The following is a 115,343-nucleotide window of genomic DNA, read 5'->3' on the forward strand; positions in this document are numbered from 1 at the left end:
TTCTAATCAGTGGATATTATGGTTGTCAGCAATCTTTATCGGCATCGGCTATGGGTCCTTATTTCCATGCTTGCAAACTCTGGCAATTCAGTCGGTTGAAAAACAGCGCATGGGCCATGCGATTTCGACTTTCTTTACCCTGTTTGATCTCGGTCTGGCTGTGGGTTCGATCGTGATGGGACTGCTGATTGCACAATGGGGCTTTGAACAGACCTATATCTTCTGTGCAGTTCTAATCATGCTGACCCTATGGGTTTATCGTCAATATGTGGCCAAAAAACACCATGCAATTGTGGGCAGCTAAGAGAGGGACAAGCAGATGGAATTAAGACATTTACGCTATTTTGTGACAGTGGCGAATGAACTGAACTTTACCCGCGCCGCTGAAAAATTAAATACCGTACAACCCTCCTTGAGCCAGCAGATTAAAGATTTGGAACGCGAAGTCGAGGTACAGTTACTCAAACGCAATAACCGTAAAGTGGAGTTGACCGAAGCCGGACAGGCCTTTTTAAAAGAGGCGCTATTGAGTCTGGAACATGCCGAGCGTGCCATACAGCTGGCCAGACAAATCGCCCATGCCAATAAGGACCAGCTCAATATCGGCTTTGTACCTGTGGCGGAAATGAAAGTTTTCCCTTATATCATGCCAACCATCCGGGCACATTTTCCGGAAGTGAAAATCAATTTTCATAGTCTGACAGATGCCCAGCAGTTCAGGGCCTTAAAGAAAGGGGAAATTGATATTGCTTTTACCCGTTATATCGAGCATGCCGAAGAGCTGGAACATGTGCAGATCTTTAGTGAGCCTTTGGCGCTGATTGTGCCCAAAAGTTCCCCGATAGCTGAACAGCGTCATGTCAGTATCAAAAGTCTGAACCAACAGGATTTTATTATCAGTGATGAAGGGGCTTCCCCCCAGCTGTACAAGATTGTGACCGACTTTTTACAACAGTCCAAAATTAATGTGAATGTGGTCCAGCAATCCACCAATATTTTGCTCAATGTTAATCTGGTGGGGATGGGAGTGGGCTGGAGCCTGGTGCCTGCTTATGTGATTCCTCTACTGGGTGACAAGATTGTGGTTAAAAATACCATTGAACCTTTACCGATGATTGACCTGTATGCCAGTTACCGTAAAGGCCAGAAAAATGAATTAATTGAACTGATCCTAAAGATCCTGAATGAACAGTTTTATATGAATCTGTTTTAATTCCTCAATCAGATCTCTTTCATAAATTGCAGATTAGCCTTGAAGATGCAATATCGTGTTGCTGCCATACCTGACTCGGACTTTTAAAGCCGGGTCTTTTTTTGGCAATGATTCGAGCCTTGAGTGATTTCTGAAAGATAGTCATCCATCTAGATCTTTAAATCACTGCCTTTTTGAATATATGGCCGGATTAAGCCTCTGGTATTTGTATTCCTGTCTCATGGACAGACGCTATAAGAATCAGCAAAATACCAGTCTATTTCTCATTCTTGCACAGCTGGCCACGGGTTTCTGAAGAGCCGTATTTTCTGTTTCTCTGATTTCCCAAACGTAGGGGGGGAGTGTACCGCCCTTATTTTTATCCTGTTAGATGAAGCAATTTGTTCAGGACTGCTTTGAAGCTTAAGACGAGAAATCACCTGGGTCTGCCTTTTATCATGGATTTTTTTAGGACTGGAAACATGAGCTCTTCGCGCTAATTGATGGACCTGCTTGACAAAATAACCATTTCTTGCTTCCAATAATCTAATCTCTGTTGTACTTCAGGTGCCAATCTAAGAATTAAAAAACCATCTTTATATTCAAGTATTTAAATAGATATTGAAAGTCTCTGCGCTATTGAAGATAAATTAAAGCGTCCAAATAGACATCAAGCAATATAAGGCTGAACATGGCTTATATTGAAAATGCTACTTCTAATCAGCTTGCCTTCAAAGATGAGTACGGGTGATTTAAGGCAGGGCAGCAGTTTTGGTAATTCCTATTGAGAGAGTCTTAAAAGGCTATTGAAAACTGACGGTTATGATATGAAAAGACCACGCCAAGGCATGGTCTTCTGTGAGTTCTACTTGAGGAACTTAAACTTGAATCGAAAGCTTGTTGAACAATTGCTGACTGATGCTGTTCAGGGTTTGTGGGATAGCAAGTGCTGCCACAAAACGGTCTGGACGCAAGATCACCACAGATTCAGACGTCTGACCGAACCAAGCACGAATATCTGTACCCATATCACCAATGGTGATTACATGTTCATAGTGCTGACGCTGCGGATTATCCATTTGTATGGCAGGCAGCACCTGAATAAATTTTACGCCCAGCTTTTGCCACTTTTGCAGGTTTTCTGCTGAAAGTCCCCATTTCGGATCTACACCCCAAGCGATGATGGCGAAGTCATTGCCGATCACTTCATCCAGCAGAACGGTTTCACCTGATCCCACACGCACCTGCGGCTGGATGAACATTTTACCTACCGGTGAGTTTTTACTGTTGTGTGGAATCAGCGCGCCGTCATGATATTTAGGCATCGGCTTAAAGCGCATTTCCAGCAAGTATTGCTTGATGGGCTTGATATAGTTCAGTGCATAGGCAATCCCGTCACGTACAAAACCTTGCCATTTTTTGGGTGGTGCCAGTACGTGACCCGCCATCACCGACAGATCAATCATGGCCTTTGCATGGTCTTTACGTTCAATCTGGTAAGAGTCAAGCAGTGCCGGACCTGCTTTGCCCTGAATGACTAGCGCCATTTTCCAGGCCAGGTTAAAGGCATCACGCATACCGCTGTTATAGCCCTGACCTTGCCATACCGGCATAATGTGGGCAGCATCACCTGCCAGCAAAATACGGTCTACACGGAACTTATCAGCAATACGTGCATTGTGGGTGTAGACACGCTGACGGATCACTTCGATACCATCAGTGGTTGGTAAAACCTTAGATAACAGTTTGGCAATATTTTCAGGCTGGCTGAGTTCTTCTTGGGTCTCACCCGGCATGACCATAAATTCAAAACGGCGAATACCGTGTGGCAAGGCAGCAGACACATAAGGACGCACCGGATCACAGCATAAATAGATGTGCGGGGTCGCTAGCGGATCGTTTTCAATATCAATTACAATCCATTGGTTGGGTGCAGTCTCACCATCAAATGCCACACCCAGCGTACGGCGGACATAAGAATTACCGCCGTCACAGGCAATCAGGTATTGCGCCTGAATGGTTTCTGTACCGCCTTCTTTGGTCTGAACATTTAGTGTTACACCGTCGGCATTCTGGCTAAAGTCAGTCAAATGACGTGAGAAAAGCACTTCAGTTTTTTTATATTGTTTTAAGCCCTCTAACAGAACACGGTCGACTTGAGGCTGAATAAAGGCATTACGGCGTGAGAAACCAAACTCACGGGTTAAGGGCTGAATATCGGCAAAACAGCGACCTTTAGGAGTTAAAAAACGCATCGCATGGTTGGGTGTGGTATGTGGCAGCACCTGATCGACCAGACCTAAAGACTGAATCGTACGCAGCGACTCATCATCAATCCCAATGGCACGGGGATAATCAATCAAACTATCCAACTGTTCGACCACCGTCACTTGTATGCCTTGTTTGCTCAGGTAATTGGCAAGTGTCAAGCCTACTGGGCCTGCACCTAAAATCGCGACTTCAGTTGTATAATTTGTTTTGCCCATAGCGAATATCCATTCAATCCACAATCAATATGGGGCATTAAGGGATAAATCGGGTATTCAGACAAGCTAGGCCATAGTAGGTAATGTGTATTAAATAAAGAAAGAAAGGGTTGGATGGTTCAGAATAATTTATTGATTCTAAATGGTTAATTTGTTGTTCTTTAATAGCCGACAGCAATTTTATGATCAATTATGACTATGGTAAATGAACTTTAATCTATAAGAAAAATGCCAAACCCGCTCTCGCGTGGTTCAGCATTCTTTCATAACCAGCCGTATAGACCGAGGCCTACTGGAGTTCTACTGTGCTGGCTATGCTTCTCATTCCGAGGGTTTAGATCAGCTTAACGAGCAGCAGGCGTTGCTGAAGATTGACCTTCTGCAGCAGCTTCAGAAGCCGGCTGTTCTGTAGTTGCACCAGAAGTCGGCATTTCCTGCGTACTGACGACTACTTTTTGTTCTTCAGTCGTGTGTTCAGCTGCTTTTTCTGTTGCTGCAAAGCTGGTGGCTGCTGCTGCAGTTAAAGTGGTTGCAAGTAAAAGTTGTGCATATTTCATGTTGAGTATCCTTGGTTATTTCATTTTTAACATGTCAGCGTGATCATCACACCGGCCTGACAGGAATTCATCCTAAGCAGCGAAAATAGGCCGGGCAAATGAATTAACAAAAGCCGCACACCAGAACGAACTGAATATTTACAAATCCAAGAAAATTGTTTGTTTTTTGTTAATTATATAGGAGAAGCTTAGCAAAAAATGTGTGTAGATATTTCAGAGTTACTTGTTATTGGGTGATTCAGATGGATAAAAAGCAGCAAAAAAGCTCTGTAAGCAGAAAACAGAGCCGTATTTGGCTTCCTGTAGTTATCCATCAGCCTTTTAGTAGATTCATCTTTTATAATGGTCAGCGTTTGCTGTTTTCTATTTTGTTGCGAGTCGATTTTGAAAGTTCTTGCTGCTTCACCTGCTATTCCTGTGCATATTATTTCTGGCTTTTTAGGAGCCGGTAAAACCACCCTGTTAAAACAGCTGCTGGCTCAGAAACCTGAACAGGAGGTTTGGGCGGTGCTGATGAACGAATTTGGTCAGATTGGGGTAGACCAGCAGTTATTAAGTCAGGAGGAAGGCTATGCCGTCAAAGAGCTGCTCGGTGGATGTTTGTGCTGTAGCAGCCAGTTACCGATGCAGATCGCCTTATCGCGTCTGCTTTCCGAAGCCAAACCGGACCGGCTGTTTATTGAACCGACTGGTTTAGGTCATCCTGCACAGCTGTTAGAACAACTGACAGAACCGTACTGGCACAGCCAGTTAAAAATGCAGGTGCTGGTTACGGTGGTGGATGGCTCACGTTTGCATGATCAGGCCTGGACCCAGCAATATCTGTATGCCGATCAGTTGAAAGCGGCACAGCTGATCGTGATTTCCCATCCAGACTTGATGACAGAGGCCGATCATCTGGCACTGCAACATTTAAAAGCCGAATATCAGCCTTATGCCCAGCGCTGGCTGATGGCGGAACAAGGCCAGCTGGACATCACTGAAATCCAGCAGGACTATCAGGGCAGCCCACGCCAGCTGCAACCCTTATTAAAGCTGCGCCCACGGCTGTCCCAAACTGATGAGGCACCTGTAGTTATCCGGCAGTTGCCTTATCATTATGTCGAGCGTGCCCAAGGCTATCAGGTGGCCGGCTGGAAATTTCCAAAACGCTGGCAGTTCGATTTTTATGAATTGCTTGATCTGCTGTGTGAGCAGCAGGACTGGCTCAGAATTAAAGGGATTTTTAATACCCAGCAAGGCTGGAAAAGCTTTAACTTCAACCCTGAGCAGTTTAATTATCAGTCGGCTGAAGAAGGCATTGATAATCGGGTTGAAATTATTTATCAGCAGGATCGGGACTGGCTGGGATTTGAAACTGCCTTATTACAATGTCGTATCGATCCGGAAAAGGAAGAAGCCTGATAAAAGTCCGCTTCAGGCCCGAATCTGTGCAGCAAAGCCAGAATAAATCTTATATGCTAGGCGCCAAATTTGAGGATAATATTATGGCGTTAAAAGCAACAATTTATAAGGCAGACCTGAATATTGCCGACATGGATCAGCACCACTATGCGGATTATCAGTTGACGATGGCGCAGCATCCTTCAGAAACGATTGAGCGTTTAATGGTGCGAATTTTGGCTTTTGCACGTTATGCCGAGGAAGGGCTGGAATTTACCAAAGACCTGTTTGAAACAGATGAACCCGCCCTGTGGGAAAAAGACCTGACCGGTCAATTGCTGAAATGGATTGAGGTCGGCTGTCCGGATGAAGACAAGGTGAAAAAAGCCAGTGCCCGCTGCAAGCAGGTGGCGATTGTGTCTTATGGTACAGCGGTCGATGAATGGTATAAGCGCAACCCAAAACTGAAAACCCTGGCCAATCTTGAAGTCTGGAAACTATCTCCTGTAAGTACAGACGCGATACAGCAATTATGTGCCAGAACCATGCAATTGCAGCTCAATGTCATGGATGGAGAATGGACCTTGATTGGTGATCAGGCACAGGCGGTCATCGAGTGGGAACAGTTACAATAAGCGTCAGGATGGATGCAAGTCTCCACTTGTATCCTGGTCACAAAATCTCGTATATCTGGGAGGTCGGGTCAGTTCCAGAGTCGAGACATGTCTCATGAATTGTATGAGCTGCTGCTAGCAGTTGCGCTCGGTGCAGTTATTGGCGCAGAGCGGGAATATCACAGTAAATCCGCCGGGCTGCGCACTATGATCATGGTCAGCCTGAGCTCCTGCCTGTTTACCATTATTTCCCTGAAAATTGGTGTGGAAAATCCTGACCGGCTGGCAGCCAATGTCTTGACGGGTCTGGGGTTTCTGGGTGCCGGGGTTATATTGAAAGATGAGAACCGGATTTCCGGCATTACCACTGCAACCACCATCTGGATGACGGCTGCGCTGGGCATGGCAGTCGGTGCAGGTTATGCCTTATTAAGTATCTGGACCACGATTATAGTCATGCTGGTGCTGGTATTCCTGCTGTATGTCCAGCGCGGGATTGAATTGCTGAATCAGGAGCGCAGCTATGACATGGTCTGCTGTTTTGAACAGCATAAAATCGACCATTATGAACAACTGTTTAAAGACCATCATCTAAAAGTGATCTATTCTCATCATCAAAAAATGGAAGGACAGATTACTGGGCATTGGGTCTTAATGGGATCAGCCAAAAACCATCAAAAATTGACCCAGTGCTTGCTGCAGGATGAGGAAATTCAGCAGCTCAGCTTTTAGGCCCTTGCAAGGAAAGCGCAAGGAATTTGAGTAAATCCGGTTTATACTGCCTGAATTAAATACCGGTTTTGGATGAATGACGATGATCAACGAACTTGAAATTATTGATTTAAAAGTAGGTGAGGGGAAAGAAGCGGTCAAAGGTGCCTTAATTACCACGCACTATACCGGCTGGCTCGAAGATGGAACCAAATTTGACTCATCACTGGATCGCGGAAATTACTTTGAAACCGTGATTGGTACGGGCCGGGTAATTAAGGGCTGGGACCAAGGCATCCTAGGAATGAAAGTGGGTGGCAAACGTAAATTGCGGGTTCCGGCACATCTGGCATATGGTGAACGTAAAATGGGGAAAATCATTCCAGCCAATTCGAATCTGATTTTTGAAATTGAACTGTATGACGTAAAAACCCGTGATGAATAATCGGGCTGCCGATATCCTGTTTTTTCACTCTCTATAAAAAAGACGAAGTCATGGCTTGGGTAGGCTTCGTCGTACTCACTACAAAAAAAAATTGTACTTGTTCTGATTCTAAGTAAGATTGAAAAATAACCGGTTTTTCAGGAATATTGCGCTTTTGCAAAACATGATAAGGCATATCTATAAGGTAGTGGCGGCTTGGCTCATACTGACTGTATCGGTGATAGCTCAAGCCCAAGCCTTATCTGCTTTTGCATCGCCTCCCGAACATGATATTGCGGAAATTAACTTTACTGAGAACACCAGTACGTCTTTGGATACGGACTGGCTGTTTTATCAGGGGCAGTTTATTACTGCACCTAGTCCGGTGGTCCGGCCACAAGTTTGTCAGCTCCCGGCGTCCTTTAAAAATCTGACCGGATCAAATATGGGATATGGCACTTTTATTGGCCATTTTAAAATTCCTAAAGAATTTATCGGACGAAGAATAGCGATCCATATTCCGGCACAATATGGCGCCTATCGCGTCTATATGAATGGTGATTTTATTCTGCGTTTAGGTAAAGTCAGCACCACTGCGGCAGGTCAAGTCACCAAAAGAGCGCCTCAGATCGGTTATTTTGTACCAGAAAGCCAGTATGTTACCCTGAGTATTCAAGTCTCCAATTACAGTACTTTGCATGGAGGACTCGAACGTCCGCTGCGGATTGGAACAGCAAGCACCATTAACCGACAGTACCAGCAGATTATGATGAGTATCAGCATGGTCAGTGGCATGGTGTTGGGAATCGGCTGCTTTACAATTTTATTTTCAGTCTTTCGTGGTTCCAAGGAACGTAATAGTAGAAGTATTTTTACCTTTGGCCTGTTTATTGTTTTTCTGGCTTTGCACAACCTGTTTAATGCCCCTTATGCCTATTCGGTCTTTACCAGTATTGACTGGCTTTGGGGGATGCGTCTGCAATATTTATTCACCTTCTTGGCGATTCTGTTTTTCCTCAGCTATATGTACCTGTTTAATCAGCGTTATCTGCATCGCCATGTTTATTATATAGCAGTGGCTTTTCTGCTGTTTAACTGTGCGGTGACCTTGTTTACTCAACCGGAAATATTTGAACGTGTGGCACTGTATAGCGCTATTTTCTGTTGGGTGATTGGGGGTAATTTTATCTATGGCTTTTATCAGACCTTGCGGCAAAAACTGCCTTATTCACGTCTCACCTTATATGCAGTGGTTTTTTTGTGCCTGACCTTTTTGAATGATTATCTATTACTGATCAATGTTATTGAAACTACAAATTTACTGTTTATTTCAACCAGTCTGTATGCCTTGTTGACCATGTTTCAACAGTCCAGAAACTATGCCCATCACACTTATCAAACCGAGCAGCTAAATATACGTTTAAAGGAGCTAAACAGCTCGCTGGACCAGAAAGTGAAGGAGCGTACCCGACAGTTATATGAGCTGAATACCAGGCTCGAAGACCAGATGAATATAGATGCGCTGACAGGAGCCTTTAACCGGCGAGCTTTGAATAAAGAAATACAAAAGCACTTTTCTCATCTGCACCAAGATTCACAGCAAAGCCTGATTTTTAGCATGCTGGATGTCGATTATTTTAAGAACTATAACGATTATTATGGGCATTTGAAGGGGGATGAAATTTTACAGAATCTGGTGAAGGTGATTCAGAAAGAATTACCCGAATCTGCCTATCTAGCACGTTATGGGGGAGAGGAATTTGCGATTCTGCTGAAAAATGTGACAATTCAGGTCGCCTCAGCTTATCTGGAAAATGTACTGCGGAAGGTTCGTGAACAGCAGTTTGAGCATTTGAACCGGGGCGATCATAAGACTTATGTGACGGTGAGTATAGGCGTGGCCTGGATGGATGATCAGCAGCGTTATACCGATATTCATGAATTGATGAAAGCTGCGGATGTCCAACTTTATGCCGCAAAGCAGGCGGGGCGTGACCAGTTAAAAATGGCAGAATAAAATGATCAGAAGGTATATTTATATAAACGATAAGGGTCTTCAGCATCTGGGCTGATACGTGTCAGAAAGCCATGTTTTTGATAATAGGCTAAAGCGGTCTGGGTCGACTGTATTTCAAGCTGATGAATCTTTTTTCTGGCTAAAGAGACAGACATCTGCTGGATCAACTGAGTACCAAAACCCATGCGCTGGCAGTCAGCACTGACATAGTGCATCAGAATTTCACCGCGGTCACTTACCATTAAAAAGCCCACAACCCGGTCATGTAAAATATAGACCCAGCAATCGTTATACAGCATTTCAACGATCAGGTAGGCCTGGTTAAATTTTTCCAGCCAGGTCTGGATCACACTGTCTTCGCGTTGATGATCCAGCACACAAGATTGAATACTGTCATGAATGACCTGAATGATTTGCGGTATATCCTGAACCTTCCCTTCACGAATCATAATTTTATTCATTTACTCGACCATTTATAGGGAGGTTCCATTTGACGGCAAAGCCAATTGGAAAACCAAGAGCGTGATTGTGTCATTTTGGGATAAATTTGCTAAACAATGCCGTGCAAAAGCCGTTTTTTGTTGATAATTTGTCTCATTTATTTATCTTTTGCCTAAAGTCTGAACAGTTTAAATTAGATTAAGCATAGTAAGGCAGACGGTCTAAAGACTGCTATTAATATGAAGTGAAAAATTAGAAGAAAAGACTCTATAAAAATAGGCTTGTGATCGCTTTAAGAAGGCTAAGCCGAGAAGCCGCCTTTAGCTTCAAGTCACTCTCAAATGAATAAACGACATCTATCCCTAGAACCAGCCCGGTGAGATAATCCATGATGCTTAAATTTTTGCTGTTGTTTTGTCTGCTACTGATCTTTTATGCAGCCTGTCAGGTGGGCCTGAAGACTTATAAAATCCGTCATTATCGCAAGAGCAAAGCATCAAACACAGCCACAGCGTTGGCTGCCGTTCCTCTCTCCAATTACGTCAGGCAGGAAATGGTTCATGTGGTAGAAGCCCATGAACAGGAATTGTTCGATGATGTCGCCAGTTTACTGTTTCAGCAGAAAACAGATCTTCAGGATCCGGCTCAGGCTGAACAGTTGCAACAAAGGCTGTTCTATAAAATGCCGGGACGGACCACTACACATATTCGTCGTCTGGACTTGGGAGAATGGTCAATTTACTGGAATTTCTATGGCCAGTCTCTGGAGTATTATGTGGGCTGCTATGGCATTTTTTATACGCATGTTGACCGCTTCGGGCAAGAACATAAGCTGGAGATTGCTAAAAACTTGTCACATTCGCATTGTATCTGATATCTATCAGCAATCAGGCCCCAGATCAAAACAATCTTCAGGCTGCATATTTCTGCTGATGTAAGTGTTTAAAGGTGTTCAATGCTTCATCCCAGATTTTTTCTGCGCCCTGACGGAAATATCCCATATGGCCAATCTCCCGAAGGCCATAATCTGCTGCGCGAATATCAATATAGGATTTTTTAGCTTGAGCGTAGTGCTGTATAAAGGCATGCCTTGAAGCGGGTAAGGCCCAGGCATCGTCCAGAGCGGCAATGGCATAAATCCGGGTTTGAACCTTGGCATACTGGTCATGCAATGCTTTTAAGTTAGGGTCAGCAAAAAAATAAGTCGGATTTTTACACCATTTGCGCCACTCACGATACACATCATAGGGCAGGTCTGCGCCCATTTTTAGAAGACTCCATGGCAGATAGCCACTAACAGCCACCATCGGTGGAAAAATAATATTCCAGATCACCTGAACTTTGATTTTTTCCTTAAAAGGCATATAGCCATGCCAGCCTGCACCCGTACCAAAACAGTAGAGCGCTTCTACCCGGTCATGATATTTACTCAGCCCCAGAGCCTGCCCCCCATAGGAATGCCCAATCATATAAATGTCCAGACCGGTTTTGCTTAAATACTCAATCGCAGCGGTCAGATCATAACGGCCCCAGTCCAGATAGGACATTTTAAAGTTTTTGAGCGTTTTGGGTGCTGAAGCTGCAATGCCACGATAGTCAAAAGTCAATACCTGAAAACCGGCCGCGGTCGCATATTCAGCAAAGCGCCGATAGAACGCTTGCGGAACACCGGTGGCGCAGGCCACCACGATATTGGCCAGAGCGGGCATTTCTGTCTGGTAAAGCTTGCCACTTAAGGTGTAGCCGTCCTCCGCCAGAAATTGCACGGTTCGGGTCTGATTTTTTCCTTGTGTCATACTAAGTTCCTTTTATTTTCAGCGATCACGATAAGAATCATTTATAGTAGTTTTAAGCAGATCCGCCCAGAGATGTCAAAACTCTACAGTCGTTTGCAAGAGCTGTTGCATCGAAACCGTTACATAAGCCCAAGTGTCTTGTAAGGCGCTGTTTAAACTCAAGGATGCCGGATGTTGATTGACTTTTATTATAAGCAGTTGAATCACTTCCTTCAGCTTGCAGTCCGGATTGAAGCGAATCCCGAAAAATATTTACAGTTTGATTCGGTGTCTGAGTTCTATCAATCCGCTTGGTTACATGAATTTCCTCGAGGTACACACTGGTATGTGAGTGGTCTGGATGATGGTGCCGAGGAATTTGATGTGGTCATTTATTACCGGGATGCCTGTCTTCAGCTCAGCTGCGGTGCAGAGGTATCAGCAAAGCTCATCCGGAAACATTGACCAGATTGTCATTTTTTACCCGCAATCGAGTAATGACATCTGCCTTGGAATTGAATTAAATAGCTGCTCTATTGAGGGTTTTCCCTTACCTGATTCAAGACAAGCCCATCCTTCAAGCAATAAAAATAAGGAAAATTTGTATGGCACACCAGTTCACTGTAACAGCAATCATTCAGGGTATTTCAATTGATGACTTTAAACGTCTGGCCGCAGATATTCGGATGCATGAAGCGGTCTGTCACCGCATCCCTGCACAGAATATGGAAATTCTAGTCTCTGAAAAGCAGGGCCAGATCTATACTTTAAAACGTGCCTATAATCTGGATGTTAAAATTCCAGATATGGCGAAAAAACTGTTAAAAGATGCCTTTCGCTTGCAGCGCACCGATGTAAGTAATCTGGAAGAAATGACTTCAATTGTAGAATTAGGTGCAAATTTGCCGATTGAAGCGAAATGTCAGCGTGTGGTGACAGGTGATGAGGCACAGATCCAGTTTCAGCTGGATTGGAGCGTTAAAGTTAAAGTGCCTTTGTTGGGCAATATACTGGAAAAGCATGCTGAAGGAGAAATCCGTAAATTTAGCGAGATTGAAATCAATATTGTTGAAGATGAGCTGCGTAAGAATCTGTCAGCTTGATTTTTGATGTTTCGGTCTTTCAATATTTGATAAAAAGAGCCTGATAAGCAGGCTCTTTTTATAGCCTTTATCCTATTTTTTCAAATTTTCTTTGATAAATTACAGCACTTAAGAGGGTTACCAGACAGATCGCCCAGATATAGTACATGGCGCCAATATTGCTATATAGACTCAGCCATTGAACCAGCGGCAAGGTGATTCCTCCGGCAATTGCATAGGCAAGGTTATAGGAAAATGAAATGCCACTAAACCGGATCTGGGCCGGGAACATTTTGACCATACTGTAGGAGACGATGCCCACGGTGCCTGAACTCAGGCCGAGCAGCATATACAGCATAAACACCGTCGAAGCCTCTACATGCCCCAGACTATGATAGAAAATACCTGCCATCAGCGCGACAAATAAAGCGCCAAGCAACATGATTTTACCTGCGCCGAAACGGTCTACCAGCATGCCTGCCAGAATACAGCCTAGCATTTGCATGACAATTGCCGCACTTTGCATTTTAAAGGCATCGGCCCGTTCAAAACCAAAACCAGCCACCAACAAGTTCGGCATGGCTAAAATCAGTACCACCACGCAGCCGGTCAGGAACCAAGTAAACAGCATGCCCAGAACTACACCGGTTTTATGCTGGGCAAGTACCTGTTTCACAGGCAGCTCTTTGGCCAGTTCCTGTTTAGCCTGCATGGCCTGAAAGACAGGCGTCTCTTTAAGATAACTGCGTAAGTACAGCGCCACAAAGCCAAAAATACCGCCTAAAATAAACGGAATGCGCCATGCCCATTGCTTGATTTCAGTTTCGCTAAATTGCAGGGAAATGAACAGTGACATGAGGGCACCGAGTAAAATACCTAAGGACAGACCCGCCGTCAGAACGCCATTGGCAATACCAATCCGGCGTTCCGGAACATGTTCCGAAACAAAGGTCCAGGCTGCCGGAATTTCTCCACCAATCGCGATGCCTTGCATGACTCGCATCAGTAATAACAGCAAAGGGGCGGCATAACCGATACTTTCGAAGGTCGGCATGATCCCGATCATCAGGGTAGGTAGAGCCATCAGCAGAATAGACAAGCTGAACAGGCGTTTACGCCCGATTAGGTCGCCAAAATGCGCCATGACCACGCCCCCTAGCGGGCGGAAAAAATAACCTGCAGCAAAGATGCCATAAGTGTTCAGCATGGCCCAGAATGGACTTAAAGTACTGGGGAAAAACAGTTCAGAAATCAGTTTGGCGTAAAATACATAAATGACAAAGTCATAAAACTCGAGTGCGCCGCCCAAAGAGGAGAGTCCAAGGGTGCGTTTGTCAGCACGGGTGAGTTTGGAATGAGCAACCATACTTGAGTTCCGCTAATAAATAATCCTAGATGATTGATTTTAAAGAATGCTTTTTTAATTGAATAATCAAACTTTCTTTGTTTGATTTTAACTAAAAGTTATCAGATTTCATTTTTATTCAATTATTTGGAATATATAAATGTCTAGACTGAAATTTGGGTACTTTCTCTTGAATCCGTCAGCGGTCTCTAGCTAAAAATAGCCTTAAGAAACAGAAAAAAGATTGAAATGTTTCAATGAAAAGAAAAGCTGAGCAAATAAGGCATGAAATGAAGGAAATAGAGACTTTTGACAAGTTTTATAACGAAGCTTGAGAAAGCTTTGGCTGCATGAGCAAGCACAAAGTATTGCTTTGTTTAAAGCGCAAGAGGACGAGTATATTTTTGCTGTTATCTCAATCTCGTGATGAGTCCTTTATTTAGAATGGCTCATTGGGCTGCCTGATGGCTTATATCCGCTAAAAACTCTTGCGAGATATCTCTCACGTGGCAAACATAGACGAAATGTCAACAGCCCCTTATCGTCCCCCTACAAATTCACATTATCCAGCTGCGCTGTATATGCAACCGGTGAACTCAATCCATCCGGAAAATGGAAATGGCAGCCCAGGTCTTGGAAGCAGATTACTTAAGTGTGCTGGACACCAGAGGGCAAATGGTATGAGACCAACAGAGCAGGCTGCGTTATTTTACTTTAGCAGGCAGTGAAGTCATGCGGGTATTTCGCGATTTTCCAGCTCAGATCGTGCAGCATACAATTATCATCTGCATAGGAGCTTGTGGATAGACAGACATTAGGGGGTAGCCGGTGCCTGAATCGCGGTGCCATAAGCAAAGACTTCGACCATGCCGCCCTGCATGCCGAGTTCGGTGGTACTTAGCCGAATCCCCATAATCTGCTGTGCACCCATTTTCTCAGCCTCAAGTTTTAAACGCACGATTGCCTCACGTCGAGCCCGTTCAACCACGCTTTCATAACTGGTCAAACGTCCTCCCAAGAAATTCTGAATATTGGCAATAGCATATTTAAAATAGTCATGTGAAATCACCACATTGCTGCTGATCATTTGGCCTGAAAAATTTGAAGGGATAAAGCGGCTGTTATTGACCGCAATATAAGCCAGGCGCTGTTCCTGTTCTGCCAGATATTGCAGATGTTTACGCTCATTGTAGCGGCCAAAGCCAAACCCCACACTGAACAGAATCACGAAAATGGTGATCTGAAGAATTAAACCGTCCATGATTTAAGCGGCCGGAGGGAAGGGGTCAGGAAGTTTGGTCGTATGGGATTCGACGACCACAGCAGTACCATATACAAACAGTTCCGATGCACCCTGGGCAATATTTGAAGTCGAGAAGCGGATGCCTACAATTGCATTCGCACCCAGTGCGCGGGCCTTTTCAATCATACGATTCATGGCTTCCTGACGGGACTCTTCCAGCAGTTCAGTATAGGCTGTGAGTTCACCACCGACAATATTTTTCAGACCCGCCAGCAGGTCACGTCCTACATGTTTACTTCGTACTGTACTGCCATATACCACATCAATTTGACGGTTAATGGTATGGCCCGGAACGGTTTCTAAATTACTGAGCAGCATTTTTGTGATATTCAAATGAAAATAGGATGGCTGTGAAGATAGGAAATTGAGGATTAAAAAGCAATAAAAAAGCCTGCATTGCGCAGGCTTTTTTATTATAACTTTAAAATTTACTGATCACTGTTTGCCGCTTTACGTTCAGCAGTTGATGGCTGCTGTAATGTAGCATCAGCGGTATTGGCTTTAAGGCCGCCACCTAAACTCTTGTACAGCTCTACCTGATTGTTCAGGTTGGCTTGTTCAAGCAGCAATAGGCCTTGCTCTGCTGCATAAGAGGCACGCTGTGCATCCAGTACAGTCAGATAGTTGTCAATTCCGGCACGGAAACGGGCTTCAGACAAGCGGTAAGTGGTATTGGTGGCTTCAACCAGACGGCGCTGAGCCGCAATTCGGTCACCAATATTCTGACGTACAGCAAGTGCATCGTTCACTTCACGGAAGGCAGTCTGGATCGACTTTTCGTAATCAGCCAGTGCAATCTGCTGATCCGTTTCAGAAATCTTGATGTTTGCCTGACGAGTGCCCCAGTCAAAGATTGGAATATCCAAGCTTGGACCTATTGCCCAGACAAAACTGCCCGACTTGAACAGATCACCCAGATCAGCCGATGCATAACCTGCTGAGCCGGTCAGACTGATGGTAGGGAACAAACGTGCACGTGCTGCGCCAATATTGGCACCTGCCGCAGACAGACGGTATTCTGCCGAGCGCACATCTGGACGGTTAATTAGCAGATCACTTGGCAGGCCTGCACCGATAGCCGTGTTGGAAGTGATACGTGTGATGTGTTTAGCCGGTAACAGGTTCGCCGGTACAGGCTGACCGACCAGCAGGTTTAACAGGTTTGTAGCCTGTGCCACCTGAGTGCGGTAATTGGCCACATCATTACGTGCTGTTTCAACCGAAATCTGTGCCTGACGCACTGGTAGTTCGCTGTCGATGCCAACATCAAAACGTTTCTTGTTCAGGTTAAATGATTCTAGCTGGGCTTTTAGAGTCTGTTCAGCCAGTGCCAGATTGGCATTGGCAAAGGAATAGCTGAGCCAGGCCTGTGCCACCTGACCAATCAGGGCAATTTGTGTGGCATCACGTGCACTTTGGGTGGCAAGGAAAGTATCCAGTGCATTGTCACGCAGGCTACGCACACGGCCCCAGAAATCCAGTTCATACGCAGTCACACCCAGACCGACATTATAAGTGGTACTCGGACCGCGACCTTGTGCACTGTTATTCAGGGTGTCCTGGCGCAGCACACTGCCACTGGCACCAATGGTCGGTAATTGGTTATTTTCAGTAATCTGGTATTGCTGCTGGGCGCGCTGGATGTTCAAGGTTGCCGTACGCAGATCACGGTTATTGGCCAGTGCCAGATCAAGTACCTGTAACAGGCGCTGATCTGCAAAAAAATCCTTATAACCCTGTTCTGCCACAGAAGTACCAGACGCATTGGTATAGCTACTTGGGATATTTGCCTGTGCAACCGGCTCTGGGCCACGCATGCTTTGACACGCGGTCAAAGCAAGCGCAAGGGCAGATACCGCAATGCTACGACCTGTAATAGACCATAGATTTTGCATTACGACTTGTACTCCTGATTTTGTTGTTTTGGTTTGTATTTAAAGATGCTTCGAATCCACACGTAGAATACAGGAATAAAGAAGATCCCTAAAAGGGTTGAGCTGATCACACCGCCCAGGACACCATAACCGACCGAGTGCTGGCTACCGGCACCGGCACCTGTAGAAAGTGCTAATGGCAGTACACCAAAACCGAAGGCCAGTGTAGTCATAATAATTGGACGTAAACGCATTTTTGCAGCATGCAGCGTGGCTTCAAACAGCTCTTCACCTTGTTCCTGCAATTCTTTGGCAAACTCTACAATCAAGATCGCATTTTTTGCAGACAGACCAATGACAGCAATCAGTGCAACCTGGAAGTAAATGTTATTTGAAAGGTTCGGATCTTTGAAAATAATCATTCCCAAGAAGGTCATTCCAACCGCACCAACGATACCCAGCGGGACTACCAGAAGTACCGAGAATGGAATCGACCAGCTTTCATATAACGCTGCCAGACAAAGGAATACAATCAGTAAAGACAGAGCCAGCAGGAATGGGGTTTGTGAACCTGCATCACGTTCTTCTAAAGATAAACCAGACCATTCATAGTCGAAACCTTGTAAGCCCTTTTCAGGAAGCTTGGCAATAATTTCTTCCATGGCCAGCATGGCATCACCCGAGCTGACACCCGGTGCAGGTGTACCCTGAATATTCATCGCAGATACGCCATTATAGCGCTCTAGACGCGGAGAACCATACGTCCATTCACCTGTCGCGAATGCCGAGAATGGCACCATTTCACCTTTGTTATTGCGCACATACCATTTGTTCAGGTCTTCCGGCATCATGCGTGAGTTGGCCTCACCCTGAACATAGACTTTCTTGACACGACCGCGGTCAATGAAGTCATTAATATATGAGCCGCCCCAGGCCATACCCATGGTGCTATTGATCTCAGCAATGCTGACACCCATGGCACCGGCTTGCGCCTGATCCACAGTAATGGTGTATTGAGGGTTATCCTCTTGGCCATTTGGACGTACGCCCATTAAGCGTGGATCTTGTGCAGCCATACCTAAAATGGTATTACGCGCCGCCAGCAGTTGATCGTGACTTTGACCAGCAGCCGCTTTTAACTGTAAGTCGAAGCCCGCACTTACGCCTAATTCAGGCATCGCAGGAAGCTGTAAAGGCATGATGTAAGAGGCATCTTTTACAATCATGTTTAAAGCCATACCACGTTTGATGATTGCACCCACCTGTGATTCGGCTGTGGTACGGTCTTTCCAGTCTTTTAACTGAATGAAGGCGAGACCAGCGTTTTGGCCCACCCCGGTAAATGAGAACCCAGCTACACTGAATACAGAATCAACATTGTCTTTTTCTTGCTCAAGGAAATACTGGGTCATCGTATTAATGGTGTTTTCAGTACGCTCAAGGGTCGCATTTGGTGGTAATTGCACCAAAGTCATCACCACCCCTTGGTCTTCATCTGGCAAGAATGAAGAAGGGAGTTGAACGAACAGATAAGCTAAAACAGCAATCACGGCACCGTAAAATACGCCTGAGAAAAGTTTCGCATGTGTCATGCGGTCAACACCGCGCTGGTATTTCACCGAGAGGCTGTCAAAACTTTTGTTAAACCAACGGAAGAAACGCGCGAAAATATTATTGCTTTCCGGCTTGTTCGGATCGTGTTGTTTTAACATGGTTGCACAAAGTGCAGGGGTAAAGGTTAAGGCCACCACCAGCGATAAAATCATCGCGGTCACCAGCGTGAGCGAGAACTGGCGATAAATCACCCCCGTCGTACCACTCATAAAGGCCATCGGTACGAATACCGCAGTCAATACCGAAGTAATACCGACTAAGGCACCAGAAATCTGCTGCATGGATTTTTCTGTCGCTGTGACTGGATCGAGGTGCTCTTCGACCATGACCCGTTCCACGTTTTCCACCACGACAATCGCGTCATCCACCAATAGACCAATGGCCAGAACCATGGCAAACATGGTCAAGGTGTTAATTGAGAAACCAAAGACATTAATAACTGCAAATGTACCCAAGACCACGACAGGCACAGCCATGGTTGGAATAATCGTTGCACGCCAGTTCTGTAAGAACAGGAACATTACCAGGAAGACGAGAATGATCGCTTCAATTAAGGTTTTCACCACACTCTTAATTGAAAGCTCAATAAATGGCGTAGTATCAAACGCAAGCTTGTCTTCCATGCCTGCCGGGTAGTTTTTACGCAGGTCAGTCAACAGGTCTTCAACAGCAGTGGCGGTATCCAGCGCATTTGCACCGGTTGCCAGCTTAATGGCCACACCACCTGCTGGTTTACCATTAAATTTAGACAAGAACTGATAGTTGTCTGCACCTAATTCTACCCGAGCCACATCACCCAGGCGGACTTGTGCACCGTTAGGCGCATTTTTCAGAAAGATGTTTTTAAACTCTTCCGGTGTCTGTAACAGACTTTGTGCATTTACTGTGGCGTTCAGCACTTGACCTTCAATAGAAGGAGCACCACCGAGCTGACCCACTGCGACCTGGGAGTTTTGTGTTCTAAGTGCTGCTGCAATATCACTTGGCGTAACTTGCAAGCTTGCCATTTTCGATGGATCCATCCAGATACGCATGGCATATGAACCACCAAATACCTGTACTTCACCCACACCTGCAACGCGGCTTAAAGGTTCAGCGATGTTCGAGTTGACATAGTCTTTAATATCATCGGCTGACATGCTGCTGTCTGGTGAATAGAAGGCAATAACTTGCAGGAAGCTTGCGCCAGACTTGGTTACTTTGACCCCTTGACGCTGTACGTCTTCAGGTAAAAGCGCAGTGGCTGATTGTAATTTGTTTTGTACCTGAACCTGTGCGATGTCTGCATCGATACCTTGTTCAAAGTTCAATGTAATTGAGGACTGGCCATTACCCGCACTGTTTGAAGAAATATAGCGCAGGCCATCCAGACCATTCATTTGCTGTTCAATGATCTGGGTCACTGTATTTTCAACAGTTTCTGCAGAGGCACCTGGATAAGTTGCAGCAATTGTTACGGTGGGGGGAGCAATGGTTGGATACTGGGCAATAGGCATATTGGTTAGGGTAAGAATACCGGCTAACATAATGACCAAGGAAATCACCCAGGCAAAAATGGGGCGATGAATAAAGAATTGAGCCATGAACTAGTACTCCTTATGCATTTGCAGCAGGTTTTTGTTCAGCTGGTTCTTTTCCATCTTCTGCCTTTTTCGCATCAGCTGTAGGGGCCTGAGTGCCTTGTGGAGCAGCAGCTTTTGGCTGATACGGTTTTACCACAACCTGTTGTTCAGGCTTAACTTTGGCAATACCATCTACAATGACTTTATCGCCAGTGTTCAAACCACTGGTTACAATCCAGTTTTGGCCTTGAATCCCTGCTGTTTCTACCGGACGAGCAACCACCTTGTTATCGGCACCAACCAGCATCGCCATGGCTTGGCCAGTTGGGGTACGGGTCAATGCGGCTTGTGGAATCAAGAAAGCATTCGGTACTTCACCTTGTACAATTTGCGCTGTAGCAAACATACCAGGAAGGAGCAAGTGATTCTTGTTCGGAAATACTGCACGTAGCGTAACGGTGCCTGTGTCAGGATTCACGCTGGCATCCGAGAATGCCAGACGGCCTTCAACCGGATAGATACTGCCATCTTCAAGTTTTAACTTGACTTTCGTATTATTCGAGCTGTTGAGGCTACCTTGACTCAGCTGCTGGCGTAAACGCAGCAGTTCTGCACTGGACTGGTTGATGTCTACATAGATGGGATCCAGACGCTGGATCGTGACCAGTGGTTCGGCCTGACTTGCAGTGACCAAGGCGCCCGCCGTCACGGATGAGCGGTTGGTCTGGCCCGAAATTGGTGCGCGTACAGTTGAATAGCCTAAATTGATTTCAGCATTACGCAAGGTCGCACGGTTGGCGTTCAAATCTGCTTCAGCGAGTTTGACCTGGGCTGCAATATCATCATATTCCTGTTTGGAAATAGCATTAGTGCCGACCAGCTGACGATAGCGGCTCTCTTTAACGCGCAGTACGCCTAGATTTGCTTCAGCGCGGGCAATCGCAGCACGTGCATTATCTACCGCAGTACGGTTGGTACTGGAGTCGATTTCATACAGGGCCTGACCTTCACGAACGTAGCTACCTTCAGTGAATAAGCGTTTAAGGATCACGCCACTGGTTTGTGGACGCACTTCTGAAATCTCAAATGCTGTTGTACGACCTGAGAGCTCTACAGATTGCTCGACGCTTTGGGGCTGTGCAACCAGCACGCCGACTTCAGCCGGTGGCATTTGTTGTTGAGCACCAGCTTGCTGGCCTTCACTCGGATCTTTGCTACAACCAACAAGTGCAAGACTTGTTGCTAATGCGCAAGCAGTCAGGGCGGGAGCCCAAAGCTTTGCAGACATCATTATTCCACCTCAATTAGATTTTTATCTAAATATTTTTTTATTTTAGAATCGTGCAATATCTGATCCACACCATATACCACAACGAAATCCAAATAAAACTTATACTCCAGCCGGATATGACATCTGAAGGAAAATGTACACCTAGGTAAACTCTTGAAATACCCATAATCAGCAGCCACCCTACGGCAATCATTATGATAATGGTATGTCGGGAATGTTGCCGATATATGTAAATTGCCAGACAGCTCAGACAGGCCGCATATAGACTATGGGCACTTGGAAAAGAGCTTCCAAAGCTTTCCACCAGATGAAAGGATGCTGGGGGGCGTGGTCGGGCAATCACGAATTTCAGTAGCCAGGCTAGAAGTATTCCTCCGATAACTCCGATACATATAAAAATTACGCTTGCATATTTTTTATACCACAGTAAGGAAATACACCATAGTGTGGATAAAAATAATACAAATGGCATGCCACCTATCACTGATAAGGACTGTGCAATCTGATTTAAAATCTGGGTGCGATACTCACTCAGCCATTGCATACTGAGCAGGTCAAGCCGGCTCAAAGCTGCAATATTTAAGAGTAAGACACTGAAAATTAAAAGCAAAATGCCGACAAAAAGTAACAAGTAAGGCATGCCGGAAATCCTTGTCCCTCTCACCGATAAAAGACCGGTTGATTGTCTGAACCAAAGTGTACTTGTCAGTACACTTTTTTTCAAGTGTGCGTATTTTATGCGAATTCCTTTTATTTATTAAGGAATTCTCTCTATAAAGCTCGGATAATTGTCGCAGTTTTAAGTTTTAGTCGATGTATGATTTTCGTCAATTTCAATCTCTTGCTTAGGTGGCCAGAAGAAATCGCTTGGCCGGGTCAGGAAGTGAGTCATCACTAATTTTGCGAGAGGTTTCCACTGTTCAAAACGAACCCGACGGGCACGTAAAGCCACAATAATCGTCAGGGTAAAGCTGACAAACAGGTTCGTCAGGCCAATCAGCAAAACCCCCAGAAAAGAAACGATGATCAGTCCAATATCCGGTCCATTAATACTGAGCAGACCCTGAATGAAGTTTGCTGCGGCAAAGGCAATATGACGGATGTCTAAAGGTAAACCGAGGATGAAACCGATGGTCCCCATACTGCCCAGCATGATCCCGAACAGAAAGTTACCCGCTAGTGCGCCAAGATTGCGCTCTATATAGTCAGCAAAGCGTTGCAGACGCTCGTGGCCCATCAGCTGAGACAAACGCACATGCGCTTTGAGACGTGGACCGACTTTGCGGTAGACGGCCATATTGTCAAAGTAACCGGCCAACAGCCCTGACAGGAACAGGCAAACCCCGGCAATGGCAGCATGAGGAATCGCCAGAGAAGTAAAAGGGTTCAGACTATGTAAAGTGGTGGTTGCTTTGGCATGGGTCAGCAGCGGTTCATGCAAGGCGACTTCCCACATCAGAGTAATCAGGGCGGCCACTGGAATGGCAATCGAGATATTTCCCAAAATTGCCACAAACTGGGTGCGGATAATATTCACGATCAGGGCGGCCAGCTCGGCGATTCGGGCCATTTTCGCGCCTTTGCGCTGCTGGACGGTGGTGGCTAGGGCGGCTGCGGTCATCGCGGGCTGTTTGGTCGCCACGGTAAAATGCAGCACATGGATCAGCATAAAACCTAAAGAATAGTTCATGCTATAGCTAAAAGCTTGCATCAGCGGTGCCATACTGACCCGGGCCATCAATATTTTGAGCGTTGCCATGATGGCAATGATGGCACCCGCACCAGCCGCTGACTTATACATGCCCAGAAAGCCTTGCTTGTCCGTACTGACATAATGCTCGCCGGTTTTGCTGGCATTTTCAGTGACTTGTAAGGCCAGTAATTCACTATTGGTTGCCAGCAAGGCACGGACACTGCGCTCGCTATAAATGGCTTCGGTAATATCTGCAATAAAAAGCCCAATAGACTGATAACGCAGGTCATCCTCATCCATGACCATGTTGAGTAAAATTTCAACGCGTTCCAGACACTGTTCCAGCAAGGCCAGCATATAGGTCAGGCTGACACTGACTCCAATCCGTTTAGTAGAACGGCGAATCTTGGCGACTACATCATGACATTGTTCCAACATCACCAGCGCTTGTGAGGCATCCGGGGGGGTAATCGAATCCACCAGCTTAACCGTGTTATAGCGTTTTTTATATTCCTGGATAAATTCGTTGATCTCACGGTTCTGTACCAGAAAAGGTGATTCATATTCCATGAGTTCAGGTTGGGCATTAATGAATTCTGGATGCAAGCCAATACCACTGATCCGGTAAGATAGAATAGTCAGGGCTTTGATGATTTCATCTTTAATACGGGTTTTTTCCTGCTGATTGGAATGTCCCTGATTCATGACCGAAAACAGTCGCTGCCAGTCGGCTTCATCAAAATAATCCAGCCAGTATTGATCAGTACGCAAATAAAAGATCTTGCGGAACAGTTCTTGCAGGTTTCGATGATCTGGAATGATCGGCAGTATATGCGCTCCAATCCGCTGGTTCAGCTGGTTCCAGAAACCGTCCAGCGACAGGATACCAGTATCGGAAAACAGGCTGGTCTGCTTGTAACGGTTAATAATTCTTAAGGTAAAGGTCTGTAAGGTCGATACTGCATTGGGAGTCAGTAACAGTGCGCGAATAAAGATATTAAACTTTGCTTCGATCTCTTCGGTATCTCTGCTGTCCTCTGGCCTTATACGCTCTACAAGCTGGATTAGCAGGTTTTCATCCAGTACCACCTGAGGTTGCTCAAGCTGGTACTGCATACTTTTAAAAAGATCAACAAAATTAATATGCATAGGCAGGAAAGGTCATTATTGAATACGGTTTAGCGCCAGTTTGGCCAGATTGATCAGGGCCTGACGATACTCTGAGTCAGGCAAGGCGTTCAAGGCTAAAATTGCAATTTCTGTTTCTTCAGTCGCACGCTGGCGGCAATAATCCAACGCTCCTGAACTGTTGACGATGCTAATCACCTGTGCCAAATGTTCGGTACCACCAGTGGCAATACTACGGCGAATAACTTCATGATCTTCGCCAGTGGTATTCTGCATGGCTGCAATCAGTGGTAGGGTCGGCTTGCCCTCCATCAGATCATCGCCAATGTTTTTGCCTAAGGTTTCAGCATCGGAAGTGTAATCCAGAATATCGTCAATAATTTGGAAGGCATTGCCAAAATGGCCGGCAAATTTCCGCAAAGGTTCACGAAATGCAGACTGACCAGCCAGAATGGCTGCTCCTTCGGTCGCCAGTTCAAACAGGCGGGAAGTCTTGCCGTGAATAATATCTAAATAGGTTTTTTCTGTGGTATCTGGCTGATGCTGAGACTGTAGTTGCAGGACTTCACCTTCTGCGATTTCACAGGTACCAGTCGAGAAATCCTTGAGCAGGACCATATTGTCCAGATCAACCAGCAGGTCAAAGGCGCGTGAAATCAGGAAGTCTCCAACCAGAACCGCGGTCTGGTTATCCCAGGTGGCATTGGCGGTCGGTCGGCCACGGCGCAGGCCAGATTCATCTACGACATCATCATGAACCAGCGTGGCGGTATGCAGCATTTCAATGATCGCAGCCAGTTTGCGGTGTTGTTCCAGGTTTTCTGCACCACAGGCTTTAGCTGCCAAAAGGCACATGATCGGGCGCATGCGTTTACCGCCAGCTTCCACCACATGTTTGCTAACCGCCATAACCAAAGCAACTTTTGAAGTAATCCCTTCATTAATAAATGTGTCCATCGCAGCAAAGTCGTTAGCCACTGGAGCGAGAATATCTTGCTTAAAGTCGATGGTCATTTCAAAGAAAACCTCTAATTCGGTAAATCGCAGCGCGTAGTTTAACAATTTATAACATGAGTGAAACATAAGAAATGCATAAACTCCACTACAAATCAGCTTTTATCATGCTTCTTTGAGTGGATCAGGCATTTTCGCCTAAAAATTTTTGCCTGACTTTGCATGTCTTTGAATTTTATAGGTTGGCTATATTACTTAAAATTGACTGTTTCTCGCTATCATTTTTTATTAGCTCATAGATGAGTAATTGATTTTATGAGCATAATTAAATTGTTAAAATTTTCAGTGAGTTTACATCGCACTATTTGCCTGAAATGGCTTGTTGTTTTCTTAAATATCCCTTAAAATCCTTGCCCTTGTGCAACCCCCAGTGGCGTTCGTTTTAAGATCGGTATATTCCTTTATCGGCACGACGACACGGGCATATTTGGAGTACATTATGTACGCAGTAATCCAAAGCGGTGGTAAACAGCACCGTGTAGTTGAGGGCGAAACCCTTAAAGTTGAATTATTGAAAGCTGAAACTGGTGCAACGATTACGTTTGACGACGTACTTATGCTTGTAAACGGTGAGAGCATTCAAATCGGTGCTCCAGTTGTAGCTGGCGCTAAAGTAACTGCAGAAGTGGTTAGCCATGGTCGTCACGACAAAATCCGTATTGTTAAAATGCGTCGTCGTAAGCACTACCGTAAGCAACAAGGTCACCGTCAATGGTTCACCGAGTTGAAAATTACTGGTATCTCAGGCTAATTACTAGGAGTAAATAGACATGGCAACTAAAAAAGCCGGTGGTTCGACTAAGAACGGTCGTGATTCGAATCCTAAGATGTTAGGTGTTAAAGTTTACGGTGGTCAAACTGTAACTGCAGGTAACATCATCGTTCGTCAACGTGGTACTGAATTCCATGCTGGTGTAAACGTAGGTATGGGCCGTGACCATACTTTATTTGCTACTGCTGATGGCGTAGTAAAATTCGAAGTGAAAGGCCAATTCGGTCGTCGCTACGTATCTGTTGAAGCTTAAGCTTTAATAGAAATAAAACCCGCAAATTTTGCGGGTTTTTTTATGTTAACTGAACTATTAAACACAGCTGAACTAACATTCAATAATTACCAGTTTACAAGAAAAATAACCCGTAATTTGAAACTATTCATGATAAAAGAGTTTTAAATACAGAATTAAACGTGATTTGAATTACCTGTTTTAAGGTGGGTAATTAAAAGCAAAAAGTATAAAAATAGAATAGGGATATGAATAAAATTTTGAAAAAACTTTGATCAAGGCTTGCTTCAAAGGTAATACACAGCCTACAGAGGTCGGTTTCAATATGCTGGGCTGAGTATCAGCGTTGAAACATGGGGGGGAAGTGAACAAGAGTGTCATCGGCTTGAGTGGTCTAACTGAAAACCATTAATATGTCTATAAACTGGTCACTATGATCAATTGGGTTATTTTGGCACGAGCTTTTCTGGGGATGATAAAAGAAATAGCGGCTAGACCCATAAACTAACGAGCATTTTAAGAAGCTCCGAAATGAGCAGGAGCTTCTTTGTGATTGTTAATTTTTCTTCATCATGATGAACAAAAAAATCAATTTCGAATTAATAACCATACAAAAATTCTTATTTTCTATCATTTTAGCTTTTTATTTTCGTTTAAGATGAGACATTGAATAAATTGCGCTGACGCAAATATAAGGGTGAAATTATGCAAATGCTTCGTAAAACCGTATGTGCGATGGCCTTGGGTGCAGTCACTTTAGGGCCGGTCATGAGTACAACCGTGTTTGCTGCGCCAGTAGCGGCTTCGGAGCAACAGGCCACTACCAGCCTGATCAAACAGCTGAACCATATCCGTAGTCTGACTGCAAACTTTGAGCAGACCACCAAGCTGACCGCTCCTAAAACCACCCAGAATAAAGGGCTGACCGCGCAGCATATGAATCAGACCTTTAAAGGGGTAATGAAGGTAGAACGTCCGGGTAAATTCTATTGGGAAACGTCAAGCCCATCGAAACAGACCATTGCGACCACGGGTAAAACCGTCTGGATTTATGACCCCGACCTGCAACAAGCAGTACGTCAGAGTCTGGATGAACAGGTAGCAAACACGCCTGCATTATTATTGTCCGGTAATACCAGTCAGATCATGCAGTCTTATCGTGTGACCCAGCCGAACAAAGGCAAGACTTATTATACGCTGTATCCCAAAAATACCGATGGTGTCTTTGAAAGTCTGACCATCAGTTTTGGCGCGAATAAAGCACCTACTCTGATGATTTTACAGGACTCTTTAGGACAGACGACCCATATCCGCTTTAATAATGTAAAAGTGAATAGCAGTATTCCGGCCTCCACCTTTAACTTTACCCCGCCAAAGGGAACGGACATTATTGATCAATAAGCTGGATGAATAAATACAGTTAAAAGCAACCTACGGGTTGCTTTTTTGATATGTACAGTGCAATTTGAAAGCAGCCATATTTTAGAGAGATAGAAGAATTTGGCTTGAAATAGGTGACAAGCGCTGAAGGATAAGGAGCCTGGGATGAAGCAATATCCATTTTATATCCTACGCTGGCTGTCAATCAGCAGTGTCTTCATGCTGGGTTTATACGGTTGCCAGCCTGGATCTCAAAATAAGGCACAAAAAGACGAGATACAAATTGAGGCCAAAACAGTACCTGTTCAGGAGGCTGCTCCGATGGTCTGTGACAAAGAAGGCTGTGTCCGCTTTGATCTATCTACCGTAGACACCCATATCCCGTGGATTGACCAATATTTTATCGAGCGGATCAAACGTACTGAACCGGTTGCCTTTAGTCCGCTGGTATCTGCTCAGGCTCAATCCAGACTTATAGACCAGCGCAGGATTCGGGTCAGTTATGTGGGGCAGCAGGGGCCGATTGCTACCTTTGTGCTGGAAAGCAGCCATCTGGCCAAAGCTTCTGGTCGGCGTATTCAGCATCAGGAATATATCAATTTAGATCTGGAGCATAAAAAGCGTCTGGCTTTGCATGAGATCATGTTGACTACGCGAGAGGCAGAACTCATGAATGTTGTAGATCTGCAATATCCAAACAAATTAAAGAAAGGAAAAGTTAAACAGTCACAGCTTAAGTTGAGTGATAATTATTATCTGGATCGGCAGGGACTGGTACTGGTTTATCCGCAGAGTGAGTTGAGTCTGGGCGCCCAGGGAGTGCTGGAATTAAAAGTGCCTTATTCACAGTTAAACGGTATTCTTCAGCCACGATATTTGCCAGCTGTGTCCAAAGAGCGCCCTTAAATATTGCTCTAATAACCCCCAGCTATTGGCTTGATCACTGTATTTTTTAACGTTAAAAGCTTACACTATAGCCAGTTTTTTTCTTATCCAAAGATTGGTTATGATCGACCCAAAATTAGTCAGAAATAATATTGAGGCTGTAAATCTAGCCTTGGCAAAACGTGGCGTGCAACTGAATGTAGAAGAGTGGGCTGCACTGGAAGCCCGCCGTAAAGAGATTCAGTCCAAAACTGAATCCTTGCAAGCTGAGCGTAATGCGGGTGCCAAGCAAGTGGGTCAGATCAAAAAAGCAGGCGGTGACGCTTCTGAGATCATGACCCGTATGGCGGCGATTGGTGATGAAATCAAGGCGGCTGAAATTGCGCTGGCTGAGCTGCAAGCTGAACTCGAAGAAAAGTCCCTGTCTATTCCAAACCTGCCGGATGAATCCGTGCCTGAAGGTAAGGATGAAAATGACAACGTAGAAGTCCTGACTTGGGGTACACCACGCGCCTTCGACTTTGAAATCAAAGACCATACTGACCTTGGTGAAATGATGGGCGGTCTGGAATTTGAAACAGCGACCAAATTAACCGGTTCACGTTTTAGTGTATTAAAAGGACCATTGGCGCGTCTGCAACGTGCGCTGACCCAGTTTATGCTGGATACGCATACCCTGCAAAATGGTTATACCGAAGCCTATGTTCCGTATCTGGTCAATGCGGATTCCCTGCGTGGTACAGGCCAGTTGCCAAAATTTGAAGAAGACTTATTTAAGCTGCAAGGTGAAAAAGAATTTTATCTGATTCCGACTGCTGAAGTGCCAGTGACCAACTTTGTACGTGATGAAATCATTGATGCAGAACGTCTGCCCCTGAAATATGCAGCGCATACGCCATGTTTCCGTAGTGAGGCAGGTTCTTATGGCCGCGATACCCGTGGTCTGATCCGTCAGCACCAATTCGACAAAGTAGAAATGGTGCAGATCGTAAAACCTGAAACCTCTATGCAGGCTTTGGAAGAGCTAACCGGTCATGCAGAAGGTATTTTACAAGCCTTAGGTCTGCCATACCGTAAAATCATCCTGTGTGGGGGCGATATGGGGTTTGGTGCAACCAAGACCTATGACCTGGAGGTCTGGGTGCCAAGCCAAAATACTTACCGTGAAATTTCATCATGTTCAAATATGGGAGATTTCCAGGCACGCCGTATGAAAGCGCGTTACCGTGCTGACCAGAAAAAAACTGAATTTGTGCATACCTTGAATGGTTCAGGTCTGGCTGTGGGTCGTACCTTGCTGGCGGTTATGGAAAACTATCAGCGTGCTGATGGTTCAATCGAGATTCCGGAAGTATTGCGCCCATATATGGGTGGGGTAAGCTATATCGACTAAGGTCGGTACACAGCATTTTGTGCAGCATCAAGGTATAGACAGTCAGATTTAAAGTTTTGAGGTAATCCGTGGATATTTTTCCAATCTCGTTAAAGTTGCAGCAGCAACCTTGTCTGATTGTCGGTGGTGGGCATATTGCCTACCGGAAAGCATTATTGCTGCAGAAAGCCGGGGCGATCATTGATGTGATTGCTCCTGAAATTGAAACGGCTTTGCTGGAGATTGTGCAGCAGTCCGCTGGGCAGTATGTACAGGCACGTTTTAGTGTCGACCTGCCGCTGCGCCAATACCGTTTGGTGATTGCGGCGACCGATGAAGCCGATACTAATCAGCAGGTATTTGCAACCTGTGAAGCTGAAAATGTATTGGTCAACAGTGTTGATGATCCGCCGCATTGCCGTTTTATGGTACCGGCGATTGTTGACCGTTCCCCTTTGGTGATTTCTGTGGCGACTAATGGCACATCGCCTGTGCTGTCTCGCCAGATCCGTACCCAGCTAGAGGCAGTCATTCCGCATGGCATGGGGAAACTGGCTGAATTTTCTGGAAAATGGCGTGCTGCGGTGAAAGCCAAAATTAGCAATCCGGATAAACGCCGGATTTTCTGGGAAGACCTGTACGCCAGTCCGCTGAAAGAACACGTATTTAATGACAATCTGGCCCAAGCGGATCGCTTGATTGAGCAAACCTTAAATGAATGGCAGCAACCGAAAGGTGAAGTCTATTTGGTCGGAGCGGGACCAGGTGATCCGGAGCTTTTGACCCTCAAGGCTCTGCGTTTGATGCAACAAGCGGATGTCGTCATCTATGACCGTCTGGTCTCGGCACCGATTATGGAGCTGTGCCGCCGTGATGCAGAAAAAGTCTATGTTGGTAAGGCGCGTTCCAATCATGCCGTTCCACAGGAAGGAATTAATGCCTTGCTGGTGAAATATGCCAGTGAAGGCAAGCGGGTCTGCCGTTTAAAAGGGGGAGATCCTTTTATTTTCGGGCGAGGGGGTGAAGAGATTGAAGAGCTCTTTACTGCAGGTATTCCATTTCAGGTGGTTCCGGGGATTACAGCTGCATCGGGCTGTTCAGCCTATGCCGGAATTCCACTGACTCATCGTGATTATGCACAAAGTGTACGTTTTCTGACCGGACATTTAAAAGAAGGTTCACCTGAACTGCCTTGGTCTGAGCTGGTTTATGAAAATCAGACACTGGTGTTGTATATGGGTCTGATTGGACTGGAAACTATTTGCAAAAAGTTAATTGCACATGGTCAGCGTCCGGATATGCCTGTGGCTTTGGTGTCTAAAGGCACCACACCCGAGCAGAAAGTTGTAGTGGGAACCCTGCAAAATATTGCAGCTCAAGTATCCGAACATCAAATACAGGCCCCGACTTTGACCATTATTGGTGAGGTGGTCCGCTTGCGTGAAAAGTTGCAATGGCAGGAGCGCGCTGAGGCGTGATTGTAGCTCTATCAGAGCGTTAATTGATTGCTTCAGCGCAGGTCGCAAGTCTTGTATAAGATGAGCGATACTTGATGCCCTTGATCTGTTATATCTGTAAAAAACTATGCAGGAACAATGTTTAGATCCGATACATCAGCTAAACCCTGTGTCTATATTTAAAATATTGAGTGAATAAAAGTGATCCATGTCGTTCTCTATGAACCAGAAATTCCTGCAAATACAGGGAATATCATTCGCCTGTGTGCCAATACCGGCGCACAATTACATTTGATCAAACCGCTAGGATTTGAGCTGGATGATAAAAAACTGAAACGGGCTGGTTTAGATTATCATGAATATGCCAATCTACAGATCTGGGACAATATCGAAGATTGTCTGGCTGATCTGGCCAGCAAGGGTGTGGGAATTGATGCGGTTTATCCGCTGACCACCAAAGGTTTTGAAACGCCGCATACCTCAGATTTAAACCGCCCGGTGGCGCTACTCATGGGGCCTGAAACCCGAGGCCTGCCTGAACAGGTACGTTTGATGTTCCCACAAAAGCACTGGATTCGTCTGCCGATGGCTGAAAACTCCCGTAGTTTGAACCTGTCGAATGCCACTGCCGTGATTGTCTATGAAGCCTGGCGTCAGCAGGGTTTTAAAGCTCTTTAATCTTTGGATGCATGACAAGCTGCTTAAGGGCAGCTTTTTTATTTCCTTGGTACTCATCCTCCTCTTGGCTTCATTTGTTATGATAAGCTGAATAAAAGCAACGGAAATAACAAGGATATGTGTCTGAAGCCGATCTTAACACTGTCCCTCGGCCTATATTTGGGAATGACCGCTTTACCGCTTCATGCTCAAGAGGAAACAGTAGCAGCGCCAGAAAAGATTCAGCCTATCACTCAGGCAGAAGTGCAGCAGAGTCTGGCAGAGATGCAGCAGCGTTTAAATCTTCGTATTGAGCAGTGGGGGCAATCACTTCAGCGTGATGATTTTGAATGGACCTGGCATGGACGTAAACTGAAGCAGTCCAAACGTCAGGAAGTCTGTGATATTTTCCAACAAGTGGTCAATGAAATGTATCAGCTCATGGTTGAAAATAAAGCCCGTTTACGCCCCGAAGACCAGAAACTCTTGTCGAATCGTGACGGGTTTATTGAAAAACTGGGTTATCAGAATAATCGGGTCAATACCAAGATGGGCTTTGATTGCCGTTTACACTGAGCACAGCAAAATCCAAGCCTAAAAAAGGCGCATCAAGCGCCTTTTTTAAAGTTAAACATTATTCAAATTCGTTATGTTGAGGAGCTGGGTGCTTAAAGCCCTTGGTTCTATAACCCAAGTACAAAATACCAAACATCGCCCACCATAAACCATATTTCAATGCAGTTTCTTCAATTTCCAGCCACATGGCAAAAACACTGATGAAGCCCAGTAGAGGAATAACCACAAAGCTGAAAATATCTTTTGCTGTTTTGGTCCGGCCATCACGCAAAGCATAGCGTGAAATGACAGACAGGTTTACAAAAGTAAATGCAGTCAATGCACCAAAGCTGATCATGGAAATCACGATATCCAGATCCATGAAGCCCGCAGTCAGCGCCACAGCACCCACAATCATAATATTGTAAGACGGGGTGAAGTTACGTGGGCTGATATGACCAAAGATTTTCTTGTTGATTACACCATCGCGACCCATCACATACATTAAACGCGATACACCGGCATGTGCAGAAATGCCGGATGCCATCACCGTTACGATCGCAAATGCCAGTACATAAGACTGGAACAGCGAGCCACCGACCAGTAACAGAATTTCTGGCTGGGTCTCGGCAATATTCTTAAAGTAAGTCCCCGGTGCTGACGGGAAATAGAGCTGCATGAAGTAGGTACTGATAATGAAGATCACACCGGCAATTAAAGCGGTTAAGAAAATTGCCTTAGGCAGGGTTTTCTCGGTATCTTTGGTTTCTTCCGCCAGTGAGCTTAAAGAGTCAAATCCGGTGAAAGAGAAACATAGCAGGGTAGCACCTGTAATCAGGGCACCGACCGAGGTTAATTCATTCCAGAACGGTTCCATACTCCATAACTGATAACGCTGTTCCGCAGTAATTAGACCTTCAGCATTGAAACCGGCCTGGAGCTTGGTATATACCATCCAGGTAAAGGCCGCAATCACGATTAACTGGATCAACACAATCATACTGTTAAAGTTAGCGACAAAACGCACACCACGCAGGTTGATCCCGGTCATAAAGGCCGTCAGAGCTACCACCCAAACCCAAGGGTTAATATCCGGGAACAAGGCCTTCAGATAAATGACCGCCAGGATGATATTGACCATCGGTGATAACAGATAATCCAACCATGACGACCAGCCGACCATGAAGCCAATATTTGGATGAATTGATTTTTGCGCATAGGTATAGGCTGAACCCGAAGAGGGGTAGCGACGGATCATATGACCATAACTGATCGAAGTAAACAAAATTGCAATCAGGGCAATGATGTAAGAAGTAGGAACATGGAAGTGACTTGCTTCTGATACTAAACCGAAAGTATCAAATAAGGTCATTGGCTGAATATAAGCCAAACCAATAATAATGATGTGCCAGAGTCCTAGCGTTTTTTGCAGTTTAGCTGCCGATTGAGTCCCAGAGAAATTAGTCAACGGCGTTATCCTCTTAATCGTTGATCAAGGATCAGTCATATTAAATAAGGATCGTTTGAGACGAACGATCCCCCCTACATTTTTCTGTAAAAGTGCGCCAATCTATTCCAAAATGATGGCTTTTACTAGCTATTTTTAACTTTAGAACTGCAAAAATATGCTGTTTGTTAAAAAATAGCGTTCATGCAAGATAAAAGCCTGATGTTTAAAAAAACATCAGGCTAAAATTTTCGCTATATTGGCTTATTTTTCAGTAATTACCAAGCCTTTTTTAAGATAGATTTCAAATCTTCTAGCGTGGCTTCTTTCGGGTTGTAAATGATTGACCCATCATTCAGGGCTTTTTCAGCCACTTCATCCAGTTGTGCTTCAGAAATTTTGCCGGTTTCACTTAAAGTCCGCGGTAATTTAGTCAGACTATAAATGCGGTCACGCATTGTCATAATCATCGCGATGGTTTTATCAGCACGTAAATGCGCTGGTGTTTGTGCATAAATATCTGCACCGGCCAGAGGCAGAAGTAAATCGGCAATTCTCTCTCCATTGACCTCTTTGTTGTATTCCAGCACATAAGGCAGGAACAGGTTCATACATAAACCATGCGGCAGGTGCGCGACCGCACCTAAGGAATGACCGAGTGAGTGAACCAGTCCCACCATAGAGTTAGAAAAGGCAATACCGGCCATGGTCGATGCCTGAGCCAGCTCTAAGCGTCCTTGTGCATCGGTTGGCGTGTCCAGAACATTAAACAGGTGTGCGCTAATCTTTTTAATCGCTGCGGTGGCATAAGCATCTGAAATTGGATTGGCTGCCATGCAGGTATAGGCCTCTACTGCATGGGTCATGGCATCCATCGCTGTCATTGCTGTAAGATGTGGGGGGAGCGTTTGGGTCATGCGCGGATCAAGAATTGCTGCATGCGGCATCAGATAATAAGAGGCAAACGGCATTTTGACATTCTTTTCAGTATCTGACACAACAGCGATCATGGTCACTTCTGAGCCAGTGCCTGAGGTCGTCGGAATCACAAAGAAAGGCTTGAGCGGTTTAGGCAGGTTATGTGCGCCTGAGTATTTCAGTAAATCATTACCTCCTTCAGAGACTAGAATATTGGTCGCTTTTGAAGTATCAATGACTGAACCGCCCCCAACTGCAATAATGGCATCACAGTTCTGATCACGATATAACTTTGCAGCCTTGCGTACTGTTTCCAGACTCGAATCTGGCGGAACATCATCAAAAATGCCGGCAATCACGGCATCGGCAGATTCAAAAGCGTCTTCAATCGGTATAAGCAGATTGTTGGCGCGTACCCCTTTATCGGTAATGATCAGTGGACGCTTTGCTCCCAAGGTAGCCAGTTCAAATGGAATATGTTCTAACGCGGCATGACCGGCAATGATTTTGACCGGGCAGAAAAATTCGTAATATGGTTTAGCCATGGGTTATGCACTCCGCTTGAAATAAGATTGGGCTACTTTGAGATAGATATTGGCAGCTCCAGTTAATTTTTCTTTTAAACTCAAATCGCTTGGATATTCTTTGACAGCCAGTTCGGCCACTAATTTCGGTAAAATCAACGCTTCCATTTTATTGAGGCAGCGTACCAGACGGATCGCATTGGAAATATCGCCATCCGCAATCATCCGGTCATTGGCAAAAGCCTGTGAAGTACTTTCCTGAAAAGAAAATACCAGAAAGGCATGGTGTAAATGCTTAAAGGTAATGGTGAGATCGGGTTTAATCTTACTGTTCTTCACCAACTCCAGTTGATGGTTTTCAGTCACTCTGGCAACAAAGGCCGGGCCATTCGGAAATACGTTCATTGAAAGGCTAAAATTGGCAGGAAACTGGGTAATTTCCTGTTGGATTTCTGCATCCACCTGACTGGCCATGACCAGACCGCGACCGATGATATCCATCATCAGTTTGACATAGGCAAGCTGCAAAGCAGGTTTTACGGATTTCTTCGCAATCACATGATAATCCTTATCTTGGTATTATTTGTTTAGAGTAAATACTCTAATTTATTTAAAGGTGAAATGCAAAGGCTTTATTTTTGTTCAATATTAATGTGTGTAAAGTAACCGCTGCTGCTTAAATTTTCAATAATATCTTGACACAAGTCGGCAAATGTCGGCGGCTGATTCAGCAGATCATGGATTCGAACCATTTCCAGACCAGCGTAGCCACAGGGATTGATGGTCTGGAAGCCGGTCAATTCGCAGTCAATATTGAGTGCCAGGCCATGGTAAGAACGCCCTTTACGGATTTTAAAGCCCAAAGAACCTATCTTGCGTTCTGCGACATAAACACCTGGTGCATTAGCTTTGGCATAGGCTTCTATACCATATTTTTTTAACAGGTCAATCATCAGCTGTTCGGCATAGGACACCAGTGTACGCACATTCCAGCCGAGACGATTTAGGTCAAACATAAAATAGGCCACCAGCTGCCCCGGACCATGCCAGGTGACCTGACCGCCACGATCTGTTTGTATAACAGGAATATTACTAGGAATCAGGATATGTTCCGGTTTACCTGCCTGACCTTGGGTTAATATATCATGGTGCTGTAAAATCCACAGCTCATCCGGGGTATGAGCATCACGGTTTTCGGTAAAATGTTTCATTTCCAGAAAACGGTCTTCATAAGGCGTCAGCTGGTTGTACTGACGGATAATCAATTCAGGTTTTTGAACAGTTTCAGCCACGCTGTGAAAGTCCTTTTTGGGTCAAATTTATCAGATTCATTATAATGAATTGCAAGGCCAATAGAGCAATAGGGTAGGCTCCGAGTTCTATTTTTATTGTGGCCCGTGGAGCAAGGCGCATAAAAAAGCACGCGGATTTGCGTGCTTTTTTATTATGCTGATTACAGCGCTGTGCGAATATGTTCGCAAGCTGCAAGATCCGCATAAAGCGCATGAACTTGGTCAAGCTCTTCAAAGCGAAGCTGCGCAGTAATAGAGTGATATTTACCTGTACGCGACGGCTGCACTTTTAAAGTCGTCTGGTCAAATTCAGGAAAATGCTTCACTAAAATTTCTACGACAGCACCGTGCAATTCTGTACCTGCATTACCAATGAGTTTAATTGGGTAGTCCATTGGAAATACCCAAAGATCTTCACGGAGTTCGCGAGATGGGGTGCGGTCTATCATAGTTCACCTCAAATTTTATAGACAAAGCCTGCAAAAGAGCAGGCTTTGAGATTCTCTTAAATATATAATGGAGACCCATAGCAATCTTTCAAGTCTCCATCACGCGTTAAGAATTAGTCGTTTTCCAGGAATGAACGCAGGTGTTCAGAACGGGAAGGGTGGCGTAATTTACGTAGTGCTTTCGCTTCAATCTGACGGATACGTTCACGGGTTACGTCAAATTGTTTACCGACTTCTTCCAGCGTGTGATCCGTTGGCATGTCGATACCGAAACGCATTTTCAGGACTTTCGCTTCACGTTCAGTCAGATTTTCCAGAACTTCACGGGTTGCTTCTTTCAAGCCTTCTGAGGTTGCTGCATCAACTGGTGAAGTGATGTTGCTATCCTCAATAAAATCACCCAGATGCGAATCTTCATCATCGCCGATTGGTGTTTCCATCGAAATCGGCTCTTTGGCGATTTTCAGTACTTTACGTACTTTAACCTCGTCCATTTCCAGACGTTCGCCCAGTTCTTCAGGAGTCGGTTCGCGGCCCATTTCCTGAAGCAATTGACGCGATACACGGTTGATCTTGTTTATAGTTTCAATCATGTGTACTGGAATACGGATAGTACGCGCCTGGTCTGCGATTGAACGGGTAATCGCTTGACGAATCCACCAGGTGGCATAGGTCGAGAACTTGTAACCACGACGGTATTCGAACTTGTCTACAGCCTTCATCAGACCGATGTTACCTTCCTGAATCAGATCTAGGAACTGCAAGCCGCGGTTAGTGTATTTCTTGGCAATCGAAATCACCAGACGCAAGTTCGCTTCCACCATTTCTTTCTTGGCACGACGCGCTTTTGCTTCACCTACTGCCATACGTTTCGCAATCTCTTTGATGTCACGAACGCTTAAGCCAAGCTCATTTTCAATATCTGCAATTTTTTGCTGGAAGGCCAGTACGTCAGCACGAACTTTTTCCAGATAGCCTTTCTGATCAGCAGGTGCTTTTGCGATTTGCTCATCTAACCAGGCTGGATTTGATTCCTGGCCCGGGAATGTCGTACGGAACTGGGTACGATCCATACGGCCACGACGGACTGCATAACGCATCACTTCACGTTCTGCACTACGGATCTGCTCATGCGTACCACGAATCATTTCAGAAATCAGATCAAACAGGCGCGGTGTAAATTTGAACATCATGAACACAGATGCGAGCGCTTGCAGGGCTTCTTCGCCTTCTTTACTATTGCGGCCGTGTTTTTCCAGAACCGCCTTGGTGTTTTTCCAGGCATCTGAAAGTTCAGTAAAGCGGGCTCTGGCAATTTCTGGGTCCGGACCTGAATCTGCTTCAGATTCCTCTTCAGTTTCAGCTTCTTCCTCTTCCTCGTCATCATCCAGTTTTACTTCTTTGGTGGACTTGGCGGCAGATGCTTTTTCCTCTGGAAGCTCAGCTTCCTCTTCGATAACTTCTGGAATTGCTTCATCAGTTTCAGGGTCTAAATACCCTGACAGAATGTCAGCCAGACGACGTTCGCCGGCTTCATAATCTTTATATTCTTGGAGTACAACGCCCACTGCATTTGGCCAGTAAGCAATCGAGTGCAGAATGTCACGGATACCTTCTTCAATCCGTTTTGCAATGCTAATTTCGCCTTCACGCGTTAAGAGCTCAACCGTCCCCATTTCACGCATATACATGCGCACAGGGTCAGTGGTACGACCTGGTTCATTTTCTACAGATGCAAGTACCGCTGCAGCTTCTTCTTCTGCAACTTCATCGGCAGCTTCTGCATTATCCTCAAACATCGCATCATCAGATTCAGGAGCGCGGTCATGGACAGGAATACCCACGTCATTCAGCATTTGAATGATGTCTTCAATCTGTTCGCTTTCTGTGATGGAGTCCGGGAGATGATCGTTAACCTCAGCGAAGGTTAAGTAACCTTGTTCTTTGCCTCGGCTAATCAGAGCCGCTACTTGAGAAGTAGGGGAAGTCATATCGCTCATCTTTGCTTACTCTCGTTGAATCTGTGGCAGTGAAAAACCGTGCATCATAGCACAATTCACTGAAATAATTTTGGAATTGATCAGTCAAGCATGATTTTATCAAAATGTTTGAAAGTACAATTGAATATGAATATTAGGCCTAAGTTTATCTTTTCAAGTGCATTTCCTGATCTTATTTTATAGAAATGTCTTTTATCTGGTGGATAAAAAACATTCGATACCTAATATGCTAATTAATACACAATTATGTAGTAGAAAAACAAGAGCCAATTGGTATACACATACAAAATATATAAATAAAACTTGACAAGTTTTAGAAGGCAAGATAAATAGCGCCTAGACCCATTATATTTTTCACTACGAGGTAGTTTTAGTGTCTTCAACAGATTTTGAGCTAGATGATAGCTACGGTGATGATGACGTTAATTTTGATGAAGCATCAAGTAAGCTGAGTGCGAAAGAATCATTGGAAAAACGCCGTCTGATCGATGAGTTGTTGTCTCAGCGCCGACTGGAACGTGAACTCAAAGATTTTGACTACGACTTTGACGATGATGACGATTTCGATGAGGAAGATTAGCCGATTTGGATTTAGCATGGACTGAATAAATGCTATGCTAAACCCTTCGGTTTTCTAAGTTTGGATATGAAATGAGTGCTTTAGATTTAGACCAGTTGAGTGAATATCTGGATGGCGACCAAAATGAGTATGGTCTGGATTTTGCAGCAACTCATGGTTTCCTGTGTGCAATTGCTGTGGGCCCGCAGTTCGACAAATGGTTAGATGAGCTGTTTGAAGGTAACCAGAAAAAAGTACCTGCAGAAATCATCAATCAGGTAAAAACATGGTTAGAGGCAATTCGTCAAAGCTTGGCCAACGAAGAAGGAATCAGTTTCCCCTTCGAGATTGAAGAAGCAGATACCGACTCTAGTCTGGGGGACTGGAGTGTAGGTTTTGTTGACGCCATGTTCCTGAACGAAGAAGCCTGGTTCACTGAAGAGTTTGAAGAACAGCTGGTAGATTTGACTCTGCCAATTATGGTGTTTAGTGGCATTGATGAAGAAGATCCGCAAATGGAGTCTTTCCGTCGCAATGGTCAACTTATGGATGAACTTGCAGAAGAAATTCCGGAAAACCTGAATGAGTTATATCTGATGTATCACACACCAGAATAATTCGGTAAAATAAAAAAAGCACCACTGGGTGCTTTTTTTATGTCTCGCTATTCTAGTGATAAGCCAATGGTTTTAGTTGTGACTTTATCTGAATGGCTTTAAGGTTATTTTTGCTGAACTCGCCGAAACATAAGGGCGGTACAGCATCTCGCGTAAGATTTCTCTCTTGGAATACCAGTTACAACAACCATGATGCTCAGGCTCAGCAGTACACTGACTCCCGAGACAGGCTCAAACCAGCTTTTTTTCTCCTCCCTTACTGGGTAAGCGTTGCTTCGTGTACAAATTTGATCGAGGTTGCTACATCAGCAGCCCATATGGCAGTCATACTGCGTAGAGGATCAATTAGCATATTTTTTGCTGCTATTTTGTTATGCATCCTCCAGTTAAAAGGGCGAAATTTCCTGCCTCATGTCAGCTAAAAATCTTGCCGGATCTATCTTGCATGTCGCAAACATCGATGAAGTGTCAATCGACTTTATTATCTTAAATAGGATATGTATTGTGTCCACTTAACCTGAAGGAAGAAGGTCAGTGAATTTTGCTGTTTTATTAAAATGCTAATCTAAGAATTATAATATTCAGCAAGATACATTGGCATAAACTGGATGAGTGTCATTTGATACCAGTCAGTATTTTGACACCCATCCAAGAAAAGGCCAGTTTTAAGTAGATTTCTTTAGCAATTTGGCCAGACTGTAGCGGGCATAGCCATTATAAGCAATATGAAAGACTAAGCCATGTAAGCCAATCAGGGCGGCGACCAGAAATGAATTTGGGCCTCTGCCTGCATAAGCTGTGGTTCGGAAAACTTCTTCAGTTTGTGGATGAAGCCAGATCATGACAAATAGAAAAATAAAACCGAAGGCCATCGCGATGGTGGTCGATCCCCACACCAGTTTACTTTTCTCTTCTTTACTTGGTAAACGCTGTTGTGTTTTTACAAAATGGCGGGCACTCAGGAAAGCCGCAGCAATCAGGGCCGGGATCAGGATAATGACTCCCAGATTCAATATATAGATGAGGATGCCAATCAGTATCATCAAGGCAAGATAAATAGTGGCAAAATATTTTAGATAATGCGACATTGTTCTAGCCTCCTTTTGTAGAGTCTGATTCAGGATGGCTGATTTTTACGCTGGTGTCTACGGTATAATATCCAGCTAATCAGCACTAGGACGATAGCGAGGATTACATAACTAACTTTGCTGAAGATTTGCTGCATCAGTTGCTGGTTCTCACCAAAATAAAAACCGACACAGGCCAGAAATGTGGTCCAGATGACCGTTCCTAAACTGCTATAGAACATGAATTTCCAGAAAGGCATACCGCTCATGCCAGCAGGAATACTGATCAGGGAGCGTACAGCAGGCACCATGCGGCCAAAAAATACAATCCGATGCCCATACTTTTCAAACCATTGCAGAGAGGTTTTGACATCTTTGGATTTGATAAACAGGAGTTTGCCATAACGGTCGACGAATTTGAAAATACTGTCATGATTGAATTTATAGCCAATCCAGTACAAGAGAGCGGCAGCGATTAAGGAACCGAAAGAGCCAGCAATAATTACTCCGCTTAGAAGCAATTGGCCTTGAGAAGCTGAATAGCCTGCAGAGGGCATAATGATTTCAGAGGGAATAGGAGGGAAAACATTGTCTAGAAACATCAGCAGGGCAATACCAAGGTAGCCCAGTTTTTCCATGACAGAGATAATCCATTCGGTTAGATTCATGGTAAATAAGTCAATAAAAAATAACCCCTATATGCTAAGGAGTATTTTTTATACAGTAAAGTTGAGATATATAACTGAGATCGCAGCAATTAACTGTGACTTAAGGTGTAGATATAAACTTTACGTAATAGATAGGCCAAACAGATCGGTAAAACACTTAGCAATAAAAAATGTACCGCGGTAGCATTAATGTGATAACTGACAAACAGGGCTAAAATTGCTCCAATCACGGTACCTAGAATGACAATAAATAAATGTGACTGGCGTTCCAGTTCCTCACTAACCTGATTCATTCGCTGTAATTTTATATTTTCTTGAGTCTGGAATCTGATAATATTTTCAGAATCCGGTGCAAGTGAACTCGTCATTTTACGTTCCTTTTCATTTTAAATATTTAGTTATTAATGAAAGACTTAGATGCTTAATCATGCTTGATTATAAGACTAGCAAGCTTGATCTGAAAAAAATGCGTGTCTTGGTAAATAATTAGTAAGCTTTTTATTGCAGATGTGTTTTTATGTAAATAAAAAGCCCTCCGAAGAGGGCTTATATATATTTGTTTACAAAGCTTGGTTTAAAGACGTTTACGTTTTGCCGCCAGAATTTGCGATTGACGCATGCGGAAACCTTCTTTTTGCTTCTCGGTGGTTTTATCAATGCAGTACACGCAGGAAACACCATGTTCATAGCTCGGCAGTGCTACTTCTTCTGGACTCAACGGCCAGCCACAGGCGTGACATTTGGTGTTCTGGCCTTCTTCCATGCCATGTGTGACCGCAGTACGGCCATCAAATACGAAACATTCACCTTCCCACATGCTTTCTTCAGGTGGTGTCTCTTCCAGATATTTTAAGATGCCGCCTTTCAGGTGATAAACTTCGGTAAAGCCTTCTTGAAGCAAGAGAGAAGTTGATTTTTCACAGCGAATTCCGCCAGTACAGAACATGGCAATTTTCTTATCTTTGTGCTGTTCCAGATTATTTTTTACGTATTCCGGGAATTCACGGAAAGTTTCAGTTTTCGGATCAATCGCACCTTTAAATGTACCGGCTTTATATTCGTAATCGTTACGGGTGTCGACGAGAATCACGTCATCACGTGCGATCAGCTCGTTCCATTCTTTAGGGTCCAGATAGTGGCCGACCAAATCGCGTGGTTTCACTTCTACGCCCAAGGTCACGATTTCCTGTTTCAGCTTGATTTTCATTTTCCGGAAGGGTTTGTCAGAGCTGTGTGACTCTTTATATTCCATCTGTTCAAAACCCTCATCAAGCAGGAACTGATGAACTTGATCAATGGCAGCACGGTCACCCGCCACTGTGCCGTTAATGCCTTCACCTGCCACAATCAGAGTACCGCAAAGGTTGATGGTATTTACCAAGTCCAAAAGACGTTGTTGCAGATCCGCAGGATTCTGAACTTCTTTGAATTGATAAAGTGCGGCAACAACCCAACCAGTCGTCGCTTGCTGTTCTACAGGTGCAAGCTGTTCTACAGTAGCGTTCATGGAATACTCCAACGTAGCATGATAGTTTAAAAGGCGCATATTTTAACGTGATTCGGGTGAATAAGCGAGTAAAACACCGGCTTTTAACAGGCTTCAATTCATTCAGGAGAGCGTGTATAGTCATGCCGACCCAAGATTTTGGGACAATGATGCAAATGCTAAAAATTGCAGCACAGTTGGAGTAAGTTTTGAGTTCGGATCGTCGTATTGCATCTTTAACCCCTTGTGCAGGGCGTTGTTCTACCGTATTTGGAGATGCGGTCTGTCGTGGCTGTCGCCGTTTTAATCATGAAGTCATTCAGTGGAATACTTATACTGCTGACCAGCATAGCGTGGTCTGGCAGCGGCTAGATATACAGTTAGACCAGATTTTAGTGCCGATGCTGCCCCATGCTGATTTAAAGCATGTAGAAAACTTTGTCCGTTCCAAACGTGTACGTTTGCGTGATGATGCCAGCAAAGGTCGAAAGTTGTATCATGCTTTAAAGCTGTGTGAAAAGAACCGCCATTTCACCGATGAAAGCGGGCTGGGCATTCATTATAAGCAAGTGCGTCCTCTTTGGCAGGAGTTTGAACGTCGGGTGCTGGCCTTGGCCCAAGCCAGTTATGACTTGGCCTTTTTACGGGCTGATAGCATTGGCCAGCATTTGATTCATTTACAAGAAGAGGACTAAGTCCTCTTTTTTTAATATAAAAATAGAGTAAGTATCGCTGAGGAATCGGATGAATATCAGTGAATATATGCTGTACTGTCTGGCGGTCGTAATGATGATCGCTACGCCTGGGCCTGTTATGTTGCTGGTCGCCAGTGCTGGTTTAAAAGGTGGTTATCGGCATGCATTACAGACTATTTTTGGAACCAACCTGGCTTCGTTGGTGCTCATTGCTCTATCAGTACTCAGTCTAAAGGGCTTGCTGCTCATTAATGAACAATGGTGGGATGTTATCAAGCTATTGGGCTGCATATATATTGGCTATCTGGGCTTGCAGATTTTCCGAGAAGTTTGGCAAGGTCAGGTAGCACAGGGACATCAGTCTCTGTCGGCAGCATCCGGCGGTTTTCGTCGCGGCTTTCTGGTCGGAATTTCCAACCCTAAAGATATTCTTTTCTTCGCTGCCTTTTTTCCGCAATTTATCGGGATTACGCCAAATCTTGATTTGAGTTTAATCATTTTGATTTTAAGCTGGGTTGTACTGGACTTTCTTTGCTTATCTATTGTGTATTTAGGTTTTAACCGTTTATCGCACTCTCGTTTTTATCCGTATTTGCTGGCAGGGTGTGGTGTGATTCTGGTCATGGTTGCCTTTTATGGTATGTATAGTTTGCTAATTTGAGTATAAAATCAATAAAAACAAGGGTCTGGCTAAATAAAATTTAACGATCCTGTCTGGAAGAGTCAGTAAAAATTATGCTAAGGTAAAATCAAATAAAACTGAACCGCTCAGAATGTCTAAAATAATCATAAAGTCAGACCATCCATTTTCACCCCTGCTATTTAGTCAACCTGCTGTTATTCAATACCTACAGATCATTGGAATTGGGCTGATCGCTGTCAGTATTGTATATCTGCTGGCTGCGAACTGGTGGATGCTTCCCAAGTGGGTACAGCTCCTGATTCCACAAGCCTTAGTGCTGATTTCGGCATTGCTCAGCATACGCTTTAGTGCACGAGAAATGGTAAGACAAAGTCTAGATGGTGTTGTGGGGCTGATGCTGGGCTTAGGCCTAGCGGTGATAGGGCAGATTTATCAAACAGGGGCGGATAGTTATCAGCTTTTTTTACTGTGGGCTTTATTGCTCTTGCCTTGGTTGTATCGTCTGAATATTGGTGTTTTTGCTTTATTTTGTGTGATTAGCCAGCTGGCACTGTATCTGTATTTCAAGCAGAGCTTCTGGATGGAGCGTGCCGAGCCTGCCTATTGGTTGACTCTGAATGTACTCACCGGTGTTAGCTTTTTCTATGCACTGCGATTTTATTCGGTTTTGCGTTATCTGTTGATTGTGGCTGTGGTGATAATTTCTATAGTGAGCATGGTCCAGTTTATCAACTCGAACTCTATCTGGTATTTAGGTTCGGTATTAAGTTTGCCCCTCATATTCAGTGCTTATTTTTATAGCCTTCGTAAGCAGCTGGAAACCAGTTTGCTGGTGGCTGGACTCGCGCTGAGTATGAGTGTGCTGATCTTGGATCTGACCAAGTCCCATTTTCAGGAATCAGCCGGAGGCTTGCTGGTTCTGGCTGTACTGATCTTTGCTTGGTTCGCTGGGATCAGTGGCTTATTAATGAAGCTCCTCCCCAAAAGCAGGTTTTCAGTGATTCCACTGGCGCTAGGTGCATGGATTGCTGGAATCATTCTGGCTGCCTTATTACTGACCTATTGGAAAAGTTTTTCCATTTTTATGGGAGCGGTTTTTATCGTGGCTGCCTGCTGGTTGATTCATACCAGGAACTCTGTTTTTCTGCGCCAGTTTGCGTATTGTTTGTGGCTATGTGGTCAGGCCGCCGTTCTGATTCATACGGAGTGGCTAACAGATAGCCTGGTGCTGATCTGGTTGATTCAGCTAGGGATTACACTGCTGAGTATGCGGAGCCGTATGCATTGGTGGGTGGTGGTTTTACAATTATTAATAGCACATGTTTTAGCGATTGCAGCCTTCTATTCAAAAATACAGCATGACCAGTTGTTGTTGATTGCAATGTCAATCAATTATCTGATTCTCATTGTTATTTTAATAAGTACCAGCCATTGGCTGGAATCCCGCTATAGCAAAAGCATACAGTTATGGATGATCTGCATACTGGCAGCCATGGCGATATTGCAAACTTTATTTAAGCAGGTGGTGGTTCATCCAGCTGATCATCATTATCTTGAAAATCTCATGGTTTTTTATGCTTTACCGGCAATATGGCTACTGAGCTTTATTCTGCTATATAAACAGCAATTTAATCGGCATTTCCTGTGGCTGGTTCCCGTCTTGGGAATAGTATTAATCTGGCTGGGCTATTTTGAAATTTTAATAATTCTGCTGCTGATGGCGTGGGCGATTGTTTATCGGCACGTTTGGATACAGGCGCTGTCCATCTTGCTGCTGGTCTTCTGGTTATGGATGCTGTATTACAATCTGGGTCTAAGCTTTCTTTTTAAAAGTCTCAGTATTTTTGCATCCGGGCTGCTGGTACTGCTGCTGGCTTATATTTTAAACCGACCAATGCTGGAAGGTAGAGAAGGAGAGCCCAGATGAAAAAGTTTCTTCCTCTTTATTTGGCCATTTTGAATATAGCCTTGTTTAGTGGGCTGATTTTGCAGCATGAATGGCATTTAAGAAATAGCCAGAGCATGTTTGTTGAATTGATGCCTGTAGATCCGCGCTCTATACTTCAGGGAGATTATATGGCCCAGAGCTATCAGCTGCATTTTGGTGCTGCAGCGAGGCAGAGTAGCCAGCGATCTTTTTCGGATCTTCGTATTGACGATTTTGAAAATCAGTCCCAGGTGCTAAGTTATGTGCAGCTGGATAAACAGCGCAGAGTGATCACGACCAGTTTTGATCAAAGGCTTCTTGGTGGGTCAGCAGCATTTAGCAAGCTTGTTTTGAAAAATCCCCGTAATACTTTTGAGAGTTTATATCCTGCTGCCAACAGTTTTATGTTCGCTGAAGGGCTGGAGTCCTGTTATCGAAATGCTAAATTTGCTGAATTAAAAGTACAGGAAAATGGTGAGGCCGTCCTAGTGGATCTGGTCGATCAGCAGCTTAACTCCTTGAATTGTAAAACTCGTAAAAGCTGGTGGCAGGACAGTTGATCTCTTGTAGAGGGGAGATATTTTTAGCAATAAAAAAGCCCGCAAGATGCGGGCTTTTGAATCTTGAGTGATCAATCACGCTACTTGTACTGGAATACAGTTAGCAGTGTGATTCACCGTATTGTCCGGATTTGCATAAACCAGACGTGGTTTATGTGCATTGGCTTCAGCTTCAGTAAAATCACCAAAGGTGGCAATAATGATGATATCGCCAACATCGGCCTGATGTGCTGCACCACCATTCACCGAAATAATTCCGGAATTATCTTCACCACGAATTGCATAAGTAGTAAAGCGTTTACCATTGGTCACGTTCCATACATGAATTTCTTCATATTCACGAATGCCAGCCAAATCCATTAAAACGCCATCAATTGCACATGAACCTTCATAGTGTAATTCTGCATGTGTAACAAAAGCGCGGTGAATTTTGCATTTTAATAAACGAGATAGCATGGCTAGCGTCCCCTTAGTTGACCTAAGATTTTGACCTTATGGTTGAATCAGTTTCTACGGCACTGGATCAGTGAGTAGGCTTGCGCATTTTGCGCCTAAACGCCTTGCAAGGCAAGCGTAATTGTCCAGCAATTATTGAATGTTCAGTTCGGTTTATAGGCATTAATTTGATTCATGGCTTGCTGTACTTCACCGTTAACCAGCATTTTGGTACGGGCCAGTACGTGCGCAATAGCATCATCCATTAAACCCTGTTCACTACTTGGTGCCTTACTCAGAACATGGCCAGAAACCCGCTCTTTAGTGCCCGGATGACCAATCCCAATACGTAAACGATGGAAGTTTGCACCGATATGCGGCACGATATCGCGTAAACCATTATGTCCACCATGTCCACCGCCAGTTTTTAGGCGAATGATGCCGGGATTCATATCCAGCTCATCATGGGCGATCAGGATCGATTCTGGTGCGATATTATAGAATTTAGCGAAAGGAACAACACTTTTACCAGAAAGGTTCATAAAGGTTGTAGGCATGAGAAGACGAACATCCTGTCCTTCAATATTGCCACGCCCGCTGATTCCATTAAATTTCGGGTCTTTTTTAAGGCTAATGCCATATTGGTCTGCAAGACGTTCTACAAACCAGAAGCCTGCATTATGGCGGGTTTGGGCATACTCAGAACCTGGGTTACCCAAACCGACAATCAGTGAAATACTAGACACTAATTTACACCATCAACACTTATGCGCGTTTGAAGTCAGCGTGCATTGGTGTATTTTTAGCTGGGTGACGCTGTAACGCTTGGATTTTCACGTTTTCAACGTTATCACCTACTTTAACTTCAATCACTTCTTCAAAAAAAGCGTTGTTTTCTAAAGCTTTAACAAGCTCACGAAGTTTAAGTGTAATAGCTACAGGCTCAGCAGCACCACCGTAGATGATAGCAGGTACTTTAGCAGCATTGCGAAGGCGGCGGCTCGAACCTTTCCCTTGTAATGCTACTTCACGTGCTTCTGCGTTTAATACGAAGTTTGCCATGATAGACATCCTATTTAAGTTAAATGAACCAGATCTGCGACCGATCTGGTGATACAAAGCCCTGCCAAATGGCAGGGCTTTAGAAATTCAGCGCACTATTATAGATAAGAATCGAACATTGCGCTAATAGATTCTTCGTTGTTGATACGACGGATCGTTTCAGCAACCATGCTTGCAACCGAAACCTGACGGATTTTGCCCAGATTCTGAGCTTCTTCTGAAAGCGGGATGGTGTCAGTGACTACCAGCTCGTCAATTACAGAATTTTTCAGGTTTTCAATGGCTTTGCCAGATAGTACAGGGTGAGTAGCATAGGCAACAACTTTGCGTGCACCGAAAGTTTTCAGTGCATCTGCTGCTTTACACAGGGTACCTGCCGTATCGACCATGTCATCGACAATGACACAGTCGCGATCTTTCACGTCACCAATCAAATGCATCACTTGTGATTCATTCGCTTTTTGACGACGTTTATCAATAATCGCAAGATCGATATCGCCCATCTGTTTGGCAACAGCACGTGCACGGACTACACCCCCAACGTCAGGAGAAACAACCATCAGGTTATTGTGTGACTGCTGGCGCAGGTCAGCAAGCAATGCTGGTGTGCCATAGATGTTGTCGACAGGAATATCGAAGAAACCTTGAATCTGGTCAGCATGCAGGTCAATCATCACCACACGGTCAATACCGACGGTAGTCAACATGTCTGCAACAACTTTTGCAGTAATTGGTACACGGCTTGAACGAGGACGACGGTCTTGGCGAGCATAACCGAAGTAAGGAATCACGGCAGTAATACGACCAGCACTTGCACGACGCAATGCATCAGCCATCACCAGGATTTCCATCAGGTTATCGTTGGTAGGGGCACAAGTAGGTTGTACGATGAATACGTCTTTACCACGAACATTTTCAGTAATTTCAACAGCGATTTCGCCATCAGAGAACTGACCTACAGAGGCAGCGCCTAGAGGAATATGTAAATGACTTACGACTTTTTGAGCGAATTGTGGATGTGCAGTTCCACTAAAAACGACAAGATTGGGCATGAAGCACCCTTGGCGGTTGGTATGTATGGAAGTAGATGGCAGGGGTAGCTGGATTCGAACCAACGGATGCCGAGATCAAAACCCGGTGCCTTACCACTTGGCGATACCCCTAATGCGGCAGAACTTTAATATTTTTGCGATGTTATGTCAAGGTAAATTAACAGTCTTACCGCAAATAGATGTTCTGTCTTTTTTCGAGAAATGGCAGGGGTAGCTGGATTCGAACCAACGGATGCCGAGATCAAAACCCGGTGCCTTACCACTTGGCGATACCCCTAGATTTGATGAATGTAAATGGCAGGGGTAGCTGGATTCGAACCAACGGATGCCGAGATCAAAACCCGGTGCCTTACCACTTGGCGATACCCCTAATACATACATCTACAGGTGAAAAATGGCAGGGGTAGCTGGATTCGAACCAACGGATGCCGAGATCAAAACCCGGTGCCTTACCACTTGGCGATACCCCTATTGAACTTTGAATTGACGTAAAGGAGATTCTTGCAAACTGTCCACCAGGTAAGCTTTACATGGCGCATTTACCAGAATATCCGCGATATTCAATTCATCAGTTACCTCAATAAACACGCAGGCACCTGTACCTGTCAACTTTGCAACTCCGAACTGGTCAAGATATTGCATGGCTGCATCGACTTCTGGATATAGGCTTCTCGCTACTGGCTCAAAGTTATTTCCAAAATCAGATGGTGTTTGCTGATAGGCGCAAAATTTAGATGGCTTCGTGTCTCTTGTCAACATTTTTTGTGAAAAAAGCTGTTGAGTGCTGATAAAACAGTCAGGTTTTAATACAATGAATTTTTTTTGATCTAAGTCTATGAATGTTAAGTGTTCACCAATGCCTTCGGCCCAAGCATTCAGACCATGCACAAAAATGGGAACATCTGCCCCGAGCTTTAGCCCAAGTTCGGCAAGTTGCCCGTTGCTAAGGCCACATTGCCAGAGCTGGTTGACCACAATCAGCGTTGTGGCTGCATTGGAAGAGCCGCCCCCAAGGCCTGCACCCATTGGAATATTTTTTTCTATATGAATGCTTAAACCACAAGGAGTCTTCGCATGGGGCCGTAACATCTGCACGGCGCGATAGATCAGGTTATGTTCCTGATCGACCGAAGCCAGTCCCTCAATCTGAATCGCATCATCAGCGCCTTGTTCAAACTCCAGCCAGTCATATAAGTTAATCAGCTGGAAAATGGTTTGCAGCTCATGATAACCATCCGGCCGGCGACCGGTAATATGTAAAAACAAATTCAGCTTTGCAGGGGAGGGAACACGAATCATCATATCTGGATCAGAGCAGTTAACGGTTTTGAATCAGCATTGTAATACGGTTTTCACCCCCATTCTCAAGCGCGTGTTTTAAAATCAGGCGGTTTGGTAGTTTTGCCTGCTGGTTATAGCTTAGCTCTACTATCCATTGATCTTCTACAATCTGGCTGATGCGCTGGGCACTATCTTTCTGGATTTGAGCAGCCTGAGTGGAAGGACGCGCCTGTACCCAGTCCACCAGATGGCTTATGGGTGCCTGCCAGCCAGTTGCACGTTGCAGCAGTTCCTCAGCGCTTTCCGCCTGAATCAGTCCGGTTTTTGCGCTATTTAAAGTGACCTGGCCGGGTTTGCCTGAAATCTGGGTTCGACCCACGCCTAAAATGCCAGTCAGTTCGATGTCAAATTCTTCCTGCTGCTGTACCCAGGTGAAAAAAGCACTGCCACTTTGCTGTGGGGTGCGTACGCCGATTTTCCCCTGTAACTGGAACTGGTTTTCTGCTTCCAGTACCGTACCGGTGGTCGGTGCTTGGGGCTGGACAATGTGCTGACAGCCCGTCATGAATAAGGCAGTGGCTGCAAACATGCTGCAGCCTAAAGAGTTCCAATAGCGCATAGGTGTAGTTACCTGTTGTTTATTGTGGTGCTAACAATAGCGAATTAAGTTGTTCTAATTCGGGGGCATTTGCGTGGTTTTGTTGTAGTTGTTGTAACACTTGATGAAATTGCTGTAAATCTCCATGCATATATAAGGCACGTGCATAACGTATTCCGATCTTAAGACTGGCATTTAGCGTATAAGCTTTGGCCAGCACCTGGGAGGCTTTAGCAAAGTCATTTTGCAAATAGCAGATATAGCCATAAGTATCCAGAATTGATGCCTGTTCCGGTGCATATTCCAGGGCCAGCTCTGCATAATGCCGCGCTTCTTCAAGGCGGCGATTTTGCATGGCGAGGGTGTAGGCATAAGCATTCAGATAGGTTGGGCTATGCGGCTCAATTTTGAGCAGGGCTTGCAGCAGTTTATCCAGCTTGTTGCGATCTGCAAAAGGATCAAGCAACAGTACTTGGGCATAGATCAGCTCCGGGTCATCCGGCAGGTTGTTGCTGGCTTCTTCCAGAAGACGAATCGCAGCCTTTTTATTGTCCATACGCTTCAGGATGTCGGCTTGGGCCAGATACAGAAAACTGGTGTGCTGTGGATAGTTTACCCGTTCCTGGGTCAGGAAACGTAAAGCATCATGCAGTTTGTCCTGCTTGGCAAAGATGGAAATAATATTACGCCGAGAGACAATATACAGGCTGCCATCTACCAGTCGATAATAGGCTTTTGCTGTTTCATAATGTTGTTTACGTTCGGTATTGACAGCCAGATAGTAATAGGCTTCGTTTTGATACTGCGCCGAATAGCGTAGCTCGACCAGATATTTTTCAGCCTGTTCATATTCTTTTAAATCAATACTGGTCAGACCGGCAATAAACAGGGCTTCTTCAGCAGTCGGCCATTTCTTTAAAATATCCTGCAATTTTTTTAAGGCAGTCACTGAATCATTCAGTTTGATGCGGTATTTTACTTCAGCCAGTCGCACCTCAAGGTTGTTACGATGTTTACGGCTGGATTTTTCATACCATTTTAGCGTTTCGTTATAATCGCCCATGGCATCCAGCAGGTTGGCTTTGAGCAGTATGTAGCCGGTTGTCTTCGGTCTTTTCCTGAGTGCTTGTCCAATGGTTTCCAGTGCTTGAGCCAGCTGGCCATTTTGGGCTTCAAGGCCGGCAATCAGAACAAGAATCGAGGGGTTATTTTTAGCACTGCTTTTGCTGAGTGCATTGATCAGGTAGGCGCGGTCCTCAGAATCTTCAGGGGAAATTCCGGCCAGAATCTCTTCCAGATCTGCGCTGTCATCAATGTGCAGGATTTTCTCCAGCGTTTCTGCGGCCAGCTCATACTCATGTGCTTTTAAGGCGATGTGCGACAAGTAGAACAATGCAGGCACATCTTGCGGTTCCTGAACCACCCAGTGCGTGGAAATGTCCAGTGCCGCAGATAGGTCATCGTGTTCCAGGGCAATATTGAGTGCGCGCTCTTTCACGGCGGTGGAATTACTTTTAATCGCCAGCACGGTATAGTTATGCAGGGCAGTTGGAATATCATGATAGGCCAGCGCAAACTCAGCCACCATACTTTGTTTTATGGCATCATAATTCTGATTTGCATGGTAGGCTGTTCCTGCTGCATGAAGATGCACAGTTGAAACCATGCTCCCTACCAGCAAGAATGTGGTAGAATATTGCTTAATTGTAGGCCCGTTCATACGGCTAGCTGTTTGACGCAATTTTTCTTGATCCAAGTAATGCTTTTTATGACACCGATGTTGCACAATAGCATAAATTTATTGAAATGATGACCTGATATGTCTTTCTTTGCATTGGGTGTCAACCATCAAACTGCCTCTGTAGAGCTACGCGAACAGATTGCATTTAATCCTGAAAAATTAAGTGCCTTGCTCGCTGCACAGAGCCAACACCCTGAATTAAACGATATGGTGGTGGTCTCTACATGTAACCGAACCGAAGTTTACGCGATGTCGGACAATGTCGACATCGTGCTGAACTGGCTTGCCCAAAAAAATGGGGTTGATGTCAAGCAACTGCAAAATCACGTCTATCGTTATGAAAATGCACAGGCAGTTACACATTTGATGCGGGTAGCCAGCGGTCTGGACTCACTGATGCTCGGGGAACCTCAAATTCTGGGACAGGTTAAGTCTGCTTTAACGCTGGCCAAAGAAGCCGAAATCGTTTCTCAGGACTTAAACCGTATTTTTGAATATGCTTTCTATGCAGCCAAACGCGTACGTTCGGAAACTGCTGTAGGAAGTCATGCCGTTTCTATGGGTTATGCCGTTGCCCAACTGGCCATTCAGGTGTTTAGTCATCCTGAAAAGCTGACTATTCTGGTGGTTGCAGCAGGAGAGATGAACAGTCTGGTGGCCAAATACCTTGCGGAAATGGGGGTGGGCAAGATCATTATCTGTAACCGTACCCAGACACGTGCTGAAACTCTGGCTCAGGAAATTGCCCATCGGGTTGATGTGGAAATTATCGACTTTGACCAGCTGGCGGCTCATCTGCATCGTGCGGATGTGATTTCCAGCTGCACTGGTAGTCTGCACCAGGTAATTCCTTATGCTGCTGTCAAAGCTGCTTTAAAGAAACGCCGTTATCAGCAAATGTTATTGGTGGATCTGGCTGTACCGCGTGATATTGATCCGAAAATTGAAAAACTGGATGGGGTGTATCTCTACGGTGTAGATGATCTGCAAAGTGTGATTGATGAGAATCTGGCGCAGCGTCGTCAGGCAGCCGTTGAAGCAGAAGTGATGGTCAATCAGCTGGCTACTGAGCTGATGACCCAGCAAAAGGTCAATCAGGCGGGTAGCACCATTCATGCCTATCGCGAACATGGTGAAGTTCTGCGTCAGGAAGAGCTGCAACTTGCGACCCAGCGCATTGCCAAGGGAGAAAATGCAGAGAAAGTATTGGCCGAGTTTTCTCATCGTCTGACCCAGAAACTGCTGCATCCGACTTCGATTTTGTTACGTGAAGCCGCAAAAGCGGAAGATCCAGGCGTTTTTAAACTGATGCGTGATAACCTGCATGATGTGATGGATAAGCGCCGCAAGCCGAAGCATGAGGATTTATCCTTGATGGATAAGACTATAGATATTTAATGAAAGACTGCTATTACTCTTGTTATTTTCTTGCCCGATAGCTTTTTCTGGTGGATTTATCTTGCAGAGTGCTGACTTTATTTGCTGGCTGAAACACTAGCAGGTTTTGCAAAACCCTGCATAGCAAGCGCTTTAAATTCTATTTCCAAACTATATTTTTAATCGAGTTCCGCTAGAAGAATGGCAGATGCGATATAGGTCTGAAACTTTGATAGGGAGCTAAAAATGATAATTATAGTAGCGCTTAATCTTCCAGCAGAGTCATTGAGCGCTTTTTATCAATTTCATAAATCTGCATCTTGAGATTTTTCATTTCTGCAATGCTATTAAATTTTTTCGATCTGATCTTGTGCTGTAAGCACTGATATTGCAACTTGATTGAAAAGTCAGCTGCCAGCTTGTCCGCCTGTTCCGGGGAGGAGGTATAGTCACTGACATTGGCATGTTGCAGAATATGCTGCAATTCACGATGATAGGCCGCACAGGCCCCGAGTACATAATAAATCGAAAGCTCGGGATCATCCGGTAATTCATCAAAAATAATATTTAGAATATTCAGAATTTTAAACAGCAGCTGATCAGGCGAAATCAGGGCACGCAAAGGCTCAAAATGAATATACAGATAGGGGTGATTCATTAAAATTGCAATGACATATTCTTCAGCATCAATCTTGGTACTAAAGCTTAAGGAGGCGTCATTATTGACTTTGGGTTGCCACTTTCGGCTAAAGCCTAATTTTTCCCGGAAAAACTGCTGCAGCAGATAGCGAAATGAGCCTGTTTTGGGCAACAGTTCAGTTAGCTGGCGCAGTTCACCCATGACCTGACTTTTGCCTTCGGGCGTGGCCACATCATGGTTTCGGGTCAGGTGAGCAAAGACAAAGTCCGAAAGCAGCGGGGCCTGATCCAGTAAACGGCGGAAATTTTCCAGTCCTTCACGGCGAATTAACGAGTCTGGGTCATGATCATCCGGCAGGACAAAGAACTTAAGTTCACGGCCATCATTTAAGAGCGGCAGGGCAATTTCCAGAGTACGCCGTGCAGCTTTTTGTCCGGCGGCATCACCATCAAAGGCAATCGTAATCCGATTATTCTGCTTAAACAGGATATTCAGATGTTCTGTATTACTGGCTGTACCCAGGGTCGCCACGGCACCATGGATGCCGGCTTGCTGTAAGGCAATCACATCCATATAACCTTCGACCATTAGCCAGTCTTGGGCTTTTTGCTTGCGGCCTTCGTATAAACCGTACAGCAGCTGGTTTTTATGGAAAACTTCTGAATCTGGCGAGTTGATATATTTGGGCTTGATTTCATTATTTAGCGCACGGCCACCGAAACCGACGATCCGGCCTTTGCTGTCACGAATCGGAAAGATGACGCGGTCACGCAGCAGGTCGAAATCCCGGCCGCTGTCACTGGTCCGAATCAGGCCCAGCAGTTTGAGTCCCTGAATATCCTGTGGAAAGGCTTTTTCCAGATGTTGCCAGTCCTCGGGTGCATAGCCTAAGCGCCAGTAGGCCACTGTTTCATGACTTAAACCGCGCTGTTTAAAATATTGCTGGGCATTGGGACTGTGAGGTAACTGGCGTTCATAAAACTGTGCAATATTTTCCAGTAAGTCATACAGATTGCCGTCAGCCTGACTTTCTACAGCTGGCATTTGCTCAAAAGAGGCAAATGGATCATCGGTATAAAATTCAGGGTCTGGCGCCTGAATTTCAGCAAAAGGGTCAAAATAAGCCGCTTGTTCAGGTGCAGGATTTGCGGGTGGATTTGTTGTTTTTACAGGCGGCGCTGTGACCGGCTTGGGCTTGGCTTCACGCTTGTATTTCAGCCGGTTGGAATCTTTATTGTCTTTAGGCAGTTCAATCCCGGTCTGGCTGGACAGTTCTTTCATCACCTCGACGAAATTACGGCTGCCAATATCCATCAAAAAGCGGATGGCATTTCCGTTGGCCTGACAGCCGAAACAGTGAAAATACTGCTTGTCGCGATAGACGTGGAAAGAAGGTGACTTTTCCTGATGGAAGGGGCAGCAGCCCGAATAGGTACGGCCAGTCTTTTTTAATTTCACGTATTGACCAATCACATCGACAATGTCGGTGCGATCGAGAATCTGATCAATCGTATGCTGAGGAATGGCCATGGTGTATTGAGCTGCTCGTGCTGCGTGTCTAAATTCTAAATCATTGAAAAAATGAGAATAGTCTAATGGAACTGTCGTCTTGCAAATTCCTTTGTATACCTTTTGAGCAGATTGTTCAAGCATTGCCCGGACAAAACAAAAGGGCAAGTATGATACCTTGCCCTTAATAAAATTGCACCTCGAACCGTGACTTGATTGAACGGTTCTGTCAGACCTAGTCTTCGCTCTCCGGACGGTCCAGTAAGCCAAATGATATCCGGTTGGTCCAGCTGCGTTTTGGTGGTTCAAGTTCTGCTGGCTGGCTTGTAGTATCGGTTGCCGTGCTGGCACCTTTACCAAAGATACCCAAAGTCGCACGGTTCAGGAGGCTGCCTTCATGACGCGCTGCGCGCAGGTTGACCTCACCATTGGCTTTCACCAGATTCGGATAGTTCAGCTTCAAAACTTCAATATACTGCTGCGAAGTTGCTTTATCTCCCAGCTTGTCATATCCATAGGCGACTGTGGCCAAAGCTTCCGGAATCTGAGGTGTTTTCGGATAGTGTTCGATCACCCACAATGAGCGTTCTACAGCAGCCAGATACGCCTTACGTTTCAGGTTGAAACGCGCTGCACTCATTTCATGCTCTGCCAGTTCCTGACCGATAAACTGCATACGTTGCGCGGCATCTACTGCATAACTGCTGGATGAATGGCGGCGAATGAAATCGACAAAGTTCTGGTAGGCCAGTTTCAGATAACTGACATCACGGTGCGACTGTTTTAGTGAGGTATAACGCATCAGGCCATTATAGTTCTGTTCCATATTGGCCACACCACGCACATAATAGGCATAGTCTACGTTAGGGTGCTGCGGGTTTAGACGGATAAAACGTTCAGCCAGTGCGACAGCACCCTCAAAATCTTTTTGCTGGAATTTGACATAGAGCAGCTCAAGCTGGGCCTGCGGTGCATATTGGCTGGTCGGAAAATAGGTTTCCAGTGCTTCAAGCTGTTTTGCTGCATCACTATATTGATTACGATCTAGCGCTTTCTGTGCTTTTTGAATATAAACTTGTTCGCTAGACTCTGGACCTTTGTCCACGACTTCTTTTTTGGGATTACTGCTACAGCCTACCATTGCCGATGCAACGCCTAACGTAATTGCAAGCATTGTCATTTTATAATGTGGTAGCGACATAAAAATTCCTCTGTTAATACGGGCAATGAGCTACAATTGCACTATTAAACCACTTTTGTCTGAATGAGCAAATGAGTCAAGCACAATCTTCCAATTCTAATATCCCTGAGACTGATTTCAATTTACTTGAAGATTCTGAGGATGCAGATAACCATACTTCAGAACCAACTGCAACACGTTTATCGTTGCAATTTCAATTGGATGAAACTTATATTGGCCTGCGTATCGACCAGATTGCTGCAATGGTCTGGAGTGACTTTTCTCGGGAAAAACTCAAGCAATGGATTAAAGAGGGCAATTTATTGGTGAATGGTCAACCAGTTAAGCCCAAATTTAAAAGTGACGGTTTTGAAACATTAACACTCAATGTTGAGCTTGAATCACAGACCCGTAGCCTGCCGGAAGATATTCCGTTAAACATTGTATATGAAGATGATGACATTATTGTCATTAACAAGCCGGTGGGTATGGTGGTGCATCCGGGTGCAGGCAATACTTCAGGAACTCTGGTCAATGCCTTATTGCATTATTATCCGAAATCGTCTGAGCTGGCGCGCGCAGGTTTGGTACACCGAATCGACAAAGACACCAGTGGTTTATTGGTGGTGGCAAAAAACCTTGAGGCTCAGTTTGCTTTAAGTAAACAGCTGGAAAAGAAATCGGTATATCGTCTGTATGATCTGGTGGTTTACGGCAATATTATTGCTGGTGGTACCATTGATGAACCGATTAAACGCCACCCAGTGGATCGCGTCAAAATGGCGGTATTGCCCGGCGGTAAAGATGCCATCACACACTACAACGTGAAAGAGCGTTTCCAGCATTTTACCCGTGTTCAGGCGCGTCTGGAAACTGGTCGTACTCATCAGATTCGTGTGCATTTTAGCTATTTAGGCTATGGCCTGCTTGGCGATCAGGTATATATGCCGCGTGTACGTTTGCCGGCAGGTGCATCGCAGCTCCTTGAGGATACTCTACGCGGTTTTAAGCGTCAGGCCTTGCATGCCGCTAAGCTCGGACTGGTTCATCCGCGTACCCATGAGGAAATGATGTTTGAAGCGCCGTGGCCAGAAGATTTTGCCCATCTGGTTGAAGTACTGCGTAGCGAAAACAAAGCGTATTAATTTTTCTATCTAGGCCGTCATCAGTATAAGGAATCGAGATGCAATTTGTCGCAGGACTTCCTCAAGGGGTATGTGTGGGTCAGACCCGTGTCCATCATGATCAGGTTCAGCCATCTATGCAGCCGGAACTGGCAGGTTTTAACCTGGCATTGCATGTGAATGATGAGGCTGCACGTGTCTACAAGCATCGCATTCAGCTGCTACAGGATTTTCAGGCTTTCGGTGTGGATAAAATCACCTGGATGAGCCAGACGCATAGCACGATTTGCCATACTATTAATGAACAGATCCCGTTTGAAGCACTGGTGGGAGATGGTCTGGTGACACAGCGTAAAGCGCATGCCCTCATAATGATGACGGCAGACTGTTTGCCGGTGGTGCTGGTGAATGGGGAAGGAACCGAGGTTGCCAACCTGCATGCTGGCTGGCGGGGCCTGGCGGGTGGAATTATTGAAAATACCATTGCCAGTATGCAGTCCCGGCCGGTCTGGGCCTGGTTGGGTGCGGCCATCAGCCAGCCTTGCTTTGAAGTGGGTACAGAAGTGAAAGAGGCATTCTGTTCAAAATATCCTGAGCTGGACAGCGCATTTCAGGCAGGACAGCAAGCCGGAAAATACTATGCTGACCTGTATGCAATTGCGCGTTACATCTTGCAGCAACATGGGGTAATGACCATTTTGGGCGGCGATCAGTGTTCCTATACTCAAGCCGATGAATACTTTTCCTATCGCCGTGAAGCCAAAACCGGGCGCATGGCAACATTCGTGTTTATGGCCTGAAACTGTTAAACTTGACTGAAATTACTGGTTTTTGATTGTTATGTCCCTATCTTCCAAATCTGTTGCGATTGTTTATCACAGTCCTTATGGACACACGGCTAAAGTGGCAAACTTTATTGCTGAAGGTGTGCAAAAGGCAAGTGTTCAGGTACATATGATGAATGTTGAGCAGATTGATTGGGAGTTACTGGACGCCAGTGATGCGATTGTTTTTGGCTGCCCCACCTATATGGGAAGTCTGACGGCGGCCATGAAACTATTTATGGAGCAGTCGTCCAAACGCTGGGTAGCACGTAGCTGGCAGGGGAAACTGGCTGCTGCATTTACCAATGGTGGTGGTTTAAGTGGTGACAAGCTTGCTGTTTTACAACAGATTAACCTGTTTGCGATGCAGCATGGCATGTTGTGGTCCGGCTTGCCTTTGATGCCGACCGGCCGTTCTGCAACAGACCTGAACCGCATGTCGAGCTTTTTAGGACTGATGACCCAGTCGGATAATGCACCGGTTGAAGTGACACCGCCAGAAGGGGATTTGCAGACTGCACTCTGGTTTGGGGAGTATATTGCCCTTACGCTAGCCAGATTACATAGCAAAGTTTAAAAGCATAAAAAACCTCCATACTAGGGAGGTTTTTTATTGACCGGGTTCAGCTCTTATTTATGAAATAAACGTGCTTTATCACGTTGCCAATCACGGTCTTTTTCAGTCGCACGCTTATCATGCAGCTGCTTACCTTTTACCAGGGCAATTTCCAGTTTGGCATTTGGCCCTTTCCAGTAGCAGGCCAATGGTACGCAAGCATAACCTTTCTGGTTAATCGCGCCCATCAGTTTTTCAATTTCACGGCGGTTCAATAACAGCTTGCGGGTACGTGTAGCTTCCGGCACGACATGCGTAGATGCACTGAGCAGAGGTTGAATTTGCGCCCCGAACAGGAAAGCCTCACCATTTTTAAAGGTGATATAGCTCTCTACAATGGTCATACGGCCCGCACGTAAAGATTTGACTTCCCAGCCTTGTAAGGAAAGTCCAGCTTCAAATTTTTCTTCAATAAAATAATCATGACGGGCACGTTTGTTGAGTGCAATCGTTCCGCCGTTATTTTTTTTAACTACAGTTACTTTCGCCATAATCCGACACTTCCAAAGTTAAAGCTATTGTACCGTAACTTTTATTGAGTTGAAGAGTTTAAATTAGTGGAGTTTCTTCAACAAAAATCAAGATTTTGCTAAAATAGCGGCCTACATAACAAACAGAGTACAAATGGATGTCTAAAACTCGTGTGATATATCCGGGAACTTTTGATCCAGTTACCAATGGTCATATTGATTTGGTAACACGTGCATCAAGAATGTTTGATGAAGTTGTGGTGGCTATTGCCATTGGTCATCATAAAAATCCGGTATTTAGTCTGGAAGAGCGAGTTGAGCTAGCCAAACAGTCCTTAAGCCATTTGGACAATGTTGAATTTGTAGGATTTGACGGTTTGCTGGTGAATTTCTTCCGTGAACAGAAGGCAACAGCGGTATTACGCGGTTTACGTGCAGTGTCTGATTTTGAGTATGAATTTCAGCTAGCGAATATGAACCGTCAACTGGATGCTCATTTTGAAGCGGTATTTTTAACGCCTTCAGAGCAATATTCATTTATTTCATCCACATTGGTGCGTGAAATTGCTCGTTTAAGAGGGGATGTAACCAAATTTGTTCCACCAAATGTGGTTGCTGCCTTCGAGCGTAAACTTCAACAAGGTTGGTAGAGTGTCTTTATATATCACCGATGAATGTATCAATTGTGATGTCTGTGAACCTGTATGCCCGAATGAGGCAATTTATATGGGGGAACTCATTTATGAGATCAATCCTGATCTGTGTACCGAGTGCGTCGGACATCATGACAAACCGCAGTGCCAGTTATTCTGTCCTGTAGACTGTATTCCGCTTGATCCGAATCATGTGGAGACGCAGGAACAGCTACAGGCCAAGTATGAAAAACTGACTGCTCAAAAAACATCAAGCAATTAGTTGTCAGATTTGATACTATGCGGCTCGAAGTGAGCCAGACGATCGCTGCTGTGGAAATCTCCGTGATTGAAGCAGGGGAGGAAAGTCCGGGCTTCATAGGGCAAGGTGCCAGGTAACGCCTGGGCGGCGCGAGCCGACGGAAAGTGCAGCAGAGAGTAGACCGCCTTCATTGTGGTTCTGAGCAATCGGAACCGGAGGTAAGGGTGAAAGGGTGCGGTAAGAGCGCACCGCATGACTGGTAACAGTTCATGGCATGGTAAACCCCACCGGAAGCAAGACCAAATAGGGATCCGTTAGGCATGGCCCATGCTGGATCCGGGTAGGTCGCTTGAGCGTATGAGTGATTGTACGCCTAGAGGAATGATCGTTCTCGACAGAACCCGGCTTATCGGCTCACTTCAACAAATTTTGATCAAACAGTGCATTATGGGGTTGACGCTCTTTAAAGAAAATCTCATAATGCGCGCACAGTTTAAGGCTATGTAGCTCAGTTGGTTAGAGCACCGCACTCATAATGCGGGGGTCACAGGTTCAAGTCCCGTCATAGCCACCATATTATGAAAAACCCCACTCCGATTGAGTGGGTTTTTTTATGCCTTTAAAAATTAAAATGAATATAATGAATGAATTGTAAAAGAATGAAATTTAATAAAATGGCTATAGATCAAATAAATTGGCAGAAAGATAATTTTGAGAATATTCAAACAGCTTGGGAAGGTGATCTCTGGGATCGACGATGCTTGGGTGAACAACTGACTAACTATGTTGATCGCCTGCAATGTGGGGCGGTTTTGGCCTTAGATGCACGTTGGGGTGAGGGTAAAACATGGTTTGTAAGGCACTGGAAAAAGTATTTAGAAGATGAAAAGCACAATGTTATTTATTTGGATGCCTTTGCGAATGATTATTTAGATGATCCTTTCTTAACGATTGCAGCAGAGATTAGCCAAGCTTTTAAAGATTCTGATGAAATTGGTATTGAAGAGATTAATGATTTTAATTCAAAGACTGCCTCGGTTTTAATTTCTCTAGCAGCTGTAATACCAATGATTGCAGCTAAAGCTGGAATGCACTGGATAGGTTTAGGTGGAGCAGGCGAGACAATAAAAGCAGTTTATGATGAGGGAAAGGATGTTTTTGATGTTGCTAGTGAGGAAGTAGCATCTAAAGTAAAAGAGCAAATAGAAAAGAAAATTGAAAATCATCATATAGAAAAACAAACGATTCAGGATTTTAAGAAAGAACTAGCCGAACTTGCTGCTCAATTAGAAAAACCTTTAGTTTTTATTATTGATGAGTTAGATCGCTGTCGCCCCGATTTTGCAATTCGTCTAATTGAAAGAATTAAGCACTTTTTTGATATTCCAAAAATTGTTTTTGTTTTAGTAATGAATAAGCCACAATTATTACAATCTATCAAAAGTGTGTATGGTTATGAAGCGGAGAGGAATGGGGATTATTTAGAAAAATTTATTGATTTTACAGTACATCTTTCTTCAGGAAAGTGTGAAAAAAATTATGAAAATATTATCAAAGAACAACTCTTTCGAATAGGAGAGTTGGCTAATAAAGATGAAGTGAACGAGTTCTATTTTTGGGTTTTAGCTTTGCAATTAGAGAAAAAATTAAATCCGCGTGAGTTAGTTAAAAAGCTAAATCAATATGCTTTATTAAGGACAAATGAAACTAACAAGAATTTAATTCTTATTAGCCTAATGATGACACCGTTATCAGTACAACATGATTATATTAGGTATTTTGAAATAATTATTAAAATCTTATCTAATAGTCTGTATTTAAATAAGAGGGATTTTATGAAAAAACATAACCTTAATTTAAATTTTGATACTAAGTTTGATGCAATTACTGATACTACATGGGTGCGAGATATATTGAAATGGGATTATAAAATTGAAGATTTTTTTTATGAGTAGCTTTATTCATGAGCATCATAATATTGAGCGAATTAGAGATGATGCTAGTTGGAAAGAAAGCAAGTACATAGAGTATTTGTCTGCATTTTCAATAAGCCCTTTGAATAAAACTAGTGATTTTATTGAATCTTGGATGAATTATATAAAAACTGGACTGTAATTTTATGAATTAGATATAAAATTTACCAAGTTAACCACATCATCCGCCTGCAATTGTTCACGCATTTTTAAAAACTGCTTTTCATCTATGTCATAGATTTTGAGGGAAAGCAGTTTTTCTATATCTTCTTGTGGAAAACGATATTTAATAATTTTAGCAGGTACACCACCGACAACCGCATACGGTGGCACGTCTTTGGTGACGACCGCACCTGTGGCAACGACAGCACCTTCACCGAGTGTCACGCCTTGCATAATCATGGCACGAGAGCCAATCCAGCAACCATCACCAATGATAGTGTCACCTGCCGGTACAAAACTGCGTGTATCAAATGGAAATGCTGATATCCAGTCAGTACGGTGCAACTGGTTGCCCCCCATCATAATCACGCATTCGGCGCCAAAACAGACGAAATTACCAATATAAAGCTGATCAATCGGCTTCTCAGGCGTAGAGGGCTTGTCATGCAAATAGCGAACCACACAACGTTCAAAGCCCTGATCCCAATAGGCTGAGTAATAACTATAATTCCCCTTAATGTGAATATTCGGATTCTTCACCGTTTTGGAAATAAACTCGAATTCGCACCAATGCTTTACCGGGGAATTAACTAAACGTTCAGACATGAAATTTACAGACTTAATAATTTCAACCATATTATAACTGAGTTTGGTTTAAATGCTGAAAAGCTTCTATTGCACGTACTCGACTACTTTTTAAATCAACAATAGGGCGTGGATAATCCAGATCTGGATTTGAATTTTTTGCATAAGGTTCATGAATTTGTTTGGCATCTAAATGCGCAATCTCAGGTACCCATTTACGAATATAATCACCGTTAGAGTCAAATTTTTGAGATTGGCTGACAGGATTAAAAATACGGAAATAGGGTACAGCATCAGTTCCTGTAGATGCACACCATTGCCATCCACCATTATTTGCAGCCAAATCACCATCTATTAAATGTTGCATAAACCATGCTTCACCATGACGCCAATCAATTAATAGATTCTTTGATAAAAACATCGCACAGATCATGCGAACGCGATTATGCATCCAACCTGTAGCGAGCAGTTGCCGCATGCCGGCATCCACAATAGGGATGCCTGTCTGTCCCTGCTGCCAAGCATGTAAATCTTCAGGTGCATGTCTCCATTGAATACGCTGAGTATCTTGTTTAAAGGGCAAAGACATTGATACACGGGGAAATTCGAACAAGATATGTTGATAAAATTCACGCCATAGGAGTTCATCTAACCATATTTGCTGACCTTGATTGTCAAAATGAAGATAACCTGTATGACCAAATAATGCTGCTAAACATTGGCGAATAGACAGTATTCCAGTATTCAAATAAGCAGCAAGTTGGCTCGTACTATTGAGTGCAGGAAAATCTCGTTCTAAGTGGTAATGGCTGACTCGATGCTTAATAAAATCATCTAATATACCCCCGGCATGATGTTCTCCAACTTGCCAAAGTGTTTGTTGTTCTTCTGAGATGTGCTGATCTGGATAAATCGCTTCAAAACTGGGCAAGAGACGTGAAAAATCATCATGAGGTGCTATTGGGGGCTGTGCCTCAATAGTTGGGTAACAAGTGGGAATACTGATACTTAACTGCTCGTAGCACTGTTTTTTAAATGCACCAAAAACCTGGTAGGGCTGTCCGCTTTTATTGCGTATATTTCCGACTATAAAAAGCGTTCGATCATGATACAACTCAAAACCTACACCATTCAATTCAAGGAGTTTCTGTGCTTGAGTATCTCTTTTTAATTCATTGATACCTAATTCAATATTGGCATGTACATTTTGAATGTGATGTGTTTTACAAAGCTTTAGAAGTTGTTGTGGTAGATCTTTCCAGAGCGGGGTGATGAGGTGAATAAGAGGAATATTTAACTGAGCAAGTTTGTTTTTGAGTTGCTGAAGTTGTCTAAGATAAAAATCAATTTTAATTGGAGCGTCTTGATGTTGTTGCCACTGCGTGGGTGATAAAACCACCAGTGCAATGCATTCACCCGCTTGGCGAGCATGCCAAAGTGCCGTGTGATCATGAATTCTTAAATCTTGTCTAAACCAAATAAGTTGCATGCTAAGTCTGGAATCGGTTGTATTGAATGTTGAAAAAGCATAAACATTTTTAATTGATTTCTATAGTGTTTAATGGTGAATTTATAATAAAAAGCCCCTCAATCGAGGGGCTTTTTATTTAATCGTCTTAAATCTTAAAGATATTCGACTTTTACTATTTCATATTCCACTTCGCCTTGCGGGGTTACGATTTTTACATCATCGCCTTCATTTTTACCTAAAAGGCCACGTGCAATCGGCGAGTTGACAGAGATTTTATTAATCTTAAAGTCTGCCTCGTCATCCCCTACGATTTTATAGGTTTTTTGTTCTTCAGTGTCCAGGTTTTCAATCGTTACCGTGACACCAAAAACTACACGCCCATTTTGCTCAAGCTCCTTGACATCAATCACCAGGCAAGCACCAAGTTTACCTTCGATATCCTGAATGCGGCCTTCACAGAAACCTTGCTGCTCACGTGCAGCATGATATTCCGCATTTTCTTTTAAGTCGCCATGTTCACGTGCTTCCGCAATCGCTGCAGTAATACGTGGACGGTCTACAGTTTTAAGTTGATGTAATTCTTTCTCTAAGGCTTCTTTGCCTTCGGGAGTCATAGGATAACGTTGCATAGTTGTCCCTCATTAATTAAAAAAATAAAGTCTAGAAATGAAAAAAGCCCGCCACCAAGAAGGTGACGGGACTTCTCAGTAACGAATTAACCTACTGTTTGTAAGTCTTGCAAACGATATACATCCATTGGCAATTTAATAGCGAGAGCTTGGCATACAGCGTCAGCACCGTTCAGGGTCGTGGTGTGATACACCTTACCTTGCAGTGCAGAACGGCGGATTGAGAATGAATCCTGCTGAGCTTGCTTCCCTTCAGTGGTATTGATAATGAGGTGAATTTCGCCATTTTTCAAGCGGTCCACAATATTTGGACGGCCTTCGGTTACTTTATTCACACGCTCACATTCAATACCGGCTGCTTTAATGACGTCATAAGTACCGCCAGTTGCGATAATCTTGAAGCCAAAATCAGCAAGTTGCTTCGCAATACCTGCTGCACGCGGTTTATCGGAATCACGTACAGAGATGAAAGCATGTTTAATTTCACCTTCGGTTGGCAGGCCTGGTAAACGGTCATTTGAGCCTAATACAGCTTTATAGAACGCTTCACCAAATGTTTTGCCTACACCCATCACTTCACCTGTCGATTTCATCTCAGGGCCAAGGATCGGGTCAACACCCGGGAACTTGTTGAATGGGAATACCGCTTCTTTCACAGCGAAGTGAGTCGGGATAATTTCTTTAGTAAATCCTTGAGATTCTAAAGATTGACCCGCCATACAACGTGCAGCAACTTTCGCTAAAGAATCGCCGATACACTTAGAAACGAACGGCACAGTACGTGATGCACGTGGGTTCACTTCCAGAATGTAAACATCTTCACCTTTTACGGCAAACTGAACGTTCATCAGACCGATTACGCCAAGCTCTTTGGCCATAGCCACAGTTTGACGGCGCATTTCATCCTGTACGTCTTTGGATAAAGAATATGGAGGAATCGAACATGCAGAGTCACCCGAGTGAATACCAGCCTGCTCAATGTGCTGCATGATCCCACCAATCACCACGTCTTTACCATCAGATACGCAGTCTACGTCAACTTCAATCGCATCATCGAGGAAGCGGTCAAGCAGGACCGGGGCATCGTTAGAGGCTTGAACTGCATCACGAAGGTAGCGTTTCAGCTCTTCTTCGTTATATACGATTTCCATCGCACGGCCACCCAGTACATAAGATGGACGTACAACCAGTGGATAGCCTACTTTTGCTGCTTCCGCAATACCTTCTTCAGCAGATTTAACAATGCTGTTATTTGGCTGACGAAGTTGCAGACGTTGAATCATTTGCTGGAAACGTTCACGGTCTTCTGCACGGTCAATCGCATCTGGAGATGTACCGATAATTGGTGCACCTGCTTCTTCTAAAGCACGAGCCAATTTCAATGGAGTTTGGCCGCCATACTGTACGATAATGCCTTTAGGCTTTTCAGTACGTACGATTTCAAGTACATCTTCCAATGTAATCGGTTCAAAGTACAAACGGTCTGAAGTGTCGTAATCGGTAGATACTGTTTCAGGGTTACAGTTCACCATGATGGTTTCATAGCCGTCTTCACGCATGGCAAGCGCCGCGTGTACACAGCAATAATCGAACTCGATCCCTTGACCAATACGGTTCGGACCGCCACCAATCACCATGATCTTGTCTTTGCTTGATGGATTTGATTCACACTCTTCATCGTAAGTTGAATACATGTACGCTGTATCAGATTCAAACTCTGCTGCACAAGTATCGACACGTTTGTAAACTGGCGTTACACCCAGGTTCCAGCGGTGCTTACGGAATTGTTTTTGTGAAATACCCATCAGGTTCGCGATGCGCAGGTCAGATAAACCTTTGCGTTTGAACGAACGGATGTTGTCTGCATTTAAATCGCCAAAACCTAAAGTTTTGATTTCATTTTCAGTCTTAACGATGTCTTCAATCTGGATCAGGAACCAGCGGTCAATCTTGGTGGCTTCAAAGATATCATCTAAGCTAAAGCCATGACGGAACGCATCAGCCACATACCAGATACGCTCTGGACCCGGCACTTTAAGTTCCTGCAGAATCTTCTCGCGTGCGCCTTCAGTGCCCAGGGCAATTTGTTCGTCAAAACCACATGAACCTACTTCAAGACCGCGAAGCGCTTTGTTCACAGATTCCTGGAAGTTACGGCCGATTGCCATCACTTCACCCACCGACTTCATCTGGGTGGTCAGCGTTGCGTCAGCTTGTGGGAATTTCTCGAAGTTAAAACGTGGAACTTTGGTAACCACGTAGTCAATTGAAGGCTCGAATGACGCAGGAGTTGTACCGCCGGTGATGTCATTTTTCAGTTCATCCAGGGTATAACCCACAGCCAGTTTCGCTGCAATTTTCGCAATCGGGAAACCAGTGGCTTTAGAGGCAAGGGCAGATGAGCGTGATACGCGCGGGTTCATCTCGATGATCACCATACGGCCATCTTCGGGGTTGATCCCGAACTGAACGTTAGAACCACCTGTTTCTACACCGATTTCGCGAAGAACCGCTAAAGATGCATTACGCATCAATTGGTATTCTTTGTCAGTCAATGTTTGCGCAGGTGCAACAGTGATGGAGTCACCAGTGTGTACACCCATTGGGTCAAAGTTTTCAATCGAACATACGATGATACAGTTGTCGTTTTTGTCACGAACAACTTCCATTTCGTATTCTTTCCAGCCAATTAAAGATTCATCAATCAATAACTGTTTGGTTGGAGAAAGATCGAAACCACGTTCACAGATTTCAAGGAATTCTTCACGATTATACGCAATACCACCGCCTGAACCACCCATGGTGAAAGATGGACGGATAATGACAGGGAAACCGAAACGTGCTTGAATTTCCAGCGCTTCTTCCATTGATTCAGCAATGGCCGCTTTTGGACACTCAAGACCGATTTTACGCATGGCCTGATCGAAGAGTTTGCGGTCTTCGGCTTTTTCAATGGCTTCTTTGCTTGCCCCGATCAGTTCAACATTGTATTTTTCTAAAATACCGTTGGCATCCAGTGCAAGTGCGCAGTTCAATGCAGTTTGACCGCCCATGGTAGGCAGGACTGCATCTGGACGTTCTTTTTCAATGATGGCTGCAACCGTTTGCCAGGTAATTGGCTCGATATAGGTTGCATCCGCCATTGCTGGGTCAGTCATAATAGTCGCAGGGTTCGAGTTAACCAAAATAACACGGTAACCTTCTTCACGCAGCGCTTTACATGCTTGAGCACCTGAATAGTCAAACTCACAGGCTTGACCGATAACAATAGGACCAGCACCAATAATTAAGATGCTTTTAATATCCGTACGCTTTGGCATTATTTGCTCCTTAATTACTTCTTAGATGCTTCGATAAGTTCGATGAAATGGTCGAACAATGGCGCGCTGTCATGCGGACCAGAGCTTGCTTCAGGGTGCCCCTGGAAGCTGAACGCAGGTTTGTCTGTACGATGAATCCCTTGCAGGGTTTGATCGAACAAAGATTTGTGCGTTGCTTTAAGGTTGGCCGGCAAGCTTTCGCCATCTACCGCGAAGCCGTGGTTCTGTGAAGTAATCATCACTGTACCATCTTCAAGATTTTGTACAGGATGGTTGGCACCGTGGTGACCGTGAGGCATTTTCACCGTTTTAGCACCTGAGGCAAGCGCAAGAATCTGGTGGCCTAAACAAATTCCAAATACCGGAATGTTGCGCGCATCTTCTACAATTGTTTTTACAGCTTCAATTGCATAGTCACATGCTGCCGGATCGCCAGGGCCGTTTGACAGGAATACGCCATCTGGATTCAGAGCAAGGACTTTTTCTGCAGGAGTTTGTGCAGGAACTACAGTCAATTTACAACCGTGGTCTGCAAGCATACGTAGGATGTTGGTTTTGACACCGTAATCGTATGCAACAACATGGAATTTAAGTTCTGGTTGAGAGAAGCCTTTACCCAGCTCCCAAGAGCCTTCAGTCCACTCAAACCCTTCAGGGTCACAGCATTCTTTTGCAAGGTCTAAACCAGTTAAACCACCAAAAGCACGTGCTTTTTCTAATGCTTCTTCTTCAGTGATATTTTCGCCAGCAAGGATACAGCCACTTTGTGTGCCTTTAGAGCGCAGAATACGTGTCAATTTACGTGTATCGATGTCTGCGATAGCTACAATGTTATGTTGTTTTAGATAATCACCAAGTGATTGCTCTGCACGGAAGTTACTATGCAATAAAGGCAAGTCACGAATGATCAATCCGTTGGCCCATACTTTATGAATTCGACCTGACTCAGTGTCTTCATCATTACAGCCTGTATTACCAATATGTGGGTAAGTTAGGGTGACAAGCTGCTGTGCATAACTCGGGTCAGTCAAAATTTCTTGATAGCCAGTCATGGCAGTGTTGAAAACGACTTCGCCAGTCGTACTACCCGATGCACCGATTGAGGTACCTTTAAAGATAGTACCGTCGGCTAGGGCTAAAATTGCTGGGGTGCTCAAACCAAAGCTCCTGAAATTTAGGCTGTAAAAAAGCGAGAAGACGAAAAAAAAGGAAGGCTGCTTTAAAACCCACCCTCCCTATGTCTGCTCGCTTGAACTTAACACGGCATTATACGCAGAAACAGTTTCCAAGTCCAATAGCTTTGGTACGAAAGTGTAAGATAAATCCCTTGCTTTTTATTATGAAGTCTGTTTTTTGACAGTGTTAGAAAAATGTAAGCGAGTTGGCATTGTCTGACAAATCAGATTCTAAGTTTGATCAAATCCACATAATATTGCCGGGTCATAATAAAAACAGGAACAAGATTCATGACTACAGCATCCAAAACCACCAATTCCAAGAAGCCGTTAAACAAAGTCGTTGCTGCAACTGCAGAGCAACTGGAAAAGGCCACAGTGGAAGCTAAGGAGCAGGCGCTTGAAAGTATCGGGCAAAGTAAAGAAAAGCTGGAAGTTGAAGCGAAGCAGTTAAGCGATACGGTTCAGGAACAGTTACGTCAATTTAGTCAGGATGTGCTTCAGCGTGTCGATAGCATAAAGGAGCAATGGTTTGGCTCACAAAAAGAACTGAAGAACTTTATCAAGATCGAATTTACTGCGGTACTTGAAGACTTATCCAGTCTGGGTAAAGAGTTTAAACAGGATGTCACGCAGATTTCCAGCAAACATAAAGAGCTTTTGACGGGCACCTTGAAACGTTCTAAAGACAGTACAATTGAAGTCCTGAAGAAAGTAAAAATGGTGGTTAAAGAAAATAAGATCGCAGAATCAGCACAACCGGAATTGAAAACTGAAGAGTCTGATAAAAAGTCGGGGCTGGGAAGTTAAGCGATAAAGCAAGCATCATCTAATAAGATTAAGGGAGAGCATTTCAGTGTTCTCCTTTACATTTTGGTCAAGGCTTTATGAAAACATAACTAATCATATTGCTTTATTAGCCCTTCAACTTTTTTGTTTTTCTAAAAGGATTCGGAATAACAAAAATTCTTTTTTTCTACAAAACAGTAAATTTCAGATATTTCAGAAACGCTTCAATAACTTAATTTTAAAGAATTATCATTTAAATAAGTTTTTATAGGGCTAATCATCAAAAAAATGTGAGACTGAAGGCCTCACATTGATCTGACTTTTTGAACTGACGCCGTTGGCATTAAAATACATGCAACCAGTCACGTTTATTATGGAAATCCGCTTGCGGACTACTGTGCTGCATGGCATAGAACTGTGTGCCTTGAGTGGTGCTAAGCACAGCAGACAGGCCAATAAAGAGGTCAGACCACTTTAATTCATGGCTGGACATAAAGTCGGTCAGATCCAGACTGACATTCAGGCCATAATGAGTACGCTTGAGCTGATTTAACTCAATATCATTTGCTGCTTGAGGAGGCATGTCCTCTGGATAGCGATATTCTTCAAATTGATAGGCCTGCCAGGCTTGAGAAGGAGAGAGGTTAATTTCACGATAGAAATCCTCATCCCGAACCCCGATAAAAATTTCAAAGCAGGTCTGCTCCCATAAGAAATCCTGACGTGGATGGGCTGCCACTAAATCTGGCCACAATACATACTGGTTTGGATCACTCAACCAGAAACCCACATTCAAGCTACATGGGTTTTGCGGTTCAATAGCTCCCACCAGAGAGATAGCCTGAAAACGGCGATCAAAAGCGCTTAGTTCATAACTCGCCATAATAGATGTTGTGCTTAGTTAGACAGATGAGCAAAACGGACAAGATTCGACAGTTTCTGGTTTTGTTTTGGCGATTTTCTGTAAATTAGGGCAATTTTACCAATGGTTTGTACCAATTCAGCACTCGTAACATCGACCAACTCGACAATCATTGCAGCACGCGCTTCACGGTCTTCTGCAACCACTTTAACCTTAATCAGTTCATGATCATTAAGGGCGCGGTTCAGCTCTTCAACCACAGATTCAGACAAGCCCTTGTCGCCCAGCATAACGACCGGGTTTAATGCATGTCCGATTTGACGCAAACGCTTACGTTCCTGAATAGATAAAGATGCCATGAGAGATAACCTGAATTTTAAAACGACTGAGTATAACAAAAGCAAAGAATAAACGCTGTAAATTCTAAGGAAATTATCAAGGACAAAAGGCCGGTATTTCGGCAGCTAAACTGAGATTTAGATACACATGTATACTGCAAAAACTGTGTTTTTCACGTACAATCCCAAATTGGAAGTTTTTTTTATTTAGAGAGTTATGGCAACACGCATTACCAATCAGAAGTTATCCAAAAGTAGTCGTGCGTGGATGAGAGAGCATCTAGATGACTTTTATGTGAAGAAAGCACAAAAAGAAGGTTATCGTGCTCGTGCTGCATACAAGCTGCTTGAGATTCAGGAAAAATACAACATCATCAAACCTGGCATGACAGTAGTGGATTTGGGGGCTGCGCCCGGAAGCTGGTCGCAAATCGCCGGTAAACTGGTGGGTGATAAAGGTCTGGTGATTGCATCGGATATTCTGGAAATGGACGCGCTTCCCGATGTGACCTTCTTGCAAGGCGATTTCCGTGAGCAAGAAGTATTCGATAAATTGTTAAATATTTTAAACGGACGCACAGTAGACGTTGTAATTTCGGATATGGCCCCCAATACATCAGGTAATAAGGCTGTAGATCAACCGCGTCAAATCTATTTATGTGAACTTGCTTTGGATTTTGCCAATAGAGTCTTGGGACCGAAAGGGCAGTTTATCGTCAAGGTATTCCAGGGTTCCGGCTTTGATGAATTCCGTAAAGAAGTCGTGAACAGTTTTGATGTATTGAAGACGGTTAAACCTGCTGCATCACGTGCCCGTTCTAAAGAAGTCTTTCTGGTGGGACAGGGTCGCAAGAAAGCTTTAAAATAAAGTTTACTTGCCAAGGCGTTAAAAATTGTGCATTTTGTACATTTTTACATTATTGCAAAACGATTTGCAGCATATTGATTAAGGTCACCCCTTGAGGGCAAGATCAAATTAGATTGGAATGGGAAATAAAGCTTTGAGCGATCTTTTTAAGAATGCCGTATTGTGGCTCGTGATACTGGGTGTGCTGGTGCTCATCTTCAGCAACGTCAGTGACCGCAATCAACCGACTACAATGAACTATTCAGAGTTCGTTGCCGCGGTCAATGCTGGCCAAATTAAACAAGTTACAATTGACGGCGAAAGGATTCGTGGCGAAAAATCAAACGGTTCAGAGTTTGAAAGTATTCGTCCGGCAGTTCAGGATCCTGAACTGATGCCAAGCCTGATTAAGAATAATGTGGTGGTTGAAGGTGAAGCACCTCAGCGCCAAGGTCTGCTCATGCAATTGCTAATTGCAAGTTTCCCTGTGCTTTTGATCATTCTGTTATTCATGTTCTTTATGCGCAACATGGGTGGTGGCGCAGGTGGCAAGAATGGCCCGATGAGCTTTGGTAAATCTAAAGCGAAAATGCTTTCTGAAGACCAGATCAAAGTGACCTTTTCTGATGTGGCTGGTTGTGATGAAGCCAAACAAGAAGTAGTTGAAATTGTTGATTTTCTTAAAGATCCTGCAAAGTTCAAACGTCTTGGTGCGACCATTCCAAAAGGCGTATTGATGGTCGGTCCTCCGGGTACGGGTAAAACCTTGCTGGCCAAAGCAATCGCTGGTGAAGCCAAAGTTCCATTCTTTAGTATTTCAGGTTCTGACTTCGTTGAAATGTTTGTCGGTGTGGGTGCATCTCGTGTGCGTGATATGTTCGAACAGGCAAAACGTCATGCGCCATGTATTATTTTCATTGATGAGATTGATGCAGTTGGTCGTCACCGTGGTTCAGGTACGGGTGGCGGTCACGATGAACGTGAACAGACCCTGAACCAGATGCTGGTTGAGATGGATGGTTTCGAAGGTAATGAAGGCATTATCGTGATTGCTGCAACGAACCGTGCAGACGTGCTGGATAAAGCTTTACTGCGTCCGGGTCGTTTTGACCGTCAAGTGATGGTTGGCCTGCCAGACATTAAAGGTCGTGAACAAATTTTAAATGTTCACCTGAAAAAACTGCCTTCTACCACAGGGGTCGATGTCAAAGTACTGGCACGTGGTACACCGGGCTTCTCTGGTGCACAGCTGGCCAACTTGGTAAACGAAGCAGCATTATTTGCGGCACGCCGTAACAAAAATACGGTCGATATGCATGACTTTGAAGATGCCAAAGACAAGTTGTATATGGGGCCTGAGCGTAAATCGATGGTACTTCGTGAGGAAGAACGTCGTGCAACGGCTTATCATGAAGCTGGTCATGCGATTGTGGCTGAAATGCTTCCAGGTACAGACCCGGTGCATAAGGTAACGATCATGCCGCGTGGCTGGGCGTTAGGTGTGACTTGGCAGTTGCCTGAACACGACCAGACCAGTCATTATAAAGACAAGATGCTGAATGAGCTTTCAATCCTGTTTGGTGGCCGTATTGCAGAAGAAGTCTTTATTAACCAGATGTCAACGGGTGCATCGAATGACTTTGAACGTGCAACTAAAATGGCACGTGCCATGGTGACCAAATACGGGATGTCTGACAAATTGGGCGTCATGGTCTATGAAGATGATTCACAGCAATCTTTCATGGGCAGTATTGGTAGTCGTACGATTTCTGAAGCTACCCAGCAACAGGTGGATACTGAAGTTCGCCGCATCATTGATGAGCAATACAAGGTTGCACGAGATATCCTTGAAAATAACAAAGATATCGCACATGCAATGGTGAAAGCCCTGCTGGAATGGGAAACGATTGATCGTGAACAGATTCGAGACATCATGGAAGGTCGTGAGCCACAACCACCGAAGGTGTATGTTGCAGAAAACCCTGTAATTGATGTAACACCGAACGATGGTCCGATGACTCCTCCGCCATTACCAGCGAACTAAGTGAAAAAATTAAAAAACCACCTTCGGGTGGTTTTTTTATGCCTCTGCACCTTATCCAGAAACAGTTGAAGTCTATATCGAGAAAGCTTTAGTGGAGCAGGTGAGGGGTGAAGGTCTGGCTTTTGCAGTGATTGATGAGCAGAGCAATCGAGCCATTGGTTCAACCAGTGATCATGATATTAAGCCAGAAATTCCACGTGTTGAAATTGGCTTTACCTGGTATGCCAAAGCTTATCAACGAACCTATGTAAAACGGGTCTGTAAATATCTTTTGTTGCAGCATGCATTTGAAGAGCTGAATGCTCAAGTGGTAGGCTTTCGGACAGATCATCTGAATCTCAAAAGTCAAAAAGCTATTGAAGGCCTAGGTGCCAAACAGGATGGCATCATCAGATGTCATATGCTGCGTAAAGATAGCGTGACACTCAGAGATAGTTACATCTATAGTATTTTAAAAAGCGAATGGGTCGATGTAAAAGCGCTACTGCAATCTAAGCTGATGCAATATTCCAATAAGAACCACTTTGAAATCTAAGTCTTGAATAGATTGAGCTTTGCTTTATTGGTCTTTCCATAAGACAATACCGAGGTTATTGTGAACTAGGATTGAACCATGCAGCTGAAGCCGCTACGTCCACAAATCTGGAATTTTGGTCGTTTAACCCTGGATTTGTCTCAGCCGCAGGTAATGGGGATTTTAAATGTGACTCCAGATTCCTTTAGCGATGGCGGGCGACACAACTCTAAACATGCTGCAGTCGCGCGCGCACTGGCTATGCTGGCAGAAGGTGCAACAGTTATTGATATTGGTGGGGAATCTACCCGTCCCGGTGCATCTGTAGTTACGGTAGAAGAGGAAATCCGTCGAGTGGTGCCGGTGGTTGAGGCACTGGCCAAATATGATGTGATTATCTCCATTGATACTTCAGAGCCAGAAGTGATTAAGGCTGCGGTCAAGGCAGGTGCACATATCTGGAATGATGTACGTGCGCTGACTCGTCCGCGGGCATTAGCAACTGCGGCAGAGTTGAATATCCCCGTAATTGTCATGCACATGCGTGGTGAGCCGACCACCATGAACAATCTAGATCAATATCAGGATGTCACTAAGGACGTCATGCGTGAACTGGGCCAGCGGGTTCAGGATGCTCTGGACGCGGGAGTTAGACCTGAACATATCATGATTGATCCAGGCTTTGGCTTTGCTAAAAATGCCCAGCAAAATCTGAAATTACTTCAAGAGTTTTATAAACTGACTGAGATGGGCTATCCGATTTTATCGGCATTATCACGTAAACGTTTTATTGGAGCGGTATTGGATGCTACAGACCCGGAGCAGCGCGCAGTAGGCTCGGCAACCGCACATTTACTCAGTATCCAGCAAGGGGCTTGCATGGTGCGTGTCCATGATGTAAAAGCCACGGTAGATGCAATCAAGATCTGGCAGGCGATGCAGCAGGCAATTTAATAACTGGAAGACAGGTGGCAACAGCGTGCTGTTTGGCTTTTGATCAGCAATGTGTTATATAGCACGCTTATTTGACTATCATCTTTTAGAGTACCTGTAATGTTTGCAGATTTACTTCTCCCTATGTTCGATGATGAATATTATCCCGATATTCTGGTTGCTGAGGTTAAGCAGCACATTGAGCGTTTCGCTGAAAAAGTGTCAAAGTCCGGTTTGACTGAGCAAGAGGTATATCCACTTGCACACCTTGCGGTTGCTGAAATTAATGCCATGAAGCCGCAGTTTGAAGATCTGGATTCTTCTCTGGATGGTACGGCTGCAGATTATATTGCAGAAGCCATGATGATGGTGGTACAGGAGCTGGGTCTGTTTGATCTCGAAGTGGAAGAGCTGGTCGCTAACCGTGAATGGTAACACCCAATCATTTCAAGCCCTGTAAATACAGGGCTTTTTTATGTGTTCTTAAAATAGTCTTTAAAGCTGGTGAAGCGGATACGCTGAAGAAGTTGCTGTTCTTCCTGCATGCAGCGTATATGAAGGCTTTTATAATAGGCGGGCAGATCAGGTTGATCGGGGACATATTGTGGAGACTGAGAACGCGATTGCTGATAGGCCCAGAAGGCGAGCTGGCGAAGTTTTTGCAGTCGAACCTGATCCAGAACGCTTGTATTAGGCCTAAAAAACGGCTCTAAAATAGCAGCTCCACCTAATAAAACCGAAACCAGCAGCATACTCAGGATAACCAGCCAGTCCGAATGAATCAGATAAAGGTTAAGTAGAAGACCCAAGAAGATTGGAATGTGCAGATACAGACAGTGCTGTAGATGTGCGGCATAGATTTTGGAACTGAACTTGGCCTGATACTGGATATAGGCCATATAAGGATAAAATAGCGTAATGAGCAGCATCAAACTCATGTTAAAGGCTGCTTGGGCTTCATGAAAGAAATAATATTCCAAGGCAATTGAACCCAGACTGCAAAGCAGACAAATCAGCAGCGATAGCAGATTAAGGGCAATCACAAACTGGATTTTTTGTAGCGTACTAAACTTGAAGCGGCTGTAATGCAGTTTCAGAAAAAAAGCATCGGGATGCTGTAATTGTAATCTGGCGAAATTGAATGATTTTAATTCTGACATGAAGATTTCGGGGTGGGCAAAGAAAATTCAGGCACAAAAAAACCAGCTTAATGCTGGATTTTTTTATTGCACCATTTTAACCAGAATTAAAATGGTGCCCGAGGCCAGACTCGAACTGGCACGCTTTGTGGGCGGGGGATTTTAAATCCCCTGTGTCTACCGATTTCACCACTCGGGCATGTGCGCAATCATAGAGGACGAAATAAAGCTTGGCAAGCAAATTTCTCTACGAATGCTTTATTTTCAATCAGTTTTGCGACTTAAGATGTGAATCATCTCTCATGAACCCGAATAAATTCCATCACTGAAGCTTGGCCTTGTAAAAAGCTGATTTAAAACAACTGGAGAGGATCAGGCTTAGTGCCGCTCATTCAGATAGGTCTCTATATCGAGATATTTAAGCGTTTTGCAGTACTCATATTCAGACTTGAGCAAACGGGTATAAAGCTCGGCATAGCACTCGAGCTGCTGTTTGCGTTGCTTATATTGTGGGTGATCTTTAGCAGAAAAAATTAATTGCAGGCGCAGGGCAACGGTTTGACGATAAGCCCAGAAACACGCGCGGCGGAGTTGTTGCAATTGATAATATTCATGGTTTTGGGTACTGCTACGAAACAGGTTTTCTTTATAAATACGTACAAATCCAACGCTTAGACCAAAAAAGAACAAGCCCCACATGACCCATTCATTTTCCAGAACTAGTAGATTTAAACCTTCTAAAATAATGACCACTGTCAACTTGAGTGGAGCATAGCGCAAGACATGATAAAGAGAATAAGAAGAATGTTTGACCTGCTTGAGGATGAAAGGCACCACCAGCATCAGAAAGAGCAGGATTATCAAGATAGCTGTGCTTTGCGTCTGAAAGGCAGACAGTTTTGGAAATGAGAGCTGCAAAAAATCCCGTAACAACAGGCAGACCGGTATAAAAATCATGCCGGCCAGAATCCAGGAAATTATTGCCTTGCGATCTTCTAGCAATATACCGTGTGTCTTGAGTTGGCTATAGAACAGATAATTTCTTTTAAAGGCAGCGGGATAAAGCAATTGCAGTTGCTGTAACAGAAGACTGACCTGTTCGGTGCGCATTATGAAACCAGAATTGCGGAAGAGACTGGCCCTACTATAGAGGATCTGTCCAAGAATGATAGGCTCAACAAAATTTTTAGACTTATCGGCACTGACAGCACAAGATTTTAGTTTTTTAGTTAGGATTTATGCGAAAATAGTCAATTAAAGATTATTTTTAAGGACAGTGTATGACTGATCAATCTCCTGAGGCTTTAAGCGACATCGAAATTCTAGACATTCTTCAAAGTATGAAGAATGATGAACTCGATACTGAAGCATTAGAAGTCATTCGTCAGGGTGGTAAAGCGGGTCGTCAGGAAGCGCACAAACAGGCATTGGTCGCCCTGCATCAGTCATTTGAAGCGAAATTCGTGGAAGCCGTTGCACTGGCCTTGCACTTAAATGAAGCTCAGATTAAAAAGATTCGCTATAAGAAAGACCGTATCCGCATTTTAAAAGCACGCGGGATTGATTATCTGGCAATTGATGGCGCAGAAACTGCTTTTGTACTGGCCCAGATTGCACAGGCGATTGCCCGTGAAGATGCTATTGTCACACATGACCTGCATAATATTTTTCCGTTCTGGAAAGAAGGCTGGCCAATGGTACAGTACGATAATGCCTATAAGATTTTGCAAGACGATATTCAGATTCACTATCAGGCCGTGTTAGATGTTTTACTGACTAAAGTTTAAAGCCTGATAGATTTGGGGGTGTTAACACTTCATCTATGCTTTGTTCTTGCGCATGGAGCTAAAACTTCTCAGATTTCGTTATAAAACTTGGCAATAGTCTCGCTGTTTTCCTCGTTTCATGCATCATCTGCTCAGTTTTAGCTCTTATAGCGCAATCCATTTATGCCAATAAACCCTGATTAAAGCACCAAGAGCGGTGCTTTTTTTAATCATGAGAAAAACAAAGACAAGAGCCAGCGGATCGGGAAAGTAAATACTCGCCACCAGCTATAAAGCGGCCAATAAAGATAGTTGCCAAAGTTGAAGGTGGCATCAAAACCATGCCGTCTTTTCTCAAAAGGATAGGAAGTCATAAGTACGGTCATGCACAGCATGCCAATGGCAGCCAACAGCAATAAAGGATTCTGCTGTTTGGCAAAAAAGAAATATAAAAGATAAAGGGCGGAATAAAAAGCCAGACAGGCCAGAAAGGTAAGAAGATTCATTTTATGCTGATTATTTTTGTATTTGAAATGACAGGAATCAGATTACTCTGATTCCTGAGGGGATTCATCTTTAATTTCTAACATACGGGTCACCAAAAGCTGGTCAATTTTAAAATGGTCAACATCTACCACTTCAAACTTATAACCAGCATGCAGGACGACATCGGCAGGACGAGGAATCTTACGCAACTTAAACATCATAAAACCGGCCAGAGTCTCATAGTTGTCCTGATCCGGCATTTCATTGATTTCTAACGCATGTTTCATGTCTTCAATAGGCGTACTGCCATCAATCAGCCAGGAATTACTATCACGCTTGATAATCTGCTGGTCGCCTTCCAGAGGAGTGACCCAGTCACCCATCACAGTAATCATGACATCGGACAGGGTAATCACGCCGACCACCAAGGCATATTCATTGATGACCACAGCAAATTTTTCTTTGGTAGAACGAAAACGGTCCAGCAGTTCAGACAGGGTTAAGGTATCTGGAATAGTCAATACATTACGAATCGTGGACTCATTCAGCTGGTTGATTTTTTGGTTATTTAAAATCCGCACCAAAATATCTTTGGCATCTACATAACCAATTACTTCATCGATATGTTCATTACAGACCAGAAACTTGGAATAAGGATATTCAGCCAGCTTTTGGCGGATACTGTCCTCAGTTTCGTTTAAGGTGAAATACACCACATTTTCACGCGTGGTCATACTTGAAGGCACGTTACGTTCTTCAAGCTCAAACACATTTTCAATGAAATGATGTTCCTGCTTCTGTAAGACGCCAGCTTGTGCACCTGCATCCATTACCGCTGAAATATCATCAAAGGTAATATTGTCATCGCGCACAGTATTGACCTTAAATAGGCGAAACAGCATGTTAGCAATGACATTGATAAACCAGGCAAGCGGTTTACAGACCAAGATAAAGACCTGAATCGGGTTAATGACCGCAACGGCAATTTTTTCTGGCGCAATCATCGCCAGACGTTTGGGCATCAGGTCGGCAAATAAAATAAAAAGCGAGGTGACGATAGTAAATGACAGCGAGAAAGCAATGGTTTCTGCCCAGGGACCTTGATAAAAACGTGCAATAAAATCAATGATATAAGGGCGGAAAGCACCTTCCCCCAAAATACCGCCGAGAATAGCAACCGCATTTAAACCGATTTGAGAAGCGGCAAAAAAGTCAGCAGAGTTTCCTTGTAAATCTAAAACTTTTTGAGCGCGATTATCTCCTGCTTCGGCCAAAATTTTCAGTTTGACTTTGCGGGCACCGGCGAGCGCGATTTCTGTTAAAGATAAAAAACCAGCCCCCGCGATCAGTATCAGGATAACCACGATGTTTTGAAAGAGGCTCACAAATTCACCTGTGGATTAATATTATATTGGAATATTTTTAACACAAAAAAGACTTGAGAGGTAAACAGCAACTCTCAAGTCCTTACAGTATAAGCTTAAAAAAGAAGAATTTAGATGCTATTCAATTTAATAATGTGAAAATTGCGAATTATTCAGCATAAACTCGCGGTTTTCTTCTTCAATCATTTGACGTGCCACATACAGAATGAGCTGACGTAACCAGCGATGGGCTGGATGATGATGCAATAGAGGGCACCATGCCATTTTCAACTCAAACTCTGGAATATAAAAGGGCGGATCTTTAATCTGCAAGTTTTGATTTTTGGCTTGCAAGCGTGCAATCCGGCTAGGCAAGGTGGCGATCAAATCGACATTCGAGGCCAAAAGTGCTGGCATCTGATAATGGCGGGTAAACACGGAAATCTTACGTTTTTGGCCAATCCGTTCCAGCGCCTGATCAATCCAGCCCAAGCCGGCCTGTTTCTCTGGGTTAACCCCAAAGCCAACCCCCATCCCTGTTTTAGACACCCAGATATGTTGGGCATCCAGATAGCTTTTTAGATTTAAATTGCTGGCGGCCGGGTGTTTGTTGTTCAGCAGGCAGGAAAAACTGTCACGCCAAACCAGCACTTGGTGAAAACTTTGCGGGATTTCATTGAAACGGTTAATGGCCAGATCGACCTTACCCTGTTCCATGTCGCGGTAGGACACATCACTTGGGGTTAAAAAGTCGAGAACCACATTGGGTGCTTCTGAACGCAAGGCTTTGACTAAACGTGGAACCAGTGTAGCTTCTGCGTAGTCTGAGGTCATAATCCGGAATACGCGATTTGATGTATAAGGACGGAACTCGGTACGTGGCTCCAGAATCATCGATAAATCCGCCAGCGCATCGCGAATTCTTGGCTGTAATTCCAGCGCCCGTTCGGTCGGGGTCATGCCTTCAGACGAGCGAATCAGCAGGGGATCATTAAATAAATTGCGTAAACGACGTAAAATATTACTCATTGCTGGCTGGGTGACCCCCAGTTGTTCAGCAGCCCGAGTCACATTTTTTTCACGTAAAAGTACATCAAGATAAATTAATAAATTAAGATCGACCCGCTCCAGATTCATAAAATAAATACCGAAAATAAAATCATGAAATTATGTTGATTATGCCATAACAACCGGGGCTTGTGTGTGGAATTGAAGAAAAAAAGCCCAGCTGATTTTAACAAATCAAGCTAAATTTGCTGAAATTTTGTCCATGCTTTTTCGGACCATTTTTTAATTTTATAGTGCTTAAAGTGGCAAGAAACTGAATGGGGAATAGTCTAAAACAAAGTCAAATATGTTGTACACTTTTAGCCTCAAAACCCGTAGCGTCAAGTCTAAGGTGGCTCAATCAATCTATCGGCTGTATAAAAAATAACAGCGGCGAAGACCCGAATAGGACAGTTCAAATTCCCGAAAATGGCGGAATTTGCCATTTATATTACCTGAAATTTCCAAGTCCGACTTAAGTCGCATGAATAAAATTTAAACATGTTGGGTAATTTGTAAGCAAATTCTTGTATATTAAAAACATTTAAAAACAATGTCTTATGTCTAGTCTACTGAATTATCTTTAGACTTTTATCTATATATTTTTTAAATAAATAGTGAAGATTCTGGGAGAATATTGGATTAATTTTGACAAGCCCACTAATCTTTAGCTATCCCAACGGGGCGGCGAAAATCTAAACAGGTTGTTGAGGGTACGATTTTTGCTACTTGTTGTAGAAAAATCCTAATATTATTACAGGAAAAGATCATGACTACATACCAAACAGCGATTGATGCAATCCGCGAATTAAAAGCGAAATTCGGTAATACTTGGGCAGACATCAGTCCTGAAGATGCTGCGCGTATGCAAATGCAAAACCGTTTCAAAACTGGTTTAGACATTGCTAAATATACAGCGGCGATTATGCGTCGTGATATGGCTGAATATGATGCTGATCCTAGCAAATACACTCAGTCTCTGGGTTGCTGGCATGGTTTCATCGCACAACAAAAAATGATCGCGAACAAGAAATACTTCGGTACAACTTCTAAGCGTTATATCTACCTTTCTGGTTGGATGGTTGCTGCACTTCGTTCAGAATTCGGTCCTCTTCCTGATCAATCTATGCACGAAAAAACTTCGGTTCCTGCATTAATTGAAGAAATCTACACTTTCTTACGTCAAGCTGACGCAAAAGAATTAAACGATCTGTTCCGTGAACTTAAAAAAGCACAAGAAGCTGGTGATACAGCTAAAGCTGCTGAAATCACTGCACAAATCGACAACTTTGAAACTCACGTTGTACCAATCATTGCGGACATCGATGCTGGTTTCGGTAACGAAGAAGCAACTTACTTGCTTGCTAAAAAAATGATCGAAGCGGGTGCGTGTGCACTTCAAATCGAAAACCAGGTGTCTGACGCGAAACAATGTGGTCACCAAGCTGGTAAAGTAACTGTTCCACACGAAGACTTCATCGCTAAAATCCACGCGTTACGTTATGCGTTCCTGGAAATGGGTCTTGACGATGGTATTATCGTTGCGCGTACTGACTCTGAAGGCGCTGACTTGACTCAAAAAATCCCAGTGGTTAAAGAGCCAGGCGACATTGCTTCTCAATACATCAGCTACTTAGACACTCAAGAAATTGATATCTCTGAAGCTCAAGAAGACGAAATCCTGATCAAGCGTGATGGTAAATTACACCGTCCTAAGCGTCTAGCGTCTGGTCTGTACCAGTTCCGTGAAGGCACTCAAATTGACCGCGTTGTACTTGACTGTGTAACTAGCTTACAAAACGGTGCTGACCTTCTGTGGATCGAAACTGCAACGCCAAACGTTGAAGAAATCGCTCACATGGTTAACCGTGTTAAAGAAGTTGTTCCAAATGCGAAACTTGTTTATAACAACTCTCCTTCGTTCAACTGGACTTTAAACTTCCGTCAACAAGCTTACGACCGTTGGGTTGCTGAAGGTAAAGACGTTTCTGCTTACGACCGTGCTAAGTTAATGAGCGCTGAGTACGACAACTCTGAATTGGCTGCTGATGCTGATGAGAAAGTACGTACATTCCAGGCAGATGCTTCTCGTGAAGCGGGTGTATTCCATCACTTGATTACACTTCCGACTTACCACACAGCTGCTCTTTCTACTCATGAGCTGGCTGAAGGTTACTTCGGTTCTGAAGGTATGCTGGCTTATGTTGCTGGCGTACAACGTAAAGAAATCCGTGGTGGTATCGCGTGTGTTAAACATCAAGCAATGGCAGGTTCTGACATCGGTGATGACCACAAAGAAATCTTTGCTGGTGACAACGCGCTTAAAGCGGGTGACGATGCGAAAAACACTATGAACCAGTTCAGCGCTTAATCGTTTGAGTTGAGTCGAATAAAAACCCTGCTTATGCAGGGTTTTTTTATGTCAAAAAAAATACAAACAAAAAAATAAAATGCTCTTTACAGCCTGCTTTTCAGGTATTCATTATTTCTTCATGATTCGGTGTTATCACAGCTTTTTGTGTTTAATTCTTGCATTCTCAAGCTATGTCATTGAATATCCATAAAGCTTGTTTATTTTGTGCACCTTCTTATCGTTCATCAAATCTGAAGTGATCCGGACTTATGTTGTCTAAATTTTTTATTCATCGTCCTATTTTTGCCGGTGTATTGGCCATAGTCGTGATGGCGATCGGGCTTTTTGCGGTGATGAATTTAGCTGTGGAACGCTATCCTGATATTGCACCACCTCGGATCACCGTGGCGGCTACCTATACCGGTGCCTCTGCTGAAACGGTGGAGGAGAGCGTCACCCAGGTCTTAGAACAGCAAATCAAAGGGATTGACCATCTGCTGTACTTTAGTTCCAGCAGCGATTCTTCGGGACGAAGCCGGATCAGCATCAGTTTTGAAAATGGGACAGATCCGGATACCGCACAGGTGCAGGTGCAAAATGCCATTAACGGGGTCTTAAACCGCTTGCCGGAAGAGGTACAGCGTCAGGGAGTTAATGTCTTTAAGTCTCTGGGAGATACCCATATGGTCATCAGTCTGTATGATGAAAGTGGGCGCAGCAGCAATATCGAACTTTCGGACTATTTAATGACTCATCTGGAGCAGGATATTGCCCGGATTGATGGGGTGGGCGAGGTGGATGTTTTTGGTTCACAGTTCGCCATGCGGATTTGGCTACATCCGGCCAAACTCAAACAATATAGCCTGATGCCGAGCGATATACGGGCAGCAGTCGAAGCCCAGAATACCCAGGTGGCTGCCGGGGCAATAGGAGACCTGCCTACGGTCGAAGACCAGTATCTGAATGCCAAAGTCACCTCCGGCAGCCGTTTAAAAACGGTCGAAGAATTTGAAAATATTATTGTGAAATCTGCTCAAGATGGCAGTTTTATCTATTTAAAAGATGTGGCGAGGGTAGAACTGGGAGCTGAAAATTATCAGTCTTATAGCACTAATAATAGTTTTCCATCGGCTGGTCTGGGAATTTCACTGGCCTCCGGAGCGAATGCCATTGCTACCTCACAACTGATCAAGGCCGAAATTTCCCGTATTGCCACACAATTACCCCCAGGCTATAAAATCGCCTATCCCCGGGATAATACGCCATTTGTGCAGGAGTCGATTAAGGAGGTTGTAAAAACCCTGATCGAAGCAGTCATCCTGGTGATTATAGTCATGTTTATTTTCCTGCAGAACTGGCGGGCAACCCTGATTCCTGCAATTACTGTGCCTGTGGTCATTTTGGGAACGATGGCGGTGTTATATGCGCTGGGGTTGAGCATCAATACTCTGACACTGTTTGCGATGGTGCTGGCGATTGGTCTGCTGGTCGATGATGCAATTGTCGTGGTGGAAAATGTAGAGCGTCTGATGCACGAGCAGCAGCTATCTGCCAAAGAGGCAGCTTTGGCATCCATGCAGGAAATCAGTGGTGCCCTGGTCGGGATTACTCTGGTGTTGACTGCAGTATTTATTCCGATGGCATTTTTTGGGGGATCAACCGGCGTGATCTATCGCCAGTTTTCCATTACGTTGGTTGCTGCCATGTCGCTTTCCCTGATGGTGGCGCTCATCCTGACCCCGGCACTCTGCGCACTTATACTCAAGCCGAATCCTCAACCTGTAAGATGGGCCAGCTGGTTTAACCAGAAACTCGACAATTTAAAAGATCGTTATGTGCATCTTTCCACTATGACCTTGCAGCATAAGACGGTTTGTCTAGTGCTTTTTATCGGGTTGATTGGCATTTTTGCTCTATTTTACCGCGCTTTGCCGACCACCTTTCTGCCCAGTGAAGATCAGGGAATTCTGAGCCTGCAAATTCGCCTGCAGGAAGGTGCCCCTATGAAAAATACTATTCAAGTGGGTGAGCAGGTACGTCAATATTTTCTGGAACAGGAAAAAGCCAATATTAATCTGGTCATGATACGTTATGGCCGTAACTTCTCAGGTACCGGTCAGAACCTGGCGACCGGTTTTGTAGCCCTGAAGCATTGGGATGACCGTTCAGGGGGAGAAAATACCGCGCAGGCGATTCGTGAACGTGCCATGGCACATTTCCGTGATAATCCTAATGCTCAGATCAATATTAATATGCCCGCATCGGTGAATGGTCTGGGACAAACCGACGGCCTGGATTTCTGGATTCGTGATATTAATGGCAATGGCCGTCAGTATCTGGAAGAGCAGTTCCAGAATATGCAGGCTAGTGCAGCTCAATATAGTAGCTTTGAAAATCTGGATAAGCGTTCCAATCCTGAAAAAGCCGAACTTAAAGTCAATATTGACCAGAAACAGGCCATGGCCAATGGTTTAAGCCAGTCAGCAATCAACAGCACGCTTTCAGCAGCTTGGGGCGGCAACTATATTAATGACTTTATTGATCGTGGCCGGATTAAACGGGTGATTATGCAGGGCGATGCAGAGTTTCGTTCCAAACCCGAGGATCTGGCACAATGGCATGTACGCAATGACCAGAACCAGATGATTCCATTCAGTAATTTTTCTAAGGTCGGCTGGAGTGGTGGCCCTGAGGTCGTCAACCGTTTTATGGGCTATACTGCACTGCAAATGGAAGCAGATATCAGCAAAGGCGCCAGTTCTGGTCAAGCCATGCAGGATGTAGAGCATCTGGTCGGTCAGCAAGAGGGTGTGGATGTGGTCTGGAGTGGCTTATCTTTTGAAGAAAAGCAGTCCAATAATCAGGCGATCTGGCTTTATCTGGTCTCCGTTGGCTTTATTTTCCTGTGTCTGGCTGCTTTATATGAAAGCTGGAGTATTCCAACCGCAGTGATGTCAGCCATTCCTTTGGGGATTGGGGGGAATATTATTTTCAGCTCTCTGGCCGGTTTTCCAAATGATATCTATTTCCAGATTGCATTACTGACGACGATTGGCCTGTCCTGTAAAAATGCCATCCTGATTGTAGAGTTTGCTTCTTTGGCTCAGGATAAAGGAAAAACGGTAATCGATGCTGCCCTAGAAGGAGCGTCCCTGCGTTTACGTCCGATTCTGATGACCTCGCTGGCATTTGGTGCCGGTATTATGCCATTGGTTTTTGCCTTCGGCGCTGGTGCGGTCAGCCGTCAGGAAATTGGAGTCAGTGTGCTGGGGGGCGTGATCTTCGGCACGGTACTGGTCCTGATCTTTACTCCATTTATGTATGTATTGATACGGACTCTATTTAAGCCGAAGTCTGTTAAAAGAAACATAAGTGATTAAATTGTTTAGGTTTCGTTGTAAAGGTTGAGAAATGTAACAGTTTTTCGTAGTATTGCTGCGCCGTATAAGCGGTTTGATGAGGATTAAATCCCTAAATGGACAGGCACAGTTGTCAGATACACCAAATTTCAAACATTTATATTTACCAACATTATTATGTGGGTTCATTCGGCAAATAAAATAAGAGCCGTTGCGGCCCTATTACATAGGTTGGGTAATAGGGGGCGAGCATGAGCTACAACAACTTTTTATATCTTTTAAATGATGCATTAAGCAAGCAAGATATTGCATTGGCATTAGACTCTGTTAAAACGTTTAAAGCCGCAGATTTGGCTGATATTTTGGCACAATTACCTTTAGAGAATAGTCAAAAGCTGCTACTGCATCTTCCTGCACGCGCCTATGTATTTTCATATCTCAAACCCGAAGAACAAGTAAAATTTGCACACGGTTTAACGCGAACAGACTTGGCTGAAATTATGGGCGAAATGCCTTCAGACAAGCGTGTCGATTTATTTAAATGTTTAGATCACGAGCAGCAAAATACTTTATTGCCTGCATTGGCACAGGCCGAGCGTGAAGATATTCGGCAGCTCTCTTCTTATGTAGAAGGTACGGCAGGGGCCATCATGAGCTCCGAATATGCCACCTTAAAACCGAATATGTCGGTAAAAGATGCCATTAAAATGTTGCGTTATGAGGCACCCGATTCGGAAACCATTTATTTGGCCTATGTACTTGATGAAGCAAGAAAGCTGCTGGGTGTTTTATCGCTCAAACAATTAATACTTGCCGAAGAACAAAGCAATATTAGTGATTTAATGGCGACCGATATTATTTTTGCATATTTTGACAGCGATCAGAATGAAGTAGCCAAAACCATTGCTCGTTATGACTTACTGGCATTACCCATTATAGATCATGCCGGTGTGATGGTGGGTATTGTGACATATGATGATGCAATGGATGTGGCCAGAGAAGAGGCAACAGAAGATTTTTTAAAATCTGGTGCTGTCGATGCATCATCTAAATTGAGTCTTAAATCTGCCCCGATATTGCAACTCTATGAAAAACGGGTGTATTGGCTGGTATTTCTTGTTTTTGGCAGTTTGTTATCCGGGATTGGCATTGCACATTTTGAAGACATTATTGCCGCAAATATTGTATTGGTTTTCTTTTTGCCCTTATTGGTCGGCAGTGGTGGAAATGCCGGCTCTCAATCTGCAACGCTGATGGTGCGTGCATTGGCAACGGGCGATGTACATTTTAGGGACTGGTTTTACTTGCTGGGACGTGAAAGTTTGGTTGCCCTGTGTCTGGGCGGAACCATGGCACTTGCAGTTTCACTTTTGGGATATTACCGCGGTGATGAAATGGTCGCTTTAGTGCTTGCTCTGAGTATGATGGGTATTGTGCTTTTGGGCTGTTTAATTGGAATGAGTTTGCCTTTTATGCTAAATCGTTTTGGATTTGATCCTGCAAGCGCCTCTGCGCCATTGGTGACCTCTATTTGTGATGCGACAGGTGTTCTGGTTTATTTATTTATCGCTTCACAGCTATTGCTATAAAAGTATAGACAATAAATACATATACATATTTTCAATTTATACTTTATTCTCAGGGCTATAACACAAATGTTTGAACAAGGCTAAAGCATGGTTGCGGTTGAAAAAGAAAAAAAATTAACACGGCAAGAAGTCGTACGTTTGGAGCGCGATTTAGCCAAATTCGCCAATCTGATGGATTCCCTGGTCAGGATTCCATTTACCAAACAGGGCGTAGGTGCAGATGCTGCCTTGAGTACCATTCCAGTCGCGGGCGATCTAGCCGGATTTATCTTGACCTGTTATGCCATCTATAAAGCCAGGCAGGTTGGTGTGCCGCGCAGCAAGTTAAATCCGGTCATGAAACTGGCTGTACTGGATGCCGTGGTCGGCTTTATTCCGGTAGTGGGCACCATCTTTGATATTTTCATACGCCCTAGCCGTAAGGCACTGGATGTTGTGCATGATCATATCAGGCAGGAATATCAGATCCTTAGCGATGATCATGTGGTGCATCCTTTTTTACATGAAAGTCTGGAGCGTAAACAGCAGCAGTCCAGGTTCTGGCGCAATCCTGTGGTGGCTTGGGTGTGGATTCATATTCCTGATCTGCTGGGGGCTTTATTCTTGATTCTGCTGACGGGTCTCATTGGATGGGGGAGTTTTGTATTGTATCAAGGGATGAGCAGCTAAACTCCAAAGTTTTAAGATATGAATCAACGCACTTTAAAACGCCAGAAAAAAAGCCTGCAGATGCAGGCTTTTTTTAAATCAGGAACAACCGGTTGATTAAGGACAATCAAGCTGTTGTAGGGCCGCGACACGCTGTTCAATTGTCGGGTGCGTCTGGAAGAGAGCTGCAAGACTGAAACCCTGAGACTGACCTTCAGCAATGGCAAAGGCCTTCATCTCTTTTGGCATCGCATCCGGCATTTCTGATTCGGCCTGTAAACGTAATAAGGCTGAAATCATGGCCTGCTTGCCTGCAAGACGTGCACCTGCTTCATCAGCGCGGTATTCGCGATAGCGCGAGAACCACAACACGATGGCAGAAGCCAGAATACCAAAGACAATATCCAGAACGATGGTAATGACAAAATAACCAATCCCTGGAGCTTCGCCTTCTTCACGGCCAAAGAAAGTACGGTCGATGAAATCACCTGCCACACGAGCAAAGAACATCACGAACGCGTTCACTACACCCTGGATGAGCGCAAGTGTGACCATATCGCCATTGGCAACGTGACCGATTTCATGCGCCAGCACTGCCCGTAGCTCGTCTTTGTTCATGCGTTCCAGCAAGCCTGTCGATACTGACACCAGCGCATCATTCTTGTTCCAGCCAGTTGCAAAGGCATTCGACTGATAAGACGGGAAAATTCCGACTTCTGGCATTTTAATACCAGCACGTTGAGACAGTTGCGCAACTTCTTGAAGTAACCATGCTTCTGCCTGATTACGTGGCGCATTCGGGTCAATCAGTTCAGTACCTGTGGTCTTTTTCGCCATCCATTTAGACATGAACAGGGAAATTAGGGAACCTACCATACCAAACACAAAACAGATGACTAACAGGTTGCCTAGATTCAAGCCACCCGCGCCATGGTAACTACCGACACCGAAGAGTGACAGAATAATGCCAGCTACAACCAGTACCGCGAGGTTGGTTAGCAAGAACAAACCAATCCGCATCATTGAGAAATCCTCTTATTATAGAAAAATAATCTGATTAGCAAATAAAATCATTGAACTCAATATGAGGTGGAATTATTAAAAATTCAAGAAAAAATTCGCAATCAGCTACAAAAAGTTAGCAGGAGTTTAGCCTGAATTACAGGCCATTTTCGAGCAAAAAAATCTTTATTATTAATCACTCAAATAGATTTTTGCTGCTGCTGAAGCATTTGCGGTGGCATAAGAGCCTATCGGGGCATCAGTATAGCTGCCATCGGCATTCACAATCACCTGACGTTGATATTGAGCAGCAGCCTGCATTGGGGCTGTATTGGTCGCAGGCGTAGTATAGTGGGCTGAACTGGCAATCACCCGGCCCTGATCGGCAGAAGCGGAATAACTGGCCTGTGAAACATGGACACCATTACTATATAAGTTCTGATAACGGCTCGTTACCCGGCGGACATAGTCCTGAGTTTCACGGAAGGGAGGGACGCCCTTATATTTGGCCACATTGCCTTCACCGGCATTATAGCCGGCCAGTGCCAGCGTGGTATTGCCATTAAAACGTTTCATCAGCCAAGCCAGGTATTTGGCACCTGCCATAATATTCTGGTGCGGATCATACGCATTACTGACATTAAAGCGGCGCGCCGTAGCTGGCATCAGTTGCATCAGGCCTTGTGCTCCAACCGGAGAACGTGCATGCACATTAAAACCGGATTCGGTATGCATAACCGCTTTAATCAGACCTTCGGAAATACCATGGGTCTGTGCTGCCTGACGGATAATGGCATCAAAGGCATCTTTATTTTTACTATAGCTTGGTAAAACAGCAGCTTCGCTATTGCCCCAGTTGCTATAACTGTGAATATTACTGTCTGGATAATAGGTCTTCTTTTCGACCTGTAAATGATTATAACGGCTCTTTTTATTGGTCAATAAGGTACTGCCATTGCTGTCACGCAATTGATAGATCGTTTCACCGGCAGAGGCAAGTTGACTGCTCTGCAGGCAGACTACTGCACTGATCAGATGACACCTCAACCAAGATAGCTTTATTTTCATTGTTTATATTTGACAGATAATAAGCGAGTAAAGTTCAGGGGTGAGTTTAACAAAAAATTACGGAATGAACAGTATTCTGTGCTTTATTTCTAAACGAGTTTGTAAATGCAAGATCTACTTGAGAGTTTATTCATCAAAAATTTTTTTTATTTAATTTAAAAGCCTAGGCTTGACAGGGTTAAGTTATTGTTTTTTATGTAAAAATAAATTGATCAATAAGTGATCAATTTGAGGGTAAGCCTTAAATTTGGAGGCGGACAAGTTGTCAAGTCATTTTCAATCCACAAAGTTATCCACAGCTTTTGTGGACAACTGTGGAAAAGTGTAAAAGATAAGCACTTTGCTGGAAAAATGAACGCAAAAGTTTTGGCCTAGTTATTTAAATAAAGCATCAACATGAAGCTAGCATGACATTTGCAGGAAATTAAATTCTTTTGATGCGATATGCACCCGAATCGGCTAAAATTGCGCGGTATTTTTATTTATGGGTTAGTCTCGTCTATGTACTCGCCAGTTGAACCCGAGCAAGGATTTAATTTCAAACCTGAACCGCCAACCAGCTCTGCTTACTACCGTTTGTTGAAGAAGCTTCGCCGCCAGGTCGGACATGCCATTCGCGACTTCAAGATGATTGAAGACGGCGATAAGGTCATGGTGTGTATTTCTGGTGGTAAAGACAGTTATACCTTGTTAGATATCCTGCTTCAGTTCAAGCGCATTGCACCGATCAACTTTGATGTGGTGGCGGTAAATTTGGACCAGAAACAGCCAGGTTTTCCTGAAGATGTCCTGCCACGTTATTTAGAAGAAAATAACATTCCGTATTACATCCTGGAAAAAGATACCTATAGCATCACTAAAAAGCTGACACCTGAAGGCAAGACCTATTGTGCAGTCTGTTCACGCTTACGCCGTGGTTCACTGTATGGCTTTGCTCAGGAAATCGGGGCCACCAAAGTGGCGCTGGGCCATCATCGTGATGATATTCTGGCGACTTTCTTCCTGAACCTGTTCCATGGTGGCAGCCTGAAAGCCATGCCGCCGAAGCTGTTGTCTTCTGACAAAAAGAACATCCTGATTCGTCCGCTGGCTTATGTGGAAGAAAAAGACATTATCAAATATGCAGAAATGCGCCAGTTCCCGATTATTCCATGCAACCTGTGTGGTTCGCAGGACAATCTGCAACGTGCCATTATTAATGACATGCTGCGTGACTGGGATAAAGCGCATCCTAAACGTCTGCACAGCATTTTTGGTGCCCTGCAAAACGTATCGCCATCTCAGCTGGCAGATCGCGAGCTATTTGATTTTGAAGTGCTGGACAGCCAACGCGAATTTGATTTTAAAGGCAGCTGTTCGACTGAAGAGGCTGTTGAAGGTGAGAACCGCCGCATCAATATGGTCAACCTTGGCTTTGCCTTAGACTAAGACTAAAAAGCAGGCATCAGCTTTCGGGCTGATGTCTGCGTTGTTGACCCTTTATAAAAGAATGATGCTATAAACTATGAATGCCTTCTAACTATATAAGAAACAACCAACCTTATTGAAAGCGCAAGGGAAAAAGTATATTTTGCTGCTATAGCATTAGATGTCATTGCTTGAAAATGATGCAATTTCCTGCCTTATATTTTAGATCAGCTCAAAAATATGTGTCGTTGCCTCTCGGGGAAGAGTCAACAGTCGAGTTGCTGAAAAATAACTTAAAACCAGAACTACAAAAATTGAACGGTGCGTACAAAATTTGTTAGCCATTGCCACAATGATCATGTTATAACAAGGCACTAGCATAAATGCTCACCCTGATGTCGTCTGGATAGTCGACACAAATGAACAAATAAATTGAGGAAAGATCATGCCTGTTTTTTTATCTGATGATTGGTTTTCAACTGTAGATACATTGACTGCACAAGCGGGTAATCTGGATTTGCCACCCGCTTTGGCAAACCTTGCAATTAATTTGGTGGTTGCGGATACAACAGGTAATACTGAATTATCTTTAGATGGTGGCGTGATCAAAAAAGGTCTGTCTTCAAATGCGAAAACAACCTTAAATATGGATGCAGAGACCTTACGTAAAGTCTTCCTGGAATTTGATATGGCTGCCGCAATGCAAGCCTTCATGACAGGTAAAATTAAAGTACAGGGCGATATGTCGCAATTAATGGCACTGCAAACTGCAAAACCAAGTCAGGCACAAAAAGACCTGTTCAAAAAAGTGCTTGAAAATACGACAGCATAATTCTAGCTGAACGCTCGTATAAACCAAAAAAGCTTACCCGAAGGTAAGCTTTTTTATGTCTGCCAGTTTTAAATACGGGATATTTAGATATTTACCAGCTGTGGCGTGGTCTTGATATGCTCTAAATAAGCACGGATACGCGTCACATATTGTACTGCCTGACGGTAACGGCCATTATTGGCTTTGTTCTGATCCAGATAGGCATATAAGTTCACCCAGTTATTTGGATTCTTGCCTTGGGCCTGAATCCGCTTTTGCAGCTGATTGACGGCACCTGGACCCATATTATAAGCCACCAGCGCAAACCAGTTCCGGTCTGGATAAGGAATATGCTCGTAGCGATCCAGCATCTGGTCATAGTACTTGGCACCACCCTGGATGCTTTGCAGCGGATCGGTGCGGTTGCTGACGCCCATTGCTTTGGCTGTACTATTGGTCAGCATCATCAGGCCACGTACACCTGTTGGTGAAACTGAGTTCGGTTTAAGATAGGATTCCTGATAACCAATGGCTGCCAGTAAATGCCAGTCCAGGTCATATTGTTTGGCTGTCTGCTTAAAGCTGGCCTGATAGATGGGCAGGCGATTGCTTAAATCACGCTGAATGGTATTCCAGGACTCTTGCTGTACCACATTGCGGTTATAAAAAGAAGCCAGCTGTTTAATGGCACCACTTTGTTTGCCGCGACAGACAAAAGCGCTCGCCGTTTGGCTGAGTGGATCATTCGCCGATTTAAAGACCAGATTCAGATTGGTATTCAGGCCGTTGCTGGACAGGCTATACTGATCTCCACAGGTTGCAGAGAATCCAGTTAAGCGTTGCTTTTCAATAGCCTGTATGTCTGATGTGGTCATCGCCAGATTGGCTTTTCCTTTAGCCACCCATAACAGGGCAGTGGCATTGTCAGGAACAATTTTAAAGTCCAGCTTGACATTCAGGTTGTTGGCATAGCTACGCACCAAGTCATAACCAAACCCATGCAGATGTTCACCATCCTGAAAGACGGTACTCGGATTTTTGACCGCCACGACGGTCAGCTGCTGACTGTTGACTACCTGGTCATACTGCAAGGCAGTGTTGCTTGCATTCAGGCTGTGAAAAGGAATAAATACAGTGCTTAATACAAGTGCTTTAACGGGGAGAGAAGAAATAAAAGATCTTAGGCAAAGCCTCGTAGACCCAGTGGTTGAACTACTGTGCATGTTGTCTCCGCTACTAGTAATTTATGCCCTAAAAATTACAGGTAACACAGCCTGAAACTTTTAAAAGTTTGATAAATTCAATAAGGGTTGGGCAGTCATGACGTCATTCAGAATGACAAGAGAATTACAAAGGATTGTATAGAAAAACTACATAGAGTAAAAAGTGATCAATTTCAAAAGATGGGTGCATAGTAATGATGTAAAAAATGATTGTCAAATTTTGTAGGTGATTTATTTTTGAAATGTAATTTAAGTAGTTAAATTTATTAGGGAATTTTTTTTAAAATTAAGCTTGCCCTAAAATGGTGAATAAAATAAGCTGATGAATCGTCAACAATGAGCAAATTAACTTAGTTAAGCGCAATGAAATCAAACCTGATCACCCGTGGCGGACACGATAAATTAGTGGCAGAACTTAAGAATCTGTGGCATGAAGAACGTCCGGAAATTACCAAAAAGGTAAATTGGGCGGCCAGTCTGGGCGACCGTTCAGAGAACGCCGATTACCAGTACAACAAGCAGTTGTTACGCAAGATTGACCGTCGAGTACGTTATCTGGGTAAGCGTTTAGAAGAGCTAAAAATTATTGATTTTTCACCTGAACAGGAAGGAAAAGTCTATTTTGGAGCCTGGGTTGAAATTGAAAATGAACAGGGTGAACAGAAGAATTTGCGGATCGTCGGGGTCGATGAAATTTATGATCATCATCCGCAGCATATTTCGATTGAGTCTCCGATGGCACGTGCCTTGTTGGGCAAGCAGGTGGATGATGAAATCGAGGTCATTACACCGTCAGGTAAGAAGCTTTGGTATATCAACTCGATTGATTATGAAAAGCCAGAAAATTCAGCAAATTAATAGAATTGATTTTATTTTGTTCAGTTGATGCTGGGAAACTATAAAAATATTTGCCAAGGGCGATTTTTATTTATATGATGACGGCCATGGAAGCGTGGCAGAGCGGTTTAATGCACCGGTCTTGAAAACCGACGAGGGTGTGAGTCCTCCGTGAGTTCGAATCTCACCGCTTCCGCCAAATTCAAAAACCCAGTCTACAGGCTGGGTTTTTTTATGGCTGCTTAAATTCCTGTCGCAGGAATGAAGGGATATAGACGAAGAGAAATACGGCATCTCAAAGCGCCAATTGATTCGTTGCTGCTGACTTTGTTTATTGTTTCGTCCTACTGAGTTTTTATCTTTGTTAACTTATTCTTTCCGGCTGATTTTTAGCTGAATAAACCGGTTTTTACACAAGTTTTACTAAATTTTATTGCTAATTCGGCAATTTATTTATATGATGGCGGCCATGGAAGCGTGGCAGAGTGGTTTAATGCACCGGTCTTGAAAACCGACGAGGGTGTGAGTCCTCCGTGAGTTCGAATCTCACCGCTTCCGCCAGATTCAAAACCCCAGTCAATGATTGGGGTTTTTTTATGGCTAAACAGTAAATATTCAGATATTCGCAATAGAAGTGGGGTTTTGGATTTCCTGCTGCAACCAGCTGGCAAACTTTTCAATCAGGGGGGAACTTTCCTGACCGGAATGCACCAGATAATAAGCCCGTTGCTTCGCGAGTGTCTTTGTGGACACCAATACCAATTCCTGTTTATTTAATTCTTTTTCAATCAGCATTTGCGGAATTAAGGCCATGCCCATAGCATGTGTTGCCGCGACTGCCAGCATGGAAAACAGCTCATGACGCTGGCCTTGAAAAGGATTGGCATGTTGAATCTGATGCAGTTTAAACCAGTCTTCCCAGATATTGGGCCGGGTGGTCTGTTGGAGTAAAGGTAGTCGAATCAGCTGCTCTGCACTCAGATCAAAACTATAAGAGTTGATCATGCTGGCATCCGGAAAATACTGCCGGATCAGGCTGGGTGCGCAAACCGCGACCACATCTTCATGCATTAAAAAATGACTATAGGTTCCAGGCCATTGTTCCATCTGCTGCGGTGTACCTGCATAGATTGCCGCATCAAAAATATGTTCCTGAAACAAAAAAGGCCGGGTACTGGTTTCCAGATGCACCGTAATTTCAGGATAAAGCTGATGAAAGCCCTGAAGTTTTGGTAAGAGCCAGCGGGTGGCAAAGGTCGGAACCACGCCCAGTTTTAAGGTGCCGCCACGGCCTTGATGGGTAATGACATCTACAGTAGCCTGTTCCAGCCCTTTTAGATGCGGGCCGATACTTTTAAGGTATTGCTGTCCGGCATTGGTTAACTCTACGCCATGCCGTGTTCGGGTAAATAGTGCGGTCCCCAGATAGCCCTCTAGCTGCTGGAGCTGGCGAGAAACAGCGCTTTGTGTCAGAAACAGCTCCTGTGCTGCATAGGTATAGCTGGCGTGGCGTGCAGCAGACTCAAAACAGATAAGGGCTTGCAGGGAGGGAATTTTTCGGCGCATCTGGTCATCCTTGACACTCAGTAAAAAAATAATCAGATATTAATAAACAGTATGTCCATGTTATCGAAGTATAAGGCTTTAGTGTAAAAAAATAGACAATACCGGGTTAAATTTCTTTTTAAGAAGAAGTATCTAGACAAGTTATGCATAAAACGCATAACTGCATGCAAATTAATTGGTTGAAGCAGTGGCGATTCATGCATAAAGTCAGTCTTAAGGATAAAACAAGATAATATCAACGAAGGATTGGCAGAGGACATTATGAATCAAATGGTCGATACTAAAAAAGCAAGCAAATCATACTTCAACTGGCAAGATCCATTTTTACTGGAACAGCAGTTGACTGAAGAAGAACGCATGATTCGGGACAGCGCACAGGCTTATTGTCAAGACAAGCTGATGCCGCGTGTGCTCGAGCAGTTTCGTCATGAAAAAACCGATCCGGCTATTTTTCGTGAGATGGGCGAGCTTGGTCTGTTGGGTCCCACCATTCCTGAGCAATATGGCGGTGCGGGTTTAAATTATGTCAGCTATGGCCTGATTGCCCGTGAAGTGGAGCGGGTGGATTCGGGTTACCGTTCCATGGCCAGCGTACAAAGTTCACTGGTGATGGTGCCGATCAATGAATTCGGGTCTGAAGAGCAGAAACAGAGATATTTACCGAAACTGGCTTCGGGTGAATACATTGGCTGTTTTGGTTTGACCGAGCCGGATCATGGTTCTGATCCAGGTAGCATGATCACACGTGCCAAGAAAGTCGATGGTGGTTACCGTCTGACAGGTGCAAAAATGTGGATTACCAACAGTCCGATTGCCGATGTATTTGTGGTCTGGGCCAAAGAAGTCTCAGCAGAGGGTAATGTCGGTGATATTCGCGGCTTTATTCTGGAAAAAGGTTGGGAAGGGCTGTCTGCACCGGCGATTCACGGCAAAGTCGGTCTGCGTGCTTCGATTACCGGTGAAATCGTGATGGATAACGTCTTTGTTCCAGAAGAAAATGCATTTCCGGAAATTCGCGGCTTACGTGGTCCATTTACCTGCCTGAACAGTGCACGCTATGGTATTGCCTGGGGTGCAATGGGCGCAGCTGAATTTTGCTGGCATACCGCCCATCAGTACACCATGGACCGTAAACAGTTTGGCCGTCCACTGGCTGCCAATCAGTTGATCCAGAAGAAGCTGGCGGACATGCAAACTGAAATTGCTTTGGGCCTGCAAGTGGCTTTACGTTTTGGCCGAATGAAAGATGAAGGCATTGCTTCAGTTGAAGGGACTTCACTGATCAAACGTAATAACTGTGGTAAAGCGCTGGACATTGCACGTGTTGCGCGTGACATGCTGGGCGGGAACGGCATTTCTGATGAGTTTGGCGTCGCCCGTCATCTGGTGAATCTTGAAGTGGTGAATACCTATGAAGGCACACATGATGTACATGCCTTGATTTTGGGCCGTGCTCAAACAGGCATTGCCGCATTCTGCAATTAATTAAATCAAACTTTTCTTATTGATCTGAGGATGTTCATACCTGAGCATCCTGCAGGATACTTATCTTAAAAAATTAATCAAAACGTCAATAAAGGATTCATCGTAAAACATTCTTGTCAATCGATGCTTATACAAGCCTGTGTCTAAAAAATATCGGAATAAAAATAATAAAGAACAGGCAAGCAAAGGTGGAGGACTGGGACTGTCGATGGCTCATTTGGGAAAATGAGGTAAATGGAATGAAGAATGAGATTAATAATACATCTGCGGTCGCAGCGCTGAAGTTGCCCTCGAATGTAGGCACTCTGCATCGTATTACAGCACATACCTGGAAACTGGCCTTTATTTTTGCTTTTATTTCACTGGTGATTGACGGCGTGGATATCATGCTGTTGTCGTTCAGTCTGACCAGTTTGAAAGCAGAGTTTGGCCTGACTTCTTTTCAGGCTGGCATGCTAGGAAGTGCTTCTTTGGCAGGGATGGCGCTGGGTGGCATTACGGGTGGATGGGCCTGTGACAAGTTCGGACGGGTAAAAACCATTGCCTGGTCTGTGGTGTTTTTCTCGATCATGACCTGTATTTTGGGATTTACCCAAAGTTATGAGCAGTTCATGATTTTACGTTTTATCGGTGCTTTTGGACTCGGTTCACTCTATATGGCCTGTAATACGTTAATGGCTGAATATGTACCGACCAAATACCGGACCACAGTCTTAGGAACGCTACAAACTGGACAGACGATTGGCTATATTGTCGCCACTTTAATGGCCGGAGCCATCATCCCTGATTATGGCTGGCGCATGCTGTTTTATGTAACTATTATTCCTGCGGCCTTTGCCTTGATTTTTATGCGCTTTGTGCCAGAACCGGCATCTTGGCAAGAAGAAAAAATCAAGCAATTGCAAAATCGTCATATAAAAGCTGAAGCTAAGCCGACGCTACCTGTTGCCCAACAGCCAGCGGAAAGTATTTATAAGCGTATTTTTGGCCACCAGCAGCACCGTAAAATGTTTTTGCTGTGGATGACCACTGCGGCATTTTTACAGTTTGGCTATTATGGCGTAAATAACTGGATGCCTACCTATCTTGAAACCGAACTCAACATGAACTTCAAGGCATTGACCGGTTATATGGTAGGTGCATATACGGCCATGATCCTGGGCAAGATTTTAGCGGGTTATCTGGCAGATAAATTTGGCCGCCGGATCACTTTTGTATTTGGTACGGTCAGTACAGCTGCCTTTTTACCGATTATCATTTTCTATAACAGCCCGACCAATATTGCCTACTTACTGGTCACATTTGGCTTCTTATATGGCATTCCATATGGCGTGAATGCAACGTATATGGCGGAAACCTTTTCTACTGATGTGCGGGGAACTGCGATTGGCGGTGCCTACAATATGGGACGCTTGGGCGCAGCTATTGCCCCTGCAACGATTGGAATTATTGCTGCGGGCGGTTCATTTACCCTGGCCTTTATTGTGATGGGTGCCGCCTACTTTATTGCTGGTGTAATTCCTGGACTCTTTATTCGTGAGCGTCAATATGATCCGCAAGCTAATCTGGTGGTTCCAGCAGATGAAGAAGCTAAGGCTAAGAAGACGGTAGTGTCGGACCGACCAGCTGCTGTGAAATAAAACCTGAAATAAAAATGATCAGGATGGAGCAGTAAGGTCCATCCCCCTTAAAAAGGAAGAAAGATATGGGAGCTTTACAGGGAATTCGTGTTTTAGACTTGAGTCGCGTGCTGGCAGGACCTTGGTGCGGACAGATTCTGGCTGATCTGGGCGCTGAAGTCATCAAGATTGAAAGGCCACATGTCGGGGATGATACCCGGATGTGGGGACCGCCCTGGATGCCGGATCAGGAGGGCAATGCCACACGTGAGTCCGGATATTTTCAGTGTGCCAACCGCAATAAATATTCGGTTGCAGTCGATATTGCGAGTGCCGAAGGTCAGGAGCTGATCCGGGAAATTGCCAAAACGGCAGATGTGGTGATTGAAAACTATAAGGCAGGTTCACTGGCAAAATATGGCCTGGACTATGCCAGCTTAAGCGCACTAAATACGAAGCTGGTGTATTGTTCGATTACTGGGTTTGGTCAGGATGGGCCACGTGCCGAAGAGCCCGGCTATGATTTCATCATTCAGGGCATGTCGGGCCTGATGAGTATTACCGGTGAAAGTGATGATAGACCAGGTGGAGGCGCACAGAAGGTCGGCGTGGCAGTAGTGGATATCCAGACCGGCTTATATGCAACCATTGCCATACAGGCCGCCCTATGGTCATGTCAACAGAGCGGACGCGGCCAGTATATTGATATGTCGCTCCTCGATGTGCAGGTCGCAGCACTTGCCAATCAGGGCATGAACTATTTAAGCTCGGGTGTTTCGCCGGTGCGGATGGGAAATCATCATCCAAATATTGTGCCTTATCAGACTTTTAAAGCAAAAGATAAGGAATTTATTATTGCCTGTGGTAATGACAAGCAATTTAAAGATTTATGTATGGCCATTGATTTGCCGGAGCTACTACAAGACAGCAGGTTCCAGCGTAATCAGGATCGGGTAAAACATCGGGATGAATTGATTGCATTATTATCTGAATATTTTCTCAAAAAAAATGCCAAAGACTGGGTTGATGCGATCCATGCTGTCAAAGTGCCGGTCGGGGTGATTAACTCGATTGAAGAGGCATTGGCTGAACCACAAGTCCAGCATCGCGGTATGGTGGTCGATGTGCCACATCCATTGAATGATCGCTTCCAAGTGATTGCTTCGCCGATCAAGCTGTCTGAAACCCCGGTAGAGTATCGGCATGCACCGCCACAACTGGGCCAACATACCGGCTTTATCTTATCCCGCTTCAAAACTCCGGAACAATTGGCTGCATTGCAGGCCAAAGGCATTATTGATGGCTCAATCCATTCTCTTGCCGATGAGACGGTGGCCTGAAAGCAGCGCCTTGATATTACTTTCATGACACGCCTTTGCCGAAGTGAATCTCTACTTCGGCTTCTTTATATTGGTATTTTTACTAGAGAGTGGTTCTAAGGGAAAATAGTCACATGCCAGTGGACGCGGTATGATACGCAGATGCAGTCATTGGAACAGATTATGAAAATTGTTGCAGATGAAAATCTGGCATTTACCGACTATTTCTTTGCCGAATTTGGTGACATTCAACATCGCGCAGGACGCAGCCTGTCTGCACAGGATGTTAAAGATGCGGATGCTTTACTGGTTCGTTCCGTGACCCAGGTGAATGCAACCCTGTTACAGGGCAGCCGGCTTAAATTTGTGGGTAGTGCCACGATTGGCACCGATCATCTGGATATTGCAGCGCTGGAAAATAAGCAGATCAGCTGGGCCAATGCACCGGGTTGTAATGCACAGGCTGTGGCTGAATATGTGATTACGGCTTTATTGCATGTGCAGCCAGACCTACTCAATGCTGGTCAGCAATTTACTTTGGGTGTTGTCGGCCTTGGCAATGTCGGTTCGCGTCTGGCCACTCTGGCAAAACTGCTGGACTGGAAGGTAATTGCCTATGATCCCTATGTACAGCAGGAACAGGTTCAGCAAGTGGAATGGACGGAACTACTTAAGCAAGCGCATGCAGTCTCGCTACATGTACCGCTCACCAAAACTGGCCAGTACCCGACCTATCATCTGATTAACGCGGTTAGCTTGGCGCACATGCAGCCTGAGACCTTCCTGATTAATTCCGCACGCGGTCCGGTGATTGAAGAGCAGGCTCTGATTCAGGATATTCAGAAGACTGGAAGAAAAGTGGTACTGGATGTCTTTGAACATGAACCGGAAATTTCTGAACAGCTGCTTGATCTGCTGACTTTGGTGACGCCCCATATTGCCGGTTATAGTCTGGAAGGCAAGGCACGTGGTACACAAATAATTTATGACGCGTTTTGCCAGACGTTTGGCTTTGACAGTCATAAACAGTTTGAAACCCAGTTGCCTGTCTGTGAGCCATTTTTCCAAAACCAGAATTTGAAAATATCGTTACAACAGCATCTGTCTCAAATCTACGACATTGCCCGTGATGATGCCAGTCTGCGTGCCTGTCTAAAAGACGGCAAGGTTGAGCAGCAGGCATTTGACCATTTACGTAAAACCTATCCGCTACGCCGGGAATGGGCAGCCCATGGAGGGCCACAAGCATGAGCCAGTCTGTGTCCTATCAACCGACTTGCGATCTGGAAAGTATTCAAGCGCGCGCCAGAATGTATACTCAAATCCGCCAGTTTTTTGCTGAACGTGAGGTGCTGGAAGTTGAAACCCCTGTCTTGTCACAGGCTGGTGTGACCGATGTACATTTAGCATCTATTCAGGCACAGCGCCATGTCATGGGCAAGCTGAGTACTCATTATTTGCAAACTTCCCCAGAATTTGCCATGAAGCGTTTATTGGCCAGCGGAAGTGGGCCGATTTACCAGATTTGTAAAGTTTTCCGTGATGATGAACATGGCCGTAAACACAACAGTGAGTTTAGTATGCTGGAGTGGTACCGTCCGGGTTTCAGTCTGAAAGAGTTAATGTTTGAAGTAACTGAGCTGCTAAATGTCGTCCTCAAAGCACGCTTTGGTGAAGTACGGCCAACGGTCCTGAGTTATAAACATGCCTTTATGGATCGTCTGGATTTAAATCCCCTCCAGGCGACTGTGCAACAATTGCAGGATTGTTGCCGCAGGGTAGGACTGAATCTGGACTTGGGCAATAACCGCTTGGGCTATATCGATCTATTATTTTCACATATGGTAGAGCCAAGCCTGGGTTTTGATACTGCTGTATTTCTGACAGATTTCCCGCCTGAGTTGGCCTCACTGGCTAAAACCACACTTGACGAAGACGGTGAACTGGTTGCTGCACGTTTCGAACTGTATATTGAAGGGCTGGAACTGGCGAATGCTTATGACGAGCTAATAGATGCCGAGGTTTTGCGCTCTCGTTTTGAAGCGGATAATGCCGAACGAGCAGCACTCGGTTTGCATGTGATGCCCATCGATGAATATCTGCTGGCAGCATTGCCCAAGATGCCGGAATGTTCAGGTATTGCCTTGGGGCTGGATCGTCTGCTGATGGTTGCAACCCGGCAGATGAAGCTAGAGCAGGTGATTGCTTTTCCAGCAGATATTTCCTGACCCAGGCTTAAATCTTGTTTAAGCTTTCTTGGAGACAATAAGCTTAGGTGTAGGCCTTAAACAATAAAAAGCACCCAAGGGTGCTTTTTTAATCAATATCAATAGTCTGTTGATATTGTTCTTTTAATACTCCCAGTGCCTGAATACGCCGTTCAATCAGCATCTCCCCAATGTCCGGTCCCTGAATATCGGAGGGTAGGTCTTGAGCTTTAATATTTCGTACCAGCTGCATGGCTTCTAGCACATATTGTGCCTGCGGATAAGGACGGTCTTCCAGACCCAAGCGGCCACGCGAATCACATTCACAGGCTTGTATAAACGCTTCGACACGCTCAGGACGACGTAATACATCCAGCCGCTGCAATAAACGCCATAAAGTACCGGGCTTTAGATTAAAAGCCTGATGGCATTTTAGATGCTCCTTACATACCGCCAACGCCAGCTGCTTGGTATAAGTCGGTACTTTGAGCCGTTCACATAATGCCGTTACCGGTTTAATGCCGCGCTCTTCATGCATGATATGTCGGGGTAATTCTTCTACAGGCGTCAGCGCTTTACCCAGATCATGCACCAGAACCGCAAAACGTACATCCAGACTATAATTCTGACGGCAAGCTTGTTGTAAAGACATCATGGTATGAATACCGCAATCAATTTCCGGATGATATTCAGGGCGTTGCGGAATACCATACAACGCATCAATTTCCGGGAACAGAACTTTTAAAGCACCACAACTGCGTAACACTTCAAAATAAACATCCGCATCACGCTCCATCAGGGCACGTGCTGTCTCTTTCCAGACCCGTTCCGGGGTTAGCGCATCCAGTTCACCTGATTCAGTCAATTGTTGCATGAGTAGCAGGGTTTCATCGGCAATCTGAAAACCCTGACGATGATAGCGTGCAGCAAAACGGGCAATCCGCAGGACTCTTAATGGATCTTCAATGAAGGCATCGGACACATGACGTAAAACCCGATTTTCTAGATCTTGCTGACCGCCATACGGATCATAAATCTGGCCGGCCTCATCCATGGCCATAGCATTGATGGTCAAGTCGCGGCGGATCAGGTCCTGTTCCAGCGTTACACTGATGTCAGTGTGAAATTCAAAACCATGATAACCAGAACCGGATTTGCGTTCGGTGCGGGCTAGCGCATATTCTTCTTTGGTTTCTGGGTGTAAAAAAACAGGAAAATCTTTCCCGACAGGATGATAGCCTAAGCTCAGCATATGTGCAGGCGTGGTACCAACCACCACATAATCTTTTTCGTGATAGGGATGCCCGAGTAAGTGATCTCGCACTGCACCGCCTACTAAATAAACTTGCATGAAAAAACCTCTATTCTTAACAGCATCATGCTACAGAATAGAGGTTTTCTCAAGTTAAGAAGTGACGCGAATGCGTATAGTTCTTATAGGGCGTTTTTTTCAACTTCCTGGATTTCAGCCACAGTCAATGCCGTCATGTTCACTAAACGGCGAGTAGTTGCGGTTGGGGTCAGAATATGTACCGGTTTGGCTGCACCTAGTAGAATTGGACCAATCGTTACATTATTCCCTGATGTTGCTTTTAACAGGTTAAATGAAATATTAGCCGCATCCAGATTTGGCATGATCAGCAGGTTGGCAGAACCCTTGAAGCGTGAGTTCGGGAAAGCAAACTGACGGATATTTTCATCCAGGGCTGCATCACCGTGCATTTCACCTTCAACTTCAAGTTCTGGTGCAATTTCAGACAGGAGTTCAAATACACGACGCATTTTTTGCGCGCTGACATCATCCTGATGGGAACCGAAGCTCGAATGTGAAAGCAGGGCAATACGTGGAGTCATACCAAAACGGCGAACTTCTTCAGCAGCCAGAATGGTCATTTCTGCCAGTTGTTCAGCGGTCGGGTTGGTGTTGACATAGGTATCTGCAATAAACAGGTTACGATCTTCCAGCATCAAGGCATTCAGCGTGAAGAAGGTATTGTGACCGTCTTTCTTGCCAATAACGTTGCTGACAAAGTCCAGATGGATGTCATAGCTGGAGTAAGTCCCACATAGCATGCCATCGGCAAGACCATGTTTGACCAGCATTGCAGCAATCAGGGTAGAGCGGCGACGTGCTTCACGCTGAGCATACTCAGGCGTAACGCCCTTGCGTTGCATGATGGTGTAATAGTCATCCGCAAACTTCTGGTAATCCGGGTTTTTCTCCTGATCGACAATCGTGATGTTCGCGCCGTCTTCAAGACGCAAGCCCAGCTTCTTGATATTGGCTTCAATCACTGCCGGACGGCCGACCAGAATCGGTTTGGCCAGACCTTCATCGACTGCAATTTGTGCCGCACGAAGTACGCGCAGGTCTTCACCTTCGGCATAGGCAATGCGTTTCGGGTCAGATTTTGCCTGTTCAAAGATAGGCTTCATCATGAAGGCAGAATTATAGACGAACTCAGACAGGCGCTGACGATAAGCTGCGAAGTCCTGGATTGGGCGAGTTGCTACGCCAGAATCCATAGCAGCCTGGGCAACTGCCGGAGCAATTTCCAGAATCAGACGTTGATCCAGTGGACCCGGAATCAGGTAGTCACGGCCGAAAGATGCCGATTTTTCACCATAAGTCGAGGCATCAGCTTCGATATGCGCCATGCGTGCAATTGCATGTACACAGGCAATTTTCATTTCTTCGTTAATGGTTGTCGCACCTACATCAAGCGCACCACGGAAGATATAAGGGAAGCACAGGGCGTTATTCACCTGGTTCGGATAGTCAGAACGGCCAGTTGCCATAATCACGTCATCACGAACTTCATGGGCATGTTCAGGCAGAATTTCCGGATTCGGGTTTGCCAAGGCAAAAATGATCGGATCTCTGGCCATGGTTTTAACCATTTCTTTGGTCAGAATACCTGCCGCAGAAAGACCGAGGAACATGTCTGCACCGGCAATCACCTCACCGATCTGAGTCTCTTCAATATCTTGTACATAGGCTTTTTTAGACTCATCCAGACCTTCACGTTTAGACGTTAACAGGCCACGTGAGTCCGCCACAATGATATTTTCTTTTTTGGCACCCAGTGCACACAGCAGGTTCAGACAAGACAGTGCAGCAGCACCCGCACCTGAAGCAATAATCTTGATCTCATCAATTTTTTTACCGTTGAGCTTCAGCGCATTTAACAGGGCAGAACCTACAATGATAGAGGTCCCGTGCTGGTCATCATGGAATACAGGAATATTCATGCGCTCACGCAGTTTCTGTTCAATATAGAAACATTCTGGAGCCTTGATATCTTCAAGGTTGATGCCACCAAAGGTGGGTTCCAGAGCAGCAACGATATCAACAATCTTGTCCGGATCATTTTCTGCAATTTCAATATCGAATACGTCAACGCCAGCAAATTTTTTGAACAGTACGCCTTTACCTTCCATCACCGGCTTAGATGCAAGCGGGCCAATATTTCCCAGACCCAGTACTGCAGTACCATTAGTAACGACAGCCACCAGGTTGCCACGTGCGGTATAGAGGGCAGCTGTTGAAGGATCACGTTCAATCTCAAGACATGGAGCCGCTACGCCAGGCGAATAAGCAAGGGCTAAGTCACGTTGGTTGACCAATTGTTTGCTTGGTGTAACGCTGATTTTTCCCGGAGTAGGAAATTCGTGATAGTAAAGAGCCTGTTGCTTTAAAGATTGTTCGTCCATCTGTATCTCGATCGTTGTAAAGATTACCCGGCAACCGGGTAAATAAATTAGATTTATGGCTTCGAATATACCATTTGTTAGGCGCTTAGCCCAGTCAAAGCCGCCCGTTTTTCAAACAAAATTATTGGACAGGGCTATGAGCTTAGACGTGCAGGGTATAAGAAGCAAAGTTGCGGTTTTGCTCCAGATAGGCAGTCGCTTCCTGCTCTGGCAAAGGTTTGGAAAATAAATAACCTTGTGCAATATCACAATTTAAATCAAGTAAATAGTCAAATTGTTTCCGAGTTTCAACACCTTCAGCAACCACAATCATCCCCATTGCTTTGCCCATCGCAACTATGGCGCTTACCAGCGCTTCCTGTTTGGTTTCTCCAATTTTAGAAACAAAACTTCGATCAATTTTTAAGATGTCAATAGGAAAGTCGGCAAGATAGGACAAAGACGAATAGCCGGTACCGAAGTCATCTAGAGAAATATTAATCTGGCGCTGCTTGATTTGATCTAGCAGCACTTTAATTGCCTCAGAATTTTCAATCAGGGACGATTCGGTAATCTCAAGTTCTAGGCTGCTGCCAGAAATCTGGTTTTCTGCAATGGCATGATCCAGATCATTCAGGAGCTGACCGCGACGTAACTGCTGTGCCACGATATTGACTGAGACACAAATATTATTAAAACCCAGTTCATTCCACTTTTTAATTTGCTGTGCTGTTTGCTGAATCACTAGGCGGCCAATATCTGAAATCAAGCTGGTCTGTTCAGCCAGTGGAACAAACAGACCGGGTGGAATAATGCCTTTTTCAGGATGGTTCCAGCGTACCAAAGCCTCAAAGCCATAAATTTTCTGGTTGCGGAAGTGAATTTTGGGCTGATAGTACACCACCAGTTCATTATTATGCAGCGCTTTGCGCAGATCGCGTTCAATAAAAATCCCTTGCTCAAGGAGTGCAGTATTTTTGCTGGAATAGAAACGAATGGTATTGCCTCCCAGATCTTTGGCCTCACTCAAGGCCTGTTCGGCACAGTTATTCAGATAATCCAGCTGACGGCCATGGTCAGGATAAAATGCAATCCCCATCGACAGGGTAATCACATAATCCTGTCCATAAATATGAAAGGGCACTTTAAAGGCTTCAACGATGCACTGGCAATGCTCCTGCACCGATGGCCGAATATGCGATATTTCATATAGAATCGCAAAATCATCTCCATTCAGATGGGCAACAAACAGGGCTTCAGCATTGGTGATGCGCAGACGCTGTGCCACCTGGCGTAACAGTTCATCCCCACCATTATTGGATAGATATTCATTTAACGGGCGGAAGCGATCAATATTGAGTCGAATGACAGCAATTTTCTGAATGGAATCTTTTTGTGAAACCAGATATTGATGTAGCTGATAATTATAGTAAAAACGGTTGGGCAAGTCGGTCAGAGCGTCATAGTTTTCAAGATAGGACAGACGTTGTTCCTGCAGCTTGCGCTCGGTCAGATCCGAGACAATACCGATATAATGGGTAATACGGTCCTTTTCATCAGTGGTAGCGTTAATATGGAGCCACAAAGTCAGTTTTTTACCTGATCGAAATTTTGCATGAATTTCCCCATCATAAGAGCCGGTATCTTTAACTTTTTTGATGATAGTCGCCCGCATGCTGGGCCGTTGCCCGATTTTAGAAGGGGCAATAATATCAAAAAGGGATTGTCCAATTAATTGATTACGATTAAAGCCGGTCAGATATTCATAGTGGGGATTGACATCAATATAATTGAGTTCCTGATCCAGAATAAAAATCCCTTCGGCGGCCTGTTCCATCACACTCGCAACCAGTTTTAAACGTTCCTGAGATGTGCGTTCCTGCTGAATGTCACGACGAATACCGACCATTCTCAGCGGTTTATGGCTGACAGGGTCGCTGCTAATTACACGACCAACATCATGCACCCAATTCCAAACCCCTGGTGATAGCTGAATCCGGTAAGTTACATCATAACGGTCAACCTGCCCGCGTAGATGCTGCTTGATAGCCGATTTAAAAGATTTAAGATCATCCGGGTGGATCAGTTGCTTTAAATAAATATTATGCTCTTTGGAGCCTCTCAGGATTTTTTCATTCTTATGGTTAACCAGGGTGATTTTCCGGTTGGCAATATCCCAATCCCATGGTCGCAGTCCAGCAATATTATGTGCCAGCTCCAGATTCTGCTGCTGATTTTTCAGGTCAAGATTAATCTGCTCAATATCATAGGTACGTTCACGCACTTTTTGTTCAAGTAGCTGATTGATGAGCTGGAGCTGCTGTTCAATATCTTTGGATTTGTTGACTTCTTTTTGTAATTGCTGACACAGCTCATCGGTCCAGTCTACCTGTTGTTTGGCTTGCTCAACCAGTAAATGATTTTCCGCAGACAGACAGGAAGTGTGTCGTTGAATACGATAGCTGCTTGTGGCACAGAGCAGGATCACAATCATGACAAAGTTTAAAGCCAGACCCAAGAAAGGGTTCTCTGATGCAGTGTGCAAAAACTGGGAGGCAAAGAAGGGGATCAGGCAGGGGATGAACGTCAGTAAGAAATAGCTGATTTTCTGGGTCAGATAAGTCAGTCCAAAGGTCTGAGTGACAATCAGCAGTAAAGTAGACAGGGTAAGCGCTTCAATTGTACTGAAATTTGGGTTCGCGGTTGGCAAATAGTAATAAATAATAAAAATACCCAGCGCAATACACAGGCCAACAAACAGGCTCTGAACTTGCAGCCAGCGATGGGCAACTTTAAGCTGATACTGTCCAGGTTTAAAATAGAGCGTACTGGTCAGCCAGCAGAGGCTGACGGTAATTTCTGTAAAAATAAACCACTGGTTAAAATATACATGAGAAGGGTGGTAGTAAATTTGGTAAATGCTGAAAATATAAAGACAAATAATCAGGATGCTGAGTAAAAAATATCGACTGTGGCGAAGCGTGTTCGCAATTTGAGCGTAATGTAAATACGTTTGAACATAATCATTTCGATTATCCACCATGTCAAAAAAGCCTTTTGTGCGTCCTAAGTACCCTACTTCTGGTTGCCCTTATTGTTATATCCACTAAAACCCAACTTTAAATTAATATATTGCCTAATTATTATTGAATTCAGAGTAGAATTTTTTTAAATAAAAATCAATAAAATTAATAACTAAATTTTATAATGTCCCTATTTATAAGCGGTAATTTAAAATCGAAAGCGCTACCACAGGCGCAGTTTCGGTACGCAGTATCCGCTCTCCAATACACCAGTTTATAAAGCCTTTTTCATTTGCTGCCTGAATTTCCGCCTCACTTAAACCACCTTCCGGGCCAATGAGCAGGGCAAGATCAGGTGTGGCCTGGGCAAGTACATCAACTTCATCTTTATTAGGAGCAAGAACCAGTTTGGTCGCTGGCAGTTCGCTTGCTAACCAGTCTTGCAAGGATAGGGGAGCTAAAATCTCAGGCACAAGATTTAAACCGCATTGTTCACAGGCTGCAATTACTATTCCACGCCAATGATGTAATTTTTTCTGATCACGTTCATATTTTAGACGCATTTCACAGCGTTCTGAGGTCAGAAGCTGAATATGAGAGACACCCAGCTCTACCGCTTTTTGAATTGCATAGTCCATGCGTTCCCCCTTGCTCATCACCTGACCCAGAAGAGCTTTAAACTTAGGCGTGCGATTGGTCGGGTTAAAGTGATTGACCTGCACCATTGCTGACTTTTTGGCAATATCTACAAGCTCAACCTCATATTCACCACCTTGCCCATTGAACAAGGTGGCTTTTTCTCCTATTTGAGCACGTAATACTTTGATCCAGTGATGAAATACTGGTTCAGTCAGTTCAAGAGTGTGATCAACTGCTAAATCAGCTTCAATAAAAAAACGTGGCATTCAGGTATTACTCTCAACTAGGAAATTGAATTATGCAAGACCAAGGTCTTTCACAAGCTGAAGGGTGGGGTCGGTGGTATTCATGGTATAGAAGTGCAAACTCGGTGCTCCGCCAGCGATCAGGCGCTCACAGAATTTCACCACGACTTCATGACCAAAGGCTCGGATACTGGCAGTATCATCTCCATAGGCCGCTAACTGCTTGCGAATCCAGCGTGGAATCTCGGCACCTGTACCATCTGCAAAGCGAATCAGATTGCTGGCATTGGTAATCGGCATAATCCCGGGTGCTACCGGAATATTGACACCTTCTTTCTGAATACGCTCAACAAAGTAGAAGTAGGCATCTGGATTGAAGAAGAATTGGGTAATCGCTGCATTGGCACCCGCATTGGCTTTTTCACAGAAACGCTGAATATCCTGGTCAAGACTCTCAGCTTGTGGATGCATTTCCGGATAAGCTGCGACTTCAATAGTGAAATGATCGCCTGAATGTTCACGAATAAAGCGAACCAAATCCTGTGCATAAGGCAGCTCTCCCAAGCCAACCTGACCGGAAGGCAAGTCTCCACGTAGCGCTACAACACGGTCAATGCCTTGTAGCTTGTAAAGATCTAGTAACTCGGCAATACGCGCTTTGTCATCTCCAATACAAGACAGGTGAGGTGCCACCGGTGTACCTTTGCCATTGAAGTCATTGATGGTCGATAAAGTGCGTTCACGCGTCGATCCGCCAGCCCCATAAGTCACAGAGAAGAATTCTGGATTTAAGAGTTGCAGCTCTTGGTGTACAGTTTTGAGCTTTTCCGCACCTGCATCAGTTTTGGTCGGGAAAAATTCAAACGAAATTGGAATCTGTTTTGACATGTTCAAATCCTTTTTTATAAATACTTTTTAATTAGTTTTACCTCTCCTGAATCCTCTCTTGCGCTGAGCTTCAAAGCAGTGCTTTAAGCACGCTCAGGAGAGGACTTACCCTCGATGACATACATTTGGTAATGAATGTTCCCTCTCCCTATGGGAGAGAGTTAGGGAGAGGATGGAGTTTAATTAGTATTTATAAGCATCCGATTTAAACGGACCTTCGACTTGAACCCCTAAATAATCCGCTTGTTCTTGCGTTAAAGTCGTTAATACGCCGCCGAAACCAGCAACCATTGCAGCAGCCACTTCTTCATCTAGTTTCTTAGGAAGTAGTTCTACACGAATCGCAGTCTGTTTTTGATCTTCAGGCAGATCGGCAAACTTTTCAGCAAACAAGTGCATTTGAGCAAGTACCTGGTTGGCAAAAGAACCGTCCATCACACGTGATGG

General features: G+C 44.5%; 104 protein-coding genes, 8 tRNA genes, 1 other RNA gene and 1 pseudogene (2 of these 114 cut by a window edge). 54 read left to right on the forward strand and 60 right to left on the reverse strand.

What is annotated here, in order from left to right:
- Positions 1-304: the final stretch of an MFS transporter gene (locus tag E2K74_RS00260; RefSeq protein ID WP_151205802.1), read on the forward strand. It extends 887 nt beyond the left edge of the window; the window shows 304 of its 1,191 coding nt (coding positions 888-1,191); its start codon lies beyond the left edge, outside the window; its stop codon occupies positions 302-304.
- 15 nt (positions 305-319) lie between these two features.
- Positions 320-1,213 carry a LysR substrate-binding domain-containing protein gene (locus E2K74_RS00265; RefSeq protein ID WP_151205803.1) on the forward strand — a complete coding sequence of 298 codons (894 nt, stop codon included), beginning with the start codon at positions 320-322 and terminating at the stop codon, positions 1,211-1,213.
- A gap of 857 nt (positions 1,214-2,070) precedes the next feature.
- Here the strand turns inward: E2K74_RS00265 and E2K74_RS00270 are convergent.
- Together E2K74_RS00270 and E2K74_RS00275 are read right to left on the reverse strand one after the other, a co-directional pair.
- Positions 2,071-3,678 (reverse strand): bifunctional 3-(3-hydroxy-phenyl)propionate/3-hydroxycinnamic acid hydroxylase, encoded by a 1,608-nt coding sequence (locus E2K74_RS00270; protein ID WP_151205804.1) that lies wholly within the window; start codon positions 3,676-3,678, stop codon positions 2,071-2,073.
- 344 nt (positions 3,679-4,022) lie between these two features.
- Positions 4,023-4,235, reverse strand: a complete 213-nt coding sequence (locus E2K74_RS00275) for a hypothetical protein (RefSeq protein WP_151205805.1) — start codon at positions 4,233-4,235, stop codon at positions 4,023-4,025.
- Positions 4,236-4,619: 384 nt separating this feature from the next.
- Between E2K74_RS00275 and E2K74_RS00280 the strand changes: the two genes are divergently transcribed.
- The 5 genes from E2K74_RS00280 to E2K74_RS00300 all read left to right on the forward strand — a co-directional run bounded on the left by E2K74_RS00280 (position 4,620) and on the right by E2K74_RS00300 (position 9,384).
- The gene (locus tag E2K74_RS00280) at positions 4,620-5,639 is read left to right on the forward strand and encodes a CobW family GTP-binding protein (RefSeq protein ID WP_151205806.1); all 1,020 of its coding nucleotides are present in this window, start codon (positions 4,620-4,622) and stop codon (positions 5,637-5,639) included.
- A gap of 83 nt (positions 5,640-5,722) precedes the next feature.
- Entirely contained in the window at positions 5,723-6,253 is a 531-nt protein-coding gene (locus E2K74_RS00285; protein ID WP_151205807.1) for a YaeQ family protein, read from the forward strand.
- An 87-nt stretch (positions 6,254-6,340) separates the two neighbouring features.
- Complete coding sequence (locus E2K74_RS00290) at positions 6,341-6,964, forward strand: MgtC/SapB family protein (RefSeq protein ID WP_151205808.1); 624 nt, start codon at positions 6,341-6,343, stop codon at positions 6,962-6,964.
- 82 nt (positions 6,965-7,046) lie between these two features.
- Positions 7,047-7,388, forward strand: a complete 342-nt coding sequence (locus E2K74_RS00295; RefSeq protein WP_151204272.1) for an FKBP-type peptidyl-prolyl cis-trans isomerase — start codon at positions 7,047-7,049, stop codon at positions 7,386-7,388.
- Between the two features lie 163 nt (positions 7,389-7,551).
- Entirely contained in the window at positions 7,552-9,384 is a 1,833-nt protein-coding gene (locus tag E2K74_RS00300; protein WP_151205963.1) for a diguanylate cyclase, read from the forward strand.
- Positions 9,385-9,389: 5 nt separating this feature from the next.
- On the opposite strand, the gene E2K74_RS00305 is transcribed toward E2K74_RS00300, so the two are convergent.
- Complete coding sequence (locus E2K74_RS00305; RefSeq protein ID WP_151205964.1) at positions 9,390-9,833, reverse strand: GNAT family N-acetyltransferase; 444 nt, start codon at positions 9,831-9,833, stop codon at positions 9,390-9,392.
- Between the two features lie 383 nt (positions 9,834-10,216).
- Between E2K74_RS00305 and E2K74_RS00310 the strand changes: the two genes are divergently transcribed.
- Entirely contained in the window at positions 10,217-10,699 is a 483-nt protein-coding gene (locus E2K74_RS00310) for a hypothetical protein (protein WP_151205965.1), read from the forward strand.
- Between the two features lie 37 nt (positions 10,700-10,736).
- Here E2K74_RS00310 and E2K74_RS00315 read toward each other — a convergent pair whose 3' ends face one another.
- Positions 10,737-11,621, reverse strand: coding sequence for an alpha/beta fold hydrolase (locus tag E2K74_RS00315; RefSeq protein WP_151205809.1), 885 nt, complete (start codon positions 11,619-11,621; stop codon positions 10,737-10,739).
- 171 nt (positions 11,622-11,792) lie between these two features.
- Here E2K74_RS00315 and E2K74_RS00320 point away from each other — a divergent pair, with 171 nt between their 5' ends.
- Both E2K74_RS00320 and E2K74_RS00325 read left to right on the forward strand, forming a co-directional pair.
- Positions 11,793-12,065, forward strand: coding sequence for a hypothetical protein (locus E2K74_RS00320; RefSeq protein ID WP_151205810.1), 273 nt, complete (start codon positions 11,793-11,795; stop codon positions 12,063-12,065).
- 140 nt (positions 12,066-12,205) lie between these two features.
- Positions 12,206-12,703 (forward strand): DUF2505 family protein, encoded by a 498-nt coding sequence (locus E2K74_RS00325; protein WP_151205811.1) that lies wholly within the window; start codon positions 12,206-12,208, stop codon positions 12,701-12,703.
- Positions 12,704-12,770: 67 nt separating this feature from the next.
- On the opposite strand, the gene E2K74_RS00330 is transcribed toward E2K74_RS00325, so the two are convergent.
- The 9 genes from E2K74_RS00330 to sdsA all read right to left on the reverse strand — a co-directional run bounded on the left by E2K74_RS00330 (position 12,771) and on the right by sdsA (position 25,506).
- A complete protein-coding gene (locus E2K74_RS00330; protein WP_151205812.1) occupies positions 12,771-14,048 on the reverse strand; it encodes an MFS transporter in 1,278 nt (425 codons plus the stop codon).
- Positions 14,049-14,841: 793 nt separating this feature from the next.
- Positions 14,842-15,288, reverse strand: coding sequence for a YbjQ family protein (locus E2K74_RS00335; protein WP_151205813.1), 447 nt, complete (start codon positions 15,286-15,288; stop codon positions 14,842-14,844).
- Between the two features lie 3 nt (positions 15,289-15,291).
- Positions 15,292-15,648 (reverse strand): YbjQ family protein, encoded by a 357-nt coding sequence (locus tag E2K74_RS00340; protein ID WP_151204278.1) that lies wholly within the window; start codon positions 15,646-15,648, stop codon positions 15,292-15,294.
- Between the two features lie 110 nt (positions 15,649-15,758).
- Positions 15,759-17,225 (reverse strand): multidrug efflux RND transporter AdeIJK outer membrane channel subunit AdeK, encoded by a 1,467-nt coding sequence (gene adeK, locus E2K74_RS00345; protein ID WP_151205814.1) that lies wholly within the window; start codon positions 17,223-17,225, stop codon positions 15,759-15,761.
- A complete protein-coding gene (locus E2K74_RS00350; protein WP_151204280.1) occupies positions 17,225-20,401 on the reverse strand; it encodes an efflux RND transporter permease subunit in 3,177 nt (1,058 codons plus the stop codon). Before E2K74_RS00350 ends, adeK begins: the two co-directional genes overlap by 1 nt.
- A 13-nt stretch (positions 20,402-20,414) precedes the next feature.
- Complete coding sequence (locus tag E2K74_RS00355) at positions 20,415-21,671, reverse strand: efflux RND transporter periplasmic adaptor subunit (protein ID WP_151205815.1); 1,257 nt, start codon at positions 21,669-21,671, stop codon at positions 20,415-20,417.
- Between the two features lie 37 nt (positions 21,672-21,708).
- The gene (locus tag E2K74_RS00360; protein ID WP_151205816.1) at positions 21,709-22,311 is read right to left on the reverse strand and encodes a phosphatase PAP2 family protein; all 603 of its coding nucleotides are present in this window, start codon (positions 22,309-22,311) and stop codon (positions 21,709-21,711) included.
- 159 nt (positions 22,312-22,470) lie between these two features.
- Positions 22,471-24,513, reverse strand: coding sequence for a site-specific recombinase (locus E2K74_RS00365; RefSeq protein ID WP_151205817.1), 2,043 nt, complete (start codon positions 24,511-24,513; stop codon positions 22,471-22,473).
- 15 nt (positions 24,514-24,528) lie between these two features.
- Entirely contained in the window at positions 24,529-25,506 is a 978-nt protein-coding gene (sdsA, locus tag E2K74_RS00370) for an All-trans-nonaprenyl-diphosphate synthase (protein ID WP_151205818.1), read from the reverse strand.
- A gap of 439 nt (positions 25,507-25,945) precedes the next feature.
- Here sdsA and rplU point away from each other — a divergent pair, with 439 nt between their 5' ends.
- The 8 genes from rplU (at position 25,946) to E2K74_RS00410 (ending at position 32,837) form a co-directional block, all read left to right on the forward strand.
- Entirely contained in the window at positions 25,946-26,257 is a 312-nt protein-coding gene (rplU, locus tag E2K74_RS00375) for a 50S ribosomal protein L21 (protein ID WP_151205530.1), read from the forward strand.
- A 19-nt stretch (positions 26,258-26,276) separates the two neighbouring features.
- The gene (gene rpmA / locus E2K74_RS00380; RefSeq protein ID WP_004814861.1) at positions 26,277-26,531 is read left to right on the forward strand and encodes a 50S ribosomal protein L27; all 255 of its coding nucleotides are present in this window, start codon (positions 26,277-26,279) and stop codon (positions 26,529-26,531) included.
- A gap of 684 nt (positions 26,532-27,215) precedes the next feature.
- Positions 27,216-27,911: an outer membrane lipoprotein chaperone LolA gene (gene lolA, locus E2K74_RS00385; protein WP_151205819.1), complete on the forward strand. Its 696-nt coding sequence runs from the start codon at positions 27,216-27,218 to the stop codon at positions 27,909-27,911.
- A gap of 144 nt (positions 27,912-28,055) precedes the next feature.
- Positions 28,056-28,796: an RsiV family protein gene (locus E2K74_RS00390; protein ID WP_151205820.1), complete on the forward strand. Its 741-nt coding sequence runs from the start codon at positions 28,056-28,058 to the stop codon at positions 28,794-28,796.
- A 100-nt stretch (positions 28,797-28,896) separates the two neighbouring features.
- The gene (gene serS, locus E2K74_RS00395) at positions 28,897-30,168 is read left to right on the forward strand and encodes a serine--tRNA ligase (RefSeq protein ID WP_151205821.1); all 1,272 of its coding nucleotides are present in this window, start codon (positions 28,897-28,899) and stop codon (positions 30,166-30,168) included.
- 68 nt (positions 30,169-30,236) lie between these two features.
- Entirely contained in the window at positions 30,237-31,625 is a 1,389-nt protein-coding gene (cysG, locus tag E2K74_RS00400) for a siroheme synthase CysG (RefSeq protein ID WP_151205822.1), read from the forward strand.
- 180 nt (positions 31,626-31,805) lie between these two features.
- The gene (locus tag E2K74_RS00405) at positions 31,806-32,282 is read left to right on the forward strand and encodes a tRNA (cytidine(34)-2'-O)-methyltransferase (protein WP_151204061.1); all 477 of its coding nucleotides are present in this window, start codon (positions 31,806-31,808) and stop codon (positions 32,280-32,282) included.
- A gap of 117 nt (positions 32,283-32,399) precedes the next feature.
- On the forward strand, positions 32,400-32,837 hold the full coding sequence (locus tag E2K74_RS00410; protein WP_151205823.1) for a hypothetical protein: 438 nt from the start codon (positions 32,400-32,402) through the stop codon (positions 32,835-32,837).
- Positions 32,838-32,895: 58 nt separating this feature from the next.
- Here E2K74_RS00410 and E2K74_RS00415 read toward each other — a convergent pair whose 3' ends face one another.
- The 6 genes from E2K74_RS00415 to rpoD all read right to left on the reverse strand — a co-directional run bounded on the left by E2K74_RS00415 (position 32,896) and on the right by rpoD (position 39,446).
- Positions 32,896-34,284 carry an APC family permease gene (locus E2K74_RS00415; protein WP_151204063.1) on the reverse strand — a complete coding sequence of 463 codons (1,389 nt, stop codon included), beginning with the start codon at positions 34,282-34,284 and terminating at the stop codon, positions 32,896-32,898.
- A gap of 257 nt (positions 34,285-34,541) precedes the next feature.
- Entirely contained in the window at positions 34,542-35,726 is a 1,185-nt protein-coding gene (locus E2K74_RS00420; RefSeq protein ID WP_151205824.1) for an iron-containing alcohol dehydrogenase, read from the reverse strand.
- Between the two features lie 3 nt (positions 35,727-35,729).
- Positions 35,730-36,263 (reverse strand): hypothetical protein, encoded by a 534-nt coding sequence (locus tag E2K74_RS00425; RefSeq protein ID WP_151205825.1) that lies wholly within the window; start codon positions 36,261-36,263, stop codon positions 35,730-35,732.
- A gap of 74 nt (positions 36,264-36,337) precedes the next feature.
- Positions 36,338-36,997: a lipoyl(octanoyl) transferase LipB gene (gene lipB / locus E2K74_RS00430; protein WP_151205826.1), complete on the reverse strand. Its 660-nt coding sequence runs from the start codon at positions 36,995-36,997 to the stop codon at positions 36,338-36,340.
- 161 nt (positions 36,998-37,158) lie between these two features.
- Complete coding sequence (locus E2K74_RS00435; RefSeq protein ID WP_151204067.1) at positions 37,159-37,446, reverse strand: YbeD family protein; 288 nt, start codon at positions 37,444-37,446, stop codon at positions 37,159-37,161.
- 113 nt (positions 37,447-37,559) lie between these two features.
- A complete protein-coding gene (gene rpoD / locus E2K74_RS00440; RefSeq protein ID WP_151204068.1) occupies positions 37,560-39,446 on the reverse strand; it encodes an RNA polymerase sigma factor RpoD in 1,887 nt (628 codons plus the stop codon).
- Positions 39,447-39,819: 373 nt separating this feature from the next.
- On the opposite strand from rpoD, the gene E2K74_RS00445 reads away from it, so the two are divergent.
- Both E2K74_RS00445 and E2K74_RS00450 read left to right on the forward strand, forming a co-directional pair.
- Positions 39,820-40,026: a PA3496 family putative envelope integrity protein gene (locus E2K74_RS00445; RefSeq protein WP_151204069.1), complete on the forward strand. Its 207-nt coding sequence runs from the start codon at positions 39,820-39,822 to the stop codon at positions 40,024-40,026.
- A 71-nt stretch (positions 40,027-40,097) separates the two neighbouring features.
- Positions 40,098-40,622 (forward strand): YecA family protein, encoded by a 525-nt coding sequence (locus tag E2K74_RS00450; RefSeq protein ID WP_151204070.1) that lies wholly within the window; start codon positions 40,098-40,100, stop codon positions 40,620-40,622.
- A gap of 665 nt (positions 40,623-41,287) precedes the next feature.
- Here E2K74_RS00450 and E2K74_RS00455 read toward each other — a convergent pair.
- The 4 genes from E2K74_RS00455 to E2K74_RS00470 all read right to left on the reverse strand — a co-directional run bounded on the left by E2K74_RS00455 (position 41,288) and on the right by E2K74_RS00470 (position 43,864).
- Positions 41,288-41,710: an ABZJ_00895 family protein gene (locus tag E2K74_RS00455; RefSeq protein WP_151205827.1), complete on the reverse strand. Its 423-nt coding sequence runs from the start codon at positions 41,708-41,710 to the stop codon at positions 41,288-41,290.
- A 29-nt stretch (positions 41,711-41,739) separates the two neighbouring features.
- Positions 41,740-42,357 carry a DedA family protein gene (locus E2K74_RS00460; protein ID WP_151205828.1) on the reverse strand — a complete coding sequence of 206 codons (618 nt, stop codon included), beginning with the start codon at positions 42,355-42,357 and terminating at the stop codon, positions 41,740-41,742.
- 89 nt (positions 42,358-42,446) lie between these two features.
- The gene (locus tag E2K74_RS00465) at positions 42,447-42,725 is read right to left on the reverse strand and encodes an FUSC family protein (protein WP_151205829.1); all 279 of its coding nucleotides are present in this window, start codon (positions 42,723-42,725) and stop codon (positions 42,447-42,449) included.
- 206 nt (positions 42,726-42,931) lie between these two features.
- On the reverse strand, positions 42,932-43,864 hold the full coding sequence (locus E2K74_RS00470; RefSeq protein ID WP_151204074.1) for a rhodanese-related sulfurtransferase: 933 nt from the start codon (positions 43,862-43,864) through the stop codon (positions 42,932-42,934).
- Positions 43,865-44,052: 188 nt separating this feature from the next.
- Here E2K74_RS00470 and E2K74_RS00475 point away from each other — a divergent pair, with 188 nt between their 5' ends.
- From E2K74_RS00475 to E2K74_RS00490, 4 genes are all read left to right on the forward strand, one after another.
- Entirely contained in the window at positions 44,053-44,538 is a 486-nt protein-coding gene (locus tag E2K74_RS00475; protein WP_151204075.1) for a DUF1289 domain-containing protein, read from the forward strand.
- Between the two features lie 49 nt (positions 44,539-44,587).
- Entirely contained in the window at positions 44,588-45,199 is a 612-nt protein-coding gene (locus tag E2K74_RS00480; RefSeq protein ID WP_151205830.1) for a LysE family translocator, read from the forward strand.
- Positions 45,200-45,311: 112 nt separating this feature from the next.
- The gene (locus E2K74_RS00485) at positions 45,312-47,108 is read left to right on the forward strand and encodes a DUF2157 domain-containing protein (RefSeq protein WP_151205831.1); all 1,797 of its coding nucleotides are present in this window, start codon (positions 45,312-45,314) and stop codon (positions 47,106-47,108) included.
- A complete protein-coding gene (locus tag E2K74_RS00490; protein WP_151205832.1) occupies positions 47,105-47,668 on the forward strand; it encodes a GDYXXLXY domain-containing protein in 564 nt (187 codons plus the stop codon). Before E2K74_RS00485 ends, E2K74_RS00490 begins: the two co-directional genes overlap by 4 nt.
- A 75-nt stretch (positions 47,669-47,743) precedes the next feature.
- Here the strand turns inward: E2K74_RS00490 and panD are convergent, their stop codons facing one another.
- The 11 genes from panD to E2K74_RS00545 all read right to left on the reverse strand — a co-directional run bounded on the left by panD (position 47,744) and on the right by E2K74_RS00545 (position 53,837).
- Positions 47,744-48,124, reverse strand: a complete 381-nt coding sequence (panD, locus tag E2K74_RS00495; protein ID WP_151204079.1) for an aspartate 1-decarboxylase — start codon at positions 48,122-48,124, stop codon at positions 47,744-47,746.
- A 143-nt stretch (positions 48,125-48,267) separates the two neighbouring features.
- Positions 48,268-48,849 carry an aminoacyl-tRNA hydrolase gene (gene pth, locus E2K74_RS00500; protein WP_151204080.1) on the reverse strand — a complete coding sequence of 194 codons (582 nt, stop codon included), beginning with the start codon at positions 48,847-48,849 and terminating at the stop codon, positions 48,268-48,270.
- Between the two features lie 19 nt (positions 48,850-48,868).
- The gene (gene rplY, locus E2K74_RS00505) at positions 48,869-49,165 is read right to left on the reverse strand and encodes a 50S ribosomal protein L25 (protein WP_151205833.1); all 297 of its coding nucleotides are present in this window, start codon (positions 49,163-49,165) and stop codon (positions 48,869-48,871) included.
- Between the two features lie 98 nt (positions 49,166-49,263).
- Positions 49,264-50,217, reverse strand: a complete 954-nt coding sequence (locus E2K74_RS00510; protein ID WP_151204082.1) for a ribose-phosphate pyrophosphokinase — start codon at positions 50,215-50,217, stop codon at positions 49,264-49,266.
- Between the two features lie 36 nt (positions 50,218-50,253).
- Positions 50,254-50,328, reverse strand: a tRNA-Gln gene (locus E2K74_RS00515).
- 91 nt (positions 50,329-50,419) lie between these two features.
- Positions 50,420-50,494: transfer RNA gene (locus E2K74_RS00520), tRNA-Gln, on the reverse strand.
- 18 nt (positions 50,495-50,512) lie between these two features.
- Positions 50,513-50,587 (reverse strand) — tRNA-Gln (locus E2K74_RS00525).
- 25 nt (positions 50,588-50,612) lie between these two features.
- Positions 50,613-50,687: transfer RNA gene (locus E2K74_RS00530), tRNA-Gln, on the reverse strand.
- Complete coding sequence (gene ispE, locus E2K74_RS00535) at positions 50,686-51,516, reverse strand: 4-(cytidine 5'-diphospho)-2-C-methyl-D-erythritol kinase (protein ID WP_161982758.1); 831 nt, start codon at positions 51,514-51,516, stop codon at positions 50,686-50,688. The genes E2K74_RS00530 and ispE overlap by 2 nt, the downstream gene beginning before the upstream one ends.
- A gap of 19 nt (positions 51,517-51,535) precedes the next feature.
- Positions 51,536-52,117 (reverse strand): lipoprotein insertase outer membrane protein LolB, encoded by a 582-nt coding sequence (lolB, locus tag E2K74_RS00540; protein WP_151205835.1) that lies wholly within the window; start codon positions 52,115-52,117, stop codon positions 51,536-51,538.
- 19 nt (positions 52,118-52,136) lie between these two features.
- Complete coding sequence (locus E2K74_RS00545) at positions 52,137-53,837, reverse strand: tetratricopeptide repeat protein (RefSeq protein ID WP_151205836.1); 1,701 nt, start codon at positions 53,835-53,837, stop codon at positions 52,137-52,139.
- Positions 53,838-53,915: 78 nt separating this feature from the next.
- Between E2K74_RS00545 and hemA the strand changes: the two genes are divergently transcribed.
- Positions 53,916-55,235 (forward strand): glutamyl-tRNA reductase, encoded by a 1,320-nt coding sequence (hemA, locus tag E2K74_RS00550; RefSeq protein ID WP_151205837.1) that lies wholly within the window; start codon positions 53,916-53,918, stop codon positions 55,233-55,235.
- Positions 55,236-55,479: 244 nt separating this feature from the next.
- Here the strand turns inward: hemA and E2K74_RS00555 are convergent, their stop codons facing one another.
- Entirely contained in the window at positions 55,480-57,384 is a 1,905-nt protein-coding gene (locus E2K74_RS00555) for a DNA primase (protein ID WP_151205838.1), read from the reverse strand.
- Positions 57,385-57,598: 214 nt separating this feature from the next.
- A complete protein-coding gene (locus E2K74_RS00560) occupies positions 57,599-58,564 on the reverse strand; it encodes an outer membrane protein assembly factor BamD (RefSeq protein WP_151205839.1) in 966 nt (321 codons plus the stop codon).
- Positions 58,565-58,635: 71 nt separating this feature from the next.
- Here E2K74_RS00560 and rluD point away from each other — a divergent pair, with 71 nt between their 5' ends.
- From rluD to E2K74_RS00575, 3 genes are read left to right on the forward strand one after another with little or no spacing between them, the layout of a single operon-like run.
- Entirely contained in the window at positions 58,636-59,688 is a 1,053-nt protein-coding gene (gene rluD, locus E2K74_RS00565) for a 23S rRNA pseudouridine(1911/1915/1917) synthase RluD (protein WP_151205840.1), read from the forward strand.
- Positions 59,689-59,726: 38 nt separating this feature from the next.
- Positions 59,727-60,467, forward strand: coding sequence for a peptidoglycan editing factor PgeF (gene pgeF / locus E2K74_RS00570; RefSeq protein WP_151205841.1), 741 nt, complete (start codon positions 59,727-59,729; stop codon positions 60,465-60,467).
- Positions 60,468-60,507: 40 nt separating this feature from the next.
- Positions 60,508-61,068 (forward strand): flavodoxin family protein, encoded by a 561-nt coding sequence (locus E2K74_RS00575; RefSeq protein WP_151205643.1) that lies wholly within the window; start codon positions 60,508-60,510, stop codon positions 61,066-61,068.
- Positions 61,069-61,121: 53 nt separating this feature from the next.
- Here the strand turns inward: E2K74_RS00575 and smpB are convergent, their stop codons facing one another.
- The gene (smpB, locus tag E2K74_RS00580) at positions 61,122-61,598 is read right to left on the reverse strand and encodes an SsrA-binding protein SmpB (RefSeq protein WP_151205644.1); all 477 of its coding nucleotides are present in this window, start codon (positions 61,596-61,598) and stop codon (positions 61,122-61,124) included.
- A 137-nt stretch (positions 61,599-61,735) separates the two neighbouring features.
- Between smpB and coaD the strand changes: the two genes are divergently transcribed.
- From coaD to E2K74_RS00605, 5 genes are all read left to right on the forward strand, one after another.
- Positions 61,736-62,227 (forward strand): pantetheine-phosphate adenylyltransferase, encoded by a 492-nt coding sequence (coaD, locus tag E2K74_RS00585; RefSeq protein WP_151205645.1) that lies wholly within the window; start codon positions 61,736-61,738, stop codon positions 62,225-62,227.
- Position 62,228: 1 nt separating this feature from the next.
- A complete protein-coding gene (locus E2K74_RS00590; RefSeq protein ID WP_151205646.1) occupies positions 62,229-62,492 on the forward strand; it encodes a YfhL family 4Fe-4S dicluster ferredoxin in 264 nt (87 codons plus the stop codon).
- Between the two features lie 26 nt (positions 62,493-62,518).
- An RNA gene (gene rnpB / locus E2K74_RS00595) (RNase P RNA component class A) lies at positions 62,519-62,896 on the forward strand.
- A gap of 72 nt (positions 62,897-62,968) precedes the next feature.
- Positions 62,969-63,045: transfer RNA gene (locus E2K74_RS00600), tRNA-Met, on the forward strand.
- A gap of 100 nt (positions 63,046-63,145) precedes the next feature.
- Entirely contained in the window at positions 63,146-64,426 is a 1,281-nt protein-coding gene (locus tag E2K74_RS00605; protein ID WP_151205842.1) for a P-loop NTPase fold protein, read from the forward strand.
- A gap of 162 nt (positions 64,427-64,588) precedes the next feature.
- Here E2K74_RS00605 and E2K74_RS00610 read toward each other — a convergent pair whose 3' ends face one another.
- The 5 genes from E2K74_RS00610 to carA form a co-directional block, all read right to left on the reverse strand.
- Positions 64,589-65,212, reverse strand: coding sequence for a CatB-related O-acetyltransferase (locus E2K74_RS00610; RefSeq protein WP_151205843.1), 624 nt, complete (start codon positions 65,210-65,212; stop codon positions 64,589-64,591).
- 31 nt (positions 65,213-65,243) lie between these two features.
- Positions 65,244-66,680, reverse strand: a complete 1,437-nt coding sequence (locus E2K74_RS00615; RefSeq protein ID WP_151205844.1) for a cryptochrome/photolyase family protein — start codon at positions 66,678-66,680, stop codon at positions 65,244-65,246.
- Positions 66,681-66,814: 134 nt separating this feature from the next.
- Positions 66,815-67,291: a transcription elongation factor GreA gene (greA, locus tag E2K74_RS00620; RefSeq protein WP_151203908.1), complete on the reverse strand. Its 477-nt coding sequence runs from the start codon at positions 67,289-67,291 to the stop codon at positions 66,815-66,817.
- 86 nt (positions 67,292-67,377) lie between these two features.
- The gene (gene carB / locus E2K74_RS00625) at positions 67,378-70,611 is read right to left on the reverse strand and encodes a carbamoyl-phosphate synthase large subunit (RefSeq protein ID WP_151205845.1); all 3,234 of its coding nucleotides are present in this window, start codon (positions 70,609-70,611) and stop codon (positions 67,378-67,380) included.
- A 14-nt stretch (positions 70,612-70,625) separates the two neighbouring features.
- A complete protein-coding gene (gene carA, locus E2K74_RS00630) occupies positions 70,626-71,768 on the reverse strand; it encodes a glutamine-hydrolyzing carbamoyl-phosphate synthase small subunit (RefSeq protein WP_151203910.1) in 1,143 nt (380 codons plus the stop codon).
- Positions 71,769-72,077: 309 nt separating this feature from the next.
- On the opposite strand from carA, the gene E2K74_RS00635 reads away from it, so the two are divergent.
- A complete protein-coding gene (locus E2K74_RS00635; RefSeq protein WP_151205846.1) occupies positions 72,078-72,596 on the forward strand; it encodes a hypothetical protein in 519 nt (172 codons plus the stop codon).
- Between the two features lie 322 nt (positions 72,597-72,918).
- Here the strand turns inward: E2K74_RS00635 and E2K74_RS00640 are convergent, their stop codons facing one another.
- Entirely contained in the window at positions 72,919-73,458 is a 540-nt protein-coding gene (locus tag E2K74_RS00640; protein ID WP_151203912.1) for a DOMON-like domain-containing protein, read from the reverse strand.
- 14 nt (positions 73,459-73,472) lie between these two features.
- Entirely contained in the window at positions 73,473-73,796 is a 324-nt protein-coding gene (yhbY, locus tag E2K74_RS00645; RefSeq protein WP_151203913.1) for a ribosome assembly RNA-binding protein YhbY, read from the reverse strand.
- Between the two features lie 196 nt (positions 73,797-73,992).
- Between yhbY and rlmE the strand changes: the two genes are divergently transcribed.
- The 5 genes and pseudogenes from rlmE to E2K74_RS00670 all read left to right on the forward strand — a co-directional run bounded on the left by rlmE (position 73,993) and on the right by E2K74_RS00670 (position 78,548).
- Positions 73,993-74,643, forward strand: coding sequence for a 23S rRNA (uridine(2552)-2'-O)-methyltransferase RlmE (gene rlmE / locus E2K74_RS00650; RefSeq protein WP_151203914.1), 651 nt, complete (start codon positions 73,993-73,995; stop codon positions 74,641-74,643).
- 133 nt (positions 74,644-74,776) lie between these two features.
- Positions 74,777-76,666, forward strand: coding sequence for an ATP-dependent zinc metalloprotease FtsH (gene ftsH, locus E2K74_RS00655; RefSeq protein WP_151203915.1), 1,890 nt, complete (start codon positions 74,777-74,779; stop codon positions 76,664-76,666).
- Positions 76,667-76,703: 37 nt separating this feature from the next.
- Positions 76,704-77,201 (forward strand): annotated as a pseudogene (locus E2K74_RS00660) (GNAT family N-acetyltransferase); the annotation flags it as partial.
- Positions 77,202-77,279: 78 nt separating this feature from the next.
- Positions 77,280-78,134, forward strand: a complete 855-nt coding sequence (folP, locus tag E2K74_RS00665; protein ID WP_151205848.1) for a dihydropteroate synthase — start codon at positions 77,280-77,282, stop codon at positions 78,132-78,134.
- 99 nt (positions 78,135-78,233) lie between these two features.
- Positions 78,234-78,548 (forward strand): DUF5713 family protein, encoded by a 315-nt coding sequence (locus E2K74_RS00670; protein WP_151205849.1) that lies wholly within the window; start codon positions 78,234-78,236, stop codon positions 78,546-78,548.
- A gap of 38 nt (positions 78,549-78,586) precedes the next feature.
- Here E2K74_RS00670 and E2K74_RS00675 read toward each other — a convergent pair whose 3' ends face one another.
- The 3 genes from E2K74_RS00675 to E2K74_RS00685 all read right to left on the reverse strand — a co-directional run bounded on the left by E2K74_RS00675 (position 78,587) and on the right by E2K74_RS00685 (position 80,362).
- Positions 78,587-79,273: a hypothetical protein gene (locus E2K74_RS00675; RefSeq protein WP_151205850.1), complete on the reverse strand. Its 687-nt coding sequence runs from the start codon at positions 79,271-79,273 to the stop codon at positions 78,587-78,589.
- 92 nt (positions 79,274-79,365) lie between these two features.
- Positions 79,366-79,451 (reverse strand) — tRNA-Leu (locus tag E2K74_RS00680).
- Positions 79,452-79,630: 179 nt separating this feature from the next.
- Positions 79,631-80,362 (reverse strand): hypothetical protein, encoded by a 732-nt coding sequence (locus tag E2K74_RS00685; RefSeq protein ID WP_151203919.1) that lies wholly within the window; start codon positions 80,360-80,362, stop codon positions 79,631-79,633.
- Positions 80,363-80,532: 170 nt separating this feature from the next.
- Here E2K74_RS00685 and E2K74_RS00690 point away from each other — a divergent pair, with 170 nt between their 5' ends.
- On the forward strand, positions 80,533-81,039 hold the full coding sequence (locus tag E2K74_RS00690; RefSeq protein ID WP_151203920.1) for a hypothetical protein: 507 nt from the start codon (positions 80,533-80,535) through the stop codon (positions 81,037-81,039).
- Between the two features lie 209 nt (positions 81,040-81,248).
- On the opposite strand, the gene E2K74_RS00695 is transcribed toward E2K74_RS00690, so the two are convergent.
- The 3 genes from E2K74_RS00695 to E2K74_RS00705 all read right to left on the reverse strand — a co-directional run bounded on the left by E2K74_RS00695 (position 81,249) and on the right by E2K74_RS00705 (position 84,005).
- Positions 81,249-81,524, reverse strand: coding sequence for a hypothetical protein (locus E2K74_RS00695; RefSeq protein WP_151205851.1), 276 nt, complete (start codon positions 81,522-81,524; stop codon positions 81,249-81,251).
- 42 nt (positions 81,525-81,566) lie between these two features.
- Positions 81,567-82,889, reverse strand: coding sequence for a hemolysin family protein (locus E2K74_RS00700; RefSeq protein ID WP_151205852.1), 1,323 nt, complete (start codon positions 82,887-82,889; stop codon positions 81,567-81,569).
- A 126-nt stretch (positions 82,890-83,015) separates the two neighbouring features.
- Positions 83,016-84,005, reverse strand: a complete 990-nt coding sequence (locus tag E2K74_RS00705) for a LysR family transcriptional regulator (protein ID WP_151203923.1) — start codon at positions 84,003-84,005, stop codon at positions 83,016-83,018.
- A gap of 679 nt (positions 84,006-84,684) precedes the next feature.
- Between E2K74_RS00705 and E2K74_RS00710 the strand changes: the two genes are divergently transcribed.
- From E2K74_RS00710 to E2K74_RS00725, 4 genes are all read left to right on the forward strand, one after another.
- Positions 84,685-86,286, forward strand: coding sequence for an isocitrate lyase (locus tag E2K74_RS00710; RefSeq protein WP_151205853.1), 1,602 nt, complete (start codon positions 84,685-84,687; stop codon positions 86,284-86,286).
- A gap of 251 nt (positions 86,287-86,537) precedes the next feature.
- Positions 86,538-89,648, forward strand: coding sequence for a multidrug efflux RND transporter permease subunit (locus E2K74_RS00715; protein WP_151205854.1), 3,111 nt, complete (start codon positions 86,538-86,540; stop codon positions 89,646-89,648).
- 230 nt (positions 89,649-89,878) lie between these two features.
- Positions 89,879-91,216: a magnesium transporter gene (mgtE, locus tag E2K74_RS00720; protein ID WP_151205855.1), complete on the forward strand. Its 1,338-nt coding sequence runs from the start codon at positions 89,879-89,881 to the stop codon at positions 91,214-91,216.
- 87 nt (positions 91,217-91,303) lie between these two features.
- Complete coding sequence (locus E2K74_RS00725) at positions 91,304-91,885, forward strand: DUF4112 domain-containing protein (RefSeq protein ID WP_151205856.1); 582 nt, start codon at positions 91,304-91,306, stop codon at positions 91,883-91,885.
- A gap of 96 nt (positions 91,886-91,981) precedes the next feature.
- Here the strand turns inward: E2K74_RS00725 and htpX are convergent, their stop codons facing one another.
- Together htpX and E2K74_RS00735 are read right to left on the reverse strand one after the other, a co-directional pair.
- Positions 91,982-92,887: a protease HtpX gene (htpX, locus tag E2K74_RS00730; RefSeq protein WP_151203928.1), complete on the reverse strand. Its 906-nt coding sequence runs from the start codon at positions 92,885-92,887 to the stop codon at positions 91,982-91,984.
- Positions 92,888-93,058: 171 nt separating this feature from the next.
- Positions 93,059-93,934: a lytic transglycosylase domain-containing protein gene (locus tag E2K74_RS00735; protein ID WP_151205857.1), complete on the reverse strand. Its 876-nt coding sequence runs from the start codon at positions 93,932-93,934 to the stop codon at positions 93,059-93,061.
- A gap of 501 nt (positions 93,935-94,435) precedes the next feature.
- Between E2K74_RS00735 and ttcA the strand changes: the two genes are divergently transcribed.
- Positions 94,436-95,362, forward strand: coding sequence for a tRNA 2-thiocytidine(32) synthetase TtcA (gene ttcA / locus E2K74_RS00740; RefSeq protein WP_151203930.1), 927 nt, complete (start codon positions 94,436-94,438; stop codon positions 95,360-95,362).
- A 424-nt stretch (positions 95,363-95,786) separates the two neighbouring features.
- Positions 95,787-96,173, forward strand: a complete 387-nt coding sequence (locus E2K74_RS00745) for an SCP2 sterol-binding domain-containing protein (RefSeq protein WP_151203931.1) — start codon at positions 95,787-95,789, stop codon at positions 96,171-96,173.
- Between the two features lie 83 nt (positions 96,174-96,256).
- On the opposite strand, the gene E2K74_RS00750 is transcribed toward E2K74_RS00745, so the two are convergent.
- Positions 96,257-97,375, reverse strand: coding sequence for a transglycosylase SLT domain-containing protein (locus E2K74_RS00750; protein WP_151203932.1), 1,119 nt, complete (start codon positions 97,373-97,375; stop codon positions 96,257-96,259).
- 363 nt (positions 97,376-97,738) lie between these two features.
- On the opposite strand from E2K74_RS00750, the gene greB reads away from it, so the two are divergent.
- The 3 genes from greB to E2K74_RS00765 all read left to right on the forward strand — a co-directional run bounded on the left by greB (position 97,739) and on the right by E2K74_RS00765 (position 98,773).
- Complete coding sequence (greB, locus tag E2K74_RS00755; RefSeq protein ID WP_151203933.1) at positions 97,739-98,233, forward strand: transcription elongation factor GreB; 495 nt, start codon at positions 97,739-97,741, stop codon at positions 98,231-98,233.
- 88 nt (positions 98,234-98,321) lie between these two features.
- Positions 98,322-98,411: transfer RNA gene (locus E2K74_RS00760), tRNA-Ser, on the forward strand.
- A 272-nt stretch (positions 98,412-98,683) separates the two neighbouring features.
- Positions 98,684-98,773, forward strand: a tRNA-Ser gene (locus E2K74_RS00765).
- A gap of 54 nt (positions 98,774-98,827) precedes the next feature.
- On the opposite strand, the gene E2K74_RS00770 is transcribed toward E2K74_RS00765, so the two are convergent.
- Positions 98,828-99,778, reverse strand: coding sequence for a LysR substrate-binding domain-containing protein (locus tag E2K74_RS00770; protein WP_151205858.1), 951 nt, complete (start codon positions 99,776-99,778; stop codon positions 98,828-98,830).
- 261 nt (positions 99,779-100,039) lie between these two features.
- Here E2K74_RS00770 and E2K74_RS00775 point away from each other — a divergent pair, with 261 nt between their 5' ends.
- The 5 genes from E2K74_RS00775 to epmA all read left to right on the forward strand — a co-directional run bounded on the left by E2K74_RS00775 (position 100,040) and on the right by epmA (position 106,429).
- Positions 100,040-101,263: an acyl-CoA dehydrogenase gene (locus tag E2K74_RS00775; RefSeq protein WP_151205859.1), complete on the forward strand. Its 1,224-nt coding sequence runs from the start codon at positions 100,040-100,042 to the stop codon at positions 101,261-101,263.
- A gap of 239 nt (positions 101,264-101,502) precedes the next feature.
- Positions 101,503-102,903: an MFS transporter gene (locus E2K74_RS00780; RefSeq protein WP_151205860.1), complete on the forward strand. Its 1,401-nt coding sequence runs from the start codon at positions 101,503-101,505 to the stop codon at positions 102,901-102,903.
- A gap of 65 nt (positions 102,904-102,968) precedes the next feature.
- A complete protein-coding gene (locus E2K74_RS00785; protein ID WP_151205861.1) occupies positions 102,969-104,222 on the forward strand; it encodes a CaiB/BaiF CoA transferase family protein in 1,254 nt (417 codons plus the stop codon).
- A 162-nt stretch (positions 104,223-104,384) separates the two neighbouring features.
- Positions 104,385-105,452: a 4-phosphoerythronate dehydrogenase gene (locus tag E2K74_RS00790; protein ID WP_151205862.1), complete on the forward strand. Its 1,068-nt coding sequence runs from the start codon at positions 104,385-104,387 to the stop codon at positions 105,450-105,452.
- Positions 105,449-106,429, forward strand: a complete 981-nt coding sequence (gene epmA, locus E2K74_RS00795) for an EF-P lysine aminoacylase EpmA (protein ID WP_151205863.1) — start codon at positions 105,449-105,451, stop codon at positions 106,427-106,429. Before E2K74_RS00790 ends, epmA begins: the two co-directional genes overlap by 4 nt.
- Positions 106,430-106,517: 88 nt before the next feature.
- On the opposite strand, the gene E2K74_RS00800 is transcribed toward epmA, so the two are convergent.
- The 6 genes from E2K74_RS00800 to ahcY form a co-directional block, all read right to left on the reverse strand.
- Complete coding sequence (locus E2K74_RS00800) at positions 106,518-107,759, reverse strand: multifunctional CCA addition/repair protein (RefSeq protein ID WP_151204883.1); 1,242 nt, start codon at positions 107,757-107,759, stop codon at positions 106,518-106,520.
- Positions 107,760-107,842: 83 nt separating this feature from the next.
- Positions 107,843-110,122 (reverse strand): NADP-dependent malic enzyme, encoded by a 2,280-nt coding sequence (locus E2K74_RS00805; protein ID WP_151204884.1) that lies wholly within the window; start codon positions 110,120-110,122, stop codon positions 107,843-107,845.
- A 142-nt stretch (positions 110,123-110,264) separates the two neighbouring features.
- On the reverse strand, positions 110,265-113,144 hold the full coding sequence (locus E2K74_RS00810; protein ID WP_151205864.1) for an EAL domain-containing protein: 2,880 nt from the start codon (positions 113,142-113,144) through the stop codon (positions 110,265-110,267).
- A gap of 174 nt (positions 113,145-113,318) precedes the next feature.
- Positions 113,319-114,029, reverse strand: a complete 711-nt coding sequence (locus E2K74_RS00815) for a 16S rRNA (uracil(1498)-N(3))-methyltransferase (protein ID WP_151205865.1) — start codon at positions 114,027-114,029, stop codon at positions 113,319-113,321.
- 30 nt (positions 114,030-114,059) lie between these two features.
- Positions 114,060-114,896 carry a methylenetetrahydrofolate reductase [NAD(P)H] gene (metF, locus tag E2K74_RS00820; RefSeq protein WP_151205866.1) on the reverse strand — a complete coding sequence of 279 codons (837 nt, stop codon included), beginning with the start codon at positions 114,894-114,896 and terminating at the stop codon, positions 114,060-114,062.
- A gap of 183 nt (positions 114,897-115,079) precedes the next feature.
- Positions 115,080-115,343: the 3' portion of an adenosylhomocysteinase gene (gene ahcY, locus E2K74_RS00825; protein ID WP_151205867.1), read on the reverse strand. 1,119 nt of this gene lie beyond the right edge of the window; 264 of the gene's 1,383 nt are visible here — the last part of the coding sequence; the start codon falls outside the window, past its right edge — the gene reads right to left on this strand; it ends in the stop codon at positions 115,080-115,082.

It is taken from the genome of Acinetobacter sp. RF15B, assembly GCF_007558235.1.
GTDB lineage: Bacteria > Pseudomonadota > Gammaproteobacteria > Pseudomonadales > Moraxellaceae > Acinetobacter > Acinetobacter lwoffii_C.

What these genes read in the sequence shown, in the direction of transcription:
- E2K74_RS00330 (WP_151205812.1), bottom strand. Translation starts at nt 14,048, where the DNA reads ATGGTTGCTCATTCCAAACTCACCCGTGCTGACAAACGCACCCTTGGA.
- E2K74_RS00785 (WP_151205861.1), top strand. Translation starts at nt 102,969, where the DNA reads ATGGGAGCTTTACAGGGAATTCGTGTTTTAGACTTGAGTCGCGTGCTG.
- E2K74_RS00775 (WP_151205859.1), top strand. Translation starts at nt 100,040, where the DNA reads ATGAATCAAATGGTCGATACTAAAAAAGCAAGCAAATCATACTTCAAC.
- E2K74_RS00810 (WP_151205864.1), bottom strand. Translation starts at nt 113,144, where the DNA reads ATGGTGGATAATCGAAATGATTATGTTCAAACGTATTTACATTACGCT.
- E2K74_RS00710 (WP_151205853.1), top strand. Translation starts at nt 84,685, where the DNA reads ATGACTACATACCAAACAGCGATTGATGCAATCCGCGAATTAAAAGCG.
- E2K74_RS00460 (WP_151205828.1), bottom strand. Translation starts at nt 42,357, where the DNA reads ATGAATCTAACCGAATGGATTATCTCTGTCATGGAAAAACTGGGCTAC.
- E2K74_RS00490 (WP_151205832.1), top strand. Translation starts at nt 47,105, where the DNA reads ATGAAAAAGTTTCTTCCTCTTTATTTGGCCATTTTGAATATAGCCTTG.
- E2K74_RS00780 (WP_151205860.1), top strand. Translation starts at nt 101,503, where the DNA reads ATGAAGAATGAGATTAATAATACATCTGCGGTCGCAGCGCTGAAGTTG.
- htpX (WP_151203928.1), bottom strand. Translation starts at nt 92,887, where the DNA reads ATGATGCGGATTGGTTTGTTCTTGCTAACCAACCTCGCGGTACTGGTT.
- greA (WP_151203908.1), bottom strand. Translation starts at nt 67,291, where the DNA reads ATGCAACGTTATCCTATGACTCCCGAAGGCAAAGAAGCCTTAGAGAAA.
- E2K74_RS00265 (WP_151205803.1), top strand. Translation starts at nt 320, where the DNA reads ATGGAATTAAGACATTTACGCTATTTTGTGACAGTGGCGAATGAACTG.
- E2K74_RS00610 (WP_151205843.1), bottom strand. Translation starts at nt 65,212, where the DNA reads ATGTCTGAACGTTTAGTTAATTCCCCGGTAAAGCATTGGTGCGAATTC.
- smpB (WP_151205644.1), bottom strand. Translation starts at nt 61,598, where the DNA reads ATGGCGAAAGTAACTGTAGTTAAAAAAAATAACGGCGGAACGATTGCA.
- E2K74_RS00350 (WP_151204280.1), bottom strand. Translation starts at nt 20,401, where the DNA reads ATGGCTCAATTCTTTATTCATCGCCCCATTTTTGCCTGGGTGATTTCC.
- E2K74_RS00270 (WP_151205804.1), bottom strand. Translation starts at nt 3,678, where the DNA reads ATGGGCAAAACAAATTATACAACTGAAGTCGCGATTTTAGGTGCAGGC.
- E2K74_RS00635 (WP_151205846.1), top strand. Translation starts at nt 72,078, where the DNA reads ATGACTACAGCATCCAAAACCACCAATTCCAAGAAGCCGTTAAACAAA.
- E2K74_RS00560 (WP_151205839.1), bottom strand. Translation starts at nt 58,564, where the DNA reads ATGTCGCTACCACATTATAAAATGACAATGCTTGCAATTACGTTAGGC.
- E2K74_RS00690 (WP_151203920.1), top strand. Translation starts at nt 80,533, where the DNA reads ATGACTGATCAATCTCCTGAGGCTTTAAGCGACATCGAAATTCTAGAC.
- E2K74_RS00670 (WP_151205849.1), top strand. Translation starts at nt 78,234, where the DNA reads ATGTTTGCAGATTTACTTCTCCCTATGTTCGATGATGAATATTATCCC.
- E2K74_RS00745 (WP_151203931.1), top strand. Translation starts at nt 95,787, where the DNA reads ATGCCTGTTTTTTTATCTGATGATTGGTTTTCAACTGTAGATACATTG.
- E2K74_RS00555 (WP_151205838.1), bottom strand. Translation starts at nt 57,384, where the DNA reads ATGGCCATTCCTCAGCATACGATTGATCAGATTCTCGATCGCACCGAC.
- E2K74_RS00285 (WP_151205807.1), top strand. Translation starts at nt 5,723, where the DNA reads ATGGCGTTAAAAGCAACAATTTATAAGGCAGACCTGAATATTGCCGAC.
- serS (WP_151205821.1), top strand. Translation starts at nt 28,897, where the DNA reads ATGATCGACCCAAAATTAGTCAGAAATAATATTGAGGCTGTAAATCTA.
- E2K74_RS00640 (WP_151203912.1), bottom strand. Translation starts at nt 73,458, where the DNA reads ATGGCGAGTTATGAACTAAGCGCTTTTGATCGCCGTTTTCAGGCTATC.
- E2K74_RS00335 (WP_151205813.1), bottom strand. Translation starts at nt 15,288, where the DNA reads ATGGACGGTTTAATTCTTCAGATCACCATTTTCGTGATTCTGTTCAGT.
- E2K74_RS00435 (WP_151204067.1), bottom strand. Translation starts at nt 37,446, where the DNA reads ATGATAGACCGCACCCCATCTCGCGAACTCCGTGAAGATCTTTGGGTA.
- E2K74_RS00480 (WP_151205830.1), top strand. Translation starts at nt 44,588, where the DNA reads ATGAATATCAGTGAATATATGCTGTACTGTCTGGCGGTCGTAATGATG.
- E2K74_RS00685 (WP_151203919.1), bottom strand. Translation starts at nt 80,362, where the DNA reads ATGCGCACCGAACAGGTCAGTCTTCTGTTACAGCAACTGCAATTGCTT.
- E2K74_RS00410 (WP_151205823.1), top strand. Translation starts at nt 32,400, where the DNA reads ATGTGTCTGAAGCCGATCTTAACACTGTCCCTCGGCCTATATTTGGGA.
- sdsA (WP_151205818.1), bottom strand. Translation starts at nt 25,506, where the DNA reads ATGACCATCGACTTTAAGCAAGATATTCTCGCTCCAGTGGCTAACGAC.
- E2K74_RS00715 (WP_151205854.1), top strand. Translation starts at nt 86,538, where the DNA reads ATGTTGTCTAAATTTTTTATTCATCGTCCTATTTTTGCCGGTGTATTG.
- E2K74_RS00800 (WP_151204883.1), bottom strand. Translation starts at nt 107,759, where the DNA reads ATGCAAGTTTATTTAGTAGGCGGTGCAGTGCGAGATCACTTACTCGGG.
- E2K74_RS00340 (WP_151204278.1), bottom strand. Translation starts at nt 15,648, where the DNA reads ATGCTGCTCAGTAATTTAGAAACCGTTCCGGGCCATACCATTAACCGT.
- E2K74_RS00805 (WP_151204884.1), bottom strand. Translation starts at nt 110,122, where the DNA reads ATGGACGAACAATCTTTAAAGCAACAGGCTCTTTACTATCACGAATTT.
- rplU (WP_151205530.1), top strand. Translation starts at nt 25,946, where the DNA reads ATGTACGCAGTAATCCAAAGCGGTGGTAAACAGCACCGTGTAGTTGAG.
- E2K74_RS00365 (WP_151205817.1), bottom strand. Translation starts at nt 24,513, where the DNA reads ATGCATATTAATTTTGTTGATCTTTTTAAAAGTATGCAGTACCAGCTT.
- adeK (WP_151205814.1), bottom strand. Translation starts at nt 17,225, where the DNA reads ATGCAAAATCTATGGTCTATTACAGGTCGTAGCATTGCGGTATCTGCC.
- E2K74_RS00470 (WP_151204074.1), bottom strand. Translation starts at nt 43,864, where the DNA reads ATGAACGCTACTGTAGAACAGCTTGCACCTGTAGAACAGCAAGCGACG.
- greB (WP_151203933.1), top strand. Translation starts at nt 97,739, where the DNA reads ATGAAATCAAACCTGATCACCCGTGGCGGACACGATAAATTAGTGGCA.
- E2K74_RS00575 (WP_151205643.1), top strand. Translation starts at nt 60,508, where the DNA reads ATGTCCCTATCTTCCAAATCTGTTGCGATTGTTTATCACAGTCCTTAT.
- metF (WP_151205866.1), bottom strand. Translation starts at nt 114,896, where the DNA reads ATGTCAAAACAGATTCCAATTTCGTTTGAATTTTTCCCGACCAAAACT.
- E2K74_RS00735 (WP_151205857.1), bottom strand. Translation starts at nt 93,934, where the DNA reads ATGAAAATAAAGCTATCTTGGTTGAGGTGTCATCTGATCAGTGCAGTA.
- E2K74_RS00320 (WP_151205810.1), top strand. Translation starts at nt 11,793, where the DNA reads ATGTTGATTGACTTTTATTATAAGCAGTTGAATCACTTCCTTCAGCTT.
- E2K74_RS00770 (WP_151205858.1), bottom strand. Translation starts at nt 99,778, where the DNA reads ATGCGCCGAAAAATTCCCTCCCTGCAAGCCCTTATCTGTTTTGAGTCT.
- rlmE (WP_151203914.1), top strand. Translation starts at nt 73,993, where the DNA reads ATGGCAACACGCATTACCAATCAGAAGTTATCCAAAAGTAGTCGTGCG.
- lolA (WP_151205819.1), top strand. Translation starts at nt 27,216, where the DNA reads ATGCAAATGCTTCGTAAAACCGTATGTGCGATGGCCTTGGGTGCAGTC.
- folP (WP_151205848.1), top strand. Translation starts at nt 77,280, where the DNA reads ATGCAGCTGAAGCCGCTACGTCCACAAATCTGGAATTTTGGTCGTTTA.
- E2K74_RS00705 (WP_151203923.1), bottom strand. Translation starts at nt 84,005, where the DNA reads ATGAATCTGGAGCGGGTCGATCTTAATTTATTAATTTATCTTGATGTA.
- E2K74_RS00325 (WP_151205811.1), top strand. Translation starts at nt 12,206, where the DNA reads ATGGCACACCAGTTCACTGTAACAGCAATCATTCAGGGTATTTCAATT.
- E2K74_RS00695 (WP_151205851.1), bottom strand. Translation starts at nt 81,524, where the DNA reads ATGAATCTTCTTACCTTTCTGGCCTGTCTGGCTTTTTATTCCGCCCTT.
- ttcA (WP_151203930.1), top strand. Translation starts at nt 94,436, where the DNA reads ATGTACTCGCCAGTTGAACCCGAGCAAGGATTTAATTTCAAACCTGAA.
- E2K74_RS00815 (WP_151205865.1), bottom strand. Translation starts at nt 114,029, where the DNA reads ATGCCACGTTTTTTTATTGAAGCTGATTTAGCAGTTGATCACACTCTT.
- yhbY (WP_151203913.1), bottom strand. Translation starts at nt 73,796, where the DNA reads ATGGCATCTTTATCTATTCAGGAACGTAAGCGTTTGCGTCAAATCGGA.
- E2K74_RS00465 (WP_151205829.1), bottom strand. Translation starts at nt 42,725, where the DNA reads ATGACGAGTTCACTTGCACCGGATTCTGAAAATATTATCAGATTCCAG.
- E2K74_RS00725 (WP_151205856.1), top strand. Translation starts at nt 91,304, where the DNA reads ATGGTTGCGGTTGAAAAAGAAAAAAAATTAACACGGCAAGAAGTCGTA.
- E2K74_RS00605 (WP_151205842.1), top strand. Translation starts at nt 63,146, where the DNA reads ATGGCTATAGATCAAATAAATTGGCAGAAAGATAATTTTGAGAATATT.
- E2K74_RS00750 (WP_151203932.1), bottom strand. Translation starts at nt 97,375, where the DNA reads ATGCACAGTAGTTCAACCACTGGGTCTACGAGGCTTTGCCTAAGATCT.
- E2K74_RS00305 (WP_151205964.1), bottom strand. Translation starts at nt 9,833, where the DNA reads ATGATTCGTGAAGGGAAGGTTCAGGATATACCGCAAATCATTCAGGTC.
- panD (WP_151204079.1), bottom strand. Translation starts at nt 48,124, where the DNA reads ATGCTATCTCGTTTATTAAAATGCAAAATTCACCGCGCTTTTGTTACA.
- E2K74_RS00510 (WP_151204082.1), bottom strand. Translation starts at nt 50,217, where the DNA reads ATGCCCAATCTTGTCGTTTTTAGTGGAACTGCACATCCACAATTCGCT.
- E2K74_RS00290 (WP_151205808.1), top strand. Translation starts at nt 6,341, where the DNA reads ATGTCTCATGAATTGTATGAGCTGCTGCTAGCAGTTGCGCTCGGTGCA.
- E2K74_RS00615 (WP_151205844.1), bottom strand. Translation starts at nt 66,680, where the DNA reads ATGCAACTTATTTGGTTTAGACAAGATTTAAGAATTCATGATCACACG.
- E2K74_RS00360 (WP_151205816.1), bottom strand. Translation starts at nt 22,311, where the DNA reads ATGCCTTACTTGTTACTTTTTGTCGGCATTTTGCTTTTAATTTTCAGT.
- E2K74_RS00450 (WP_151204070.1), top strand. Translation starts at nt 40,098, where the DNA reads ATGAGTGCTTTAGATTTAGACCAGTTGAGTGAATATCTGGATGGCGAC.
- E2K74_RS00675 (WP_151205850.1), bottom strand. Translation starts at nt 79,273, where the DNA reads ATGTCAGAATTAAAATCATTCAATTTCGCCAGATTACAATTACAGCAT.
- E2K74_RS00275 (WP_151205805.1), bottom strand. Translation starts at nt 4,235, where the DNA reads ATGAAATATGCACAACTTTTACTTGCAACCACTTTAACTGCAGCAGCA.
- ispE (WP_161982758.1), bottom strand. Translation starts at nt 51,516, where the DNA reads ATGATTCGTGTTCCCTCCCCTGCAAAGCTGAATTTGTTTTTACATATT.
- E2K74_RS00295 (WP_151204272.1), top strand. Translation starts at nt 7,047, where the DNA reads ATGATCAACGAACTTGAAATTATTGATTTAAAAGTAGGTGAGGGGAAA.
- rluD (WP_151205840.1), top strand. Translation starts at nt 58,636, where the DNA reads ATGAGTCAAGCACAATCTTCCAATTCTAATATCCCTGAGACTGATTTC.
- E2K74_RS00420 (WP_151205824.1), bottom strand. Translation starts at nt 35,726, where the DNA reads ATGGCTAAACCATATTACGAATTTTTCTGCCCGGTCAAAATCATTGCC.
- E2K74_RS00355 (WP_151205815.1), bottom strand. Translation starts at nt 21,671, where the DNA reads ATGATGTCTGCAAAGCTTTGGGCTCCCGCCCTGACTGCTTGCGCATTA.
- E2K74_RS00790 (WP_151205862.1), top strand. Translation starts at nt 104,385, where the DNA reads ATGAAAATTGTTGCAGATGAAAATCTGGCATTTACCGACTATTTCTTT.
- E2K74_RS00390 (WP_151205820.1), top strand. Translation starts at nt 28,056, where the DNA reads ATGAAGCAATATCCATTTTATATCCTACGCTGGCTGTCAATCAGCAGT.
- mgtE (WP_151205855.1), top strand. Translation starts at nt 89,879, where the DNA reads ATGAGCTACAACAACTTTTTATATCTTTTAAATGATGCATTAAGCAAG.
- carB (WP_151205845.1), bottom strand. Translation starts at nt 70,611, where the DNA reads ATGCCAAAGCGTACGGATATTAAAAGCATCTTAATTATTGGTGCTGGT.
- coaD (WP_151205645.1), top strand. Translation starts at nt 61,736, where the DNA reads ATGTCTAAAACTCGTGTGATATATCCGGGAACTTTTGATCCAGTTACC.
- rpmA (WP_004814861.1), top strand. Translation starts at nt 26,277, where the DNA reads ATGGCAACTAAAAAAGCCGGTGGTTCGACTAAGAACGGTCGTGATTCG.
- hemA (WP_151205837.1), top strand. Translation starts at nt 53,916, where the DNA reads ATGTCTTTCTTTGCATTGGGTGTCAACCATCAAACTGCCTCTGTAGAG.
- E2K74_RS00300 (WP_151205963.1), top strand. Translation starts at nt 7,552, where the DNA reads ATGATAAGGCATATCTATAAGGTAGTGGCGGCTTGGCTCATACTGACT.
- E2K74_RS00315 (WP_151205809.1), bottom strand. Translation starts at nt 11,621, where the DNA reads ATGACACAAGGAAAAAATCAGACCCGAACCGTGCAATTTCTGGCGGAG.
- E2K74_RS00485 (WP_151205831.1), top strand. Translation starts at nt 45,312, where the DNA reads ATGTCTAAAATAATCATAAAGTCAGACCATCCATTTTCACCCCTGCTA.
- lolB (WP_151205835.1), bottom strand. Translation starts at nt 52,117, where the DNA reads ATGCGCTATTGGAACTCTTTAGGCTGCAGCATGTTTGCAGCCACTGCC.
- rpoD (WP_151204068.1), bottom strand. Translation starts at nt 39,446, where the DNA reads ATGAGCGATATGACTTCCCCTACTTCTCAAGTAGCGGCTCTGATTAGC.
- E2K74_RS00455 (WP_151205827.1), bottom strand. Translation starts at nt 41,710, where the DNA reads ATGTCGCATTATCTAAAATATTTTGCCACTATTTATCTTGCCTTGATG.
- E2K74_RS00310 (WP_151205965.1), top strand. Translation starts at nt 10,217, where the DNA reads ATGCTTAAATTTTTGCTGTTGTTTTGTCTGCTACTGATCTTTTATGCA.
- pgeF (WP_151205841.1), top strand. Translation starts at nt 59,727, where the DNA reads ATGCAATTTGTCGCAGGACTTCCTCAAGGGGTATGTGTGGGTCAGACC.
- epmA (WP_151205863.1), top strand. Translation starts at nt 105,449, where the DNA reads ATGAGCCAGTCTGTGTCCTATCAACCGACTTGCGATCTGGAAAGTATT.
- rplY (WP_151205833.1), bottom strand. Translation starts at nt 49,165, where the DNA reads ATGGCAAACTTCGTATTAAACGCAGAAGCACGTGAAGTAGCATTACAA.